Here is a 111,402-nt window from a genome sequence, read left to right as displayed (position 1 = left end):
AGCCGTTGGCGTTGAGCTGGTACAGACCGGTGATGTCGGTGGCGTCCCGGACCGTGACGTGCGGGGCGGCGACGGCCTTGTGCTCGGCCGACGCCGCGCCGACGGCGGTGGCCGGGACGGCGGCCAGCACGGCGAGCAGGGTCAGGATCAGCCTGGATCTGTGTATCCGCTTCATGAGGGTGCTGCCCCTTCTCGTGGACTGATGTATGCCTGACATAGCGTCAGGGAATGTAGGGCCGTGGACCGTCGGAGCGCCAGAACGCATGTCGTCCTCGACTACCGGGAAATTGACGCCGGTTACGACTTGTCGTCGGGAGGCGACAGGTAGCGGACGGCGACGCCGTGCGAGCGCAGCCGGCCTTCGACCGTCGCACGGGCGGTGTCCGCGAGCGCGATCTGCTCGGCAGCCGGTGCGAGGAGCAGCTGTACGGAGCCGTTCCCGCCGTAGGCGAGCTGCTCGGTGATCCGGCGCCAGGCGAAACGGGTGCCGCAGGGGCGCTGCAGCGGCCCCGTGTCGTACTCGGCCACGGCGACGGATGCGCCGTGCACGGCTGCGAGCCGGTGGAGCCGGCGCATGACAGCCGCGGGATCGCTGCCGTCGTGGATGCAGGCGTACAAGGCGGCGCGGGGTGCGCCGGAGGTGTGTCCTGGCAGAAGTGCGGCGAGCCGTTGGACGTTGATGGCCAGGAGCTCGGTGTGCGAGACGATACCGCGGGTTCCGGGGCGCGGCTCCATGGCGAGGCACCATTGCGCGGCGGCGAGCACCCGGTTCCCTGCCGGGGGCGAGCCGGGTTCCCGGAGCTGCCGTTCCACAGCCGGGATCAGCTCCTGCAGGTGCTCGCGCAGGAGCGAACTCGCCTCGGTGCATTGCCGGGTGTCCTGAGGGCGGACGGCCGGGTCGTCGTGGAGGACGCGGGTGGCGGTGCGGAGGATGGCTCGCAGGTTCGGCCCGGCGGCCGACTCCGCTGCATTGTTCTGTAGGGCTGTGCTTCCCACGGGCTCTCCCCATCCGAGTGTGCCTCGATCACAACGGTGATCGTCCTATGGGAGGAGCCTCGGCCACGCGCGAGGACATCTCCATGCCGCGGAACCGCCTTATGCCTGCCTCGAATCGACGCGTTCTGCTCCATCACGCCACGCAGGTGACGTCTTCCTGTCATCTTCGGGGAGCGAGCATCAAGGACCGGCCGACGGTGATACTCAAGGAGGCATGGAAGCCGCCCCGGAAACGTTGCTGCGGAGACTGGTGAGGCAGCAGAACATCGAGCCGTACAAACAGTTCTGCCGCGAATTCGAGCGGGCCGCCCGTTCCCTCGGCGAACGGGACAACGATCCGGAGATGCGGCAGGCGACCGTCGGTGAGCGGCAGTACGCACGTTGGCTGACGGGCGAAGTACGGCGTCAGCCACATCCGTTGGCCTGCAGAGTCCTACACCACATGTTCGCCTGTTCCGCGCGCGAACTCCTGGCCCCTGCACCGCGACCGGCTGCCGATCCCGCTTGCGTGACGCCGTCGCGAGGAGCGGAATTCGACGACGAGGAACTGATGACGTCGGCGTACGAGGCTGCCACTCATGCCGGAGAAGCCGCCGCGCAGGCCCTGACGGCTGAAGCCATCGTGCTGATGCGAACGGAGGTGGAACGCATTGCCCGCTCCTATCACCGGATCGCTCCCTACCAGGTGTTCATCAGCGCGAAACGCATGCGCGAACTGGCTGGACGGCGCATGCCTCTCACACACAGGCCGGATCAATCCCGTGACCTGTACCTGATCGCCGGCCAGGCATCTGCACTGATGGCGGCCGCCGCCTTCGACCTCGGGGCACGGGAGGCATCGCAGACACTCACCTACGCCGCGATGATGTACGCGCGGCCCATCGACTACCACCCCCTCATGTCATGGTGCAGTGGAACGCTTGCTCTCCTGGCCTACTGGGACCACAGGCCGGGGGAAGCCCTCCTCCACGTCGGAGCCGCCCAGCAGTGGGCTTCGTCGGGCACGGCTCGCAGCAGACTGCACAGCATTGCCGGCCGGGCATACGCACACCTGGGCCAGGCGGAGGACACACGGCGTGAACTGATCGCTGCCGAATTCACCGACCGAAGCATGCTGGACGACCTTCACGACGGCATCGGTGGTGAATTCGGATTCAGCGAAGAACGCGCACAGATGTCCGCAGGAACCTCTTGGGCCGTACTGGGGCACGGTGACGGTGTGGTCTCCTGCTCGGGCCGCGCACTGGCGCTCGTCCGGGCACGGCCTCCGGCTCAGCGGTCCGTCAAAGTGGAATCAGAAGCAGCTGCAGACCTCGCGTTCGGACACCTGCTTCAGCAGGAGCTGGAAGCTGCCGGACAGGTATTGGAGGCGGTGTTCGCCGTTCCCCCCGAGCACCGGGTCGACGGTCTGATGCGACGTGTGACGAACGTGGGGGACATGCTGGCGAGTCGGCCGTTCCCGCGTGCACGACTGACGTCCGAACTCGGGGATCGACTGGTGGCCTTCGGCAGGGAGTCGGCCAGGACCCTGCTGCCGGCATCGGCTCCCCGAGCCCTGGATCAGTGAGGCCTTGGACCGCCCCGCAGCCACTCTTCGAGCAGCGCCGCTTCCTTGGCTTCGCTGATCCCGTGCCTGGCAGCCCGCTCGTGCTCCAGCACGGCCTCACCGCTCGTCATCCAGCTCCACGTGTCCGTGACCGTCTGCTCCAACGGTCGGCATTCCAGGCCCTGGGCCCGGGCTCGTGCGCCGTCGACCTGCCATGTGGCGGGGTAGGTGCGCCACAGGGGCAGCTCCGTCCACTGCCGCACATCGTGCGAGAGCAGGAAGGAGTCGTCGACCCACTCCAGTTCGGCCTGTCCGGTGCTGGTCCCGGTTGCCCGTGCGCATGCGAGCAGCAGGTCCCGCATCGTGGAGTGCCCGGTCGGTGCAGCCACATTGAAGACTTCGTGCCCGTCGGCGTGTTGTGCGCGGTGGCACGCGAACGCGGCGACGTCGCGTACGTCGACGGGCTGAATCGGCTGCGCCGGACGGCCCGGCGCGAGGATCCTGCCGCCACGTGCGACGCGCCGCAGCCACCAGGGCAGGCGGCCGATGTTCTCGTGCGGTCCGAGGATGACGCCCGGCCGCAGGATCGACAGACGGCTGCCCAGATTGCGCAGGGCGGATGTCTCGCAACGGGCCTTGTCCAAGCCGTAGGCCACGTTGACGTCTTCGGGAACGCCCTCTGCGGGGGCGGCGGCCAGCGTAGGACTGTCCTCGGTCAGCGGCTTCATGGGCCACTGGGCATAGACCGAGACGGTGGAGACGTAGACATAGCGTTGTGTGACGTCTGCCAGTGCCCGGGTCGAGGCGTCGACCGCGTCCGCGTCCATTCCGGAGGTGTCGACGATCGCATCCCAGGGGCCGTGCGAGGCAAGCCGCCGGAGCTCGGCCGGATCGGTACGGTCCCCGCGGAGCGCGGTGACTCCGTGCGGGTTCCTACCGGTCCTGCCGCGATTGAACACGTGGACCTGCCAGCCGCGCTCCAGGGCCTCGACGGCAACCGCCCGTCCGAGGAAGTGCGAACCGCCCATGACCAACAGCGTCTTCGTCATGGGCCTGATCTTGCCGTGACGCCGGAGCGCGTCACAACGGTGACTGCTGGGTACGTACTGTTGACCGTCCGGCGCCACTTGGGGGCTATGGGATGGAAGGGAGCTTTCGATCGCCACATCGAACTCGTACGAGACACCGGTGGAGTTCGGCAGCATGGACGGGCTGCGGCTCGCAGGGACGTTTGAGTCCGTCCCCCAGCCCCGTCGTGGAGCTGTACTGATCCACGGCGGAGGCGTGACGCGAGAGGAAGGCGGTTTCTACAGGCTGCTCTCTGCCGGACTTGCGGCAGCAGGAACGGCGGTGCTGCGCTTCGACCTGCGCGGGCATGGGGACAGCGAAGGCCTCCAGGAGGATCTGACGCTCGCTGCAGTCGCCAACGACATCCGCTCGGCAGCCGGGTTCGTCATGGGGAAGGCCGGTACCCGGACGGTGTATTTGATCGGTGCCAGATTCTCCGGCGGCGCCACAGCCATGGCTGCAGCCGCTTGGCCGCAGATGGTTCGAGGACTTGTGCTGTTCAATCCGCTGTTCGACTAAAAGTGTCGATTCATCGATCAGAAGCCGTATTGGAGAGCAGACCACCTGCAGTCAGACGAGGCGCGGTCACTACTCGCGCAGGGGTATCTGCGCCACTCACCGAGCTTCAAGCTCGGGCGACCCCTGCTCAACGAGGTCTTCCACGTGGTTCCTGCCGAATACCTGGCCAAGGTCTGTCAGCGAACCCTCGTCGTGCACGGGACGAAGGACACGTTCATTCCCGTCGAGTCCTCGCGGAAGTTCCTGCCGCTCTTGGGGACCGCTGATTGGCGGCTTCTGGAGATCGATGGTGCGCAGCATGGGATCGCCATGCCCGAGGATCCGGACCATGAACATCCGCAGACACAGATCTGGCAGCGGCAGGTCATCGAAGCAGTCGTGCAGTGGACTTGTGGTGCTTCGTGAGCGGTCCGGGTGCTGCCTCATGGTCTGCTCGGTGTTCAAGACCAGCGCCATGGTGCAGTACATCAACTTCTGGCCGTGCGGGTGGGGCGATGAGAACGGCTACATGAAGCGGTCGTTCGAGTTCGTCACGAAGCACGGTATAGGGGTCGGCGGACCGGACCTGCTCCCGTACAGCAAGCCGCACATGAACAATGCGTACCGGTACTTGAACCAGTACCGGGGGAAACTGGTGCTCGTGGCGATGGCCGTCCATGAACCCGACTTCGAGTACCCCAATCCCGTCACGGGGAAGCCGTACACACGGCAGGAGTTCGTGGACTTCGCCAACGACTACCTCGGAGCGGACATCATCTTCCGGGCCACCTCCTCGCCGTGGCTCCACCCGGGCGCCGGCAAGTAGGTGGCCCCCGCGCGGGTGGGTGACCGGGCTGCAGCAGCCGATCACCACCGCATAACTCGCGGATCAGGAGCGGATCAGGAGCGGATCAGGCGAGGTTGGTCCGGGCCCATGCGGCAAGTACCCGCGCGCAGTTGTCGACGGACTCGCGCCAGCTGCGCGCGGCACCCTCGTCGGCCTCGTCGCTGACGTGCTTGACCAGCCGGATGGGCACCCCGGCCTGCTCGGCCACCGAGGCCAGCGCGTATCCCTCCATGTCGACGAGGTCGGCACGCGCCGCGAGCCGCTCGCGTGCCGCCGACTCGGAGACGAAGGTGTCGCCGGTCGCCAGGGTGGGGCCGGTTCCGGAACCGGCGAGCTTGATCGGCCCCCCGAACGTGTCGCCGGTCAGCGTGTGCAGCAGATCGGTGTCCAAGTCGTGCTGGATCACCACCGCGATCTCCTGTGTGCTGCCCGCCCAGCCCGCCGTCAGGGCACCCGCCGTGCCCAGGTTGACGATCGAGGACGGCTTGGGCCCGCGGGCGAGCGCGGTCGCCAGTGCGGTGGCCGCGTTGACCTTGCCCATCCCGGTCAGCAGCACGGGAAGCGTGCCGTCGAGGTGAGCGGCTTCCTCCTTCACCGCGAGGACGAGCAGGGGGCGGTCGGTGGATATTTCTCCAATGAGCTGCATTCGGCCAGGTTACGGGGCGCTTGTGATGGTGATCAATCCTGGGCGTGGGCTGCTCCTTCCTGTCCCGGGGAGTCGCCGTCCGGGTAGTCTCCGGTCTCCCGCACGACTGCACAGGAGTGTTGACCACATGGCGAACCGCTGGGTCGGAGTGACTGTCGACTGCGTCGATGTGAAACGCGTGGCGGGCTTCTGGAGCGCGCTGCTGGACCGCCCGGAGGGGCCGTCCCAGCCCGGCTGGGTCTACCTCGGCGGCGGCCCCGACGACCCGCAGCCCCGTCTCATCTTCCAGCCCGTGACCGAGCCGAAGCACGGCAAGGTGCGTCTGCACCTCGACGTCGCAGTCGACGACATCGACCAGGGCATCGCCCAAGTCGTCGCCCTCGGGGGCACGTTCACCGGTGAACGGCACGACTACGACGAGGGCGTGGTCGTGGTGATGGCCGATCCCGAAGAGCACGAGTTCTGCCTGGTCCAGTACTACTGACCTCGTCGGCGGTGAGACGGACGCAGCACCTGCCAGAGCCGGCACCGCCATCGAGCGGGCACGCAGGGAACGTGGGCCGGACAGGCCTTAGGACCAACGGCCCATCCCCCTCCCGACGCCCGCCCGACGAACCCCGCCCCCCACCCGTGACACGCTGCCCCCATGACCACCACCTGGCCCGATCATCTCGCCGTCGGTGCCGTGCGGTTCGCGCGGCCGACGGCCAAGTACGACGACGTCCTGTCCTTCTACCGCGACGACCTCGGCCTCCCCGTGCTCGCCGACTGGCGTGGTCACGCCGGGTACGACGGCGTCGTGTTCGGACTGCCCGGCGCGCCCGTGCAGATGGAGATCACGCAGCACGGGGCGCGGCCGCGGATCCCCGAGCCGAATCCCGAGAACCAACTGGTGCTGTATCTCAAGGGGGCCGAGGCCCGTGACGTCGTCGTGCGGCGCATGGAGGAGCGCGGGCACCGGCCCGTGGCCGCGGCCAATCCGTACTGGCCCGAGCGTGGTGCGGTGCTGTTCGAGGACCCGGACGGTTGGCTCGTCGTGCTGGCGCCGTGGGTGTTCGGTACGGACCCCCGCCAGGGCGTGTCCGGCGGATCATGCAGCGCCCCGTAAGGGGCGCGGGGAACTGCGCGATCAGCCACCGACGGCCTGCAGCCGAGGCACTACCCCAGGGGTCCGGGGCGAAGCCCCGAGAACCTCGGCTGCAGGCGCGTCGTGGCTGGTCGCGCCCACGCGGCGGAGCCGCACATGTAACAGCCCCGCGCCCCTACGGGCGCCTTGGTGCCGCCAGAACAGGAGCCCCCGCTTCCCCGCGGTCAAGTGTCCAACCGCGATCGACAGTTCGGCAAAAAGCCGGTTACGCTCCCGCCGCATCCTGCACCAGCACCCTGCCGCCCGGATCGACCGACCGGACCCCGCGGTGCTGGAAATTCCTTCTGACCAAAGGATTCGTCATGGCTGTCATAGCACGTCTGCGTTCCGCCGGTATCGCCTCCGGCGCCCTCGCCCTCATTGCGGGCGCCCTCGTCTTCGCCGCTCCGTCGGCCAGCGCCGCGTCGAACTGCCACGCGTACAACCGCGATGACGGTGCCGGTGTCGGTATGTGCGACAGCGGCAACGGCCTGTGGAGAGTCCACGGCTACTGTGCCAACGTCAGCGGTGTCCGTGGCCCCTACACCGGCACCGAGGGCCGTCGCAACATGGGTACGGAGCAGGCGTCGATCCTCGACTGCGGCATGGGCGGCGGCGCCGTCAACATGTGGGTCGAGACCTACGGCTGATGAGCCGGGCGGGCGGGGCCGGGCAGTTCGGCTGCTCGGCCCCGCCCGCCGCACTACCGCCGCACTACCTCCTCGGGCGTCCACGCCACCACTGCAGACACCCCACCCCCACCCCGGCCGCCGCCGTCACCGCAAGCACCACACCCCAGTTGGCGGCGTAGTCCAGCGGCAGAACCGAAGCGTTCTGCCGCGGACCGGGCCGGAACAGCACCGGATACGCCACCGCCGTCAGGCAGGCCATCACCAGGAGCGTCCCCCGCACGACCCGTACCATCCGTACCGCCCCCCGCGCGGGCAACCGGGACACCGCCCACCCCACCGCCAGGGTCAGCGGCACCACGATCCCGTCGTGCACGACCACCGCCCCGGCCAGCCACCGCACCACCGGCCACGGATCCTGCGGCGCGGCCCCGTACAGCAGCGACCACACCCCCAACCCCATCAGCGCGACGCCCACCGCGCCCAGCGCCACCCGCATCACAACACCTCCAGCCGTGCCACCCACTTGGTCTGCAGCACCCCCGGCCGGTTCGGCGCGATGATGCGGGCCGGATGGCCGTGGTCGAAGGAGAGAGGCTCGCCGTTGAGCCGCAGGGCGAGGAGCGTGAGCGGGTCGCGGGCGTACGTATGCGGCATCACCATCACGCGGTACGCCCCGTGCCGCTCCAGCGACGTCACCCGGATCAGCGCACCCGGCGGCGCGCCCGAGCGGTCCAGCAGGTCCCGTATCCGGACGCCCGTCCAGTGCGCCGACTTGCTCCAGCCCTCCACGCATGCGATGGGCAACACCACCTCCCGCTGCGGAAGTTCACGCAGTTCGTCCAGGCTCAGCTCGTACGGGCGCGGGCCGTCGACCCGCAGCCGCCAGTCCCGCACGGTCCGCGCATCCACACCCGCCTGCACGGCCGTGCGGTTGACCGGCAGGGCCTGCGGGCCGTGGTCCGGGTGCCGCGGCGCCAGCAGGTCCAGCCGGGACAGGGGCGTGAAGGACTGGCCGGCGGTCGTCACCGTCACCGCTCCCACCGCCGTGCCGACCGCCGTCAGCAGTGCGCGCCGGTCGACGGCGTCCTCGGCGGGCAGCGACAGCGTGCCGGGGGAGCCGCGGCGCCAATGCATCCGGATCTCCGGTGCTTTGACGGCCACGTGCAGCAGCAACGAGCCCGTCAGCACCCAGGCCAGAGCGAAGTGCACCGGAACGAACGAGAACGGCCACGGATACCACTGGGCCGCGTTGAGCAGCCCCGTGAACAGCTCCAGCAGCGCTGTCGCCACCAGGACCGCCACCGACAGCCGTTCCAGCGCATGCCGCACCGAGCGCAGCGGGGGCCACACGAAGAGGCGCGGGTACACCGTCCAGAGCTTCGCCAGCAGGAGCGGAACGGCGGCTATGCCGCTCGCCACGTGCAGGCCCTGGCTCAGGCGGTAGCCCCAGGTCGGTCGGCTGGGAAGGGAGTTCGCCAGCCAGGCGGGCGGGTGCTGCTCGTAGTGGCTGATCACGCCCGTGACGAAGCAGACCACGAGAGCCAGTCCCAGCCAGCGGCCGATCGCGGTGGCCGTGCGGGCGTCGTGCAGTCGCCCGGAGAAGACGGGCAGTGGGGGCCGGGGGAGTTTCATGCCCTCCATCACACCCCGGCCCACGGCCGTTACGGGCGGGTCGACACCTTACGAAACGCGGACGGCCGGGCCGCGCGGCCCCGTCGGGCACCCCTCCGGTGCCAGGCTGAGCGGTGTGATCAACCGCGCCTCCCTCGTCACCGTCTCCCTCCTCGCCGCCCTCACCGCCGTCCTCGCGGCGGCGATCCGCAGCGACGGCTACGACACCGATCCGGCCGCGCTCACCGGCTGGTACGCGGCGGCCTGGGTCCTCTTCGCCGCAGCCGCCTGGGCGTTGCGCCGGGTGCCCGCGCGCTGCGTGGTGCCCCTGGTGCTGACGGGAGCGGCCGCGGTGGCGGTCACCGGGCTGCTGGCCGAGCCCCGCACGAGCACGGACTCGTACCGCTACGCGTGGGACGGCCGGGTGCAGGCCGCCGGGATCTCGCCGTACGACCACGCTCCGGCCGACCCCGCGCTCCGGCCGCTGCGCGACGGCTGGCTCTTCCCCGAGGGGGCGGAGTGCGCCGGGCCCGGGCGCGCCCGTATTCCTGCAGACACCGGCGCTGTCGCCTGCACGCGCATCAACCGTCCCTCCGTGCACACCATTTACCCGCCCGTCGCCGAGGGCTATTTCCTCCTCGTGCACGAGCTCTCGCCGCCCGGCGCCCGGCACAAGCCGTTGCAGGTCGGCGGGGCGCTGCTGGCCGTCGGCACGTCGGGGCTGCTGCTGTACGCGCTGCGGCGGCGCGGCGGCGGGCGGGAGCGGTGGGCCGCGTACTGGGCGTGGTGCCCTGCCGTGCCCGTCGAGGCCGTCAACAACGCCCATGTCGACGTACTGGGCGCCCTGTTGACCGCGGCGGCCTTCGCCGTCCTTGCCCGGCGGCGCCGCGGGGCGGCCGGCGGCGGGGCGCTGCTCGGTGCCGGGATCGCCACGAAACTGCTGCCCGGGGTGACGCTCCCGGGGGCGCTGAGCGGCGCGCTGCGCCCGGGGCACCGGCGGCGCGGGGCCGCGGTGCTGCTGGCCGCGGGCGGGGTCGTGGGGCTCGGGTATCTGCCGTACGTGCTGGTCTCGCGCTCCTCGGTGTTCGGCTATCTCGGCGGATACACGGAGGAGGAGGGCTACGACGACGCGTCCGCGCGCAACCGGTACGCGCTGCTGCGGCTCGTCCTGCCGGACGCGTGGGCGCTGCCGGCCGCACTCGCCGTGCTGGCCGTGGCGGCGGGGTGGGTGCTGTGGCGCGGGGATCCGGAGCGGCCCTGGCGGGGCGCGCTGACGGTGACGGGGGCGGCGTTCCTGTTGCTGACTCCCGGATACTCCTGGTACGCGCTGCTGCTCGTGGTGCTGGTGGCGCTGGACGGGCGGTGGGAGTGGCTGGGCGTCGCGGTGGCGGGAGTGGCGAAGTACGTGGGCGGGAGAGCCGTGGGGGATCCGAACCTGCTGGGGACCGTGGCGTACGGAGTGGCCGCGGCGCTGGTGGCCGTGGGATGGCTGGTACGGCAGAGGCGGGCGGGACTGGGGCAAAATGAACCACGCCCCCGCGCCGCCCACCCCGGAGAACAGCCCCCATGACCAGCCCGGCCCCGTCCGGTTCCCGCGGCTCCGCCGATCGCGTCGTTCCCGACGGTTCCGTCCGTGTCCGTGGAGCCCGTGAGCACAACCTCAAAGGCGTCGACGTCGACATCCCCCGCGACGCCCTCGTCGTCTTCACCGGCGTCTCCGGATCCGGCAAGTCCTCCCTCGCCTTCGGCACCCTCTACGCCGAGGCCCAGCGTCGCTACTTCGAGTCCGTGGCGCCCTACGCCCGGCGCCTGATCCACCAGATCGGCGCGCCCAAGGTGGAGGAGATCACCGGGCTGCCGCCCGCCGTCGCACTGGAGCAGCGGCGCTCCGCGCCGACCTCCCGCTCCTCCGTCGGCACGGTCACCACGCTCTCGAACTCCCTCCGCATGCTCTTCTCCCGCGCCGGGGACTACCCGGAGGGCGCCGAGCGGCTCGACTCCGACGCCTTCTCGCCCAACACCGCCGCCGGCGCCTGCCCGGCCTGCCACGGGCTCGGGCGCGTGCACGAGGTCACCGAGGAGTCCCTCGTCCCGGACCCGGCGCTGTCCATCCGCGACGGGGCGATCTCCGCCTGGCCCGGCGCATGGCAGGGCAAGAACCTCCGCGACATCCTCGCCGCCCTCGGGCACGACGTCGACCGGCCCTGGCGCGAACTCCCGCAGGCCGACCGGGACTGGATCCTCTTCACCGACGAGCAGCCCGTCGTCACCGTCCACCCGGTGCGGGACGCGGAGCGCATCCAGCGCCCGTACCAGGGGACGTACATGAGCGCCCGGCGCTATGTGCTGCACACCTACGCCGACTCCAAGAGCACCTCCCTGCGGGCCCGCGCCGAGCGGCACCTGGTGCACCGGCCCTGTGCGGAGTGCGGTGGCAGGCGGCTGCGGCCGGAGGCGCTGGCGGTGACGTTCGCCGGGCACGACATCGCCCGGCTCGCCGCGCTGCCGCTGTCCGCGCTCGCCGACCTCCTGCGGAAGGAGACCGACGGCGACGGCGCCGCCGCCACGCTCTCCCGCGACCTGGTGGCCCGCATCGAGGTGCTCACCGAACTCGGCCTCGGCTACCTCGGCATCGACCGCCCCACGCCGACCCTCTCGGCCGGCGAACTGCAGCGGCTCCGGCTCGCCACCCAGCTGCGCTCGGGGCTCTTCGGCGTCGTCTACGTCCTGGACGAGCCATCCGCCGGGCTGCATCCGGCCGACGGCGAGGCCCTGTTGACGGTGCTGGACCGGCTCAAGGGCGCGGGCAACTCGCTGTTCGTCGTGGAGCACCACATGGACGTGGTGCGGCGCGCGGACTGGATCGTCGACGTCGGGCCGCAGGCCGGCGAGCACGGCGGGCAGGTGCTCTACAGCGGCCCGCCGGCCGGGCTCGCGGACGTGCCGGAGTCGGCCACCCGCCGCTTCCTCTTCCCCGGCCCGGCGGAGGGGCGTGCGCCGTCCCGCACGCCCCGCGAGCCCTCCGGCGTGCTGCGGCTGCGCGGCGTGACCCGGCACAACCTCCGCGACGTGGACGCGGACGTCCCGCTCGGCGTGTTCACGGCCGTCACCGGCGTCTCCGGCTCCGGCAAGTCGACACTCGTCGGCGACGTGCTCGCCGGGACCGTCGCCGCGCACCTGGAGCAGGAGGAACTCCCCTTCGCCGCCGAGGGCCTGGAGGCCGTGCACCGTCTCGTCCGCGTCGACCAGAAGCCCATCGGGCGCACCCCGCGCTCCAACCTGGCCACCTACACCGGCCTGTTCGACGCGGTGCGCAAGGTCTTCGCGGCGACGGACGAGGCCCGTTCCCGCGGCTACACCGTCGGCCGCTTCTCCTTCAACGTGCAGGCCGGCCGCTGCGAGGTCTGCCAGGGCGAGGGGTTCGTCGCCGTCGAACTGCTCTTCCTGCCCGGCGCCTACGCCCCGTGCACCGCCTGCGAGGGCGCCCGCTACAACCCCGAGACGCTGGAGGTCGCGTACCGGGGCCGGAACATCGCCGACGTGCTCGCCATGACCGTCGACGCCGCCGCGGAGTTCCTCGCCGACGTGCCCGCGGCGCTGCGCAGCCTGCGCACGCTCCAGGACGTGGGTCTGGGGTACCTGCGGCTGGGCCAGCCGGCCACCGAGCTCTCCGGCGGGGAGGCCCAGCGCATCAAGCTCGCCGCCGAACTCCAGCGCGCCCACCGGGGGCACACCCTGTACGTGCTCGACGAGCCGACCACCGGGCTGCACCCCGCCGACACCGAGGTGCTGCTGCGCCAGCTCCACGGGCTGGTCGACGCGGGCAACAGCGTCGTGGTCGTCGAGCACGACATGAGCGTGGTCGCGGGGGCGGACCGGGTCGTCGACCTGGGACCGGGCGGCGGGACGGAGGGCGGGCGCGTGGTCGCGGCCGGAACTCCGGCGCAGGTGGCGGCCGTCGCCGGGAGTGCGACGGCGGGGTATCTCGCCCGCTGTCTCAAGTCGTAGGCGGGAAGAGGGGGTTGTGCGGCCCCCCGAAATTCATAGACTTGCTCAAGTATGGAGTAGGTCAATGACCCGTTGAGGGACGCCGAGGGGGACTCCCGCCATGCACACCACACTGATCGTCGCCCGTCATCTCCCGGGCAGCGAGGGCGAGATCGCCCGGCTGTTCGCCGCATCGGACGCCACCGGGCTGCCCGCGGAGATCGGGGTGCACACCCGCAAGCTCTTCACCTTCCACGACGTCTACATCCACCTGGTGGAGTCGCCCGCCCCGGTCGGCGCCGCCATCGACAAGGCCCACGGGAACCCGGAGTTCCAGCGCCTGAGCACCGCCCTGGACGCCTATATCCAGCCATTCGCGGGGAGTTGGGGCACCGCGGAGCGCGCCTCGGCCCGGCAGTTCTACCAATGGGAGCGCGGCCGCGGCGTCGTGCTCGCCCCGCAGGCCGACCCCGGCAGGTGAACGCCTTGCCGCCGTCCCGGACGGCACCGGAGCCCGTCCGCACGGGCGGGCCGCAGGAGCAGGGCCGGGTCCCGCGCCTCGGACCGGTCCTGCTGGTCCTGCTGCTGAGCGCGGGGCCGCTGGTTCTCGCGGGGCTGCTGCTGCGCCACGGCGCGCAGTGGCCCGTCCACCCCGGCGCCCGGGGCGGCGGCCACGGCGGGGGTGCCGGGAAGGCCCCGGAGCCGTGGCGGCTGCTGCTCGCCCTCGCCGTGGTCGTCGCCGCGGCCCGGGCCGTCGGCGGAGCGTTCGCCCGCTTCCTGCGGCAGCCGCGCGTCGTCGGCGAGATGGTCTCCGGCATCGTGCTGGGCCCCTCGGTCCTGGGGGCCGTGGCGCCGCAGGTGTACCGGACGCTGTTCCCCGCCGGACTGCTGTCCTACGTCGACGCGTTCGCCCAGATCGGCCTGGCGCTGTTCATGTTCCTCGTCGGCCTGGAGTTCGCCGGCGAGTCACATGCGGCGCGCGCTGCGCGTGGACCGCGCGGGCCGCGTGCAGCGCCCGGCCCCGGCGGCGGCCGGGCCGGCACCGTGATCGGCATCTGCGGCACCGCCCTGCCCTACAGCCTCGGCATCGCCCTGGCCTGCGCCATGTACGCCACCCTCGCGCCGGGCGGCGTGGGGTTCCTGCCCTTCGCCCTCTTCCTGGGCGTCGCCATGAGCGTCACCGCGTTCCCGGTGCTGGCGAGCATCCTGATGGAGCGCGGCACGATGCACACCCGGGCGGGCCGGCTCGCGGTGCTCGCCGCGGCGGGCGCCGACCTCCTGTGCTGGCTGCTGCTGGCCGTCGCGGTCGCCCTGCTGCGCAACGCCTCCCTGGCGGGTGTCGCGCGCACCCTCGCCCTGACCGCGGCCTTCTGCGCCGCCATGGTGCTGTTCGTCCGGCCCCTGCTGCGCACCGTGCTGCTGCGGCCCGCGCGATGGTTGCCCGACGGGGCGCTGCTGGCGCTCGTCCTGGTGGGGGTGCTGCTGTCCGGGGTGGCGACGGACCGGATCGGCGTGCACCTGATCTTCGGGGCGTTCCTGTTCGGCGCCCTGTGCCCCGCGGAGGCACCCGGACTGCGTGTCGTGCAGGGCAGGATGCAGGAGTTCACCACCTCGGTCCTGCTGCCGCCGTTCTTCGCCTCGGTGGGCCTGAAGACCGAACTGGGCCTGCTGGGCGGCGACTCGGCGCTGTGGCTGTGGTTCGCCGCCGCCCTGGCCGTCGCCATCGCCGGCAAGCTGGCGGGCAGTTCCCTGGCGGCCGCGCTGACCGGCGTCGGCGGGCGCGACGCCCTGCGGGTCGGGGTGCTGATGAACTGCCGGGGCCTGACCGAGCTCGTCATCCTCGGCATCGGGCTGGAACTGGGCGTGCTGACGCCCGCCTTGTTCACCGTGCTCGTCCTGGTCGCCCTCACGGCCACGGCGATGACCGCACCCCTGCTGGACCTGCTCGACCGCGGCGAGACGGCCCGGAACCGCACCCTTCTGTCGGACCACCACTGACCTCTGCCATGATTGACTCGATCCTGTATGAGGACAGGGGTCAGTGACGTACCAGGGCAGAGGTGACCGACCATGACCACCCAGCAACTGCCTCCGGCGGGCACGGTCCCGCGTGAGGACAACCTCCTTCTCAGCACCCTCCTGAACTTCGCGCAGTCACACCAGGAACGGCTGGCGGACCAGGCCGCCGTCCTGGGGCTGACGGTGCCTCAGGCGAAGGTGCTGTACTTCGTCGCCTCCGCACCGACCGTGCGGAAGCTGGCGGTCAAGCTCCGTTGCGATGCCTCCTATGTGACGGGCCTGGTGGACCGCCTCGAGGAGCAGAAGCTCATGAAGCGGCAGGTCGATCCGGCGGACCGGCGCGTGAAGATGCTCACCCTCACCGCAGCCGGCCGCAGGCTGCGGGGCAAGGTGGTCCGCATCATGGACGAGGCGCCGGGCCTGGAGCTGCTCACCGAGAAGGAGAAGCTGCTCCTCGGCGAACTCCTCAAGAAGGCCTCCGCGAACTGACCGGCATCCCCCGCATCTCCGCGCACGACGCTATCCGGCACACCCGCCGCAGCTCAACACCATCGTCCCCAACGGCAGATCCCGCCCCGCCGGAAGAGCGGCCCGGGACATGTCGTACGGGGGAGGGGACATGGCACTTTCGGCACACACCGGGGAACCGGTCGGCATCAATGGCGCGTTGAGGACTTACCGCCGCAGTCCCGGCACGGCTAGGCTGGCCGAATGGTCCGGCCTCCCCCGGGCAGGGGCGGTCGGGGGGATTCCGCCGCCGGACCGCAACGGGGAACAGCACGACTCACGTTGGGGGACTTGAGTTGGACGGAGTTGTGGCCGAGGAAGTGCCCGGGGGTCCGGCACTCGCCCGCCTCCTCGCATCGCAGTCCGACAGTATCGTGGCAGGTTACGAACAGCGCCTCAGTGTCATCGGCGTCGGCGCCGACGACCCGGGCGTCCGGCGCTTCTGCGTCGGGCAGGCCCGTGCAGTCCTGGACGACGTCCTGCTGGCCCTCCTCAGCGAGGGCAGCTTTCTGGGCGCCCGCAGCGTGGGGCCGGCCCACGCCGCGGTCCCGGACTATCCGCAGGCATGGAATCCCAATGACGCCCACCGGGCGATCATCACGCTCTTCGACGTCGTCATCGAGGCCGTGACGCGCACCGTGGACGGCAGTTGCCCCGGCAGCTCCCGGATGATCGCCGAGGGCGCCGTCTCGCTGCACCACAGCATCATGGCCCGCTTCAAGGCGGCCCTGGAGTCCAAGGCCAGGGCCCTGCTCCAGGAGACGGCCCAGGCCTGCCTGGACGACCGGCGCACCGTCTCGCGCGATCTGCACGACCGCGTCGGCTACTCGGTCAGCGTCGCCAAGCAGAACCTGGAGCTCTGCGAGCTCTACCGGTACCAGGGCAACGCCGCGGCCGAGCACAAGATGCGCGTCGCCCACCAGGCCCTGCACGAGGCGCTGGACCAGGTGCGCGAACTCGCCTCGGAGCTGCGCGCCTACGGCGGCACCGACAGCCTGGCCCGCGCCCTGCAGGCCTGCACGGAGGGCATCCGCACGCCCGGCACGGCGATCGAGATCTCGGTCTCCGGGCACGAGTCCTGGATGCCGGCGGAGGCGCTGGACGAGCTGTACCTGGCGCTGCGCGAGGCACTGCGCAACGCCTTCGCGCACTCCTGTGCGCGCACGGTCACGCTGCACGTGGACATCGCGCCCCACCAGACGCGGGCCGTGGTCAAGGACGACGGGGTCGGCTTCGACCCGGCGGCCACGCCCGAGGGCGTGGGCCTCGCGTGCATGCGGGAGCGGATCGAGCGGCTCGGCGGCACCGTCTGCATCACCGGATTCCCCGGGCGCGGGGCCTCGGTGGAGTTCCTGCTGCCCGCGCGCCGCAAGGGCATGGTCGCGTGAGCGGGGGATGCGCGGGCACGCTCACCCGGATCGTCGTCGTGGACGACCACACGCTCTTCCGCGAGGGCCTGCGGGAAATACTGGAGGCCGAGAAGGAGTTCGTCGTCGTCGGCGAGGCCGGCTCCCACGCCGACGCGGTGCGGGTCGCCGGGGAGACGCAGCCGGACGTGGCGCTGCTGGACGTCGGTCTGCCGGACAGCGGTGCGGCGGAGACCGTCCGCCGCATTCTGGACGTGGCCCCCGCCACCCGCGTGATCATGGTGAGTGTGTACGACGAGCCGCGCACCGTGCAGGAGTTGCTCGCCTGCGGGGTGCGCGGCTATCTGCTGAAGTCGGTGGGCCGGCAGGACCTGCTGTCCGCCGTCCGCTCGGTCCTCGCGGACGACGAGCGGATCGTCCTGTCCGTCTCCCGGGCCAGCATGGCGCAGGTCCACGCCGTCTCCGCGCCGGCGGGGCTGCTGTCGGCCCGGGAGCGGGAGGTCATGACCCTGGTGGCCCAGGGCATGACCAACGGTCAGGCGGCCAGCAGACTGTCCATCACCGAGGGCACCGTCAAGCACCACCTGCGGAACATCTTCGGCAAGCTCGGCGCGACCTCCCGGCTGGACGCGGTGAACAAGGCGATCTCCGCCTCGCTCATCGACCCGCGGGACCAAGTGCCTCGATCCGGTCGCGGATGAGGGCCATCTGCACCTTGCTGTTGCGGTCGATGTTCTCCTGCATCCACGCGTCGTCCACCGGGGCCTGCGGCTTCATGGCGAAGTCCTGCACCCAGCGCATCCGGGTGCCGCCGGGCACCTCCTCGTAGGTCCAGCGGATGTCCATGTGCGCGAAGGGCCCGGTCTCTATGCGGCGGGCGGTCACGGTCCTGGCCGCCCGGTCCGCGTGCCGTTCGGAGACCCAGCTCCAGACCTTGCCGTCCCCGTCGGGGTGCATGGTCAGCCGGAAGCGGACCCGGTCGCCCTCGCGCTCGAGGATCTCCGCCGCGCTGTACTCGCCGAACAGCTCCGGCCAGTGCTCCACGTCGTTCGTGCGCTCCCAGACGAGAGCGAACGGGGCGCGGATGACGATCTCGTTCTCGGTGTGCGCGGTCACGGCCGGTCTCCCCTCGCCAGCTGTGCGTTGACCAGGTCGTACAGGGCGCGCGCCGAGGCGGCCTGTTCGGCCTCGCGGCCGAGCAGCACCGGATAGCGACGCTCCAGTTCGGCGACGACGCCGAGCAGCCCGAGCGAGTCGACGCCGAGCGCCTTGAGCTCCAGTCCGGGATCGTCCAGCTCCGCGGCGTCGAGCTGCACTCCGGTGCATGCGCGGACGATCACGGCGAGCTGTTCGTAGGTGAGCCGGTCCGGTATGGAGGGCGTTGCCGCCCCCGTGGTTTCCCCCATGATTTCCTCCTGTTGGCGGTGCGTGTGGTGTGCAAAGGGCGGGCGTCAGGGCCCGTCCCCGGTGCGCTGCAGGACCAGGGCCGAGCAGCCGCCCGAGAGCCCGCGGGCCAGCAGCAGCGCGGTGCGCGGCCGCAGCCGCCGGGCCCGCCCGGTGACGAGGTTCAGCGGCAGCGCGGGCTCCGCGCCGTCCAGATGCGGGGCGGGCGGTACGAGGCCCTGCTCCAGGCACAGCACGGCGAGCGTCACGTCCAGCGCGCCGGCCCCCGAATAGGCGCGCCCGGTACCGGTCTTGGGCGCGGTGACCGGCACCTCCTCCGCGCGGCGCGCCCCGAACAGCAGCCGCAGGGCCCGGACTTCCGCCACGTCGGCCTCCGGCACGCCGAGGGCGTCGGCGAAGACCACGTCGACGGCGGCGGGTGACAGCCCGGCCTCCGCCAGGGCCGTGCGGGCGGCGGCCGCGAGGGCCTCGGCCGAGCGGTCGAAGCGCAGCATGCCGGCGAACGCCGTGCCGTGGCCCAGCACCACCGCGCGCGGCACCGCTCCCCGCGCCCGGGCGGCCCGCTCCTCCTCGACGACGACCATGGCGCCGCCCTCGGCGGGCACGAAGCCGGCCGCCGCGCGGGTGAACGGCAGGTACGCCCGCGCGGGATCCCGGGCGCCGCTGAGCAGGCCGTGGCCGAACTGGCAGGCCATCGAGAAGGGGGACAGCGGTGCCTCGGCGCCGCCCGCCAGCATGGCCGCCGTTCCCCGGGCGATCTCCCGCCCGGCGTAGCCGAGCGCGTCGAGCCCGCCGGCCTCGTCCGTGACCAGCACCCCGCTCGGGCCCTTGAGGCCGTGGCGGATGGAGATCTGGCCGGTGCTGGCCGCGTAGAACCAGGCGATCGACTGGTACGGGCCGACGTGCGTGGGGCCCCGGCTCCACAGCCGCTCGATCTCCTTCTGCCCGAACTCCACGCCGCCGGCGCAGCTGGCCGTCACCACGCCGAAGGAGTAGGGCGCTATCTCCGCCGGGGTCAGCCCGGCATCCTTGAGCGCCATGTCCGAGGCGACCAGGGCGAGTTGGGTGAACCGGTCGGTCTGGGCGACCACCGGGCCCTCCAGGTGCTGCAGCGGGTCGAAGTCCGGGATCTCGCCGGCGAGCGAGAGCGGGGTGCCCTCGGCCGGGTAGCGGGTGAGCGGCCGGATGCCGGACAGGCCCTCGCGGGCCGCCTTGCCGACCGCCTCGGCGCCGATGCCCGTGGGGGCGAGCGCGCCCATGCCCGTGATCACCGCTCGTCGTGTCGTGCCGGTCATGACGGCTGCAGCGCCTTCCGGTCGAGGACCACGGCGGACTGGAAGCCGCCGAAGCCGCTGCCCACGGACAGCACGGTGTCCAGCTGTTGCGAACGGGCGGTCACCGGGACGTAGTCCAGGTCGCACTCGGGGTCCGGGTGCTCCAGGTTGGCGGTCGGCGGGACCATGCCCTCGTCCATCGCCAGCACACAGGCGGCCAGTTCGATGGCGCCGATCGCGCCCAGGGAGTGCCCGACCATGGACTTGACGGAACTGACCGGTACGCGCCGGGCGTACGCGCCCAGGGAGCGCTTGAAAGCAGCCGTCTCGTGCCGGTCGTTCTGCTGGGTTCCCGAGCCGTGCGCATTGACGTAGTCGACCTCCTCGGGGCGGCGGCGGGCCTGGGCCAGGGCGTGCTCGATCGCCTCGGCCATCTCCAGGCCCTCCCGGGTGAGCCCGGTCATGTGGTAGGCGTTGCTGCGGGTGGCGAACCCGCCGACCAGGCAGTGCACTTCGGCGCCGCGGCGGCGGGCGTGCTCCAGGTTCTCCAGGACCAGCGCGGCGGCGCCCTCGCCGAGGACGAAGCCGTCGCGCTCGCGGTCGAAGGGCCGCGAGGCGCTCTCCGGCGTGTCGTTGCGGGCGGAGGTGGCCCGGATGGCGTCGAAGCAGGAGACGGTGATCGGGGAGATGGGGGAGTCCGCCGCGCCGGCCACCATCACGTCGGCGCGGCCCTCCCGGATGCACTGGAAGGCGTAGCCGATCGCGTCCAGCCCGGAGGTGCAGCCGGTGGAGACGGTGTGCACCACGCCTCGCGCGCCGAGCAGTTCGGCGATCTCGCCCGCGAGCGGGCCGGGGGAGAAGACGCGGTAGAGGAACGGCGAGACGTAGCGGTGGTCGACCGCCCAGTCCCGGCCGCGGTCGGAGGCGACGACGTAGTCGGCCTCCAGGCGGGTGGTGCCGCCGACGGCGCTGCCCATCGACACCCCCGTGCGCCAGGGGTCCCCGGCGGTGGTGTCGAGCCCGGCGTCCGCCACCGCCTCGCGCACGGCGGCCACGGCGAACTGCGCGTACCGGTCCATGCGCCCGGCCTCGCGCGCCGACAGGCCCGCGCCCTGCGGGTCGAAGTCGCACTCGGCCGCGATGCGGGAGCGGAAGCCGGTGGCGTCGAAGAGGGTGATGGCCCGGGTGGCCGTGCGCCCGGCGGCCAGCAGCTCGCGGAAGGCGGCCCGGCCCGTGGCACCGGGGGCGACCACCCCGGTGCCGGTGACGGCGACGGGCCGGGCCTGGGCCGCCCTCACCGCTGCTCCCGCTGCTCGGTGTCCACGTGCCCCAGGTCCGGGCGCGGGGCCAGCGGGGAGAGGTGGAAGACGATGCGCAGGTCCTCGCGGCCGGCGTTGCGGACGCGGTGGCGCACGTCGACGGGGATCATCAGGGCCTGGTCCGGGCCGATCAGGTGCGGCACGCCGTCCAGTTCGGCGACGGCCCGGCCGGAGACCACGTAGAGGAACTCCTCGGAGTACGGGTGGTAGTGCTCGGCGATCCAGTCGCCCGGCCGGATCAGGGCCGTCCCCATGAAGCCCGAGGTGGCCGCGACCGTGGAGGGCGCGAGCAGGGTGCGCAGCTCGCCGCCGCGCCGGGTGTTGGGCGTGATGGCCCCCGCGTCCACCACGCGGAACGTCTGTACGGACATGGTGCTCCTTCGCTGCGGCCCGTCAGAGCCGGCCGTGCCCGGCGGGACCGCCGACGGTCCGGCTGCGCACGGCGAACGGCTTGTGGATGCGGCTGCTGGTGGTGGCGACGATGGGGGCCGCGAGATCGCGGTGGCCCTCGTGGCGGGCCCAGGCCGTGTAGTGGCCGGCGGACTCCCACTCGCTGGTGATCAGCCACTCGTGCGGATCCACCGTCGACTGGCAGAGCTGGTCGGCGATGTGGCCGTCGGCCGCGGCGACGGTCCACCGGATCTGCTCGTAGGCCGTGCGGAAGGCCTCCTCGCCGCCGTCCTCGACGCGGACGAGGAACAGGATCCGCAGGTGCTCCCCGGCGGCCGGGCTCATGCGCCCGCCTCCCCGGGCCGCGGCACGGCGCCCTCGACCACGTGCAGGCTGGTGCCGGAGACCGGGCGGTAGCCGTCGAAGCGCAGGCCCGCGCGGTCGAACAGGGCGGCGAGCCCGGCCGCGGTGTGCTTCTTGCCGCCCACGTTGAGCAGCAGGAACAGGTCCATTGCGGTGGTCACCTTGATCTCGGAGCTGTCCTCGACCAGGTTCTGCACGAGGGAGATCCGGGCCCCCGGGCCGCCGTGGAGCACCACGTTGCGCAGGGCGGCCAGCGAGCTCTCGTCGTCCCACTCCAGGACGTTCTTGAAGACGTACAGGTCCAGGCCGTCGGGCAGGGTCTCGCGGCAGTCGCCGCCGGTGATCGTGCAGAGCCCGGCCCGCTCCCGCTCGCGCAGCCCCTCCAGGGCGCCCGGCACCACGGTGGGCAGGTCGAACAGCGTGCCGTGCAGGGTGGGATGACGCTCCATCAGGGTCTGGAGCAGGTGGCCCTGCCCGCCGCCGATGTCGACGACGCTGGTGACGCCCGTCAGGTCGAGGGCGTCGGCCACCGGGGCCGAGGTGATGCGGCTGGACTGCGTCATGGCGCGGTCGAAGGTCTGCGCGGCCTCGGGGTCGTCCTCGGCGAGGTAGCCGAAGAAGTCCCGCCCGTAGAGGGGTTCGAAGACGTTCTCCCCGGTGCGCACCGCCTCCTCCAGGCGGGGCCAGGCCTGCCAGGCCCAGGGGGCGGTGGCCCACAGGACGATGAAGCGCATGCCGCCCGGCTCGTCCTCGCGCAGCAGCCGGGACAGCTCGGTGTGGCCGAAGCGGCGCTCGTCCAGCTCCTCGAACACGCCGTGCACCGACAGTGCCCGCAGCAGGCGCTCCAGGGTGTCGGCGTGGGCGCCGATGCGGGGCGCCAACTCCTCGGCGGTGCAGGGCTTGTCGCCGATGGCGTCCGGGACGTGCAGCCGGACGGCGGCGCGCAGGGCGCCGGCGAAGCCCAGGCTCATGCCCAGTTCGCGCAGGCGGGTGGCGGCCCGGGGATCCGGGCGGCGGGAGTTCACGGTCATCTGTCTGTTCCCCTCGGGCAGTTGCTTTACGGGACCATCCATTGACTTACTCAATGACAGACTCTACATACTGGGGGTGACAGCGCAAGAGGCGCGAACGGAGGGGCGGCGGAAGATGGCCGAGATCTCGACGGAAGCTCAACTCGCCACGTTCATCAATGTGTTCCCGACAAAACCACGTGACCAGCAGCGACTGGTGGACCTCATCGTCAAGGCCCACGAGGAGCTGATCCGGCACCGCCCCGGCTACGTCTCGGGCAACGTCCACCGCAGCACCGACGGCTACCAGGTCGTGGACTACACGCAGTGGGCCCGCCGCGAGGACTTCGAGGCGATGGTCCGTGACCCCGCCGTGGCCCCGCACTTCGCCCCCATCGGCGAACTCACCCAGGGCAGGCAGTGCGCGTACGACGTGGTCTACAGCCACGCCGGCGAAGGAGGAACGACCCATGAGTGACGAACCCGCCACCGTGTACGACGCCATCGTGGTCGGCGGCGGCCCCGCCGGCGCGTCCACCGCCGGGCTGCTGGCCCAGGAGGGGCGCAGCGTGCTCGTCCTGGAGCGCGAGAAATTCCCCCGCTACCACATCGGCGAATCCCTCATCCCCGGCGTCTGGCCCACCCTGGACCGGCTCGGCCTGCGCGAGAAGCTCGACGCCATGGGCTTCACCAAGAAGTACGGCGGCAGCCTCGTATGGGGCAAGGACCGCCCGTCGTGGAACTTCTCCTTCGAGGACGGCGGCCCCTACCCCTACGCCTACCAGGTGCGCCGCGCCGACTTCGACGCCCTGCTGCTCTCCCACGCCCGCACCCTCGGCGCGGACGTCGTCGAGGAGGCGGTCGTCAAGGAGCCGCTCTTCACCGGGGAGCGCCTCGACGGCGTCCGCTACCAGCTCCGCGGCGCCGCCCGGACCCTGGAGGCGCGGGCCCGGATCGTCGTCGACGCCTCCGGCCAACACCGCTGGCTGGGCCGCCACTTCGACCTCGTCGAGTGGCACGAGGACCTGCGCAACATCGCCGTCTGGGCCTACTACCAGGGCTGCGGGACGCTGCCCGGACGGGAGGCCGGCAACATCCTCATCGAGCACGTCCCCGGCGGCTGGCTGTGGTTCATCCCGCTCAGCGACGGCACCACCAGCATCGGCCACGTCACGCAGACCGCGCTGCTCGCCGCCTCCGGCCAGAGCCCCGAACAGCTCTTCACCGACCGCGTCGAGGGCTCGCGCGGCGTCGCCGACCTGATGAAGAGCGCGACCCGGGTCAGCGGCCACCGCACCACCAAGGACTGGTCCTACCACCTGCGCCGCTTCCACGGCCCCGGCTGGATCGCCACCGGCGACGCCGCGGCCTTCGTCGACCCGCTGCTGTCCACCGGCGTCACCCTGGCCCTGCGCGGCGGCTCGACCGCGGCCACCACCGTCGCGGCCCTCCTGGACGACCCCGCCTCCGCGGACGCCGTGCTGAAGCAGTACGAACAGGGCTACCGCCGGTTCCTCGGCGGCATCCTCGACTTCGTGCGCGCCTTCTACGACCAGTCCAAGCACCGCGAGGACTACTACGACGAGGCCCAGCAGATCTTCGACCCCACCGCCGAGATGCCCGCCCACATCGACTTCGTCACCCTCGTCTCCGGCCTCATCGCCGGCGAGTTCACCGACGACATGTCCGCCGTCACGGACCACCTGGCGAAGCTGCGCGAGCGCGGCGCCACCCCGCCGCCCTTCCCGGGAGTCCCCCGGTGAGCGCGACCGACCGGGCGGTGCACGGCCGGGAACGGCAGGCGGCCGCCCAGCTGCTGGGCCGGGTCGTCACCGGCATCTGGACCGCGCACGCCGGCTACGCGGCCGTCAAGCTCCGCGTCGCCGACCACCTGACCGAACTCCCGCGCCCCGCACAGGAGATCGCCGCCGAGGTCGGCGCCGACCCCGGGGCCCTGGCCCGGCTGCTGCGCACCCTCGCCGCCCTCGGCGTGTTCACCGAGGGCCCCGCCGGGCACTTCGCGCTCAACGACACGGGACGACAGCTGCGCACGGACTCCGAGAGCCCGCTCGGCCCGTTCCTCGAACTCCACTACGAGATCTTCCGCCCCTGGCACGCCGAGCTGCTGCACACCGTGCGCACCGGGCAGCCGGCCGCGGAGAAGGTCTACGGCATGCCCTTCTTCGCCCACCTGGAACGGGACCCGGCCGCCGGCAAGGTGTTCTACGACGCCCTCGCCCGCAGCCTCCCGCTGCTCGTCCGGGCGGCCCTGGCGGACGGGGTGTTCGACGGCATCGGCTCGCTCGCCGACCTCGGCGGCGGGGACGGCGCCCTGGTGGAGCTCGCCCTGCAGCACGATCCTGCGCTGCGGGCCACCCTGCTGGAACGTCCCGAGGCACTCGCGGGAGCCCGGGAGCGGCTGGTGGCCGCGGGGGTCGCCGACCGCTGCACCTTCGCCGAGGGCAGTTTCTTCGAGACCGCGCCGAAGGACCACGACGCGTACGTCATCGCGCGCTGCCTGCACAACTGGCCGGACGATCAGGCGGCGCGGATCCTGCGGACGGTACGCGCCGTGATGCGGGACGATGCGCGGTTGCTGCTCTTCGAGCAGGTGGTTTCCGGTGAACCGGGGTTCGACATGGGCAAGTGTGCCGACCTGACGATGATGCTCATCGGCGGGCGTGAGCGGACGCGTGCGGAGCACGAGGACTTGCTGGCCTCGGCGGGGTTGCGGTTGCGCGAGGTGCGGACCGTGTCGGTTGCCGGATCCCCCAAGTCTCACCTGCTCGTTGCTGTTCCCGACTGAGTGCGGGTTGTATGTGGTTGCTCGCGCCCACGCGGCGGAGCCGCACAATGTAACTGCCCCGCGCCCCTTCGGGGCGCGGGGAACCTCACGCCTGCGGAATACCCCTCGCGTCCGCCGTCGCCAGTTCCGAGTGCTTGTACGAGTACGTGAAGTAGACCGTCAGGCCGATGACGAACCACACCGCGAACCGCACCCACGTCTCCCACGCCAGGTAGGTGATGAGCCAGATCGACGCGGCCACCCCGATGCCCGGTACCACCGGTACCCACGGGCAGCGGAAGCTGCGCGGGAGTTCGGGCTGCTTGTAGCGCAGCACGATCACCGCGGTGCAGACCACGGCGAAGGCCAGCAGGATGCCGATGTTGGTCAGTTCCGCGGCCTGGCCGATCGGCACGAAGCCCGCGATCAGCGCCGACGCGACGCCCACGATCCACGTCACCCGCGTCGGCACGTGCCGCGTCGGGTGCGTCTTGGCGAACCAGCGCGGCAGCAGCCCGTCCCGGCTCATCGCGAACCACACGCGCGTCACGCCGAGCATGAAGGTGAACATCACCGTGAGGATGCCGATGATCGCGCCGACCGCGATGACGTCCGCGATCCCGCCCAGGCCCACGGACTTGAACGCCGTGGAGAAGCCGCTCGCCTTGTCGATGTGCCGGTAGTTCTGCATGCCCGTCAGCACCAGACAGGCCAGTACGTACAGCACCATCGAGATGCCCAGCGAGTACAGGATGGCCCGTGGCATGTGGCGCTGGGCGTCCTTGGACTCCTCGGCCGCCGTCGACATGGCGTCGTAGCCGAACACCGCGAAGAAGACCGTGGCCGCCCCCGTGAACGCACCGCTGAGGCCGAAGGGGAAGAAGGGGCTGTAGTTGGAGGTCTTGATGTGGAAGAAGCCGACGACGATCACCAGCAGCACCACGATGACCTTCAGCCCCACGACGATCGTCTCGAACCGCGCCGCGCTCTTGATCCCCAGCGTGAGCAGATAGGCGATCAGCAGGCACAGCACCGCCGCGAACAGGTCCATCCGGTGCCCGTGCCCCGTCCCCGGCGCCCCGAGCATCCACACCGGCAGGTGCGCGTGCGTCTCCCCGAGCAGGAAGTTGATGTACCCCGAGATGCCGATCGCCACGACCGCCACGATCGCCGTGTACTCCAGCAGCAGGTCCCAGCCGATGAACCAGCCGCCCAGCTCGCCCAGGACCGCATAGCCGTAGGTGTAGGCGGAGCCCGCCCGCGGGATCAGGCCCGCGAACTCCGCGTAGGAGAAGGCCGCCGCCGCGCTCGCGACGCCGGCGATCAGGAAGGACACCAGCACCGCCGGGCCCGCCACGCCGTTGGCGATGGTGCCCGCGAGGCTGAAGATGCCGGCGCCGATGATGCCGCCGACCCCGATCGCGGTCAGCTGCCACAGACCGAGGGAACGGTTCAGCGCCGGCCCCACCGCCTCGGCCGACTCGGCTTCCTCGATCGTCTCGATGGGTTTGCGCCGCAGGACGCCCTCGCCCACCCGGAGCCCGGCCATGCGTTGTCCTCTCGTCGACCCTGACGGGGATCGCAGGTCATCATGGCCGAGCGGGGGGCGGCGACGGAAGACGCCGCCCCGCGCCGGCCCGGCGGATCAGCCGATGGCGGGTGCCCCGGCCCGGACGCCCGTCCCCCATCCGGACGGATCCGGCCCGACCGTGAAGTCCAGCCGCTCACCGCCCTTGAGCGCCGCCGTCGTCAGATACGTACGGTCCAGGCCGCGCCCGTCGAGCTGGACGGACCGTACGTACCGGTCCCGGTCCGAGGTGCCGGGAGCGGTCACCGTGAACCGCCCGTGCGGATACCAGTTCCGGTCCAGGCGCAGGTCCACCCGGTCGAACACCGGGGTGCTCAACCCCCACACGTCCGTCCCCGGCTGCACCGGGAACACCCCGATCGACGACAGCACCATCCACGCCGACATCGTGCCCAGGTCGTCGTTGCCGGTCATCCCCGTCGGGGTGTCGGTGAAGAGGGTCAGCGCCGCGTGCACCACGTCCGTCGTCTTCCACGGGCGCCCGGTGGCGAGGTAGGTGTACGGGGCGATCAGGTCGGGCTCGTTCTGCGGGTTGTACTTGTCGGCGTTGTAGTAGTCGTACGGGCCGTTGACCCACACCTCGCGTGCGGTGCGCTCCGGGTCCCGCACCAGCCGGTCGTAGGCGAAGAAGGAGTCCAGCCGCTTGTCCGCGGCGTCCCGGCCGCCGATGAGCTCCATCATCCCCGGCAGGTCCTGCGGCACCAGCCACTGGTACTGCCAGGCCGTGCCCTCGTGGAACCCCGGGCTCTTCGCCGGGTCGGCGGAACCGGTGAACGCGCCCTTGGCGTCGCGGGGGCGGAAGAAGCCGGTGCCGCGGTCGAAGACCTTGCGGTAGTTGCGGGACCGGGCCGCATAGCGGTCCGCGTCCGCGCGGTGCCCCAGCGCCCGGGCCATCCGGGACAGCGCACCGTCCGCCACCGCGTACTCCAGGGTCGCCGAGGCGCCCTGCCGGAAGTCCGAGTCGCCGGGCTTCTGTTGCTTCCGGTCGGGCAGGTACGGCACGTAACCGTCCTTGATGTACTGGGCGTTGCCCTCGCGCCCCACCGCCGGGGACGACGCCGGGGGCACCCCGTCCGCGTTCTTCTTCAGCGCCCGGTACGCCTCCTCCTCGTGCCCCGCCAACAGGCCCTGCTCGAAGGCGTTGGTGAGGTACGGCGTCACCGGGTCACCGGTCATGATGTTCGTCTCGACCGTGCCGTACCCCCACTTGGGCAGCCAGCCGCTCTCCGCGTCGATCCGCAGCACCGACAGCGCCATGTCCCGCGCCTCGTGCGGCGCGAGCAGCGACAGCAGCTGCGCCTGTGTGCGATAGGTGTCCCACAGCGACCAGTTCTGGTAGTACGTGAAGCCCTTGGCTTGATGGACGCGCTGGTCCCAGCCGGTGTAGCGGCCGTCGGTGTCGCTGCCGACGTTGGGGGAGAGCAACGAGCGGTAGAGCGAGGAGTAGAAGGTGCGGCGCAGGGTGCGGCTGCCGCCCTGCACGCCCACATCGGCCAGCTGCCGCTCCCACGCGTCGCGTGCCGCCTCCGCGGTGCGGTCGAAACTCGCCTCCTCCGCACGGAGGTTGCGCTCGGCGCCGTTCGCGTCGACGTAGCTGACGGCCGTGGACGCCTCGACCGCGCGGTTCCGGGTGGTGTCGAAACGGACCCAGGCGCCGTTGCGGCCGGAGGAGCTGGAGGCCCGGGTGCCGGTGCTCACCCGGTCGTCCTTCCACGTCCCGTACGCGGCGAAGGGCCGGTCGAAGCGGGTGAGGGTGTACACGGTGTACGGCTTGGTGTCCTGGCAGAAACCGCGGCCGGTGATGGTGGTGCGCACCGTGCGGTCGTCGACGACCTGCACGGAACTGGAGACCGTCCGGTGCAGCGACTGCCCTGCATCGAAGAGGACGTTGGCCTTGCCGGTGGCGGGGAAGGTGTAGCGCTGCCGCCCGGTGCGGGCGGTCGCCGTCAGCTCGGCGGTGATGCCGCTGCTGAGCTTGACCCGGTAGTAGCCCGGCCTTGCGCTCTCGTCGCGGTGGCTGAACCCGGCCGCGTACCGGGCGTTGTCGGTCTGCGCCACGTCGCCCGTGGTGGGCAGCACCGGCAGGTCGCCGCCGAGGCGGCAGCCGACGCCGGACAGGTGCACGGTGCTGAACCCGCGGATGTGGCTGTCCTTGTAGTCGTACCCGGTGTCGTGCCCGGTGTCCGGCGAGAACTGCACCATGCCGAACGGTACGGCCGCCCCGGGGAACGTGTTGCCCTCGTTCTCGGTGCCGATGAACGGGTTCACCAGGTCCGTGAGCCGGCCCTCCGCCCGGGCCTGGGGCGGTACGAGCGCGGTGCCGCCCAGCGCTGCCGCGAGGGCGAGCGCGGCGGCGCCCGCGCGCAGCCGCGTCCTTCCGGTGCATCTCATGGTCCACGCCCCTCAGGTGTGCGTCGACGTCGACGTCGGGTTGTCGGGGCAGAGGCTCGCGTGGGCGGTACGGGGTGTCAAGGATGCGTCGGATGGTGGGCGTGGTGGTCCGGTGTCGCTTCCCCGGGAACCGACGTGCCGTCACACTGACGCCATGCCTCCTTCGGTGAACGGCGCCCACACCCTTCTGCAGGCACTCCTCGACAGCGGAGTCGACGTGTGCTTCACCAACCCCGGCACCTCCGAGATGCACACCGTCGCCGCCCTGGACCGGGTGCCCGGCATGCGGCCCGTCCTCTGCCTCTTCGAAGGCGTGGCCACGGGCGCCGCCGACGGCTACGCGCGGATGGCCGGCCGCCCCGCCTGCACGCTCCTGCACCTCGGCCCCGGCCTGGCCAACGGCCTCGCCAACCTCCACAACGCCCGCCGGGCACGCACCCCCGTGGTCAACGTCGTCGGCGACCACGCGCTGCTGCACAAGCCCTACGACAGCCCGCTGGAGTCCGACATCGACGCGCTCGCCGGCAGCGTCTCCGGCTGGGTGCGCCGCACCCGCGACGTGGCCGCCCTGGGCGCCGACGTGGCCGAGGCCGTCGCCCGCGCCGAGGAGGGGCAGGTCGCCACGCTCATCGTGCCCGCCGACGTGACCTGGGAGCACACCCCGCCGCAGGAGGCGGCGGTGGCCGGGCTGGGCACGTTCCCCGACCCCGGCGAGGACCGCATCGCGGCCGTACTGGCCACCGGCGAACCGGCCGCCATCCTGCTCGGCGGGGACGCCACCCGCGCGCGGGGACTGCTCGCCGCCTCCCGTATCGCCGCGGCCACCGGGGCCCGGCTGCTGTGCGAGACCTTTCCCGCCCGGCTCGAACGGGGCGGCGGGCTGCCCGAGATCGAGCGGCTCGGCTACCTCCCGGAGACGGCCGACGCCCAGCTCGCGGGCATCCGGCACCTGGTGCTCGCGGGCGCCTCCTCGCCCGTCACCTTCTTCGCGTACCCCGGCAGGGCCAGCGACCTCGTGCCGGACGGGTGCGACGTCCACCCGCTGCTGGGCAAGGGCGTGGGCTCGGCGGCCGACGCGCTGGAGTGGCTGGCCGGACAACTGGACGCGGACGGGACGGCCGCCGCCGGGGCCCCGCGCCCCGAGCGCCCCGGCCGCCCCACGGGCGCGCTCACCGCCGAGTCCGCCGCCCAGGCCGTCGGCGCCCTGCTGCCCGAGGGCGCGATCGTCGTGGACGAGGCCAACACCTCCGGCCTCTGGCTCCCGGCCGCCACGGCCGGCGCGCCCCGGCACGACTGGCTCGCCCTCACCGGCGGCGCCATCGGCCAGGGCCTGCCGGTCGCGACGGGCGCGGCCCTGGCCTGCCCGGACCGCCCGGTGGTGTGCCTGGAGTCCGACGGCAGCGCCATGTACACGCTCCAGGCGCTGTGGACGCAGGCGCGCGAGGGGCTGAACGTGACGACGGTCGTCTTCGACAACCGGGCCTACGCGGTGCTCGGCATGGAACTGCGGCAGGCGGGCGGCGGCGAACGGGGCGGCGCCCTGTTCGACCTCTCCCGGCCGCCGCTGGACTTCGCGGCCCTCGCGGAGGGCATGGGCGTTCCGGCCGCCCGGGCGGCCACGGCCGACGAGTTCGCTGCGCTGCTGGAACGGGGGCTGGCGGAGCCGGGGCCGTTCCTGGTGGATTGCGTGGTGCCGCGGGTGGTGTAGCGCCCCGCAGGGGCACCCCGTCAGGGGCGCGGGGAACTGCGCGATCGGCCACGACGCGCCCGCAGTCAAAGGACCCGGGGCTGCGCCCCGGACCTCCGGGGTGGTGCGTCGGCTGCGGGCCGAAGGGGCCGATCGCGCAGTTCCCCGCGCCCCTGACGGGGCGCGCCGCCTGGGACACTTGGCGGCATGCGCCTTGATGAGCTCGCCGACATAGGCCCGTTCTTCGGCCTGACGCCCGCCGGGGGAGGCCTCCCCCTCCTCTCCGAGGACGCCCTGCGCCTCCGTATCCGGATCGTCGGCGAGCGGCTCGGTACGGACGACCGGCGTGTTGCCGCCTCCGTCGCCTACCAGGGCATCGCCGGGCGGCTGTTGTCCGTCGCCCTCGGGTCCGCCGTGCTCACCGGTGAGATCCCCGACCTCGCACCGGTGCGGTGGGAACCGGCCCTCGCCGCACCGGACGACCTGCGGCTGCCCGATGCGGTACCGCTGCCGTCCTCCCGGATCGCGCCCGCCGTGCTGCACGGTCTCCTGGTCCCCCTGCACGACACCACCCGCGCCCTCGTCCCCGTCTCCTCGCAGCTGTTGTGGGGCAACGCGGGCTCGTCGCTGGCCGGTTCACTGCGGGTGCTGCACACGTGGTGCATGCAGCAGGGGCGCGTACAGGACGGGGAGCGCGCGGTCGCCGTCGTGCGCGGTCTCTTCGAGGATCCGCTGCTGCGGGACACCGGGACGTTCACCCCCCGCGGCTTCGTCCGCCGCACGTGCTGCCTCTACTACCGCGTGCCCTCGGGCGGGGGCATGTGCGGGGACTGCGTGCTGCGTCACCCGCCGCGCGCCGCCTGAGGGGCGGGCGGCCAGCGGTCCGGGGCGAGCACCCCGAGGACGTACGCCTTGGCCACCAGGGCCGTACGGTTCGGCACCCGCCAGCGGCGGGTGAGGCGGGTGAGGTGGTAGTTGACGCCGTCGACGGTCAGCCCGACCTCCTTGCCGATCGCGGCCGTCGTGGCCCCGCCGGCCGCCAGGGCGAGGATGCGGGCCTCCACCCCGCTCACGCCGACGGCCGGTTGCGGCGCGGGCGGCGGCGCGTCGGCCCGTACCCGCAGCACGGCGAGCAGCATCGGATAGGCCGTCGGCGACGCCTCGCCGACCAGGTCCACCAGCAGGTCGCCCGCCCGCTGCACGCCCTCCCGGCCCGCCGGCCAGCACACCTCGACGGCGTAGCGGGAACGGCGGCCCAGGCGCAGGGCGTCGGTCAGCCGCCGGAGCTGGGTGCTGTCCTGGGGGACGAAGAGGTCCAGCAGGCTGCGGCCGCGCAGCCGGCCCGGGGCCGTGCCCCACTCGGCCGCCATGGCCGGGTTCGCCACCGTGATCTCGCCGTCCGCCCGGCACACCGCGATCGGCACCGGGAGCCGGTCGAGCAGCGCCAGGAAGTGGTTGCGCCATGCGAACCACTCGGCACTGCGGTCACTGTGCTCGTAGTCCCCGTCCACCGGCGTCCGCCCCCTTGCTCATGCCGTTGCTCATGCCGTGCCCGTGCGCAAGAGCAGCGCGCCGTGCTTGCACTGCACAATCATGCAGTCCCGGGCCCCGCAACCCGGACCCGGGGCGCCCACCCTTGCTGTATGAACCGAACGACCGAGGCCCTTGTGGCCGTTCCGACGGTGGACGTCTCCGCCGTCGGCGCCACCGACACCCCGATGCAACAGGTCATGCGACTCGCCCGGCGGCACGGACCCGTCTTCCGGCGCCGGCTGCACGGCGGCGAGCGGCTCTTCGTCTCCTCCCTCGACCTGGTCGCCGAGCTGTGCGACGAGGAGCGCTTCACCAAGCACGTCGGCCCGGCGCTGGAGAACGTCCGCGAGTTCACCGCCGACGGACTCTTCACCGCCTACAACGACGAGCCCAACTGGGCCAGGGCGCACGACATCCTGATGCCCGCCTTCGCCCTCGGCTCGATGCGCGCCTACCACCCGGCCATGCTGCGCGTCGCCCGCCGCCTGACCGACTCCTGGGACGCCCGGCTCGCCGCCGGCAGCCCCGTCGACGTCGCCGAGGACATGACCCGGATGACGCTCGACACCATCGGACTGGCCGGGTTCGGCTATGACTTCGAGTCCTTCGCCCGCGCCGAACCGCACCCCTTCGTCGGGGCCATGGTGCGCTGCCTGGACTGGAGCATGACCCGGCTGGGACGCGACCCCGACGGCGACTTCACCGTGCAGGACGAGGCCTTCCGCGCCGACGCGGACTTCCTCGCCGGGGTCGTCGACGAGGTCATCGCCGCCCGCACCGCCTCCGGCGACACCCGCACCGACGACCTCCTCGGACTGATGCTCGGCGCGGTGCACCCGGCGGACGGCACCACCCTCACCACGGCCAACATCCGCCACCAGGTCATCACCTTCCTCATCGCCGGTCACGAGACCACCTCCGGCGCCCTGTCCTTCGCGCTCCACTACCTCCTCAAGAACCCCGTCGCGCTGCGCCTGGCCCAGCAGGAGACCGACGAGCTGTGGGGCGGCACCGAGGACCCCGAGCCGACGTTCGAGGACGTCGGACGGCTGCGCTGGATACGCCAGGTCCTCCTGGAGGCCCTGCGGCTGTGGCCCACGGCGGCCGCCTTCAGCCGCGAGGCCCGGGAGGACACCCTCCTCGGCGGGCGCTACCCGCTGCGCGCGGGCGACGGCGTCTCCGTCCTCACCCCGATGCTGCACCGCGACCCGGTCTGGGGCGACAACCCCGAACTCTTCGACCCCTCGCGCTTCGACCCCGAGGCGGAGGCCGCCCGCCCGGTGCACGCCTTCAAGCCGTTCGGCACCGGGGAACGCGCCTGTATCGGGCGGCAGTTCGCGCTGCACGAGGCCACCATGCTGCTCGGGCTCATCGTCCACCGCTACCGCCTCATCGACCACACCGGCTACCGGCTGCGCGTCAAGGAGACGCTCACCCTCAAGCCGGACGGCTTCACGCTCACGCTCGCCCGCCGCACCCCGGCCCGCCGCACGGCCCCGCGACCGGTCGCGGAGCCCGTGTCCGCGTCCGCCGCACTGCCCGGCCGCGTCCGGCAGGGCACCGGGCTGCTGGTCCTGCACGGCTCCAACTACGGCACCTGCCGCGACCTGGCCGCCGGCCTCGCCGACGGAGCCGAACGCCTGGGCTGCTCCACGACGCTGGCCCCGCTCGACGCGTACGCGGACGGACTCCCCACGGACGTGCCCGTCGTGCTCGTCGCCGCCTCCTACAACGGCCGCCCCACGGACGACGCGTCGGCCTTCGTCCGCTGGGCCGCCGAATTCGCCGCGCCGGGCGCCGCCGACGGAGTCCCGTACGCCGTCCTCGGCGTCGGCGACCGCAACTGGGCCGCCACGTACCAGCGCGTCCCCACCCTGCTCGACGAACGACTCGCCGCCCTCGGGGGCACGCGCCTGCTGCCCCGCGCGGAGGCGGACGCCTCGGGCGATCTGAACGGCACGGTCGAGGAGTTCACCCGCGCGCTGCGCACGGAACTCCTGGAGCGCTACGGCGACCCGGCGGCCGCCGGTGGACCGGCCGAGGAGCCCGACGGCCCCGCCTACACCGTCACCGCGGTCACCGGCGGCCCGCTGACCGCACTCGCCGACCGGCACGGCATGCAGCCCATGACGGTCACCGAGGCGTACGAGCTCACCGACCCCGCCCACCCGCGCACCAAGCGCTTCGTCCGCCTGGCCCTGCCCGACGGCGTGGAGTACCGCACGGCGGACCACCTGACCGTCCTCCCGGCGAACGCCCCGCACCTCGTGGACCGCGCGGCGGACCTCTTCGGCCTGGACCCGGACACGCTCCTCGCCATCCACCCCCGCACTCCGGGCCGGGACACCCTCCCCGTCGACCGCCCCGTGACGGTGCGCGAACTCCTCGTGCAGCACCTGGAGTTGCAGCACCGGCCCACCGCGCGCCAGCGCGAGACCCTGGCCGCGCACAACCCCTGCCCGCCCGAACAGGCCGCCCTGCGCGCGGTGTGCGACGACGACCCGCGCACCGTTCTCGACCTGATCGAGGAGCACCCCGCGCTGCGCGGCACGCTCGGCGCGGCGGAGCTGCTCGACCTGCTGCCCCCGCTGCGGCCGCGGCACTACTCCATATCCTCGTCACCGGCGCACGACCCCCGCCACGTCGACCTCATGGTCTCGCTGCTGGAGACCCCGTCCCGCACGGGCACGGGCTCGGGCCACCTCTGCCGCCTCCGCCCCGGCGACACCGTCCTCGCCCGCATCCAGCCGTGCCGGGAGGCGTTCCGCATCGACCACCGGGACCCGGCACCGGTGATCATGGTGGCCGCCGGCACGGGTCTCGCCCCCTTCCGCGGCGCGGTCGCCGACCGGACCGCCCTGGCGGCGGACGGCGCCGAACTCGCCCCCGCACTCCTGTACTTCGGCTGCGACGCCCCCGACGCGGACTTCCTGCACGCGGCCGAACTGCAGGCCGGACCGGTCTCGGTGCGCCCGGCGTTCAGCCGGCTGCCCCAGGCGGACGGCGGCCCGTTCGTCCAGCACCGCATGGCCGCGGAGGGCGACGAACTGTGGGAGCTCCTGCAGGCCGGTGCCCGGGTGTACGTCTGCGGCGACGGCAGCCGCATGGCCCCGGGCGTACGCGCCGCCCTGCGCGACCTGTATGCACGCAGGACGGGTGCCGACGCGGGTGCGGCGGATGCGTGGCTGCGTGAACTGACCGACGCGGGACGGTATGTGGAGGACGTCTACGCGGCGGGCGCCTGACGGTATGTGAGAAACAGCAGAAGGAGTGAAGACGGGCCGGGTTCCTGCGGGCACCCGGCCGTCTTCCTAGAGTCCGTGGTGTGACGACTGTCAAGCCCGAACTGACCGGCCTGCCCGAGACCTTGCTGTGGACCCTGTGGAACCGGGCCTGCGAGGCGCAGCACACCGATCCGGTACTGGACGACCCGATGGCCGGGGAGCTGGTCCGAGCCCTCGACTACCCCTTCGAACAGCGGCTGGGCCCTCCGCATCCCCTCTTCTCCCAAGTGCAGGGACTGCGTTCACTCACCTTCGACCGAGCCGTCCGGCAGTACACGGACCGGTATCCGGAGGCGACCGTCGTCGCGCTCGGCGAGGGGCTGGAGACCGGCTTCTGGCGCGTGGACAACGGACGGCTGCGCTGGCTCAGCGTCGACTTGCCCGAGGCCGCGGCGCTGCGGCGCGAGTTGCTGCCGGAACACCCACGAGTGCGGATCCTCGCCCGGTCCGCCACCGACCTGCGCTGGTTGGACGAGATCGATACCCCGGAGAGGGGCGTCATCGTCACCGCGCAGGCGCTGATGATGTACCTGCATCCGGAAGAGGTGAGGGGCATCGTCGCCGCGTGTGCCGAGCGGTTGCCGGGCGGAGCCATGGTGCTGGACTCGATGCCTCGCTGGATCACCGGGCTGACCCGTGAGGGCAGGATCCGCATCGGCAGGCTGACCATCCCGCCGATGTACTGGTCGATGGCGCCCGGCGAACGCCGCACGCTGTACGAGGTGCATCCGCGCATCACGGAGGTGAGGCCGCTGACCATGCCGCGCGGTCGCGGGACGACGGGCCGGTTCATTCAGTACCAGCACCTGGTGCCGCTCTTCCGGTCCATCTCTCCCGCGGTGACATCTCTCCGATTCGCGTGAATCAGCGGAATCAGCGGGCACTTCAGCGGGCCCCGTAACCGCCGTCCACCGGATAGAGACCGCCGTGCAGGAAGGACGCCCGGTCCGACAGCAGGAAGGCCGTCAGCTCGGCCACCTCCTCGGGCGTACCGAGCCGGCCCGCCGGATGCAGGGAAGCCAGCATGTTCCGCACCCCGGCACCGGCGCCGGCGATCATCGGGGTGTCGACGAACCCGGGTCCGACGGCGTTGATCCGGACGTTCCGGGCCGCATACTCGATGGCGGCCGTCCTGGTCAGCCCGATCACCGCGTGTTTGGCCGCCGTATAGGCGGAGGAGCCCAGAAATCCCTTGGTCCCGAGAACCGATGCCATGTTGACGATCGCGCCGCCGCCCGCTGCGAGCAGCGCCGGGATCTCGTACCGCAGGGAGTTGAAGACCCCGGTCAGATTGGTGTCGACGACACGACGCCACTCCTCGGGCGAGAGGTCACCGGTGAGGGCCGTCCGACCGGCGACGCCTGCACAGTTGACGGCGAGCTGGAGAGCGCCGAAGACCTCCAGCGCCGTGTGGACCGCGTGCTCGACCTGTCCGGGGTCGGTGACGTCGACGGTGAGGGCGTGGGACCGGGCCCCGGTCGCCGCGAGTGCCGCGGCGGCGGCTGCCACGGCCTCGGCGTTCCGGTCGGCCACCACGACGGCCGCCCCGCCTGCCGCGAGGCGGTGCGCCACGGCCAGGCCGATACCGGACGCGCCCCCGGTGACCAGGGCCGTGCGGCCGGTGAACTCGTCGGTCACTCCGCCCCCTTGCGGGCCACGATCCGGTAGGCGTTGGAGAACCGGGTGCGGCTGACGAGTGGGGCGATGAGCCGCTCCAGGCAGCACAGGCCGATCAGAAAGGGGACGGCGGACAAGAACAGAGGCGCGCGGCTCCACCGCTGGAACGGGGTCTGCGGCTGCGCCCGCCATGGGTCGTCGGCGGGCGGACCGTAGTGACCCAGGGCGAGAGCCAGCGCGCCGGTGAGGTCGAACGGGATGTGCGGTTCCCGCCGGTCCACGGCCACGACGGTGTAGCCGAGCGACTCCAGCTCGCGGCGCAGGTTGCCGAGCGGCATGAGGTGCAAGTGCTGCGGCTGGAAGTACCCCATCCACCAGCGGCCGAGGACCTTGCTCATCCTGCAGTCGGGGTCGGGCACTTCGAGGATCAGGTGACCCTCGGGGGCGAGCACGGTCCGGGCAGCGGCCAGTTCCCGGCGCGGGTCCGTGGAGTGCTCCACATAGTGGAACATGCTCACTGTGTCGTACGTGCCTTCCAGCTTGGGCGCGAGGTCGGTCAGCAGGCCACGGTGCGCTTCGACGATCCGGCCATGACGCTCGGCCTCCTCGACGTCCTCGCTGATGTCGAGGCCGTCGAAGACGGTGTCGGGGTGAACCGAACTGGCCACCTGCGGGAAGTGCCCGTGCCCGGTACCGACGTCCAGCCAGCGCCGGGACGTGCCGAACGGGAGGAGCGCACGGGCACTGGCAAGGTACCGTTTGCGGCTGCCCATGATGTCGAAGAGCACCTCCGCTCGGCCGGCGCCCAAGCCGTCGTAGAAGTCCCGGTAGTGGAAGTCCAGGCCTTGAGTGGTCAGTTGGGGGTTTTGGAAGGAATGGGAGCAGTCGCGGCACTGGTCGATGACGAAAGTGCCGGGCTTGTGCTGGAACAGATCGACGGTGCGCAGCCGGGTGCGCAGCCGGGACGAGCCGCACCAGGGGCAGTCGGTGCGCTTCGGCCCGAAGAAGCGCTCCGTGCCGAGGGCCAGTTCGCTCTGGTAGGCGGTGCGGAGTCGGGTGATCTCCTGGATCCGGTTCATGGTCGTCCTCGTTCTTCGTGTTGTCCGGTGGCAAGTGCTTCGAGGTGCGTGGCTGCCGAGGCGGCGCCTCCCGCAGCGCGGAAGGACTCCCGTACGTGCTCTGCAGCGTCCCGGTACCGGGGGTCGTCGAGCACGGCGTCCACCGCGGCACCGATCGTGTGGTGGTCGCTCCGGCCGAACCGGACGCGGATTCCGGCTCCTGCCGCCGCCACCTGGGCGGCGACGACGGGCTGGTCGTCCCGGATGGGGGCGACGACCAACGGCACACCGTGCAGCAGCGACTCGGCGACGGTGTTGTGCCCGGCGTGGCAGATGACAGCCGAGGCCCTTGGCAGCAGGGCGAGTTGGGGGATCCGGGGCATGGCCAGGACGTCCGGGTCCGCGACCTCGCCGAGCACCCCGCCCGGGTCGGCGATCACGGCCTGGACACGTTCGGCCCGGTCCCGTACGGCCGCCGCGCACTCGGCGAGGAAGCGCCCGCCGAGACCGGTGCTGGCGGTGCCGAGGGAGATCAGGACGGTGTGCCGGCCGGGACCGAGCCACTCCCACGGGAAGGGGGCGGGATCGGGCCGGTGGGCGAGAGCGGGCCCCACGAAGCGGGTCTGCGGCGGTACGGCGCAGTCACCCGCCAGGGCGACCGTGGTGAAGGCGAGGACGAGATCCGGTGCGAACCGGAGGTCGTGGGTGCGTGACGGGTCGCCGAACGCGTCGCGCAGTCCGCTCAGTTGCCGGCCGATCCACTCCTCCACCTTCGGCATCCCGGCCAGGGCCGCGGAGAACTCGGCGGAAGTCGTGGCGGAGGTGGCATGCGGAATGCCGAGCCGTTCGGCCGCCAGTGCCCCGGCGAGCGCCTGCTGGTCGGCGACGATCACGTCCGGGCGGAAGGCGGCGACGGCCCGTTCCACTCCGGGCGCCATGGTGCTGGCGAGTGGCACGAGGAAGTCCTGCCACAGGTAGTGCAGCGCCGCCATGCCCCGGAGGCCGGGGGGCCGCTGCAGATCGTGGGGGACGTCGCAGGCGTGGATCTCGGCGCGGCCCGCCAACTCCACCAGGATTCCCGGGTGTCCGGCCCAGGCCACGTGGTGGCCGCGCCCGGAGAGCTCCGCGGCGACGGCGACGGCCGGATTGATGTGCCCGACGAGCGGCGGGACGACGAAGAGGAACCGGCTCATGTCCGGGCGGCCTTCGCCCGGTGGCCCGTCCCGAGCCAGTCGAGCATGAGCGGCCCCACCGTCTTCGGCGTGCCCACGAGCACGGAGTGGCCGTGGCCCTCGACCTGCCGGGTGCGACAGTCGGGCAGCAGGCCCTCCAGCCAAGGCGCCATGGCGGCAAGGTCCGAGTACTCCCCGTACACGGCACACACGGGAACGTCGAGGGCGCGCCAGCGCTCCTCGACGGGTATGCGGCTGGCCGCGATGTCCTCGGCGATGGTGGTCCCGTGCAGCAGGGGACGGGCCCAGCGGACGAGCCGGGCCTCGTGCCGGCCGTAGGTCCGCTCGATCCAGGGCAGCGTGCGCTCGTCACGGAGCCGGTGCGCCGAGCCCGCGAGCAGGCCGCTCATCTTCGCGGCCCACGCGTCGGTGGGCGGCTCGGACTCCACGATCAGGACACTGGCGGTCCGGCCGGGATGGCACAGGGCGAAGTCGAGGGCGACAGTGCCGCCGAAGGAGTTCCCGACGAGATGAACCGGCTCGGCGATGTCCAGCCGGTCGAGGAGGGCGGTGAGGTCCTGGGTGAAGTGTTCGAGCCGGTAGCCGGTGGACGGGCGTTCGCTGCGGCCGTGGCCGCGCTGGTCGTACATCAGCACGCTGTACCCGGCTGCCGCGAACGCCGGGGCCACGGTGAAGTAGTAGCTGGTCAGGTTGTCCGTGGCGATGCCGTGCACCAGCACGACCGTGTCCCGGCCAGCGGGCCCGATGCGTTCGACGTTGAGGCGGGGGCGGCGGGCCGCCGTCATCGCAGACGGCCGGCGATGTGACGGACGACCTGTCCGACGGTCAGCCCGACGATCTCGGGCAGTTCGAGCGAGGCGAAGAAGCCCGGGAAGTCGACGCGATCGGTGCCGTACCGGCGCCCGAGCTCGCCGGTCAGGGTGACCAGGTCGATCGACTCCAGGTCGAGGTCCTCGACGAAGCGGGTGTCCATGGTGACCGGCGTGTCCTCGAACCCGATCTCGGGGAGCACGCGGTGCAGCGTCTCGGTGAGCTCGGTGAGGACTGCGGTTTCGTCGGCTTGCGGAACCGGGGTGGTGGTCATGAGGGGCTCTCCTGTTGAGGGTGCGGGCGGTCGTCCTCGGTCCAGGCGACGACGTACTGGCGGGGCCGCAGGCCCGGCGGATTTCCGGCCTCGGCCCAGGACACTCGGTGCATACGGCCGGAGGGTGCGCGGACCGTCAGCCGGCCGCCGTCGGCCGTGCTGACGGTGAAGTCGCGTGGGCGGCCTCGCAGTCCGGTGCCCTCGGCCTTGGCCGCGGCCTCCTTCGCCGCCCAGAACCGGGTGAAGTCGAGTGCAGTGCCGTCGAGTTGGCAGAGGAGTGCACGTTCGTCGGCGGTGAGAGCCGCATCGCGGGTCACCGCCGGCCGCTCCGTGATCTCTTCGATGTCGATGCCGACCGGCGCGGTGCCGGTCGGCCGTACGAGCGCGACCGCGGCTTCCCGGCAATGGGCGAGGGACAGGTCGAGGGGCGGCAGCTCCCTCCCGTGCACCCCCTCCGGGTGCGGTCGGCCGCGGTCGTCGTTGCGCACCCGGATCTCGGCGGGGAAGACCGGGCCCGCGCCGTGCTGCCACAGGTGGCTGCGCACGGCGTCCTTCGCGGCGATGCGGCCGAGCAGCCACTGGCGTCGGCCCTCCGGCGACCGGGCCGCGTAGGCCTCGCGTTCGGTACCGGCCAGGAGGTTGCGCATCATCAGCTCGCGCGAGGCGGGGTCGGGCCAGTACTCGAAGGCCAGGTGCCAGCCACCGGGCCGGGCGACGGACAGGGTGCTGTGCTCCGGCCACCGCGTGATGGCCTCGGTGGCGGTCGGCGAATCGAACCGACGGTCCTCCCAGCCGCGGACCTCGCACCAGACGGTTCCCTCGTGGGTGAGTTGCATGTCCGCTGCCAGCAGGGTCTCGGTGAGAGCGGTGATCCGGACGTGGCAGCCGAGGCGGCGGCCGACGGCGGGTGCCGGGCCGTGGAAGCGGATCTCGCGGATCCGGGACGGCAGCACGACCGTGCGGTCGGTGTGGGTGGCCATGAGCCAGTAGCCGAGGAGTTGTCCGGCGCTGTCGAGCAGTGCGCCGGGGGTGGGCAGTGCGGTGAGCACGCCCCTGACGTGCCGTGTGCCGAGCGCCGTGACGGCGGTGACGCCCTGGAACAGCGGACCGTGGAACATCCAGCGCTCGTCGTACATCTGCCGGGCCGCGACGGTGGGCGTGCGCTCGTCGTCCGGAACGGGCCAACGGCCGGGCGGCGCCGGGTGGCAGGGGGCCGTTTCGATCTCCGCGCGGGCGTGCCGGCCGAGCTCGACGGTGCTGCGGCCCGGCCGGTCCGGGAGGGGGCGGACCGTCACGGGGACGTCGACAGCGGGTTCGGCGACCAGCCAGGTGAGGAACCGGGCATCGTGAACGGCCACCGGCGTGCCGCCGGGCGCGGCCGCTGCGTCGGTCATGTGCTGGATCATGGTCGTCGCGGGCATCACCGGCCAACGGTCGCCGACGTCCGGCCAGTTGGGCCGCTGGTGATAGAAGCAGTGGTCGGTGAGGTGTGGCATGGTGTCGAGGGACACCCGGAGCGTGGAATCGCGGGGCGTGGTGTCCCGGGGCGTGCCGAGCGCGGTGAAGACGGTCGCGGCCGCGTCGGCGGTCTCGGTGAGCAGAGCGTGCAGCTGTGCCGCCGCCGGGAACCGCTCGGCCACGGCGTCGAGTCGGCCCGCCCCGGACGGGGCCGTCCCCGTGGCGTCGCGTAGTACCGTGCGGAGCCGGTCCCGGGCACCGGGCCCGAGAGTGACCGGTCCGGCGTCCAGATCGAGCCGTACTCCCGGCCGCGCAGTACCGCCGACGTGATCTGGGGCCAGCGCCGCGAAGTCGGGCTCCGCCCCGTACGCCCACAGCCCGGCCACGGCCCGTCGCAGCGGGCCGAGACCGTCACCGCCCGCGGAGCCGGCCGACACCGCCACGTGGTCGCGGTCGGCGAGGGTGTCGGCGACCAGGGCCGGCAACTGGCCCTGCCCGGCCTGGACGAAGGCCCGGATTCCCGCCGCGTGGAGGGATTCGACGAGTCCGCGGAACCGGACCGGCTCCAGGAGGTGGCGCACGGCCAGCTCACGGATGTCCGCCTCCGGTCCGGGGAACGGCGCGCAGATCGTCGCAGACCAGACCGGCACCGAGGGCGGGCGCACGGTGAAGCACCTCATCGCCTGCTGGATCGGCCCGAGACAGGGCTCCAGCATGGGCGTGTGGAAGCCGGACTCGAAGGGGAGTTCCCGGCCGAGCACCCCTTCGTCGCGCAGGCGTTCCGTCACCTTCGCCACCCGGTCCGCCGGGCCGCAGACCACGGACTGGTGCGGGGCGTTGTCGTGCGAGAGCACCACCCCGGGAACCCCTGCCAGAGCCGCCTCCACCCGGGCGGCCGGTGCTCCGAACGCCGCGAAGACCAGGTCCGGCACCCGGAGCGCCGCGGGATCGAAGTCCCGCAGGAACGCGTCCACTTCGCCGTCGGTGAAGATTCCGCCGACGGCCATGGCCGTCCACTCGCCCACGCTGTGACCGGCCAGTGCGTCCGGGGCGACGCCGGCCCTGCGCAGTGCGCCGGCCAGGAGCCGTCCCATGTCGACGACGGCGGCGCCGTGTTCGGCCACCTGGCCCACCCGGGCATGCTGCCAGCGCGGACGGGGCAGTCCGAAGTGCCGGGCGACGTCCGCGCCCTGGGGCTCGAACCCGGCCTCCAGGCCGGGGAAGAGGAAGGCGGTGCGCCCGCCGCCGGCCGGCCCCAGCAGCGGGCGCGGCGCGAACCAGACATCGCGGCGCCCGCCCCAGGCCCGGCCGCGTGCGACGATCTTCCGGGCCAGCGCGAGGCGTTCGGCCCCGGGGCCGGCGACGGCGAGTCGTACGGCTCCCATGCCGGTGTGCCCGCCGGTACGCAAGCGCGTGTCGTCGGCCTCCAGCAGCGCGCGCAGCCCGTCCACGGTCTCCGCCGCGATCCGCAGGACCGGTTCGGGTTCGCCGACCCGGAGCCGCGCGGTGCGGGCCGGGGCCCGACGTGGCTCCGCCGACGCCGGGAACTCCTCCAGGACCACATGGGCGTTGATGCCGCCGAAGCCGAACGCGTTCACCCCGGCCCGGCGCACCTCCGCCGCCCAGGGGCGGGCCACGGCGGTCGGGCGGAAGCGGGTGGCGAGCAGGTCCGGGTGGGGATCCTCGCAGTGCAGGGTGGGCGGGAGCACCTGGTGGTGGAGGGCCAGAGCGGCCTTGACGATGCCGGCCGCGCCCGCCGCCGGCATCGTGTGACCGATCATCGACTTGACCGAGCCGATCACCGCGTCCGGTGCGTGACCGGTCCCGAACACGCGGCGCACTGTGGCCATTTCGGCCGCATCGCCGTTCGGCGTGCCCGTGCCGTGCGCCTCCAGCAGGCCGATCGCCCCGGGAGCCGCGGGGTCGACACCGGCCGCATCCCAGGCGGCCCGGACCGCCCGGACCTGGCCGTCCGGGTCCGGATTCACCAGGGTCGTGGCCCGCCCGTCGCCTGCGATGCCGATGCCGCGCACCACCGCGTACACCCGGTCGCCGTCACGCACCGCGTCGGCGAGCCGCTTGAGGACGACCACGCCGGTGCCCTCGCCCATCAGCACACCGTCGGCATCCCGGTGGAAGGGCCGGATCCGCTGGCTCGGGGACAGCGCCCGCAGCCGGGCGAAGACGGACCACAGGGTCACGTCGTGGCAGTGGTGCACGCCTCCCGCGAGCATCATGTCGCAGTCGCCCCGGGCCAGTTCCGCCGCCGCCTGGCCGACGGCCAGCAGAGAGGAGGCGCAGGCCGCGTCGACCGTGTACGCGGGCCCGCGCAGATCCAGCCGGTTGGCGATGCGCGAGGCGGCGAAGTTGGGGACGAGCCCGATGGCGGCGTCCGCGCCGTCGGGTCCCAGAGCCTCCTCGAAGGCGGTACGGACCTGGGCCAGCCGCCCCTCGCCGAGCTCGGGCAGCAGGTCCCGCAGGGTGTGAACCAACTGGCCGGCGGTGCGGACCCGTTGGTCGAGCCGCGCCAGCCCGGGCGTCAGATAGCCGCCCCGGCCCAGCACCACCCCCACCCGTGCCGGGTCCACCGCCGAGAGGCCGCCCGCGTCGGCGATCGCGGCGGCAGCGGTGCGCAGGGCGATCAGCTGGTCGGGCTCGGTGGCCGGGACGGCGTCGGGCATGATGCCGAACGAGGCGGGATCGAAGTCCGCGAGCCGCCCGTCGACGAATCCGCCGCGCCGGCAGTAGATGGCGTCGGGACGGTACTCCGCCGGGTCCCAACGGCCCGGCGGTACCTCGGAGATGGCGTCCACGCCGGTGACGATGTTGTGCCAGTACTGTCCGAGGTCGGCTGCGCCGGGCAGGGTGACCGCCATCCCGACGATCGCGACGGGCTGCTGCCGGAGGTCCACGCTCACCGTCCCGGCGCGGTGTAGACGACCTCGTCCGTGCCGTCGTCGCCGCATGCCAGTTCGCGCAGCAGGGCGAGCACCCCTTCTTCCGGGTCGATCAGACCGATGCCGCGGCGGGCGTACTGCCGGCCGAGTTCCGGAGCGACCATCCCGCTGTGGAGACCGTTCGGGGCCCATGGCCCCCAGTGCACGGTCAGTGCCCGGGCGCCCGTGTCCCGCTGCCACTGCCTGCCCAGCACGGCGAGCGCGTCGTTGGCGGCGGCGTAGTCGGCCTGGCCCCGGTTGCCGTGCACGGCGGCCACGGACCCGAACAGCACGGTGAAGCGTGGTGGTTCGGGGATCCGGCGCAGCGCGGCGAACAGCGCGCGGGCGCCGCCGGCCTTGGTGTCGTAGACCCGGGTGAAGGAGGCCGGGTCCTTGTCGGCCATGAGCCGGTCCTCGATGATGCCGGCGGCGTGCACGACGCCGTCGATGCGTCCGTACCGCGCGCAGGTCTCCTTGACCGCCTGCTCGACGGAGTCCGCGTCCCTCAGGTCGACGGCGCGGTATCCGGCCCGGCCGCCGGCCCCGCGGATCCCGGCGAGGGTCGCCCCGATCTCGCGACGGGCCAGGACGAGCCCTGCCTCCCGGTCGGCCTCCGACGGGCGGAGCGTGCCGCGGGCGGCGATCGCGGCCCGCAGAGCAGTGCGTTCCGTCAGGCCCACGACATCGGGCGGCTCCGGGGCGTCGGACATGGCGGTGCGGCCGAGCAGTTCGACCCGGCAGCGGGCGGCCGTCGCGAAGGCGACGGCGACCCGCGCGGCGATGCCGCGTGCCCCGCCCGCGAACAGCAGGACGGACTCGGGCCCGAGCCCCAGGACTTCGGCCGCCCGTAGCCCGACGGAGCCCGCGTCCGTGGCCGGAGCATGCAGCGGGGACAGCTGCGGCTCGGTGGTGAGCCGCAGGCCGTCTCCGGTGCGCTCCACGACGGGCACCCGGTCCGGGGCGAGCAGTTCCCCGACGATCTCGTCCACCGCTCCGGCGGTGCCCGGCCGGCCGGGGAGGCACACGACGCGGGCGACCGTGTCCGGGTACTCCTGCGCGACGGTGCGGAAGAATCCGCCCAGCCCGGCGCCCCGGTCACCGTCCTCCGCCCATCGGACGTACAGCAGCCGGCGCGGCCCGCGTTCGAGCAGATCCCGGAGGAGGGGGAAGACGTCCGGCAGCGCGGACCCCGCATCGTCCTCCTCCGTGGGGCCGGCCAGCCAGATCACACTGTCCGGATCCTCCTCGGAGCGTACGGCGTGCGCCCCGAGTTCCCGGAGCCGGGCGGCCAATGCCCCTGCCATGGAGGTGTGTTCGCCGAGCACGAGGAAGCGGTCGCCCCGCAGGGCCGTGCCGTCCCCCGGCGCGGGCGCGTCGTCCAGGGCCGTGCTCCGCAGCACGTACCGCCTGGGGGCGACCCCGGCGAACTCCACGGTCCCGGTGTCGCCCGGCTCCTGGTCCACGCTGCGGGGTTCGGCCGGAGCGCCCGTGCGCGCCGCCATCCATGCGGCGACGGCCGCCGCGGTCCGTGCCCGGGTCAGGGCTTCGAGCTCCTCGTCGGTCAAGGACGGCAGAGCCCCGCCCGCTCCTCCCAGCCGCTCGGCGAGCTCGCCGGCGATCTCCGTGCGCTTGATCGAATCCACGCTCAGGTCGGCTTCGAGGTCCAGGTGGGGCTCGATCATCTCCACCGGATATCCGGTCCGTTCACTGATCACCGACAGCACCGTGTGCAGCACGTCGGGTTCCTCGGCCGCCCGCTGTTCGTCCGGCGCAGCCGCCGGGAGCGGAGCAGGAACAGGAGCCGGGGCAGGAGCTGCGGACGGGGGCGTCGGCTCCCCGAAGCAGGCCAGCAGCACATCGCGCTGTGCCGCGATCAGCTCACGGCTGCCCTGCAGGAATTCCTGGAGCAGGGCCTCCCGGCTGCTTCCTCCGCCCCCGCCGGAGACGGCTGTCCCCGTCCTCGCGGCGATCCGCCGCGCCGGCCGCAGCGCTCCGGGCACGGGGCTGCCGTCCGCGGTGCGGATGCGGTGGCCGTCCACGATCCAGCCGGGCTGTTCGGGCATCCGCTCCGGATCGGCGACGACCGCGTCCCGGCCGGAGAACAGCGCTTCGGCATCCACCGCGACATCACCGAGGACCGCGAGCCGGGCCAGGGCCTCCAGATGACCGGGCAACCCCGCGTCAGGGCGGGGCTCGAAGGGTACGGCCAGGTGCGGCCGGTCGCCGAGGACGGCACGTACCAGGCCGGTGAGCACGGTCCCCGGTCCCGCCTCGACGAAGACCCGGGCACCGGAGGCGTACATCGCCTCGATCTGCTCGGCGAACCGCACCGGCGCCGCGATCTGCCCGGCGAGGCGGGCCCGCAGCTCCGCGCCGTCCGCCGGGTAGCGGGCCGCCGTCGCGTTGGACCACACCGGAAACTCCGGTGCCCGCACGGAGCGGGAGGACAGCACCTCGGCGAAGGCCTCCGCCGCGCCGGCCACCACCGGGCTGTGGAAGGCGCAGGCCACGTCGAGCGGCTGGACGCCGAGACCGGCCGCCTCCAGCGCCGCCACTGCCGTCCCTACGGCCTCCGAGGGGCCCGAAATCGTCGTCTGACGAGGGGAGTTGCGGCCTGAAACCACCACCTCGTCCGTGCCGTCCAGCACGGTTTCCACCGCGGCCGGCGCCGCCGCGACCGCGGCCATGGTGCCGGGGTCGCCGCCGGCCGCGGCCAGCACGGCCTCGGCACGGAGCACGCTCAGCTCCGGCAGTGTCTCCGCGGGGAACACCCCGGCCGCGCACAGCGCCACGAGCTCCCCGTAGGAGTGCCCGGCCGCCATGTCGGGACGGACTCCCAGCTCCGACAGCACGTCATGGGCGGCCAGGCAGGCGGCACCCAGGGCCGGCTGGGCGTTGCGGGTGTCGGTGAGCCGGGCGCGCTGTGCCTCCCGCTCCGCCGGGTCGAACGCGGCCGGCGGGAACATCGCGGAGACGGGGGCGCCGTGCAGATGCCGTTGCGTCTCGGGGAAGGCGGTGAACAGGTCGCCCAGCATTCCGGTCCGCTGGCTGCCCTGGCCCGGGAAGAGGAAGGCCAGCTTGCCCCCGGTCCGTTCCGCGCCGGCCGTGAAGACGCCCGGCGCGGAACGGCCGTCCAGCGCGGCCCGCAGGAGCCCGGGCAGCTCGTCGAGGGAGGACGCGACCACGGCCGCGGTGACGGGACCGGCACCCTGGGCCGAGGCCCGGCGTGCCGCTGTCAGCGCCAGGTCGCGCAGCCGCCACGGCCGTCGGTGAGACGCGATCGCTCCGCTCGCCGCGCGGGATGCGTTCGCCTCCGTCAGCCTCAGCAGGTCCTCGATCGCCGTCCTGCCGCGGAAGAGGAACAGCTCGGCGGGCCAGACGTCGGCGGCCCGGCGCGGGGGAGGGCCGTCTGCGCACCCTTGCAGCACCGCGTGGAAGTTGGTTCCGCCGAACCCGAAGGCGCTCACCCCTGCGGCACGTTCACCGGCCGGCGTGCCCCAGGGCAGGGCCCGGCCGTGGAAGACGAACGGACTGCTTCCGCTCTGCCAAGCGGAGTTGGGCTGCCGGACGTGCAGGGTCGGGGGCCGCACCCCGGTGTACAGAGCCAGAGCGGCCTTGATCAGCCCCGCCATGCCGGCGGCGCACTTGGTGTGGCCGATCTGCGACTTGACCGAGCCGAGCACACACGCAGCGGGCTCGGCACCTGCCTGCCCGAACACCTCGGTGAGGACGCCGAGTTCCGTGCGGTCGCCGATCACCGTGCCGGTGCCGTGGGCCTCGACCAGGCCGACCCGGGCGGGTGACGTCCGGGCCTGGGCGTAGGCCCGCTCCAGGGCCGCGCGCTGGCCCTCGGGACGTGGCGCGGTCAGTCCCAGGGACCGTCCGTCGCTGGACGCGCCGACACCCTTGATGACGGCATAGACCCGGTCCCCGGCACGCCGGGCGTCGGTCAGGCGTTTGAGCACGAGGCAGGCGACGCCCTCGCCCAGCACGATGCCGTCCGCGTCGGCGTCGAAGGTCCGGCAGCGGCCGGTGGGGGACAGTGCGTGCACGGACGAGAAGAGCAGGTAGTCGTTGATGCCGTTGTGCAGGTCGGCTCCGCCGCACACGGCGACGTCCGCCGCGCCCGTCGCCAGTTCCCGGCACGCGGCGTCGACCGCGGCCAGGGACGAGGCGCAGGCGGCGTCGACGGTGTAGTTGGTGCCGCCGAGATCCAGCCGGTTGGCGATGCGGCCGGAGATGACGTTGCCGAGCATGCCGGGGAAGGAGTCCTCGGTGAGGGCGGGAAGCTGGTTCTCCAACTCCTCGGGAAGCCGCCCCAGATAGGACGGCAGGACGGTGCGCAGCGTGGTCGCGTGGGACATGTCGCCTCCGGCCTCGGCGCCGAAGATCACGCAGGTGCGGGAGCGCGGGAAGTCCCTGTGCGCGTACCCGGCGTCGGCGATGGCCCGCCGGGCCGCCTCCAGGGCGAGCAGCTGCACGGGTTCGACGGAGGCGAGCGAGGACGGCGGGATGCCGTAGCGCAGCGGGTCGAAGGGGATGTCCGGCAGGAAGCCGCCCCACTTGGACACCGAGAGGTCGTGCGCGGACGCCCCTTCACCGTAGTGGAGTTCCGGGTCCCAGCGGTCCCGCGGGACGTCGGTCACCGTGTCCGAGCCGCCGAGGACATGCGCCCAGAAGGCGGGCAGGTCGGGGGAGCCCGGGAACATGCACGACATGCCGACGATCGCGACGTCCAGCGGCTCGGGCACGGGGGCGTCACCGGTTGCGGTGCACGCTTCGTCGCCGGCCCTCCGCTCGTAGAACGCGGCCGCCCGGTCCGTCACGGCCCGGTGCAGTTCGGCGACGGTGGTGGTGGCCTCGCGCAGGACCGCGACCTCGCCGGCCATGAACATGCCTTCGTCCGACTGTCGTTGCTCGCTCACCTCGCGCAGTTCGCCGCCCACCCGCTCGACGCCCTTGCTCGCGATGCGCAGCCGCCCGACGTTGAGCCGCTCCAGGCTCTCCCACGCCTGTTGCCTGGGGACCTCCTGTCGGCGCAGTTCCTCCTTGTGCGTCTCGTAGGTGTCGGTGAACGGGCTCGGCACACAGCGGGTGACATGGCCCGGCGCGGTGTCCAGCAGCACGGTGCGCTCCGCCGCGAGCATGGTGCGCTGGAAGAGCGGCCGGACCGCGTCGCACTCCACCGCCTCCTTGGTGAAGAGGTATGCGGTGCCCATCAGCACGCCGACGGCCACACCCCGCGCGGTGAGCCCGGCGGACAGGGCCGCGACCATCGCCGCCGAGCGCTCGTCGTGCACTCCGCCCGCGAACAGCACCTCGATGCCGGGCGGTTCATCGCCGACGGGCTGTGCGTCCAGGAAGTCCTCCAGGACGGCGAGTTGGGCCTCCCAGAGGGGGAAGGAGTTGCTGGGGCCGACGTGGCCGCCGCACTCCGCGCCCTCGAAGACGAACCGCCTGGCCCCGGAGGCGAGGAACTGGCCGAGCAGCACGGGTGTCGGAACCTGCAGGAAGGTACGGATGCCCTGGGCCTCCAGGGCGGCCGCCTGTGCGGGCCGGCCGCCGGCGAGGACGGCGTGGGTCGGCCGGATCTCGCGCACGGCTTCGAGCTGGGCGGTCCGCACGTGTTCGGGGGCGAAGCCCAGGATGCCGACGCCCCAGGGACGTCCGCCGAGCGCGTCCCTCGTCTCCTCCAGGACGGACCGGGCCCGGTCGGGACCTGCGAGAGCGAGCGCGACGAACGGGAGACCGCCGCCCTCCGACACCGCGGCGGCGAAGCGTGCCTGGTCGCTGACCCGGGTCATCGGCCCCTGCGCGACGGGGATTTCGGTGCCGAGCGCGCGGCTCATCGCCGACCCCGGGCGGAGTGCCTGCGCCGCGCCGGGGTTCCGCAGGGCCCGGTCGATGCCCTCGCGCACGGAGCGCACGGCGGCGCCCACCGTGCGGTGCGCACGGGCGAACCGGGCGGCGAGGAAGGCGTCCTGCCCGAGCGGTACGGGACGGTCGCGCAGGTCGGCGGGGAGGCCCGGGCGGTGGCGGTCCAGCAGGCGTTCCCCGTCGGCGAGGACCGTGCCGGTGCCGTCCGCGGTCCGCAGCAGGTGGCCGAGTGCGGGCGGCAGGGAGGCTTCCGCCAGCAGCGCGAGCTGTACGTCGAGCACCACGCCTGTGGCACCCGCGACGACGGCTGCGGCAGCGGTGTTCGGCCCGATGCCGCCGCAGGCCCAGACGGGAACGGTCACCTGCGGGTCGGCGAGCAGGTGTTGCAGCAGGACGAAGGTGGACAGCTCGCCGGCCGGGCCTCCGCATTCGCTGCCGCGCGCGATGATGCCGGCAGCCCCCGCGCGTACTGCCGCGCGGGCCTCCGCCCGTGAACGGACCTCGGCGACGACGGTCACGGCCCGGTGCCCGCCCGTGGGCCATGCGACGCCGGGGGCCAGGACGACGGTGTGCGGCCCGCTGTCGCCCTCCGGTTCGTACAGGTCTTCCGGCCGGACCGTGCAGCCGGCCGGAATGCGGACACCGAACGCGCCGGAGGTCCACCGCCGGGCCTGAGCGAGGGCTTCGCGGGCGCGGCGGTCCCCCGTGCCGAGATCGAGGACGCCGAGCCCTCCGGCTCTGCCGACGGCCGCGACGATCTGCGCGTCGGCTTCACCGAAGGGACTTACACCGATCACGGCTTGCATCAAGAGGAAGGCTCCCCGAAAAGGCTGGCAGTGGTGCCGAGTTGCTGATCACGATGTCAGGGGCCCACTCGGGGCAGCAAGAATCTTCACCCCTTCCGGTGAAGCTCAACTTGCAGGGTTTTTATGAAGAGTTGCAGTGGCCAAGTATGTCCGTTCAGGTCTGCCCGCCCCCGTAGGAGGACGCATGGAGATGAGTCGGAGGCTGGCGGTCAAGCTCGCCGGCGCAGCGGTCGTGGCGGTGCGCGCAGGAGCGGTCGCCCTGCCCGCTCCTGCACACCCGCCGCATGCCGGGGACCAGGCGCGGCGCAAGGCCGAGGACCTGGTGCGGCGGATGACCCTGGACGAGAAGATCGCCCAACTGCACGGCACGGGGCCCCAGCTCCCCGGTACCGGGTACAACGGGAGCATCCCCGGAAACCCCCGGCTGGGCATTCCCGCCCTGTATCTCGCCGACGGCGCCAGCGGCGTGGGCAACGGCGCCACGGGCGTCACCCAATGGCCCGGCGCCAAGGCCCTGGCAGCGGCTTGGGATCCTGAACTCGCCCGACGGTACGGCGCCGCCCATGGCGCCGAGCAGGCGGGCAAGGGGCACAACGTCGCCCTGGCTCCCTGCGTCAACATTCTCCGGGTGCCGAACTGGGGGCGCTCCTCGGAGGCCTTCACCGAGGACCCCCACCTCAACAGCCGTCTTGCGGCGGCCGTGGTCCGGGGCATCCAGAGCCAGTACGTCATCGCCACCGTCAAGCACTTCGCCGCGAACAACCAGGAGACGGACCGCCTGTCCATCGACGTCGTGGTGTCCCGGCGTGCCCTGCACGAGATCTACTTCCCGGCCTTCCGGGCAGCGGTGAAGGAGGGCGGAGCGGCCGCGGTCATGACGGCGTACAACAAGATCGACGGCAGTCACGCGAGCGAGAACGCCTACACCGTCGGTCATGTGCTGCGCGGCGAGTGGGGGTTCGACGGGATGGTGATGTCCGACTGGGGTGGAACGCACAGCACCGCCGCTGCCGCGAAGGCGGGCTCGGACGTGGAGATGCCGGGTGGCATGTACTTCGGCGCCGCGCTGAAGAACGCCGTCCGAAGCGGCGAGGTCGCCGGATCCGTGCTGGACGGCATGGTCGCGGACGTACTCACCGCGATGTTCCGGGCCGGACTGTTCGACCACCGCCTGCCGGACCCGCACAGTGTCCTCCGGACCGTCGTCAGCTCACGCGAACACCTGGCTCTTGCGCGGAGCATCTCCGTGCAGGGCAGCGTCCTGCTGAAGAACCAAGGAGTACTGCCGTTCACCGGTGCGGTGCGGTCCGTCGCCGTCATCGGTGAAGCCGCACACCGGGTTCCGCAGCCGGCCTACGGCTCCGCGACGGTCACCCCCTCCGGGACTCCGATCACTCCGCTGGCGGGCATCGAGGCCCGGGCGGGTACGGTCAAGGTCCTCTCGTCCCACCACCTGCTCGGCCGGACCGCCGACGCGGCGGCGGTCGCGGCGAAGGCGGACCGTGCCGTGGTCTTCGTGGCCGACACGTCCGGCGAGGGAACGGACCGGGGCACGCTCGCTCTTCCCGCCGGCCAGAACGAGCTGATCGACGCCGTCGCCGCGGCCAACCCGAACACCGTGGTGGTCCTCAACACCAGTGGCGCGGTCCTCATGCCCTGGCTGGACAAGGTGCGGGGGGTCATCGCCAACTGGTACGCCGGACAGGAGCAGGGGGCTGCGATCGCCGCCCTGCTCTTCGGCGACGCGGAGCCGGGCGGCCGCCTGCCCGAGACCTTCCCCGCCACCGACCGCCAGGGCCCGGCCGGCTCCGGCGACCGGTACCCGGGCAACGGCGTCTCGGTCCCTTACGACGAGGGGCTGGCGGTCGGCTACCGCTGGTACCACCGGTCGGGGCAGAAGCCCTTGTTCCCCTTCGGCTTCGGACTCTCCTACACCCGCTTCACCCTTGCGGATCTCGGTCTCCAGGCCGGTACCGACGGCAGTGCTCAGGTCCGGGTGACCGTCCGCAACACCGGTTCGCGGACCGGCAGCGAGGTCGTGCAGCTGTATGTCGAGCACCCTGATGCCGCAGGTGAGCCGTCACCGGTGCTCAAGGCGTTCGCCAAGGCGACCCTGGCGCCCGGAGTCACCCGGACCGTGGAACTCCCGCTCCCACGCGACGCCTTCGCGATCTGGAGCGAGGAACGGCAGGGCTGGACGGTCCTCCCCGGCCGCTACAGGATCCACGTCGGCCGCTCCAGCGCGGACCTTCCGCTGAGCGCGGAGATCCGTGTGCCGTGAACCGCGGGTCAGGCGTGCTCCTCCAGCCGGAAGCCCACCTTCATCCCCACCTGGTAGTGCGCGATCGCGCCGTCCTGGAGGTGCCCGCGGACCTGGGTGATCTCGAACCAGTCCAGCTGCCGCAGGGTCTGTGCGGCGCGGTCGATCCCGTTGCGGATCGCCGCCTCGACGCTCTCGTCCGACGAGCCGACGATCTCGGTCACCCGGTAGGTGTGGTTGCCCATGCCTTTACGGTGCCCTGCGCGTTCCGGGTGCGCGAGGTGGACAGGGCTGCCCGGGTTAGGCGGCGTGCCCCGTCAGGGGTCCGGGGCGCAGCCCCGGGTACCTTGACTGCGGGTGCGTCGTGGCTGAGCGCGCAGTTCCCCGCGCCCCTGACGGGGCGCCCGGCTGGTCGCGCCCCTTCGGGGCGCTAAGGAACCACCGTCACCGGCCACCGCCCCGCCTTCACCAGCCGTACCGCCACCGAGCCGATGATGCGGTGCCCCGCCTGCTCCGAGGCGCCGACGACCACGGCGTCCGCCGTGAGGTCGTCGGCCGCCTTGACCAGGCCCGCGTACGGGTCGCCCCGGAAGGTGTGGAACTGCCAGCGCAGCCGGTACATGTCCTGCAGGCGCTCCGCCGTGGCGCGGATCTCGGCCAGCAGTTCCTCGGCGACCTCCTCCGTGGTCTCCGCGACGGGCGCGCCCAGGGCGGCGCTGCCCGTCAGCATCGGCTGCACGTAGACGAGCGCGAGCAGCGCGTTCTGCCGACGGGCCAGGCCCGCCGCGTAGGCCGCGGCACGCCAGGACGAGTCCGAGCCGTCCACGCCCGCGACGATCACCTTGGGGCCGTCCGTGCCGCGCTCGAAGCCCGCGGGCAGGGCGTCGTGCTGCGGGGTGTCGGCCGCTTCGTTCTTCTCCTTGCTCACAGGGGGAGGCTAGCGGGGACGGACAGGGACAGCGCGAAGCGGCCCTCCTCGTCCGTCCACCAGTGCGTGAGGTCCAGGCCCGCCGCCGCCAGCTCGGCGCGCACGCCCTCGCGGCGGAACTTGGCCGAGACCTCGGTGCGCAGGTCCTCGCCCGCCGCGAAGGGGACGGCGAGGTCGAGCGAGGGGATCTTCACGACGACGTCCCTGCGGGCGCGCAGCCGCATCTCGATCCACTCCTGCCGGGCGTCCCACAGCGCGACGTGGCCGAAGTCGTCCGGGTCGAAGTCCGCTTCGAGTTCGCGGTTGATGACGGTCAGGACGTTCTTGTTGAACGCGGCCGTCACCCCCCGGCCGTCGTCGTAGGCCGCGACGAGGGTCCGCTCGTCCTTGACCAGGTCCGTGCCCAGCAGCAGCGCGTCGCCGGGAGCGAGCGCCGCGCGCAGGGCGCGGAAGAACACGGCCCGCTCGTCGGGGAGCAGATTGCCGATTGTGCCGCCGAGGAAGGCGAGCAGCCGCGGTCCGGGCGTGTCCGGCAGGGCCAGGCCGTACTGGAAGTCGGCGACCAGGGCGTGCACGGACAGGTCCGGGTGCTCGGCGAGCAGCGTGTCCGCCGCGCCGCGCAGGGCGCTCTCGCTGACGTCGACGGGCACGTAGGTGTCGAGGCCGGGCAGTGCGCGGATGAGGTGGCGGGTCTTGTCGGACGAGCCCGACCCCAGCTCGACCAGGGTGCGGGCGCCGGTGGCGCGGGCGATCTCGCCGGAGCGGTCGACGAGGATCTCGCGTTCGGCGCGCGTGGGGTAGTACTCCGGGAGCAGGGTGATCTCGTCGAACAGCTCGCTGCCGCGGGCGTCGTAGAACCACTTCGGAGGGAGCTCCTTGGGCGTACGGGTCAGCCCTGCGGAGACGTCGGCGCGCAGGGCCGCGGCCGTGGCGTCGAGGGGGAGGGCACGGGTGAGGACGAACGGACTCACGGACGGGGCTCCTTGTGCCGGTTGTGCCGGTTACAGCGGGGACAGCGATACGTCGGTGCGGTCGGCGGTGAGAAGGGTGCGGTCGGGGACCTCGGTCCAGCGGGGGTCGTCGTCGTACGGCTCGGAGGCCACGACCGTGCGGCCGGGCGGGCCGCAGAGATACCAGAGGGAGTCGCCCCACGCGGTGGCGGCTATGCAGGAGCCGTCGGTGAGCAGGAAGTTGAGCCGGGAGCCGGGCGCCGCGCCGTCGAGGTCGGCCACCGCGCGCGCCAGTGCGGGTCCCGGTGCCTCGCCCTCGCGCAGCCGGTGCTCCACCAGGGCCCAGGCGAACGCCGAGTCGGTGCGCGCGGCCAGCCGCAGCAGCGTGCTCGCGGGCAGCCGGGCGGTGAGCGGGGCGACGGAGTCGGGCCACCCGGGCAGCGCCCCGTTGTGGCTGAACAGCCAGCGTCCGGCGGCGAAGGGGGCCGCGGCCGCCTCCCCGTCGGCGCCCGGCGCGGTCGCGTCGCGCACCGCGGCGAGCAGCGCCCCGGTGCGCACGACCCGGGCCAGGTCGGTGAAGGAGAGGTCCGCCCACACCGGTCCGGCCCGCCGGTAGCGTGCGGGCACGGGATCGCCGGGTGCGTACCAGCCGACGCCGAAGCCGTCCGCGTTGACCGTGCCGTGCTGCTGCCGGCGCGGCGCCCAGGACTGGCGCAGGAGGGAGTGGGGAGGGTCGACGAGGGTCTCGCCGAGCGGTGACTCCGGTCCTACGAAAGCGAGATGACGGCACATCAGACAGGCTCCGCGTCCCGCGCCGTGCGGAATCCGGAGAAGATCTGCCGGCGCACCGGCAGGTCCCAGTTGCGGAAGGTCCCTCGGCAGGCGACCGGGTCGACGGCGAACGAGCCGCCGCGCAGCACCTTGTGGGCGTCGCCGAAGAAGACCTCGGAGTACTCGCGGTAGGGAAAGGCCCGGAAGCCCGGATAGGGCAGGAAGTCGCTGGCCGTCCACTCCCACACGTCACCGATCAACTGCCGCACGCCCAGCGGCGACGCGCCGCCCGGATACGCCCCGACGGGTGCCGGGCGCAGATGCCGCTGGCCGAGGTTGGCGACGTCGGGGGACGGGTCCTCGTCGCCCCAGGGGTAGCGCCGGGAGCGGTCCGTGCGGGGATCGTGGCGGGCGGCCTTCTCCCACTCGGCCTCCGTGGGCAGCCGCCGCCCGGCCCAGGCCGCGTAGGCCGCGGCCTCGTACCAGCTCACGTGCAGGACCGGTTCCTCGGGCGGTACGGGCTCGACGGTCCCGAACCGGCGCCGGATCCAGGAACCGCCCTCGCGGCGCCAGAACAGCGGCGCGGCGAGCTCGTGCCGGCGCACCTGTTCCCAGCCCTCGGGATGCCACCAGCGCGGCTCGTCGTAGCCGCCGTCCTCGATGAACTGCAGATAGGCCCCGTTGCTCACGGGCACGGTGTCGATGAAGAACGACGGCACGAGGCGCGGGTGCGCAGGCCGTTCGTTGTCCAGCGCCCACGGCTCCGTGGACGTGCCCATGGTGAACGGGCCGCCCTCCACCAGGACTTCGGGCGGCAGAAGCGCCGCGTCCGGCTCCGCCCGCGGCGGTTCGGGGGCGGTGAGTGCGGCGGGGCCTTGGCGCAGCTGGTGGGTGATGAGCATGGTCTCGTCGTGCTGCTGCTCGTGCTGGGCGATCATGCCGAAGGCGAAGCCGCCCGCCAGCAGCGGGTCCGCGCCGTCCACGGGGGCGTGCTCCAGCACGTCCAGCACCCGGCCGCGCACCTCGGCGACATAGCCGTGCGCCTCCTGCGGTGAGAGCAGCGGCAGCGCGGGACGGTCGGCGCGGGGGTGCGCGAAGGCGTCGTACACCGAGTCGATCTCGGGACGCAGTGCGTCACGGCCGCCGACGGTCCGCAGCAGCCACTGCTCCTCCTGGTTGCCGATGTGCGCCAGGTCCCACACCAGTGGCGACATCAACGGCGAGTGCTGTGCGGTCAGTTCGTGCTCGTCCACGCAGCCCGTGAGCGCCTGGGTGCGCTCACGGGCCGCCAGCAGGGCATGCGCCGCGCGCTGCCGCTGTGCTTCGGGCCGGGGCCCGGGGGCAGCGTGCATCAGTGGTTCTCCTTGCCGTTCACGTGGTCGAGCAGGTCGTCGGCGGGGCACCGGCGGCGTTCCACGTACCGCTCGGTGAACTCGTCGACGGCCGCCAGGACGCGGGGTGATGCCCCGAGCCTGGGCAGGGCCTCGCGGGCGGCCGCGAAGCAGAGCACCGCCGCCGCGTGCAGCTCCGGGTCGGACAGCCCGTGCCGGGCGGCGTTGAGCCACAGCGGATTGCGCGGTGTCGGCCGCATCCCCGCCGTGTCGGCGAGGGCCTTCACCACGCGGTGGGCCGTCTCGGCCGCCGCGGCGTCGTCGAACAGGGCCGCCGTGACGGCCACCGGCACCAGCCAGCCGTCCTCGCCCGGCTGCGCGTCGATCATGCGCAGTTCCAGGTGCCCGCGCGGCCTTATGGGCGGGAACAGCGTGGTCAGGTGATAGTCCACATCACCCGTGGTGACCGGCCGGGGCCGCCCGGTGCGGACCCAGCGGCGCAGGGCCAGCCCCTGCTGCACGGACCACGGGCCGGCCTCGGACCGCACGAACATCACCGGCGCGTCCAGGGCGTACGCCGCCCACGCCGAGCGCGGTTCGAGGTCCTCGGCCGGGGCCAGGGTGCGCCCCGGGTCCATCTGTGCGTAGCAGGCCTGCCGGGTGGACCGCCACCCGGTGGGCTTCCCCAGGTGCAGCGGGGAGTTGGCGAAGGCCGCGGCGAGCACCGCACCCAGCAGGTGCGCCAGCCGCCAGCGCCGCCCGTACCCCATCGGCCCCGGTTCCTCGTACCCCGCGTCCACACAGACCTGGACGGACGCGGTGCGGCACATCACGGTGCGCCCGGCGCCGTTGATCCGGTCGTAGTAGATCTCCATCGCGTTGTAGCGCGGCTCCATGAGCACCCGGTCGGGCTGGTACCAGGGTTCCTTGCCGTACCCGGCCAGGACGAGCCCCAGGTCGTGCAGGGCGGAGCGGGTGAGGGAGAGATCGGCGGAGAGGTCCTCCACGCAGGAGGCGAGGGAGTCCGCGGGCCGCGAGCTGAGTTCGATCTGGCCGCCGGGCTCGATGGTGAGCCAGGAGCGCAGCGGCAGGGACCGCAGCCGGTCGGCGGCGGCGGCCAGCCGGGGGGCGGAGACGGGGCGGGCGGGATCGCAGAGATCGTGGACGAGCCATTCGAGTTCGACGCCCAGCAGCCTGGGCGGTCCGGTCTTGAAACAGATTCCGCGCAGGTACGCCTCCGCCTCGGCTTCGTCGATCGGCCGGGCGAATCCTTCCTTCTCGATCTGGCCGTAGGTCACGCTCCGTACCTCCCGTGTCGGGGGCCATGGCCCACCCGAGCAAGGCCCTTGCCCGAAAGCCCCGGCCGGGAAACGCGCGGAGCTGCCACGGAGCCCTCACCGGTCAACATTCTGTCGGCCCCTTGACGCGGCCGCCAGGTGAGCGCTTACGGTCCCTGGCGTGACCGACCGTGCTCCGGCCTCCGAGGTGTTCGACCCCGCGACCTACGCCCGCGGCGTCCCGTACGCGCTCTTCCGCGAGCTGCGCGACCACAGCCCCGTGTGCCGCGTGCCGGAACCGGCCGTCGGCCCCTGGCCCGCGGGCCCCGGCTACTGGGGCGTCTTCCGGCACGCGGACGTCAAGCGCGTCCTGCGCACCCCGGAGCTGTTCTCCTCGGCGCTGGGCGCCACGCAGATCCGCGACCCGGACACGGCGGACGACCTGGAGTTCGTCCGGTCCATGGTGCTCAACCAGGATCCACCCGCGCACGGCCGGCTGCGCCGGATCGTCGCCGCGGCCTTCACGCCGCGCGCCGTACGGGAGTTGACGGCGGCGATCGAGGAGCGCACCCGGGCGCTCGTCGACGGCGTGGCGGAGCGCGGCGCGGCGGACTTCGCCGAGCTCGCCGCCGACCTGCCCGTGCAGACCCTGGCCGATGTGCTGGGGGTGCCGCACCAGGACCTGCGGCTGCTGTTCGACTGGGCGAACCGGGTCATCGGCTACCAGGACGCCGACTACGCGCAGTCGCGCACCGCGGACCCCGCCTCGCTCACCCCGATGGGCCGCGCGGCCCTGGCCCTGCGGCCCTCCGTCCCGCCGGTCCGGCCCGACGGCTCCCCGGTCAACCCGCGCTCACGGCACGGAGTGCCCGACATGTTCCACTACGCGCACGCCCTGGCCGAGGCGCCGCGGCCGGGCAGCGTGATGGCCAGGATGGTCGCGGAGGGGCTCACCCGCGAAGAGTTCGAGAACATGTTCTTCATCCTGGTGGTGGCCGGAACCGAGACCCTGCGCAACTCGCTGCCCGGCGGCCTGCTGACCCTCCTGGACCACCCGGACCAGTACGAACTCTTCCGCACCCGGCCCGACGTGACCGATTCGACGGTCGAGGAGGTGCTGCGCCACTGGTCGCCCGTGGTGCACATCCGGCGCACCGCCGTCCGGGACACCGAACTCGGCGGCGTCCGCATCCGGCGCGGCGAGAAGGTCGTCGTCTACCACCCCTCCGCCAACCGCGACGAACGCGCCTTCGCCGACCCCGACCGCCTGGACATCACCCGCACCCCCAACGACCACGTCGGCTTCGGCCACGGCCCGCACTACTGCCTGGGCGCCCACCTCGCCCGCGCCCAGCTGAGGGCCATGCTGCGCACGGCGGCGGACCGGCTCCCCGGCCTGGAGCCGGCGGGGGAACCGGTCCGGCTGACCTCGAACTTCCTCAACGGCCTCAAGCACTTGCCGGTCAGATGGAGAACAGCTCGGTGAACGGGCCGGCGGCGTCGGCCACATGATGACCGAACGGCGAGTTGAAGTCCCAGATGAGGAACAGGAGGAACGCGATCAGCGCACTGTAGACGCCCGCGAGCAGCAGCTCGCGCGGTGACCTCCTGATCTGCAGGGTGAAGATGATCCCGACGGCCACCACCGCCCCGGCGATCAGGCCGAACCACACCACGCCGGGCATCGTCTCGTCCGCGTTCGCCGCACGGGCGTTGCGCGCGCCGTTGGCCGCACCCACCTGGTCCAGCAGCGGCTGGTACGACTGGGTCTCGTGGTCGTTGCGCGGCTGGTACGAGGTGACGTCGTCCCGCACCTTGTCCAGCAACTGCGCACCGTGCTCGGTGAGTTTCTGCTCCTTGAGCATCACGGGCCACTCCTTGTGGACCACGTAGCTCGCGTACGCGGTGACGTCCTTGCGCGTCTGATCCCGGGCGTCCGGCGCATACGCCTCCACCCGCTCGTACACCTCGTGCAGCGCCTGCGCCTCGGCCTGCACCGTGGTCTGCGCGCCGTTGCGGGCCTCCCAGACACCGGCGATGGCCAGGCCCAGCACGATGGCGTAGACCACGCCGACCATCATCGTCATGTACTCGATGACGTTCGGGGTTTCGGACGGGTCGTCGTCCTCGCCGAGCCTGCGCTCCCTGAGCACGGTGATGGACAGGACCACCGCGCAGGCGGCGGCCATGGCAATGGCCAGAACCAGCCATTCGGACAAGGGGAAACCTCCGGTTCGGGATCAGCGGCTGCGCCCGCCCGGGCGCAGGGCGGCGGCAGCCAGCACGGCCGGGGCGGTGAGCACGAGCATGAGCGTGACGGGCGAGGACTTGCCCTGCGCCGGCGGCGCGGCGACCGACTGGCGGTAGGCGGCGACGTGCCGGGCCGGCTGCGCCGGGGGCTTGGGGGAGGGTTCCGGGTCCCGCGGGGGGTCGGCCGCCGGGGCCGGCGCCGGGGCCGCCAGCGGCTCCGGCGGCGCGCTGCGCACGGCGGGCGGGGAGGGGTGCGGTGACGGTGGCGGTGGTGCCGGGTGCGGCGGGAGGGGCCTGGGGGACGGCTTCGCCGGGGGCGCGGGTGCGGGCGTCTCGCGGCAGAGGCTCACGACGGACCAGGTGTCACTGGCGACCAGGCAGTTCGGGCCGAACCGCACATAGGGCTCCGAGGGCGTCGGCTCCTCGGACGGTCCGGGCGGCGGTCCGGCGGCCGTCATCGACAGCACGGCCATGGCGGCCAGAATCCCTGCTCGTCCGGTCCGGGCCCATGCGGTCACGGGGGAGATACTGGGGGGTGGGACGGGGTGCCGACCAGTCCGGCGGGGCCGGATTCCTTCGATGGGGTGACATTGGGACGGGGTGGGGGCACCAACCACGGGGGCCGCGCCCCGAAAGGGGCGCGGGGAACTGCGCGAGCAACCACAGCCGGCCCGCAGCCGACGGATCAGGGGGCTTGGGGGCCTGCCCCCAAGAAACGGCGAAAGGGCGGGATCGGGGCACCAACACCCCCTACCCGAACGTCCCGTGCCGCCCCTCCCCGGCCACAAAGCGGGCCGCGCCCGTCAGCGCCTCCGGCAACACGGCCAGCCCGCCGGCCAGTTCGGCGGCCATGGCCGCCTCCTCCGGCACCCCCTCCTGCGCCAGCACCGACGTCCGATCGGCCCGCAGACACGCCTGCGGGAACCGCGCAATCTCCGCCGCCAGTTCCTCCGCGGCGGCCCGCCCCCGCCCCGCCGGCACGAGGCGATCGGCGAGCCCCATGGCCAGCGCCTCATCCGCCGCCACCGGCCGCCCCGTCAGCACCATGTCCATCGCCCGCCCCGCCCCGATCAGCCGCGGCAGCCGCACCGTGCCCCCGTCGATGAGCGGCACCCCCCACCGTCGGCAGAAGACGCCGAAGACGGCGTTCTCCTCCGCCACCCGCAGGTCGCACCACAGTGCCAACTCCAGCCCGCCCGCGACGGCATGGCCGCTGACGGCGGCGATGACCGGTTTCGTCAGGCGCATCCGCGTCGGCCCCATCGGGCCGTCGCCGTCCTCCGCCACCCGGTTGCCCCGCTCGGTGCCCAGCGCCTTGAGGTCGGCGCCCGCGCAGAACGTGCCGCCCTCGCCCCACAGCACCGCCACCCGTGCAGCGTCATCCGCCTCGAACGCCCGGAAGGCGTCGGCCAGTTCGCGGACCGTCGGCCCGTCGACCGCGTTGCGCACCTCGGGCCGCGAAAGGATGACTGTCGTAACGGGTCCCTGCTGCTCCACGCGTACGGAAGGCGTCATCAGGCCTCCTTCGCCGAGGCGCGGTCCAGGATCGCGCCGAGGTCCGCCCCGGCCGGCAGGGTGCCGAACGCGTTGCCCCAGTCCGCCCCGAGCCGCGAGGCGCAGAAGGCGTCCGCGACGGCCGGGTCGCCGTGCCGCACCAGCAGGCTGCCCTGCAGCACGAGCGTGAGCTGCTCGGCGAGGCGGCGGGCCAGGAGCTGGGCCCGTGCCGGGTCGGACAGTTCGGCCAGCAGAGTGCGTACGCGCGCGGCCGCCGCGTCGAGCCGGGCGTCGGCCCCGGCCGCCGCATCGACCTCCGCGAACCAGGCGTCCAGCCCGGCCGGTTCCTTCTGCAGTGCGCGCAGCACGTCGAGTGCCGCCACGTTGCCCGAGCCCTCCCAGATGGACAGCAGCGGCGCCTCCCGGTAAAGGCGCGGCATGCCGGACTCCTCGACGTAGCCGTTGCCGCCCAGGCATTCGAGGGCCTCGGCGGCGTGGGCGCTGCCGCGCTTGCAGACCCAGTACTTGCCGGCGGCGAGGGCGAGCCGGCGCAGTGCCGCCTCCCCGGTGTCGCCCGCCATGGACCGGTCGACGGCCGCGGCCAGCCGCATGGCCAGCAGTGTGGCCGCCTCGGACTCGACGGCGAGGTCCGCCAGGACGTTGCGCATCAGCGGCTGGTCGATGAGCTCGGCGCCGAACGCCCGCCGGTGCGCGGCATGGTGGACGGCCTGCCGCAGTCCGGCCCGCATGCCGGCCGCGGAGCCGAGGACGCAGTCGAGGCGGGTCATGTTGACCATCTCGACGATCGTGCGCACCCCGCGCCCGGGTTCGCCCACCGGCCAGGCCACGGCCTGCTCGTACTCGATCTCGGCCGAGGCGTTGGACCGGTTGCCGAGCTTGTCCTTCAGCCGCTGCAGGCGCATCGCGTTGCGGGTGCCGTCGGGCAGCACGCGCGGCATCAGGAAGCAGGTCAGGCCCTCCGCGGTCTGCGCCAGGACGAGGAAGACGTCGCTCATCGGCGCCGAGGTGAACCACTTGTGCCCGGTGATCGTGTACGAGCCGTCGCCGGCGGGCACGGCGGTCGTGGTGTTGGCGCGGACGTCCGAGCCGCCCTGCTTCTCCGTCATCGACATCCCCGCGATCAGCCCCTGCTTGCCCAGCGGCGGCCGCAGCCCGTAGTCGTAGGTGCGCGAGGCCAGCAACGGCTCGTAGGCGGCGGCCAGTTCGGGCTGGGCGCGGAGCGCGGGGACGGCCGCGTAGGTCATGGAGACCGGGCAGCCGTGGCCGGGTTCCGCCTGGGCCCACACGTAGAACTTCGCCGCGCGCACCAGATGCGCGCCGGGGCGGGCCTCGGCCCAGGGGGCGGCGTGCTGGCCGCTCTCCACGGCGGCGGTCATCAGCTCGTGCCAGGAGGGGTGGAACTCGACCTCGTCGATGCGGTGGCCGTAGCGGTCGTGCGTGCGCAGCACCGGAGGGTTCGCCTCCGCCGTCCGCGCCCACTCCTGCACCTGCTCGGACCCGGCCCGGGCGCCGAGCGCGCGGACCTCGGCCTCGCCCCAGCCGCCGCCCTCGCGGCGCAGCGCCTCCAGCAGCGCCGGGTCGTCGGCGGTGGTGAAGCCGGTCAGGGGCGGAGCCTGGTTGAACACTTCGTGCGTGGCGCTCATGGCGTGACCTGCCTCCGGTCGGCGACGCTCTTACGGTCCCGGTCTCTATTACAGTTTTATGATGCGTGATGGAGGACTGTAATGGACAGGGGTGCGACGGACATGGCCGGGGACGACACCGACGACACCGGACCGCTCTCGCTGAGGCCGCTGACCGCGCGCTCGGTCGTGCTCTCGACCCTCCTCGGCCACCACCCGCCCGCCCTGCCCGCCCGCGCCCTGGTCCGCGTCGGCGAGCTCTTCGGCACCGCCGAGGGTACGATCCGCACTGCCCTGACCCGCATGGTCGCCGCCGGTGACCTGGAACAGCGCGACGGCACCTACCGGCTCACCGAGCGGCTCCTCGCCCGCCAGGCCCGGCAGGACGACAGCCGCGCCCCGCGCACCCGCCCCTGGGACGGCGGCTGGGAGATCGCCGTCGTCACCCCCGAACGCCGCACCGCCCCCGACCGGGCGGCGCTCCGCCAGGCCATGGCCGCCCTGCGCCTGGCCGAACTGCGCGAGGGCTGCTGGCTGCGCCCCGCCAACCTCGTACGGAACCGCCCGGCCGTGGTGACGCAGCAGTGCACGGTCCTCACCGGCGCCCCCGAGGGCGACCCGGCGGAGCTCGCCGCCGGGCTCTGGGACCTGGCCGGCTGGGCCCGCCGGGCCCGCGCCCTGGAGACGGCCCTCGCCGCCCTGCCCGGGCGCCCCGGCGACCTCGCCGAGCGCTTCACCGTCTCGGCCGCCGTACTGCGCCACCTGCTCGCCGACCCCGTCCTGCCCGCGCCGCTGCTCCCGGCGGACTGGCCCGGCGACCGGCTCCGGCACCACTACGCGGCCTGGGACCGCGATTTCCGGGGCCTGCTCCTGGAGCACATCGGTCTCCCGGGCCCGGCGTGAACATGCCCGGCGGGAATATGAGGAGTCGGTGACAGTTCCGGCGTTCGGGGGACCCAGGGCACATCTGTGTGATTGCACGACGGATACTGGCCGCATGTCACGCGTGCTTCTGATCGAGGACGACCGGGCCGTACGGGAAGGGGTCACCCTCACCCTCCGCCGCCGCGGCCACGAGGTCGAGGCCGCGGCCACGGGCGGGGCCGGGCTGGCGGCCCTGGAGACCTTCCGCCCCGACCTGGTCCTGCTGGACCTGATGCTGCCCGACAAGAGCGGCTTCGAGGTGTGCCGCCAGATCCGCACCACCCAGCAGATCCCGATCATCATGCTCACCGCGCGCGGCGACGACATCGATGTCGTCCTCGGCCTGGAGGCCGGCGCCGACGACTACATCGTCAAGCCCGCCCGCGGCGAGGTCCTGGAGGCCCGCATCCGCGCCGTCCTGCGCCGGGCCGCCCCCGGCGACGGCGGCGCCCCCGAGCCCGCCGCCGGCCGGCCCGCGGAGGTCCACGGGGACCTGGCCATCGACCGCGCCGGGCTGCTCGTCTGCAAGGACGGCCAGGACCTGGCGCTCGCCCCGTCCGAGATGAAGCTGCTGCTCTACCTGTCGGCCACCCCCGGCCGGGTCTTCAGCCGCCAGCAGCTGCTGGAGCACGTGTGGGAGCACAGCTACCACGGCGACGCCCGGCTCGTGGACGCCTGCGTCATGCGCCTGCGCAACAAGGTCGAGGACTCCTCGCGCTCGCCCAGGTACATCCAGACCGTGCGCGGCTTCGGCTACCGCTTCGGTCCCCTGTGAGACGCGTGGCACCGCTGTGAGACGACCGCTCCTGCGCCGCCCCGCCCTGCGCCGGCCCGACCTGGGCACCATCGCGCGCGGCCTGCGGGCCCGCCTGGTCGTGGGCTTCCTGCTGGTCGCCGCGCTCAGCGCGCTGATCACCGCCGCGCTCACCTTCAAGGAGGCGCGCAACGCGATCCTCAAGCGCACCCAGGACACCGCCGTCCAGCAGCTGCGCTCACAGGTCGCCTCCCAGGTGCCCGACCTCCGCTTCCCGCCGTCCAACGGGGACCTGATCAAGTTCACCCAGGGCCTGGAGCGCGCCGGACAGACGCAGCACTGGTCCGTCCACGCCCGCTACAAGGGCGGGCGTGTGCAGCCCGACAGCGCCTTGACCGCCAAGGACATGGACACGCGCTTCCCGCCCGGAGTGCGCGACAAGGTCGGCGCCGGCGTCGCCGCCTTCCAGCGCATCGAGCTCGACGGCGACCCCGTGCTCGTGATCGGCCTGCCCGTCACCTACCGGGACAGCTCCGAGAAGTCCGGACTCGAGGTCTACGCGCTGGTGCCGCTGCGTGAGGACGAGGCCAACGTGCGCGCCCTCGTCAACGCCGCCCAGTCCGGGGCCGTCCCGGCCCTGGCCCTGTCCGTGGTGCCCGCCCTGATCGCCGCGCGCGGCGTGCTGCGGCCCGTCCGCGAACTGCGCCGCGCCACCCAGAAGATCACCGAAGGCGAGCTGGACACCCGGCTGAAGGTCACCGGCCGCGACGAACTGGCCGACCTTTCCCGCACGTTCAACGACATGGCCGCCGCACTGGAGGAGAACGTCGCCGAACTGCGCCGCATGGAGGCCAACTCCCGGCGCTTCGCCGCCGACGTCTCGCACGAACTGCGTACCCCGCTCGCGGCGATGACCGCCGTCGTCGACGTCCTCGACGAGGACGCCGCCACGCTCGACCCCGACACCGCCCACGCCGTGCGCCTCATCAGCGAGGAGACCGGAAAGCTCGCCCGCATGGTCGAGGACCTGATGGAGATCTCCCGCTTCGACGCCGGTGCCGCCGCCCTGCACCTGGACGAGGTCGACGTGGCCGAGACCGTGCGCAAGACCGTCCAGGCCCGCGGCTGGCAGGACAAGGTCACCGCCGACCTGCCCCGGGGCGTCCGGGCCCGCCTCGACCCGCGGCGCATCGACGTCGTCGTGGCCAACCTGATCGGCAACGCCCTGCGGCACGGCGGGGAGCCCGTCAGCGTCGCCGTGCGCGTGGCCCGGCACCCCGACCGGGGCGAGGACCGGCTGCTGATCGAGGTCGCGGACAAGGGACCGGGCATCGACCCCGAGGTGCTCCCGCACGTCTTCGACCGTTTCTACAAGGCCGACGCCGCCCGCGTCCGCTCCGAGGGCAGCGGCCTGGGACTCGCCATCACCTCGGAGAACGTCCGCCTGCACCACGGCACCGTGATGGCCGCCAACGCACCTGCGGGAGGTGCGGTGTTCACCGTCGACCTGCCGCTGCGCACAGGAGAGGAGGAGTCGTGACGATGCGACGCGCGATGGCCGTGTCCGCGGTGTCCGCGGCGCTGCTCGGCACGCTCGCCGGCTGCGGCATCGAGCCGACCGACGTCGTCGAGGTCGGCCTGCCGGCCACGGGCGTGAAACGCCCCGGCGCCCGGGTGGAGGACGCCGTGCTCTACTTCGCGAGCCAGCCCGGCGGCGTTCCCCTCCCTCTCCACCGGCCCGCGGGTGGCGAGGTGACCGCGGAGGAGGCCGTGCAGCTCCTGCTGAAGGGGCCCAACGACGCGGAGCGGATGCGGGGGCTGTACACCGAACTCCCGCGGGACGTACGGGCGGTGGAGATCGGCACCGGGCAGGGGAAGGTGAAGATCCGGCTGTCGACGGATCTCGTCCGGCTGACGCCCCTGGCCCGTATGCAGGTGGTGTGCACGGCAGTGCACAACGCGGTGCCGGGAGATCTGCCCGCGGAAGACGTGAAGGTGGACCTGTCCGGCACGAGCGGCAAGCCCATGCCGGATCAGACCTGTCAGGTGAAGGACACCTTCACTCCGCCGATGTCGACACCGACGCCGTAGCCGGTGCCCGATCCTCGGGCGCCGTGCGAACCGGCATGACGCAGCGCACGGAGGTGTATACGATCCGTGATGCCTTCTAGGGATTTCCGTAACCGGAGTGCGGTGTTCTGGATGTGGGCGGGCAGTCGCACAGCGGCGGCCGACCCTCTCGGCGATCGAGGAGACGGTCGGTGCCCTCGCCCTCCAGTCACCGCGCGAATCCCTGAATCCCTACGAAGGGGCAGAGGTTGTCATGCTGAGGAAAGTGCAGTCGATCGGCAAGGCCATCCAGGCCGTCACGACGTCCGATCCCGCCACCCGCGTCCGACGGCTCTACGAACTCGCCGACCCTGAGAAGCAGTTCGCGCACAGGGCCACCCGCTACATCAACATCGGCTATTGGGAGGACGGTACGGAGGATCCGGACCGGGCCGGTGAGGCCCTCGCCCTGAAGCTCGCCGACATTGCCGGCTTCGAGCCGGACCACATCGTCCTCGACGTCGGATTCGGCTATGGGGAACAGGACTTGGCCTGGTTACGGGCAAACCGGATCCACAAGGTCCACGGACTGGAAGTGTCGCCCCGCCACGTCGAAGGCGCCTGCGCGCAGGCCGAGTCGGAGGGTTTGCAGGAGCGGACCGACTTCCGCGTCGGCAGTGCCACTGAGCTTCCCTTCGAGGCGGGCGTGTTCGACCGCGTCGTCGCCCTCGACTCCGCCTTGCACTTTCATCCCCGCAGCGCCTTCTTCGAGGAGGCGCTACGCGTCCTGAAGCCCGGTGGTGTCCTGGCCGCCGTCGACACCATCCCGCTGAGCGGTGACACCCCCCGCGGGACCTTCAGGTCCCCGCGCTTCAGTCTGTACAGGTTCAGTGTGCCCGACGCCAACTGGTACGACCGGCAGACCTACGCCCGGCAGCTCCTCGACGCCGGCTTCACCGACGCGGACGTGACCTCGATCCGCGACCGGACGTGGGAGGGCTGGTACCGCTACTGGACGGGCTTGGTCGACGACCCGGACGCCCTGAAGGAACTGCATCCCGAGGCCGCACGGGAATTCGCCAAGGAGTGGAGCGACCAGGAGCGGATCCGGCAGGAGCTCGACCTGCTCGACTCCGTCACGGTCCTCGCGCGCAAGCCGTAGCGGCGCCGGCCGCCGTCTCCCGGCCGGTGGGCCGGGAGACGCCCCGACCCCGGTGCGGGACTGCCATGACCCGCCGGACGCCCTCTGGCCCTCAGGGCTGCAGGCCCCCCAGCCGCCCCTCCAGCAGCACGAGCAGCTCCGCGAGGGTCTCGGCGAGCTCCGTCTGGCGGCCGGCGCCCAGCCCCTCCAGCAGGGCCTGCTCGTAGCCGAGCTGGTGGGGGATGAGCCGGTCGATGAGATCCCGGCCCTCGTCGGTCAGCGACAGGTGGGCGACCCGGCGGTCGCGGTCGTCGGGTCGCCGGGCCACGAGCGCGCGGTCCTCCAGGACCCGCAGCCGCTTGGTGACCGCGGCCCCCGAGGCGAAGGTCTCGCGTGCGATCTGGCCCGGGGTCAGTTCCCGGCCCGTGCGCCGCAGGGTGCCCAGGATGTCGAACTCCGCGCGCGTCAGCCCCTCGTGCACCAGCGGGGCGTCCGTGGCCTGCTGCAGCAGCGCGGCACAGCGGTTGAGCCTGCCGATCACGGCCATCGGCGCGGTGTCCAGCCCGGGGTGGACCTGCTGCCACTGGCGCAGCACGCGCGCGACGATGTCCTCTGCCACAGTGCCGATCCTTTCCTGTCGGTGCTCCCGGCGGGTCTCCCGGGATCTCCCGGTAGATTCTGCCGTCCCGCCACCGGGTCACCGGAAGGCGGCATGGCCTGCGGGAGTTCCGCGGGAGTTCACCGGGGCGGCGCGCCGCCTACGCCGCCGTCGCGCGCGCCGGGAGCCGCCCCGCGAGCGCGGCCAGCGTGCGGTGGCCCTCGCGCTCTTCCTCCGCCACCCGCTCGTCGGGCAGCGCCCGTTGCCACCACTCGCCCGCCGCGACGTCCGCCGCCTCCCGCAGCTCGACGAGCGCGGCGGCGAGCCGGTCCCGGTGCGGGCCGGGGTCCGCGGGAGCCGCGGCGGCCGCGTGCCGGGCCTCGCGGGCGCGGGCCAGGGCGGCCTCGGTCCGGTCCGCCGCGCGCCGGTTGGTGACGAGCACGCAGGTGAGCAGCCCGACCGCGGCGCCGACGAGGGTGTCGGTCCAGCGGTCGCCGATGAGCTGGGCGGCGGGCTTGCTCCCGGCGAACTCGTTGAGCAGCAGCGCCATGGGCGTGACGCACAGGGTGCCCAGCCAGTAGTTGCGGGAGATGAACGCCTCGGCGCCCACCTGGAGGGCGAGGGCGGTCAGCACCATCGCCACCGCACCCGACCGGGTGAGGGGCAGCAGTGCGGTGAAGAGCGCCAGGCCGAGGAGGTTGCCGACGACGCGCTGCACGGCCCGCTGCCAGGACAGCGTGGTGTTGGCCTGGAAGACGGACGCGGCGGTCACCACGGCCCAGTAGGGGTGGGTGCTGCCGACGGCCAGGGACGCCCACCCGGCGAGCGTCCCCCCGACCGCGACCCGGGCCCCGGCCGGCAGCAGAGGGGAGCCGGGGCGCAGCCGGTCGGCGAGCGTCCCCGAGGGGGCGTCGAGGGGCGGCGGAGGTGTGGCGCTCTCGGGCAGCGGCTCGCCCTTGCGCAGGGCGCGGGCCCGGTCGGCCGGCTGCCCGGCGTCGCCCCCGTGGCCCGCCAGTGCGGCTTCGGCCTGCAGGACGAGGCGGTGCAGCGGCCCGGCGACGTGGGCCGGGGCGCCGGCGAGCGCCCGGCGGGCGGCGCCGGACGCGGCGGCCGTCGCGTGCCGGGCCCGGGCGAGGCCGGACGGTTCCGCGCGGAGCAGCCGGTCGGCCGCCTCCAACGCGCGGGCGACGGCGATGCGTTCGGGCCCGTGCGGACGTATCGGCGCCGGGGCCATGCACACCAGCCAGGCGAAGGCGCCCGCGGCCAGGACCAGGCCCAGGTGCGCGGGGACGTCCCCGATCCGCTGGGGCACGAAGAACATGGTCGACGTGACGAAGGTCAGCACGATGTTGCCCGGCGGCCCGATGCGCGTCGCGTCGCACAGCACCTTGTGCACCGCCGCTACCAGCGCCGCGAGCAGGACCAGCACCGCCGTCGACGGGACGAGCGCCGCACAGGTCAGAGCGGCTCCCGTGCCGGCCACCGCGCCCAGCACCACCCACGCCACCGTGCGGGCCCGCGCCGCGTAGGGCCGGTCGTGCCCGTACAGCGCGCAGAGCGCGCCCGCGGCGGTGTAGAGGGCCAGGTCGAGGCGGCCGAGCGCCAGCAGGACGAGGTCGGGCACCGCCATGGCGAGGGCCGCGCTGAAGGCGGGCTTGGGCCAGATGTCCGCGGGCCGGTTCAGTCGCAGGAGGCCGCGCAGGGGCAGTGGCCGGACACGTGGGGGCTTTGCCATGCCAAGAGATTAGCAGGTGTTTTACTTAGAAAATATCTCGGGGATCATCTCCACGACGCGGGCCCTGCACTCCGCCGGGCCGCCCCACGCCGATCGCAGCGCCCGTGCCTTGCCGATCCACAGCGACAGGTCGTACTCCGCCGTGTAACCGATCGCACCGTGCACCTGCAGCGCCGTACGGGCCGCCGTATGGGCCGCGTCGCAGGACGCGGCCTTGGCCGCCGCCACCTCGGCCCGCGCGGTGGGCGACCCCGACGCCAGCGCCACCGCGGCCCCGTGCACCAGCGGCCGGGCGAACTCCAGCCCGATGAACGTGTCCGCCAGCCGGTGCTTGACCGCCTGGAACGAGCCGATCGGTGCGCCGAACTGGGTCCGCCGCCGCGCGTGGGCGACCGTCCGGTCCAGCAGGGCGAGCCCGACACCCAGTGCCTGCGCGGCCGTTGCGAAGGCCGCCCAGTCGGCCGCGAGCGCGGCCGCCGCCCGCACCGCCGGCCCGGAGGCCAGCAGCGTGCCGCCGCCGGACGGCCGGGCCGGCCGGCGCGCGGGGTCGACCGAGGGCCGCACCGGGCCGTGGCCGGGGGAGAGGGACAGCAGACCGCTGCCGGTCACGGTGAACACCGCGTCCGCCGCCTCCGCGTCCAGCGCGTACGGACCCCCGCCCGGCAGGGTCAGCGTCACCCGCGCGCGCCCCGCGCACACGCGCGGCACCCACTCCCGCGCAGGCTCCTCCTCACCCAGGCGCGCGAGCAGCACCGTGGCCGCCACCGTCTCGGCCAGCGGACCCGGTACGCAGTGCCGCCCCAACTCCACGAAGGCCACCGCCAGTTCGACCGGAAGCAGTCCTGCCCCGCCGTACGCCTCCGGCGCCGCCAGGGTGAACACCCCTGCGTCCGCGACCCGTTGCCACAGCGCCAGCCCCGGCCCGTACGCGCCGCGCGCCCAGGCCCGGACGGCCGGCGGGGTGCCGGACGCCGTGAGCATCCGGTCCAGCGTGCGCCCGAACTCCTTCTGCTCCGCATCCGGCAGGAACCTCACCCGCGCCGTCCCTTCGGCAGCCCCAGCAGCCGCTCGCCGATGATGTCGCGCTGGATCTCGTTCGTCCCGCCGTAGATCGGCCCCGCGAGGGCGAAGGTCCAGCCCTCCGCCCAGTCCGTGTCCGCGAGTTCGCCGTCCGGGCCCAGCAGGTCCAGCGCCGTCTCGTGCAGGGCGAGGTCCAGCTCCGACCAGAAGACCTTGACGGGGCTGGACTCCGCCGGCGCGGCGGCGGCCGCGTCCTCCGACGCCCGCCCGTAGCCGTACAGCTGGTACGCCCGCGCCCGGATCACCGCGTCCGCGACCCGGTCCCGCAATGCCGTGTCGCCCGGATCGCCCGCCGTGCGCCACAGCGCCACCAGCCGCCGGGCGGCCGCCGTGAACCGGCCGGGGCTGCGCAGGGTCAGCCCGCGCTCGCTGCCCGCGGTGCTCATCGCCACCCGCCAGCCGTCCCCCGGCGCGCCGACGACGTCCGCGCCCGGCACGAAGACCTCGTCCAGGAACAGCTCCGCGAAGGCGGGCCTGCCGTCGAGGCGGGCGATGGGCCGCACGGTCACGCCCTCCGCGCCGAGCGGGAACATCGCGTACGTGAGCCCGTGGTGCGGCCGCCCGGCCCCCGGATGGCTGCGGAACAGCCCGAAGGCGCAGTCGGCGAAGGCGGCCCGCGAGGACCACGTCTTGTGCCCGCTCAGCAGCCAGCCGCCCGCGTACGGGCGCGCGACGGAACGCAGCGAGGCCAGGTCCGAGCCCGCCTCCGGCTCGGACCACGCCTGGGCCCAGACCGTCTCCCCGCGCGCCATCGGCGGCAGGACGCGGGCGCGCTGCTCCTCGGTGCCGTGCGCGAGGAGAGTGGGCGCGAGGAGGTGGATGCCGTTCTGGGAGACCCGTGCGGGGGCGCCCGCCGCGTAGTACTCCTCCTCGAAGACCAGCCACTCCAGCAGTGAACGGCCCCGCCCGCCGTAGGCCTCCGGCCAGGAGACCGCCGACCAGCCGCCCTCGTACAGGGTCCGCTCCCACGCGCGGTGCCGGTCGAAGCCCTCCGCCGTCTCCAGCGAGGGGAGCGGGGTGCGCGGGACGTGCGTGGCGAGCCAGGACCGCGCCTCGGCGCGGAAGGCGTTGTCTTCGGCGCTGAAGTCGAGGTCCATCACGCCTCTTTCATGGCCCGGGCGTCCATGCCGCGCAGCGGGTCCGCGGACGTCTCCGCGTTGTGCGCGTGCGCCAGGTGGTGCAGCCCGAAGACCGCGTCCAGCCCCGCGTGCAGCCCCTGCAGGTCCTCCGCCTGGTTGACCGCCCGCTTGGCCAGCGCGAGGCCCATGCGCGGCATCCGGGCGATGCGCTCCGCCAACTCCCGTGTCTGTGCGGCGAGTTCCTCCCGCGGGACGAGGTGGTTGACCATCCCGATCTCGTACGCGCGCCGCGCGCCCATCCGGTCGCCGGTGAAGAGGAACTCCTTCGCGATCCGCGGCGGCATCACCCACGGGTGGGCGAAGTACTCGACGCCGGGAATGCCCATGAGCACCACCGGGTCGGCGAAGAACGCATCCTCGCTCGCCACGATCACGTCGCACACCCACGCCAGCATCAACCCGCCCGCCACACAGGCCCCTTGGACGGATGCGATCACCGGTTTCGGCAGCTCGCGCCAGCGCCGGCACATGCCCAGGTAGACCTCCGACTCCCGGGCGAACCGCTGCTCGGCGCCCTCCTTGTCCGTGTGGTCCCACCACATTCCGGCCCGGCGTGCGAACGGCACATGGGCGTCGCGCTCCGGGGTGCCGATGTCGTGGCCCGCGGAGAAGTGGTCGCCCGCGCCCGCGAGGACGACGACCTTGACCGCGTCGTCGGCCGAAGCCTCGTAGAAGGCGTCGTCGAGCGCGTAAGTCATCGCGGAATTCTGGGCGTTGCGGTACTCGGGGCGGTTCATGGTGACCGTCGCGACCGGGCCGAGCCGTTCGTAGCGCACTGTCGGGGCAGTGGTCATGGCCATCCTTCCCTAACAAGTGTTTGGTAGGTTACCGTGCGGCCATGAGCAGCGTCGAGGAGTCACGCTCCAGTGCTCCGCCCTATCTCCCGGGCCACGCCCTGCTGTCCGGCCGCACCGCCGTGATCACCGCAGCCGCCGGCGCCGGCATCGGAGGCGCGACCGCCAGACGCTTCCTCGAAGAGGGCGCGCGCGTGGTGCTCGGCGACGCCCACGAGGCCCGGCTGCGCAGCCGAGTCGCCGCCTACGCCGAGCAGTTCGGCGCGGAGAACGTGGCCGGAGTGCCCTGCGACGTCACGCAGGAGGAACAGGTCGCCGCCCTCCTCGACCACGCCGAGGAACGCCACGGCACCCTCGACGTCCTCGTCAACAACGCGGGCCTCGGCGGCACGTCCGACCTCGCGGACATGAGCGACGAGCAGTGGCACGCCGTCCTCGACGTCACCCTGCACGGCACCTTCCGCTGCACCCGCGCCGCCCTGCGCCGCATGCGGGCCGCCGGGCGCGGCGGCGTCGTCGTCAACAACGCCTCGGTCCTGGGCTGGCGCGCCCAGCGCGGCCAGGCCCACTACGCCGCCGCCAAGGCCGGCGTCATGGCGCTCACCCGCTGCGCCGCCGTCGAGGCCGCGGCCTACGGGGTGCGCGTCAACGCCGTCGCCCCCAGCCTCGCCGTCCACCCGCACCTCGCCAAGGTCACCGGACCGGAACTGCTGGCGGAGCTGACCGCGCGCGAGGCGTTCGCCCGGTCCGCCGAGCCCTGGGAGGTCGCCAACGTGATCGTCTTCCTCGCCAGCGGCTACTCCTCCTACATGACCGGCGAGACCGTCGCCGTCAGCAGCCAGCGCGCGTGACGGACAATGACACCGTGCCGACCAGCAAGCCGACCAGCAAGAAGACCGAACTGCTCGCGACCGCGGCCCGGGTGTTCGCCGAACACGGCTACCGCGCCACCACCGTCCGGCGCATCGCCGACGAGGCGGGCATGCTCGCGGGCAGCCTCTACTACCACTTCGACTCCAAGGAGTCGATGCTGGACGAGATCCTCTCCGCCTTCCTGGACGAGCTGTGGACCGGGTACGACGCCGTGCTCGCGGCCGGCCTCGGCTCCCGCGAGACCGTGGAGGCCCTCGTGGCCGAGTCCTTCCGGGAGATCGACCGGCACCGGGACGCCGTCGCCGTCTACCAGAAGGAGTGGCGGCACCTCGTCGGCCTGCCCCGCTTCGGCTATCTCGCCGCGTCCCAGCGGAAGTTCGAGCAGGCCTGGCTGGGCACCCTGCAACGGGGCGCGGCCGAGGGCGTCTTCCGCGCCGACCTCGACCCCCGCCTCGCCTACCGCTTCCTGCGCGACACGGTGTGGGTCGCGGCCTCGTGGTACCGGCCGGACGGGGAGCACGGACCGGAGGAGATCGCCCGGCAGTACCTCTCGATGGTCCTGGACGGTCTGGCCGCGCAACCTTAGGAGCGCACCATGAGCGAGGCATTCATCGTCGGAGCCGTACGCACACCGGTCGGGCGGCGGGGCGGGGGCCTCGCCGCCGTGCACCCCGCCGACCTCGGGGCGCACGTCCTCAAGGCCCTGATGGAACGGACGGGCGTGGACCCGGCCGCCGTCGACGACGTCGTCTTCGGCTGCGTCGACACGGTCGGGCCGCAGGCGGGCGACATCGCCCGGACGAGCTGGCTGGCGGCCGGGCTGCCCGAGGAGGTGCCCGGCGTCACCGTCGACCGGCAGTGCGGGTCCTCCCAGCAGGCCGTCCACTTCGCCGCCCAGGCCGTGCTCTCCGGCACCCAGGACCTCGTCGTCGCGGGCGGCACCCAGAACATGTCGCAGATCCCCATCGGCTACGCCGCCCGCCGGGCCACCGAGCCGCTCGGCCTGGACCGCGGCCCGTTCGCCGGCTCGCAGGGCTGGCGGGCGCGCTACGGCGACCGGCCCGTCGACCAGTTCCACGGCGCGGAGGCGATCGCCGGGCAGTGGGGCATCACGCGGGAGGCCATGGAGGAGTACGCGCTGCGCTCCCACGCCCGCGCCGTGCGGGCCCTCGACGAGGGCCGCTTCGCCCGCGAGACGGTGGCCTGCGGGGACGTGGCGGCGGACGAGGGCCCGCGCCGGGACACGTCCCTGGAGAAGATGGCCGCCCTGAAACCGGTGCTGCCCGGCGGGCTGCTGACCGCGGCCGTCTCCTCCCAGGTCTCGGACGGCGCGGCCGCCCTGCTCGTGGCGAGCGAACGCGCGGTGCGGGAGCACGGACTCACCCCCCGGGCCCGCATCCACCACCTGTCGGTGCGGGGCGAGGACCCGATCCGGATGCTCACGGCACCGATCCCGGCGACGGCACGGGGGCTGAAGAAGGCGGGCCTGACCATGGACGACGTCGACCTCGTGGAGATCAACGAGGCCTTCGCACCCGTGGTCCTGGCCTGGCTCCGGGAGACCGGGGCCGACCCCGGGCGGGTCAACGTCAACGGCGGCGCGATCGCGCTGGGGCATCCGCTGGGCGCGACGGGAGCCAGGCTGATGACGACGCTGCTGCACGAACTGGAACGGACCGGAGGCCGCTACGGCCTGCAGACGATGTGCGAGGGGGGCGGGCAGGCGAACGTGACCGTGCTGGAGCGGGTGTGATGCCGGCCAGGCCGGACGGCGCCTGACGTGAGAGCGGCCGGAATCGGTGTGAAACTGGGCACGGAAGGGGTGATTCCCCGTGTCGGACCCACCGCACGCGCCCGCCGGTCCCGACGCCGCCGTCGACGAGAATCGGCTGGAAGAGCTGATCGTCGAGGCCCAGACAGCCCTGCCGTTCGAACTGCCCGGCCTGGCGAACCGGTGCGCCACGGCCCTCGGCCTGAGCTCCGCGCTGATCTACCTCGTGGACCTGCAACAACGACTGCTCATCCCCCTCGACGACATCCTGGAGCCGCTGGAGGTGGACCGCACGTCGGCCGGCTGGGCGTACCGCACGGTCTCCCCGCGGGTGGCCGACACCGCGGACGGCATGATCGTCTGGCTGCCGCTGATCGACGGTGCGGAGCGGCTGGGCGTGCTGGCGGTGCGGACCGCCTCGCTCGACGGGGTACGGATGCGCCGCAGCCGGATGCTGGCCCACCTGTTCGCGATGCTGATCACCTCCAAGCGCGCCTACAGCGACTGGCTCGCAGGCCTCGCCCGCACCGCCACCATGCGGCTGCCCGCCGAGATGCTGCGGGCCTTCCTCCCGCCCCACACCATCGGCAGCAGGAGGTGCGTCTCTACCGCCGTTCTGGAGCCGGCCTACGACGTCGCCGGCGACGCCTACGACCACTCGGTGGTCAAGGACGTGCTGCACACTATGATCCTCGACTCCATGGGCCACGACCTGACCTCCGGTCTGACCACGTCGGTCGCCATGGCGGCGGCGCGGAACGCCCGCCGCGGCGGCGGCGACCTGGCCGACGTCGTCGGCTCCGTCGACCAGGCGCTCGCCCAGTGGCTGCCCGACCACTTCTGCACCGGCGTGATGTGCCGGCTCGACGCGGTCACCGGGGTGCTGCGCTGGGTCAACTGCGGTCACCCGCCGCCGCTGCTGATCCGCGCCGAACGGGTGCTCGACGGGGCGCTGGACCGCCCGTCGCAGCCACCGATCGGGCTGGTCGGCCACCTCGCCCCGGCGGCCCGGGAAGTCCACGAGACGACACTGGAACCGGGCGACCGCGTCCTGCTCTACACCGACGGCGTCGTGGAGGCGCGCGACGCGGACGGAGCGGAGTTCGGCCTCGACCAGTTCACCGACTTCATCATCCGCTTCTCCGCCGCCGGCCAGCGCCCGGCCGAGGTGTTGCGGCTGCTCGTCCACGCCATCCTCGAACACCAGCGCAATCGGCTGCGGGACGACGCGACCATCCTGCTTTTCGAATGGCGGCCGCAATATCGGTGAGGGCAGCGCCCCGTAAGGGGCGCGGGGCTCCTCTCGATTTGCGGCTCCGCCGCGTGGGCGCGACCAGCCCCCACCGGCCCGCAGTCGACGCACCACCCCAGGGGTCCGGGGCGAAGCCCCTGGGGGCACCTCCCAGCGGTAGCTGGGGGAGAACCTCGACTGCAGGCGCGTCGTGGCTGATCGCGCAGTTCCCCGCGCCCCTGACGGGGCGCGATCACCTACCCAGCCCCATCGGGTTCGGATAGCGCAGCGCCCCCGCACACGCCTCGGCCAACGGCGCCAATACGTCCGCCAGTTCACCGGCGTCAGCCGGAACGGCCCGCGCCGCCGCCCGGTCCGTCGCCTCCTCGACCGCCGTGCGCAGGCGGCGGCCCTTGTCCGTGGCCCGCCCGTCGGCCCCCAGCAGCCCCCGTTCCCGCAACCGTGACCCGGCCGCCTCCCACTCCTCGTCCGTCCACCCCCGGTACGGCTGCAGCTCCGACCGCGGCAGGTCGCTCCCCGCGCGCAGCACCAGTACCTCGCACCCGTCCAGCCCGGCGGCGACCAGCGCCGCCACGTGCCCGTCCCCGCGGTGCTCCCGCAGCACGGTCGCCGCCTGCCACAGCCGGTCCAGCGGCTCCTCCGGCAGGCCGAGCGCCGCGTTCGCGGCGGCCAGCACCCGGCCGGCGCAGTCGAGCCCGGCCACGCACGCACCCAGCAGTTCCGCCGCCCGCTCCGCCTCCTTCTCCTGGCCGGCCAGCAGCCGTCGCAGCGTGGCCCGGGCGCCCGTCAGGCGCAGTTCCAGGGCCTGTTCGGGCGGGGTGATCCCCCACACCTCGGGGAGGGCCCGCGCCACCATGGACGGCGCGAAGTTGAAGAAGGCGGCCGTCACCGGCTCCGGGCCGACGGGGCCCAACGGTGCGGCCCGGCCCGCGAAGTAGCCGCGCCGCCAGCCCCGCAGCCCCGCCTCCCGGAAGGCGTCCAGCGCCTCGGGTGCGAAGTAGGTGACCGCGTGCACGGGTTCGGTCAACTTCCAGAGCGTACGCGCCGCATCCATGCCAGTGAGGTCCGTCATGACCGCCTCCGTCCGTGCCGGCTCATCCCGGCTCGGGCAAGCCTCGCAGAGTCGCCTGCGCCTGCGCCATGATCCGTTCGACCAGGGTTGCGACCGGGGGCAGGTCGTCGATCACCCCGGCGACCTGGCCGGCGGCCATCACCCCGAGGTCCGTCCGGCCGTCGACCATGGCGGCCTTCAGCAGCATCGGCGTGTTCGCGGCGAGCAGCACCTGTGCCCAGCCCAGGGCCTTGCCGTGTCTGACGGCCAGGCCGTCGCGCACCAGGTCCGCCCAGCCCAGCCCGGAGAGCCGGCGGAAGGACGCGGCGTGCCGCACGGCCCGCAGCAGCACGGCGGCCGCGCCCGAGCGCTCCAGTTCCGTGACGAAGGGGGTGCGCAGCATCCGGTGCGGGAGCCCGTCGACCTTGGACGTGACCGTCACATCCCGTACGGACGCGCCGAGATACGCGGCCTTGACCGGCGCCGGGACCGTGCTGTCGGCCGTCAGCAGGAACCGCGTGCCCATGGCGATGCCCGCCGCGCCGTACGCGAGCGCCGCGACGAGGCCGCGGCCGTCGTGGAAACCGCCGGCCGCGACGACCGGGATGTCCACGGCGTCGACCACCTGCGGCAGCAGCACGTTCGTCGCCACGTCCCCGGTGTGCCCGCCGCCCTCCGCACCCTGCACGATCACCGCGTCGGCTCCCCAGGCCGCCACCTTCTCGGCGTGCCGCCGGGCGCCGACGGACGGGATGACGACGACCCCGGCGTCCTTGAGCCGGGCCACCAGCTCGTGGGAGGGCGCGAGCGCGAACGAGGCGACGCGCACGCCCTCGTCGACGATGATGCCCACGCGCTCCGCCGCATCGCCCGCGTCCGCACGGAGGTTGACCCCGAAGGGCTCCCGCGTACGGGCCTTCACCTCGCGGACGGCCGCCCTGAGCCCGTCCGGCGTCATGGTCGCCGAGCCCAGGATGCCCAGCGCCCCGGCCGCGGCCACCGCCGAGACCAGCCGGGGGCCCGCGACCCACCCCATGCCGGTCTGCACCACCGGGTGCCGCACCCCCACGAGCCGGGTCAGGGCGGTCGGCAGTTCGGGGGCGGTCACGGCCGCACCTCGCGGTCGCGCAGCCCCGCGGGGTCGAGGACCTCGCGGATCAGGCGGAGTTCGGCGTCCGTCGGCAGCCGGGTGACCGGCACGTCCTCGGGGACGTCGAGCGGGAAACCGGTGGCGGCCTGCACGTCCCTCGCGGTGACCCCCGGGTGGAGGGAACGGACGCGCAGGGTGCGGTCCGGGGTCTCGAAGTCCAGCACGGCCAGGTCGGTGACCACCCGGCGCAGGCGGTGGAAGCGGGACGCGGCCGGTCCGGCGGCGGCCGCCCGGTCGTGACCGACGCCGCAGACCATGTCGACCCGCTCGACCAGGACCCGGGGCGAGTGCCGCGGGATCCAGTAACTGACCGGATGGTTGAGGGTGTTGACGGGCGCGCCGCGCACCCCGAGCAGCTGGCGGTCGGGGCGCCGCCAGTCGCCGATGCAGGAGATGTTCTGGTTCCCGTGCCGGTCCAGCTGGCTCGCGCCCATCATGACGTGCCGCCGCCCGCCCGTGACCAGGGCGAGGTGCCGCCGGTACGGCAGCCACCCCTCGACGACGCGGGCGCCGTCCCCGGCCGCCGGGTCCTCGGCGGTCAGCAGCGCCTCGCCGTCGGTGAGCAGCAGACCGGGGGAGAAGGTGAGCCGCGCCAGCCGGGCGCCGATCGCGGGCACCGGTCCCATCGGGCTCGCCAGGATCTCCCCGTCCCCGCGCCAGGCCTCCGCGCAGGCCACGACGCACACTTCGGCCCTGCTCGCGCCGCCGCTCACGCGCCCTCCCCGGCGTACTCCGCGACCGCGGCCCGATAGGCGTCCTCGTCGCCCGACAGGAAGCGGCCGGCGAACTCGCGCCAGGCCGCCGGGTCGGCCGCGGCCTTGGCGTAGGCCGCCTGGAACGCCTCGTCGCGCCCGTAGTCCGGCGCACAGGAGGTGAAGTGCGCACCGCCCGGGGCCTCTATGACCCCGGTGACGCAGTGCCGCTGCACCAGCAGCGTCTGCGGGGCCGTGCCGTCGGCGGTGAACTCGGCGCTCTCGACGATGCGTTCGCAGGAGACGTACGCCTCCCGCGCGGCCTCGCAGAACAGGTCGTCGAAGTACGGGTCCGGTCCCAGGTACTGGGCGTTGCCGAGGGCGTCCGCCCGGTTGAGGTGCACCAGCGCCGCGTCCAGGGCGAGGGCGGGCACGGCGACGAGCTCCTCGCCGTCCGCATACGGCGAGGTGACGGTCCGCAGCCCGGGGTTGACCCGCATCACGTCCGAGCCGAGCCCGGCCCGCACCGGCATGAACGGCAGCCGGTGCGCGGCGGCCGTCAGCCCCCACATCACCATCGCCTCGTCCAGCTCCGTCAGTTCCAGCGTGCCGCTCTGCCGGGCGGTGCGGAAGTGCGGTTCGAGCGGGATGGAGTCCAGCGTGGCGAAGGCCGCGACGAGTCTGCGGGCCTTCCCGGCGGCGGCCAGCAGGCCCACGTCCGGGCCGCCGTAGGAGACGATGGTGAGATCGGTGAGATCGGAGCGCAGGAGGGCCCGGACGAGGGCCATCGGTTTGCGCCGCGAACCCCAGCCGCCGATGCCGATCGTCATGCCGCTCGCCAGCCGGGAGACGGCCTCGTCCGCCGTCATGCGTTTGTCGCCCGTCATGACTGTTGTTCCTTGTCGTCCTTGCCGGAGAGGAACGTTCCGCGGAGGCGGTCGGCTACCCCGTCGAGGGCGGCCTCGAAGGTGAAGCCCTGCTCGTAGCGGTAGCTGCGGTGGACGTCGACGGGGTCGATGCCGTTGAGCGCGGCCTTGGCCAGGCGCAGCAGCGAGCCGTCCTTGGCGGCGATGTCGCGCGCCAACTGCAGTGCTGTTGCGTGTAGTTCGTCCCTCGGTACGACCTGCCACACGGAGCCGTGCCGGTGCAGCTCCTGCGCGCTGACGGTGCGCGCGGTGTAGAAGAGAGTGCGCATCAGGTGCTGCGGGACGAGCCGGGCGAGGTGGGTGGCGGCGCCGAGCGCGCCCCGGTCCAGCTCGGGCAGCCCGAAGACGGCGTCGTCCGATGCGACGACGGCGTCGGCGTTGCCGACGAGCCCGATCCCGCCGCCCAGGCAGTGGCCGTGCACCGCGGCGACGACGGGCACCTCGCAGTCGTAGACGGCGGAGAACGCGGCCGCACAGGCGCGGTTGACGCCGATCAGCGCCCGGTGGCCGGGGGTGCGCTGCACCTCCTTGAGGTCCACCCCCGCGTTGAAGCCGCGCCCGGTGGCGGCGAGGACGATGCAGCGGACGCGCAGGTCGGTGCCCGTGCGGCGGACGGTGTCGGCCAGGTCGTACCAGCCCTGCACGGGAAGGGCGTTGACCGGCGGGAAGTCCACGGTGACGACGGCGATGCCCGGTTCGGGACGTGCGGTGGAGATGCCCATCGGCTGCCTTTCCACCAAACGTTTGTTAGGTATCGTGGTGACGGTACCAGCGGACCGCCTGCAGCGGGAGGCGCCGAGTGGGCAGAGCGTGCGGCCTGGAGGGTCGCGTCGCCGTCGTCACGGGCGGGACGCGGGGAGTGGGTGCGGGCATCGCCCGCGCGTTCCTGCGCGCGGGGGCGGAGGTGGTCGTCTGCGCGCGCCGGCCTCCGGCGGAACCGGTGGCGGCGGCGGGCCGGACGGCACGCTTCATTCCGGTCGACGTTCGTCAACCGGAAGCCGTGGAGGCGATGTTCGAGCGGATCGCCGAGGCGTCGGGCCGCGTGGACGTCGTGGTGAACAACGCCGGCGGAACGCCGTTCAGACCGCTCGGGGAGGCGGGCGCCGCCGCACACGCCCGCATCGTCGAGCTCAACCTCGTGGCACCGCTGACCGTTTCGCTGGCCGCCCACCGCATTCTGCGGGAACAGCCCACCGGCGGCTCGGTGGTGATGATCGGCAGCGTCAGCGGCACCCGCCCCTCGCCCGGCAGCGCCGCCTACGGCGCCGCCAAGGCCGGACTGGAACACCTCGCCCGCACCATGGCGGTGGAGTGGGCCCCGGCGGTGCGCGTCAACACCCTGGTGCTCGGCATGGTGCGCACGGAGTCGGCCCACCTGCACTACGGCGAGGAGGACGGCATCGCCGCCGTCGCCCGCACCGTCCCGGCGGGCCGGCTGGCCGAGCCCGACGAGGTGGGCGAGGCGGCCGTCTTCCTGGCATCCGACCGGGCCGCCTACATCACCGGCGCGAGCCTGCTCGTCCACGGCGGGGGAGAGCGGCCGGCCTTTCTCGACGCCGCGAACGTCAACAGGCGAGCTGAGGAGACGAGATGACCGGAATCTGCACCGGGCAGGTGGCGGTGGTCACCGGCGCCGGCCGGGGCCTGGGCCTGGCGCACGCACGGGCACTCGCGGCGGAGGGGGCAAGGGTGGTCGTGAACGACCTCGGAACGGGCCTTGCGGGCGAGGGCAGTTCCGAGGGGCCTGCACAGGAGGCCGTACGCGAGATCCGGGAACGGGGCGGCGAGGCCGTGGCCCACGCCGGGGACGTGACGACGGGCGAGGGCGCGGCATCGCTCGTCGCCACGGCCCTGGAGACCTTCGGCCGCCTGGACGTCCTGGTCAACAACGCGGGGTTCCTGCGGGACCGCATGCTCGTCAACCTCGACGAGGACGACTGGGACGCGGTCGTCCGCGTGCACCTCAAGGGACACTTCCTGCCGCTGCGTTGCGCGGCGGCACACTGGCGCGCCGAGACCAGGGCGGGGCGGGCGGTGCGGGCGAGCATCGTCAACACCACGTCGGGCGCGGGGCTGCTGGGCAGCGTGGGCCAGGCCAACTACGCCGCCGCGAAGGCGGGCATCGTGGCGCTGACCCTGGTGGCCGCGGCCGAACTGGCCCGCTACGGGGTACGGGCCAACGCCGTTGCGCCCGCGGCGCGGACGCGGATGACGGAGGGGACGTTCGGGGAGACGCTGGTGTCGACGCCGGAGGACGTCTCGCCGCTGGTGGTGTGGCTGGGGTCGCCCGCCTCGGCGGGGATCACGGGCCAGGTCTTCGAGGCGGAGGGCGGCCGCATCACGGCGATGGAGGGCTGGCACCGGGGCCCCACGGCGACGAAGGACGGCCGCTGGACCCCGACGGAGGCGGGGGACGCTGCGCGTCGGCTCTTGGCGGGGGCCAGGCCGGCGGGGCCGGTGTACGGGGCGGCCGCCCCGTAAGGGGCGCGGGGCTGTTGACATATGCGGCTCCGCCGCGTGGGCGCGACCAGCCACCGACGCACCAACCCGGGGGGGCAGCACGTCATCTGCGGGCGCGTCGTGGCTGAGCGCGCAGTTCCCCGCGCCCCTTACGGGGCGGGGCAACGTCTCAGGGCCCACCCTCAGGACACGACATCCTTGGCACGGAAGTGCCGAAAGGCAAGGGCAACCAGAACCACCCCATAAGTTGCCGACAAGGCAACCCCCTTCACCACCCCGCCCCACTCCGCGTGCGGCTGCAGCAGGTCCGCCCAGGCGAACTGCCAGTGCGCCGGCAGCAGCTCCCGCCAATGGCCCAGTGCGGTCACCGCGTCCAGGACGTTGCCGACGATCGTCAGGCCCATCGCCCCGCCCACGGCGCCCAGGGGCGCGTCCGTGACCGTCGAGAGCCAGAACGCCAGCCCGGCCGTGACCAGTTGGCTCGCGAAGACGAACGCCACGGCGGCGGCCAGCCGCCACGTCGCCGTTCCGGCATCCAGCGCGCCCCCGGTGGGGATCCGCAGCGGGCCCCACCCGTACGCGGCCGTTCCGGCCGCCAGCGCGACCAGCGGCAGGAGCACCATCGCGGCCGCGCTGAACGCCAGCGCCACGGTCAGCTTGCTCACCAGCAGCCGACCCCGCGGCACCGGGGCGGCCAGCAGGTACCGCAGCGACGACCAGCTCGCCTCCGATGCCACCGTGTCGCCGCAGAACAGTGCCACCGGCACCACGAGCAGGAAGCCCGCCGAAACGAACAGGCACGTCACGGCGAAGTTCACCCCGGACGCCGTGGCGGTGTCCATCAGCGTGACCCGCCCGTCGCGTCCGGCCGGCTGGCCGCCGATCGCGAAGGCCGCGATCAGGACGAACGGCAGCACCGCCAGGATGCCCCCGATCACCAGCGTGCGGCGCCGCCGCAACTGCCGTGCCGCCTCCACCCGGAGGGGGAGCGTGTGCCGCGCCCGGTAACCGGGCGCGGCAACCGGCGGTGTCGGTGGCGGTGCGATGCTCATGAGGAGCCTCCGATCAGGGTCAGGAACGCGTCCTCCAGCCGCCGGTGCGGCCCGATGCTCGCCACCGGGATCTCCAGCCGGACGAGTTCCACCAGCAGTTCCGGCGCCCGTGCGCCGTCGAGCCGCACCAGCAGCCCCTCGCCGCCGCCGTCGCGCACGGCCGAGGCGACGCCCGGCAGTGCGGCCACCTTCTCCACGGCCGCATCGGACAGTTCGCCCTCGACGCCGACCAGCAGCGTGTCGCCGGAGCCGGTGATCTCCGCGACCGGGCCCGCGGTGACCAGCTGCCCGCGGTCCATCACGACGAGATGCGTGCAGGACTGCTCGACCTCGGCCAGGAGATGGCTGGAGACGATGACGGTGCGCCCGGCTGCCGCGTACCGGATCATCACCTCGCGCATCTCCCGGATCTGCGGCGGGTCGAGGCCGTTCGTCGGCTCGTCCAGGATGAGCAGGTCCGGCAGCCCCAGCATGGCCTGGGCGATGGCCAGCCGCTGCCGCATGCCCTGCGAGTACGTGCGCACGGCGCGCTCCAGCGCACCGCCGAGACCGGCGATCTCCAGGGCCTCGTCCACGTGGGCGTCCTCGGCCGGGCGGCCGGTGGCCCGCCAGTACAGGTCGAGGTTGGCCCGGCCGGACAGGTGCGGCAGGAAGCCCGCGCCCTCCACGAACGCGCCGACCCGGGACAGCACGGGCGCGCCCGGCCGGATCGCGTGCCCGAAGACATGGATCTCGCCGCCGTCGGGGCGGATCAGGCCCATGAGCATGCGCAGCGTGGTGGTCTTGCCCGCACCGTTGGGGCCGAGCAGGCCGAGCACCTGCCCCCGCTCGACGCGGAACGACAGGTCGCGCACCGCGTACCGGTCGGCGGACTTGGCGTACCGTTTGCTCAAAGCCGTGATCTGCAGCGGCACTTCGGCCAGCGCCGGATCGGGCGCGGGCGCGGCGTCGCGGCGGCGTCCGGCCAGCAGCACGCCCGCCGCGACGGCCACGCCGCCGAGCGGCAGCCCCCACGTCCACCACGGCAGGGCTGCCGAGGCGGTCCGCACCTCGGGTGCGTCCGGAACGCTCAGGCCGTCGCCCGCCAAGGAGACGGTGTAGGCGGCGGGTTGCACGGGCGAGGCGTATGCCAGGTCCGTTGAGGAGAGCACCAGCCGCATCCGGTGCCCCGCCTCGAAGGTGTGGTCCACGGCCGGCAGCCGCAGTTCGACGGTCCTGCCGTCCTTGGCGTCACCGATCCGCACGGGGGAGACGAGCTGCCCGGGCAATTGCTGCTGCCCGTCCGGCCCGACGTCGTAGACCTTGGCGAAGAGGACGGCCTCCCCGGTGCCGGAGGCCACCTTCACCTTCGCGGTCGGCGAGCCGGTCACGTGGATGCTCTCGTCCAGCCGCGCGGAGTCGAAACGGGCGTACTGGCCGGGGAAGTCCAGGGACATCCCGAGCCCCAGCCCCGACAGCTGGGAGACCGCACCCAGGCCCGGCACGGCGGAGACCGCGGGCGGGGCCGCCCCGGCCGGGTTGCCGAAGGACTGCTCGCGGCCGGTCAGCGGCACCGTGCGGGGGTCGTTGCGCAGCCCGGGGTAGCGGTTGCTGCTCGCGCCGCGCAGCCGGGCCTTGCCGTCGGTGGTGTCGATGCCGCCGGTCCGGCTGACCCGGAAGGCCGGGCCGGTGTCGGTGCTCTCGTCGCCCTTGAGGTAGCGGTCGAACCACGCGCGCGTGCGCTGCTCGATCCGGTCGTTCTCCGTCATGCCGGCGTCGTGCCCGCCGGCGATCCAGTCGACGGACACGGGCGCGCCGTTGCGGCGCACGGCCGTGGCCGCGGCGTCGGACTGGCCGAGGGGGAAGAGCGAGTCGCTCTGGCCCTGGACGAGGAGCGTGGGCACCTTGATGCGGTCGGCGACGGCGGACGGGCTGCGCCGCTCCAGCAGTTCGCGCGCCGCCGCGTCCGGCCGGCCGGCGACGGCCACGCGCTCGTACATCGCGCACAGCTCCGGCTCGAACCGGCCGCAGCCGGCCTGTACCGGCGGGCCGGACGCGGGGGTGCGGGCGGCACTCCCTGCGCGGGTGGAGCCGAGTGAGCTGCTCGATCCGGTCGTGAAGAAGATGCCTGCCCAGAGCTTCTTGAAGACGTCGTCCGGGAAGAGCGAATCGGCCAGGTTCCAGTAGGTGATCTGCGGGGCGATGGCGTCGACGCGCTTGTCGTACCCGGCGGCGAGCAGGGAGACGGCGCCGCCGTACGAGGCGCCCGCGATGCCGACCCTGGGGTCGCCCGGCGCGTCCAGTTCGACCTCCGGCCGCTTCGCGAGCCAGTCGATCAGGCGGCTCACGTCGGCGACCTCGTGCTCCGGGTCGTTGAGGCCGATGCGCCCGCCCGAGTGCCCGAAGCCGCGCGCGGACCAGGTCAGCACCGCGTAGCCGGACCGGGCCAGCTGCTCGGCCTCGCCGCGCATGTCGTCCTTGCTGCCGCCGAAGCCGTGCGCGAGGAGTACGGCGGGACGGCGGTGGTCCGTGGTGCCGGAGGTGAAGAAGGAGGTGTCGACCCGTGCCCCCGGCATGGACAGGAACCGGTCCTCCCGGTGCACCGGGGGATCACCTCCGGCGGCCTCCGCCACCGTCCAGGTGCCGATGCCGGCGAGCACGGCGACAGCGCTCACGGCGGCGAGCAGCCGCCGGCGCCCGGGGATGCGCAGCTTCATTCCCGCATGCTAAGCGGTGGCATCCTCCGCCATGTCGGCGAGTCTGGTGACGGTGTTCCAGTTGCGCCCGGTGACGGTCGTGCCCAGGCGGCGCTCGGTGAGCTGCTTGGCCAGCTTCGAGTCCCGGATGCCGGCCGCGCAGTGCAGGTACACCGCGCGCTCGCCCAGGGCGAACCCCTCGGGTGCGTACGCCGCCGGGTCGAGGTCCGCCACGGTGGCCGGATCGGCCGGACCGGACAGGAAGAGCACCAGGAACCGCGCCGGATCGACCTCCTGCCCGGCGAACGGGTCGGCGTCGACGATGCGCCGGACCTCACCCGCTTCGCGCACCAGGCAGGCCACGGACAGCCCGAGCTCCCGGTCGATGGCCCGCTCCAGTCCGGCGGCCAGTTCCTCCTCCCCGGCATCAGGGTGGGTGAACACGGCATTGCCGCTGTTGAGGTGGGTGCGCACGGAGCCGCAGCCCATGCCGGTGAGCAGATCCCGCAGGGTCTGCATGGGGACGCGCTTCTTGCCGCCCACGTTGATGCCGCGCAGCAGCGCCACGAACGTTGTCACCCGGTCACCGTAATATGCCGAGCATCCCTTCCTCCTGGCGAGGTCCGACAGGACCCGCGCTGCCCCTGCTCAGGGGCGGTTCCTTTGCGCCAGCCGGAGAGTGACGACCTCGAACGGGCGCAGGGCGAGGCGGACGGTCCCGCCCGCCGCCTCGGCCGGTGCCGTCGGCCGCTCCAGCAGGTCGCAGTACGCCACCGTGCCCAGCGGGAAGTCCACGGCGAGGCGGGCCCGCGCCCGGCCGCCCAGCGACTCGTAGAGGCGGACGACGACGTCACCGCTCCCGTCGTCCGCCAGCTTCACCGCCGACACGGCCACCGCACTGTTGGCGTCCTCCTCCACCCGTACCAGCGGCGGCACGTCGTCCGTCCCCGGCACCCGGCGCTCGGGCAGATTGATCGCGTACCCCTCGCGCACCGCGTCCGCGACGGTCGCGCCCGGCACCAGCGCGTAGCGGAAGCGGTGCACCCCCTGGTCGGTGCGCGGGTCCGGGAAGCGCGGGGCGCGCAGCAGCGAGAGCCGCACCGTCGTGGTGGTCCCGCTGCCCGCTCCGCGCTCCGTGCGGCTCACGTCGTAGCCGTACGTCGAGTCGTTGACCAGTGCCACGCCCCAGCCCGGCTCCTCCAGGTGGACGAACCGGTGCGCGCAGGCCTCGAACTTGGCCGCGTCCCAGCTGGTGTTGGTGTGCGTAGGCCGGTACAGGTGGCCGAACTGGGTCTCGGCGGCGATCCGCTCGGCGTGCACGTCCAACGGGAAGGCGGCCTTGAGGAACTTCTCCGTCTCGTGCCAGTCGACCTCCGTCTCCACCTCCACGCGCCGAGCCCCGGCCGGCAGGCTGATCCGCTGCTCGACGCGGGAGTTCCCGAAGGCCCGGACGACGTGCACGCTCCCGTCGTCGGAGGCCCGCAGCGACTCGGTGTCCGTCAGGTCGGTCACCGTGTTCCGGTAGAAGTGGTCGATGTCCCAGGCGTCCCACATGTTCGGGAAGTCCTGGTGCAGTTGCAGCAGGTTGGCCGCCGCGCCCGGGGCGATCGCCTCCCGGTCCGCCGCCGGGTCGTACACCGAGACCACGAGCCCGCGCCCGTCGATCCCGACCCGCAGCAGGCCGTTGTCCAGCACGAAGCCGCCGCCCTCGCGCGGCCGCACGGCGGCCGGCACCGGGGCGGGCCTCTGGGGCACTGCGCCGAGCGCTGCGACGCCGCCGCGCGCGTGCGGTGCCGCGTTGAAGACGACAGCCTGGCCGGACGAGCCGTCACCGGCCAGTGCCGTCAGCGCGTCCGCGATCAGCGCTTCCAGCTCCCGCGCCACGGCGGCGTACGTCTCGGCGGCCTCCCGGTGCACCCACGCGATCGACGTGCCCGGCAGGATGTCGTGGAACTGGTGCAGCAGCACGGTCTTCCACAGCCGGTCCAACTGCTCGTACGGATACGGGAATCCGGTCCGCACCGCCGCCGTCGCCGCCCACAGCTCCGCCTCGCGCAGCAGGTGCTCCGAGCGCCGGTTGCCCTGCTTGGTGCGGGCCTGGCTGGTCAGCGTCGCCCGGTGCAGTTCCAGGTACAGCTCGCCCGCCCACACGGGCGCGTCCGCGTACTCCGCCTGCGCCTTCTCGAAGAACGCCGACGGTTTCTCGAAGCCGACCCGCGCCGAACCCTCCAGATCCGCCAGCCGCTTCGCCCGTGCCAGCATCTCCCGCGTCGTGCCGCCACCGCCGTCGCCCCAGCCGGTCGGCGCGAGCGAGCGCGTCGCGCCGCCCTTCTCCTGGAAGTTGCGCACGGCATGCGCCACCTCCCGGCCCGACAGCTGGGCGTTGTAGGTGTCGATCGGCGGGAAGTGGGTGAACACCCGGGTGCCGTCGATACCCTCCCACCAGAAGGTGTGGTGCGGGAACTTGTTGGTCCGGCTCCAGGAGATCTTCTGCGTCAGGAACCACTTCGACCCGGACAGCCGCACCAGCTGCGGCAGCGCGGCCGAGTAGCCGAACGAGTCCGGCAGCCACACCTCTTCCGTCTCGATCCCGAACTCCTCCAGGAAGAACCGCTTCCCGTGCACGAACTGCCGCGCCAGCGCCTCCGCCCCCGGCATGTTCGTGTCCGACTCCACCCACATGCCCCCGACCGGCACGAAGCGCCCCTCCGCGACGGCCTTCTTCACGCGCGCGTACACCTCGGGACGGTGCTCCTTGACCCAGGCGAACTGCTGCGCCTGCGACATCGCGTAGACGAACTCCGGCTCGTCCTCCAGCAGCGCCGTCATGTTCGCGGTCGTACGGGCCACCTTGCGCACCGTCTCGCGCAGCGGCCACAGCCACGCCGAGTCGATGTGGGCGTGCCCCACGGCACTGATGCGGTGCGCGGAAGCGTGCGCGGGGGAGGACAGCACACCGGCGAGCGCCTCGCGCGCCCGGGCCGCCGTGCCGCCGATGTCCTGGAGGTCGATCGCGTCCAGGGCGCGCTCGACGGCCCGCAGGATCTGCCAGCGGCGCGGCGTGTCCTCCGGCAGCTCGTGCATCAGCCCGTCCAGCACCTCCAGGTCCTGCACGAGCTCCCACACCGTGCGGTCGAGGACGGCCAGGTCCATCCGGGCCAGCCGGTAGCGGGGCGCGTCACCGGCGGTCTCGCGGTCGCCCAGCTCGGTGGGGGCGAAGGGGTGGTAGCCGAGGATCACGGGGTTGGACGAGGCCTCGACGTGCAGCAGCACCGGCTCGCCGCCGCGGGCCCGGTCGCTGATGCGCACCCACTGGTTGCGCGGGTTGAGACCTTTGACGGGGGAGCCGTCCGGCCGGTAGACGAGCCCCTCGCACTGGAAGCCCGGCATGTTGTCGTCGAAGCCCAGGTCGAGCAGGGCCTCCACCGTACGGCCCGCCCACTCCTGCGGCACGGCCCCCGACACCGTGAACCAGCTGGTGCCCCAGGGCGGCCCCCAGGCATCCCCCGCCGCGACCGGCGTGCGCGGGGCGGCAAGTCCCTCGGCGACGGGGACAGGCTCACCCGGGGCGTTCCACACGGATACGTCCAGCGGCACCGACTCGGGGTAGACGGCGGGGCGGATGCGTTCGTCCAGCACCCGCTTGAGGCGGGCTTCGGTGGTGCTGCGGTCGTTGTGCATCGAGTGTCCTTACCGATCGAGAGGTCGGCCAGTGATGTAGGCATGCCCACAGGTGCGGCGCACTATCAGCCCGTCCGGCGTTCGAGGGGGCACCCCTCACACATCCCCCACGGTCACCACCTCCTCGATCCCCCGCCCCGCGAGGTACCCCGCATCCCCCACCCGCTGCACCAACACCGAAGCCGGCCGCGAGCCCCGCGCAGCAAGCCGCATCCACGCCTCGAAATACGCCCCACCGGGCGCGCACTGCGCCCGCAACGGCGCCCCCTCCACGTCCCCCGCATCCAGCACCAGCCCGACCTGCCGCGGCGCAGCCGCACGGCGCGGTCGCGCCGCCCACCGCGCCACCACCTCCCCGGCCGGTTTGACCCGCCGGTCGTGGGTCAACAACCCCAACCCGTACTCCAGTTCGGGAAAGTCCGCCAGCCCCCGGTCCACGTCGTGCGAGCACCACCACGTGATGCCCCACAGATCCGGACAGTCCAGCGCAGCGGCCACGGTCGCGTCCGTGAACGCCGCAGCCCGCTCGGGCGGAACGTGCGGCGCAGGCGCGCCGACCTCCTGCAGCCACACCGGACGGTGCACGTCCTCGGCCCAGGCCTTCGACAGCTCGATCAGATAGGCCGCGTGCTGCTCCGTGGGCACACCATCGTGCCCGTGCCGCTGCGCCGTGCCGTCGAACACCCAGGAGTGCACGGCCGTCATGGCCCCGATCCGGGCCGAATGGGCAGGCGTGAAGGGGTGGTCGCCGTCGTACCAGGCGACGTCGTACGAGGCGTGCACGTGCGCCCGCTCGGGTGCACCCTTCTCGCACGCGTCCAGCATCCGCCGGAGCCAAGTCCCGGCCTGTTCGCGGTCGATCCGGTCGGGGTCCGGATGCGGCGCTCCGGCGAACTGGTTGACCTCGTTCCCGACCGTCATGCCGAGGAAGTGCGGCCGGCCGGACAACGCGGAGGCGAGCGCTGACAGGTAGGCGGCCTGTGCCTCGACGACGTCCGGGTCGGTGAAGATGTTCCGCCGGTGCCAGGTGGTGGTCCAGGACGGTACGAAGTCGAAGCTGGACAGGTGCCCCTGCAGCCCGTCCACGGCGACGTCCAGCCCCCGCTCCCCGGCCGCGTCCACGAGCTGCACCAGCTGCTCGATCGCGCGCGGCCGCACGAGGGTGCGGTTGGGCTGGAAGACGGGCCAGAGCGGGAAGACGCGGAGGTGGTCCAGGCCGAGGGCGGCCAGGGAGTCGAGATCGGCCCGTATCTCGTCGAGGTCGAAGTCCAGCCAGTGGTGGAACCACCCGTTGGTCGGCGTGTAATTGACGCCGAAGCGCGGAGCGGAAGAAGAAGACATGCAGTGACCTCTCCAGAAGAAGGATCAGCCTTCGGACCGGCCTTTGGATCAGCCCTTGACGGCGCCTTCGCCGACGCCGCGGAAGAAGTACCGCTGGAGACAGGCGAACATCGCCAGCAGCGGTGCGACCGCAATGACGGTTCCGGCGGCCACCAGCCGCGGGTTCTGCTGGAACGTGCCGTGCAAGAAGTTCAGTCCGACGGTCAGGGTGAAGCGGTCCGGGTCGGAGAGGACGACCAGTGGCCACAGGAAGTCGTCCCACGCCCCCATGAACGCGAAGATCGCGACGACGGCGAGCGTCCCGCGCACCGACGGCAGCGCGATCCGCACGAACCGCTGCCACACGTTCGCACCGTCGATGACGGCCGCCTCCTCGGTCTCGTACGGCAGGGCGGCGAACGCGTTGCGCATCAGCAGCACGTTCAGCGCCCCGACGGATCCGGGCAGCACGACGGCGGTCAGGGTGTTGTTGAGGTGCAGGCCCCGCACCATGGTGAACTGCGCGATGACGACGGACTCGACGGGCACCAGCAGCGCCATGACGAACGCGAGCCCCGCAACGCCGCGGCCCCGGAAGCGCAGCCGGGCGAGTGCGTAACCGGCCATGGAGGCGCCGACCAGGTTGGTCAGCACACTGGCGGCCGCCACCTTCAGGGAGTTCAGGGCGTAGTCCCAGACCGGGATGACGTCCGCGACCTCGGCATAGTTGTGCAGGGTCGGGTGCGCGGGCAGGAAGCGCGGGGGAGAGGTGTAGATGTCCTCGGTGGTGCCCTTGAGCGAGGTGGACAGCTGCCAGAGGAACGGGCCGACGGCGACTGCCAGCACGGCGAGCATGAGCACGTAGCGCAACGCCTTCTCCCAGCCGGGCATCCGGTGTGTCCGGACGGGCATCCGCTGCCTCATGCGCGCTCCTCCCTGCGGTCGGCGCGCAGCACCAGCAGCATCAGCACCAGCGTGACGGCGAAGACGACGAGCGAGAGCGCGGAGGAATAGCCGGTGCGGCCGTTGAGGCCGGTGCCGGTGCGCTGCACCAGCATCACGAGGGTGGTGTCCTGCCCGGCCGGACCGCCGGTCGGCCCGGCCATCAGGTAGACCTCCGAGAAGACCTTGAACGCCGCCACGGACGACAGCGCGCCGACCAGCACCATGGTCGAGCGGACGGCGGGAACGGTGATGCTGACGAACCGGCGCAGCGCCCCGGCCCCGTCGACGGCAGCCGCCTCGTGCAGTTCACGGGGGACGTTCGCGAGCGCGGCGAGATAGACGACCATGTAGTAGCCCAGGCCCTTCCACACCGTCAGTGCCATGGCGCTGAACAGCAACATCCATGAGCCGCCGAGGAAGTCGACCGGTCCCGCACCGGCCAGTTGCAGGAGGCCGTTGATCAGCCCGCGGTCGTCGAGCATCCACACCCAGATGAGGGCCACCACGACCACGGAGGCCACGACCGGTGTGTAGAAGGCGGAACGGAAGAAGGCGACGCCGGGGAGCTGCTTCTGCACCAGCAGCGCGAGCAGCAGCGGCAGCAGGACCGTGAACGGCACGACGAGCACGACGTACAGGGCGCTGTTGCGCAGGGCCACCCAGAACTGCTCGTCGTGGAGCATGTCCCGGAAGTTCTCCAGCCCGGTCCACCGGCCGGGTGCGAGGGTGCGCGCGTCGGTGAACGCCTTGCCGAGGGTGGTGAGGAAGGGATACAGGCTGAAGGCGGCGGCGACGGCGAGACCGGGCAGCAGGAAGAGCCAGGGGCTGACGGCCCGGTGGGTACGGACACGCCGTGGGGACGATGGCACGGCCGTCAGCCCTGCTTGAGGAGTTTGTTGCTCTGCGCCACGGCGTCGTCGAGCGCCTGCTGCGGGGATTTCTTTCCCTGGAGCGCCTTGGCGACCTCGTTCTTCAGGATCGTCTTCATCTCGTCGCTCATCACGACGGGCGTGTAATTCACCGCGCCCTTCAGCATCTTCGCCGAGGCCACCCGGACCCGCCCTTCGTCGGTGCCGTCGTCCCGCGTCCAGTACGGGTCCTCCAGCGACCCCTTCGTACTGGGGAAGACGGCCACCTTGTGGGCGAACTCCTCCTGGTTCTTCCGGTCGGTGACGAAGTGGGCGAAGGCGATGGCCGCCGCCTTGTGCTTGCTGTGCTGCCCGACCGCGAGGCCCATCACGTACATGTTGGGCTTTCCGGTGTTGTTGGGGGCATCGGTGATGCCCAGATTCCTGTAGAGGCTCGGGGCATTCTGCTTGAACGTGCCGAGGTCGTGGGCGCTTCCGGGATTGATGGCTACCTTCTGCTCCAGGAATTTCTGGCCCGCCCTTTCCGGAGTGCTGTTCAGCGCCTGCGGGTCGAGACCGCCGTTGCGGTACAGCTCCCGGTACCGGCTGAGGAGTTCGACGCCCTTCGGCTCGTTGTAGGTGAAGGCGGTGGCGTCGCTGTTGGTGAGCCGCACCCCGTAGCGGCCGAAGTCCTCGATGGTCGGGCTGCTCGCCAGCGTGGCGATCTTCCCGTCCGACTGGCGGGAGATCCGGGTGGCGCAGTCGAACAGGTCGGGATAGCTCTTCGGCGGCTTGTCGGGGTCCAGGCCGGCTCGGCTGAAGAGTTCCTTGTTGTAGAAGAGAGGACCGGTGTTGAGGTACCAGGGAAAGAGGTCGAGTCCTGGGTGTCCCCGCTGGTCAGCGGCATAACGCCTTTGATCATCGGGCACTTGTCGGGCACATGAGCGTCGTGGCGGATGTGAATGCGCACAATGACCTCCCTTAAGCCCGACGTTGAAAGAAACTCGCAACGATCGTATCCGGTTATGGGCAGTGCTCTGAACACGGCCCACGAATTTCATTCCGGCGGCATCAATAGTTCGCTCATTGCCTTCAGGCCGCGGCCTCCGTCGTCGGGAATGAATTTGGCGTAGTACCGGTAGATCGTCTCGACCGTGTCGCCCATCCACTTGGCCACGTTCGCCGGTGCCTCGAAGGCGGCGAGCTGCTGTGACGCCCAGGTGTCGCGCAGCACGTGGTAGGTGTTGCCGCCCTCGGGGTCGTGCCACGACTTCCTGGGGGTGCCATCGGCCTTGTAGAGGCGCTTGAGGACCCCGGCCTCCTCCAGGGCGGGCTTCCAGATCTCGGGGTTGTAGTAGTTGTGGATCAGCGCGTTGCGCTGGGTGGTGGTCACCAGCAGCCGCACCGTGATCAGCGGGCGTTCCTCCCACGGCATCAGCGGATCGGTGTTGTCCACCCACGGCAGCGTCACCTCAACTGGGGGGAAGCGCTTGCAGTATGCGTCGACAGCGTATTCGAGTTCCTCGGCGATGGGCAGACGGCGCTTCTTGTCGTTCTTGGGCAGCTTGAACCAGCGCCGGCCACCAAGGTTCTGGAGCTGGCGCACCACGTTGAGGTGCCCGTCGCCGGAGAAGTCATCGGGGCTGATCCCGAAGCACTCTCCCTGCCGTAAGGCCGCCCCGAGCCCCACATCCTCGGTGATCTGGTACCGGTCGGGGAGCGCTTGGCGCACCGCGTGGATGCGCTCGCGCCCCCAGACATGCCGCTCGGTCTCCGGGCGCCGGGGAGGGCGGGCCGAGCGCAGCCCCCGGCAGGGGTTCTGCGTGATCCGCTTCGCCTCGAACGCAGCCTGAAGGATCTTCGAGAGCGTCTGCCACGCGGTGCGGACCAGGCCCTGCTCGACCCGGCCGCGCAGCTGCGTTGTCCACATGTTCAGCTGCTCCGGGCCTATGTCGGCCAAGGGCAGCTCGCCGATCGGGAAGCACAGGATGCACGAGGTGGTGCGCTGCTCGAACTTCTCCTTCTGCCCCGGCGGAAGGGGATGGGTGGGCCAGAACACGTCCCAGAAGTAGCGTTCGAGCGTGATCTGGCCGAGGAGTTCTTGCCGGTACTCACCGGACTTGACCTTCCCGCTCAGCTTCTCGGCACGGTCCTGGGCGTCGTCGTAGGACTCGTAGTTCTCCTTCGGTAGCCGGCCGCCTTGATCGTCCAGGCCGCGTACCTGCCAACGGGCGCCCTTCCCATGGACCTTGGACTTGTACTGATTGCGGGAGTCGTGCTGCCTGCACCGTTCGGACGGTTCACCGGTCCGTTTGTGCCACAGGTCTTCAACCCATGCTTTGGCCACTGCCGCTTCACCTCTTGCTGCTCGGGCGCTTCAGCCGCCGTGTCGCATGCGGAGCTTGGGCGCTTTCATCCGTGATGGCATCAGGAGCGGACGCTTCGCCCGTGGCGAGTTCGGCGAGGTAGGCGATCACCGCCGATTCCGGGTACAGCACCCCCGACCCAGCGCGGCCCCGCCGCACCCATCCGTAGGGGGGCTGACCCTTGTGGCGACGGTTGGCCAGGGCCGCGACGCTGATGCGCAGCAGCGAGGCGACTTCTTTGGGCAGCAGCATCCGCTCGTCCCTCTCAACCGCAGGCGGCCCGTACGGGACGCTGCATCGTGGAGAGGGAACGATCTTGCTGGTGAAAGTACCACCGGGGCGGGCGGGTTGTGGCAAGCTGCGGCAGATCAACCCGCGCCTGCGGGCCTCGGCGATCCACCGCCTGGCCTCGACGGAGGTCGTCTGCCAGCGCTGGGCGACGAAGCGGTTTTCTTCCAGGCCGTGCCACCGGGCGAACGCGACGAGAGCAGCGACCTGTTGCAGGTGCCCGGCGGTCCCCGTATCCAGGGTTCCCGGGGCGATGAGGTGAGCGGCGGCGGTCAGCATGTGAGTCAGGGCCAGAGCGAAGAGCTGCTCGTGCACGGGGTCCTCGCCTTCACGCTCTCGGGGGTCGGCCCCCAAGAAGACGGAGGTTCGCTCGTACCCGGATAGACAGGTGCGTTTCTCTGCACTTCCGGCTTGTACGGCGAAAGGATCTTTTCCTGCACTTGCCAACGATTGGGGATGCTTTTGCGAAACGCCAAGTCGCCCTTTAAACATGGACGGTTGTGCATGCCCGGCGCATGGGGCGTATCGCGCTCCCGGGGCGCGTACATGTCATGTGCTGGCTGCGCATGTATCCGGCATGAGACACCGGCCTACGCTTGGCAGTTGAGGGGGCTGGGGTCAGCGGGACCAAGGGGAAGCGCCCAGCCCCCGGTGATGGTCCGCGGGGGCGGGCGCCTTGTGGTCGTAGCTCAGTGCGCGGCTTCGCGCTCGGGGTGTTCGCCTGACGTACCGGACGGGTGGTCCGCGCAGTGGCTCAGGATGCGGCGGGCTCGTCGCCGAGGGCTTTAAGGGCGTTGCCGAGTTGCGGCAGGTCGAGGTACCGGATCTCACTGTCGAGCAGCGCGCGCTCGTTCTCCGCGTGGACAACCCACGGTCCCTTGATGGTGAGGGTTTCGCCGTCGCGGCTGACCGACCAGTCATGGCTCGGGGCTTCACCCTGCCCGTCCGGCGGGAGGGTCCAGGTGGTGTCCGTCGGGTCGCCGCCGGCCCACTCCCGCCGCTTCCAGGCGGGGTGGCTGGCGACCTGGGCGAAGGATGCGATGAGGGCGGGCGCATCGGACGCAGGCACGGTGGCCGTGTGCCGGTCGGGGGAGGCGCAGCCCTTGGCGTCGGTCCGGGTGAGGTAGAAGGACTCCGACCGGATCTCGATCCGGTACGGACCCATTGCCTTGGTGGGCTGCTGGATGGCGCCCATGGCGATCTCCGTTCGTTGGTCAGTCGGCCCGGCGAGGCGCGGGCTGCGCGCTGGCGGCGGCGAGGGTGATCTCGCCGCTGGCGAGGGCCTGGCCGAGGGCTTCGACGAGGGCGCTCATGGACCGGTAGCGGGCATGCTTGCCGGGCTTGGTCCGCCCGGTGTTCGGGTCGACGACCAGGCCCGCCTTGGCGACGGCGGAGTCCCAGACGGTGTCGGGGATGTGCATGCCGCGGCCGGAGCGCTGCTGGCCGCTGCCACGCTCGGTGTAGGCGGCAGGCTCGGCCGGCGGAGGGATGTGGCCTTGGGCGTACGCGCCCAGGAGGGCGGTGGTGGCCTGGGAGACGGAGATGTGGCCGGCCTCGGCTGCGTCGGCGATGGCGTCCCAGGCGGCGACGGTCAGGGAGAGGGTGCGTTTGGCCACAGAGGCGTCTTTCGATCGAGGGTGGTGTTGATCGGTGGGAATCATACGACGCCTTGGCGTGTGGTGTGCGGAGGGTCACGCCGGCCAGAGCTGAACAATGCGACATTGCGTCGTAATATTGAGGGTGTCGGAAACGACAAAGGGCCGACCCCGTACGGCCTGAGAAACCCGGGGTCGGCCCACCACCAGCGCACGCGTCAACGTCATCACCAATGGAGCCCCCAGTATGGCACCCGCCGGCCTGCCCGCCCTTACCGCCGCCCTCCCCACCAGGACCGCCGAGCCCGCGGTCATCGACGTGACCATGCCCGCCGTCGTCCTGAACCACCTGCGAGCCCTCGCGGCCACCGACGCCCGCGCCCCGCACGCCGCCCTCGCCACCACCCGCCGCCTGACCGGACCGGGCGTGTGGGGCAAGCCGACCGGCAAGGCCGAGCTGCACGCTGACATAGAGGCCCTGGACTGGATGGCGAACGAGCTCGCCATGACCACGTGGACGTTCGTGGAAAACCGCACGGCCGCCACCCAGCGCCACGGCTTCACGATCTACGACGTCGACCACGCCCGCGAAGCCGTGCACTGGGCGCGCATCGAACTCCTCGAAGACCTCGCCGGTGAAGAAGCCCTCCCGGCCGCTGCCTGATACCCACAAGACCACCAGGAGCACCACCGTGAGCACCACCGAGACGGACGAGCCGCACGTCTGCCGCCTGACCGACCTCCAGGTCAGGCTGCTGCTCAAACCATTGGACCCCGCCCGCGTACAGCGCGATGACAAGGGCTTCGACCACGTCGAGCAATGGGACGTCAGAAGATGGCTCAACCGCGTCTTCTCCGTCGGCGGATGGTCGGTCGAGACCATCTCGTGCGACCTCGTCGCCCAGAACAAGACGACCACCAAGGCCGGCCGCGACGCCCACGCCGTGATCTACCGGGCCATGGTCCGCCTGCGGATACGCGCCGTCTGCGGCCACGAAATCGCCGTCTTCGAAGACGGCGCGGTCGGCGAGAACATCATGCCTTCCCTCGGCGACGCGCACGACAAGGCCATGAAGTCCGCGATCTCCGGCGCGCTCAAAAGGTGCGCGGTCAACCTCGGCGACGGCTTCGGGCTTTCGCTCTACTCGAAGGCCCGACCCGGGCTCGCGGTGGTGGGGAACTTCGCCCCTTACTGGCAGCGGCCCCAGCTCGAAGAGGCGGTCGACCAGGCAGAGCAGGCACAGGCCGCCTGAGACAAAGACGGTCCGGCCCGGACGGTGGGAACGCCGGGCCGGACCGCGTGCCGGGGGAGCGCCCGGCACCTGGGACGGAGAGGAGCCTCCGCCTCCAGTACTGCCCACCGGGAGGGGCGGGCATTCAGGGGGCGGGGATGACCCGCAGCACCGTGATGGTGACGACGCTCGGGCTCACCTCGTACCGGATGAACGCCACTTTCCCGACCGCCGCGTCCCGCCGGTCCCGGCTGCCGCGCACCGCAGACGAACCGCACCCGTAGGGATCGAGGGCGATCCGGGTCATGCCGTCGTCGAACTCCTTGCGGCGTTGCGCCGGGATGGCGCCGCGGCCGGCAGCGGCCTCGTTGGCGTAGGCGACGCGGTAGGTCATCCGGCGCTCCGGTAGGCGTCGGTGATCTCGTCGGCGAAGACCACGCCGGAGAAGTCGCCGACCGCCACCTGCTGGAGGAGGGCTTCCTCGGCGGCGTCGTGCTCGGTGGGGATGTTCATCGCCCAGCGGGCAAGGAGGGCGGGGAGCTCGTCGGCCGCGGCGCTCTCGGCTTCCGCGGTGAACTGGTCGCGGTCTGCTTCGGGCAGGGCCTGGCGGATGCCGAGGATCGTGGCCGGTACCTCGACGGGACCGCCTGTCATGTGGACGGTGAAGGTCTTCGGCACAGCGGGGCTCCTTCGTCGGTCGGGGCTCTCATGATGCCAGCGGGCGGGCGTGATGGGGGGCTCTTCACCCCCGATTTGAATAATACGACGTTGTGTCTTATGTTTGAGGTGTTGGCAGGACGAACCACCACAAACAAGGAAGAAACCGATGAGCGCCCACCCCGACAACTACGGCACCGACGGCCTGATCCGCCCCGAGGTCTTCGACGTGACCTTCGAGAAGGCCGGCAAGGGCCGCTGGTGCGTAGTCCGGGGCCTCGGCAACGCCCTCGGCTACACCAAGCGGATCGCCGGAACGTCGCTGTGGACGATCGAGGACCGCGACGGCCGCGAGCTCACGCCCGGTACCGGCTGGCGGCTCCGCTGGGTCGCCGCCTGCGAACTGGCCGAGCGCATCCCCCTGAGCTCCGACGCCGACGCCGAGGACTTCCGCGTCACCCCCGCCGCCTGACCCCCACCTGCCGATGACCACAGAAAGCTTCGACAAGATGCACGCCGCCGCCGCTCACACCGACAACAAGACCCCCACCAACCTCCGCTTCAACAAGATGCCGGAGCTCTACCGCCGCCGCCGCGGCCACCGCTTCTACCCCACCGACGCCGAACTGCGCCGAATGCCGAAGATCTACGCCCAGGACGACAAAGGCGACAACGCGGTGGTGCACGCGCACTACTTCAACTCGGGCAGCGACTGGTTCATCACCGAGATCGACCCGGCCTCCGGCGAAGCCTTCGGCTGGGCGATCGTGGGCGGCTACATCTTCGGCGCCGAGCTGGGGTACACCGACCTGGTGGCGCTGGAGTCGGCATCTGGCCGGTGGGGGCGCCTGGTTGAGCGCGACTGCTACTGGACGAAGAAGACCCTCGGCGAAGTCAAGGCCGAGCAGCACCAGCGCTACGGCCTTGCCTACGAAGCGGATGACGAAGACGGCCTGGCCGCGTAACAGTCTCCGGGGGCGGCGGTTTTCGAGCTGGCTGCTTGAGCCGCCCCCGGCCCCCTCCTCGTGCGGGGCGGGCCTATGCCACCACCCACGCCGCCCGGCGTGGCCCGCCTGGCTGCCCGCCCCGCACCTCCACCCCCCTTGCCCAGAAGGAAGAACCACCGGTGCTCACCGTTCCCCGCAACGCCACCACGAAGATCAAGCAGATACGCGAGCGGTACACCGCAGCCACCATGCGCAGCGGCCACAACGACTTCGAGTCCTTCCCCGTCCCCGCTGACAACGCCTGGGACAGCCTGTACGCCAACCCCAGGGCCCGCCTGGTCCAGTGGGGCGACCACTACCGCATCACCATCCACGGCGCGCACTGGTACGAGCTGCGCAAGCCGACGGCGGCCGAGACCCTGAACGAGAAGACGGAGAACCAGTGAACGACCCGCGCCCCCTCCAGACCTGGTCCGTGATCGGAATCCGCTACCTCGGCGGCGAAGTCGAAGTCGACGCCGTCCTCCCCGGCTCCCCGGCCGTCTCCTGGCTCGGTGAGGACTGCTGGGTCCGCATCGTCGAGGCGCCCAGCTACCAGGACGCCGCCAAGGTCGCCAAGACCACCGAGTACGACGCATGGCTGAAGAGCACTGGCCAACTCGGCTGACGCCCGTCGTCGTGGTGCCGGGCCCCACACCGGCACCCCACCTGACCCCACGACTTGATCCCGGGAGCCCCCCACATGAACCGCTCTTGCCCGTGCGCCTGCTCCTCCGGTGGATGGTGCGGCGGCTGCGGCCACGCCGGATGCGCAGGCCGCCGATGACCGCCCACCTGGTCTTCACCGACCACGAGCCCGGCACCCACGGCCGTTTCCGCTCCGCCTCCGCGCGCGGCCGGCACGGCACCTACTACGTCATCGAGGACAACTTCACCTGGACGCTCATGCTGCTCCGCCACGGCAGCAACCGCGCCCTGACCACCGTCGGGTTCCGGGCGGTCGGCGAGGAGGCAGCCCGCCGCATCGAGCAGGCCGAGGACCCGTCGAACGCCACGGTCTACCACCTCGCCGCCCAGACCTACCGCGAGCACCAGACCCGACAACTCCGCGAGCGCTTCACCAAGGACACGACCCGATGACCCTGACCACCGCCGCTCTGCGCTACACCGTCGCCGCCGAGGAATATGCCGAGGCCGCCAAGGCGCAGGCGGCCAGTGGCGAGAAGCTGGTCGCCGCCGCTCTCGACCTGACCGCCCGCCTGATCCTCGACCGCTTCTCCTGCGCGATGCTCGTCGAGTTCGTTGAAGGCGAAGGTGCGCACGGCATTACCCCCGTCGCCTACTACGGCCGGGACGGCGCCCGGTACGAGTTCGACGAGGAGTCGTCGTTCGCCGAAGAGCTGCTGGAGGTCGCCGACCACCTCACCGAGTCCTTCGCCTACGTGTGGCGTCTGCGCATGCACCACCTGCGCGCCGCGGACGCGAACCCGTACGACGCCCGCCGCTACTACCTGACCCTCGCGGAGAACAGCCGATGACCACTACCAACGCGCAGCTCGCCGACCCCGCCTACTGGGAGGGGAAGGCAGCCACCGCCCGCGCGGCCGCCGAGGGCCTGGACGCCTTCGCCATCATGGTCGAAGCGTCCCCCGAGCTCGCCGCCGCGCTGAAGGCCGCCGCCCACTACATCGACGACCGCGACCTTCCCACCTACGCCCCGCACGAGATACGGAACCTGGCCGCCGACGCCCGCAGCGACGCCCGCCTCTGGCAGCGCTGCGCAGACCGGACCCGCGCCGGACAGCCGGTCTGGAAGGCCATCTGATGCCGCTGCTGTTCCGGAAGTCGTTCACGTTGGTCCCCGGGCTGCTGCGCCTCAACGTCAACCGTAAGTCCGTGAGCGTGTCGGTTGGCCCGCGTGGGCTGGCCCGTACATACAGCTCCACCGGGCGCCGGACCACCAGCGTGGATCTGCCCGGCCCGTTCTCCTGGCGCACCACCAGCCACCGCAGGCGCCGCCGATGACCCGCCGCACCGCCCGACGGCCCGTCTCTGTGCACCAGCTCCCCGCCATCATGCGCACGGCCGCGAAGACCGCGACCGCGAAGGGGTGGGTGATCTACCGTACGAGGAGCGGACACCTGGCCTGGACACCGCCCGTGGGACAAGGACGCACGATCTTCTGCCCGTCCACGCCGTCGTGCTCGCGGTCGTGGGCCAACGTCCGCGGCCAACTCCGCCGCGCCGACCTCCCCGTCTGAGCGCACCCAGAGACTGCCGGGGCGGGCTACCAGCCCTTAGCCGATGCTGGCCCGCCCCGGCCCCCCAACCACCGGAAGCCCCCGGTGATGTCAGACCCCACAGGGACAATTCGCACTATGACGACCGGCCACGAAGACGACTACATCCGGCAGCTCGCCGCTGAACTCGCAACCGCCCTCGCCACCCCGCCGGCCGACACCATGACCCCGGCCGAACGGCTCTTCCACCGTCTCCTCGAAGAACGCCGCGTCGCCCGCAAGAACTACCACCAGGCATGCGAAGACGTCGCCCGCCACCACACTGGTGCCCCCGGCATCACCACGGGCACCGACGCCGCCCTCCTGGAACGCGCCCTGATCGCCCACCGCACCTACGACGCGCACTCGCGTATCGAGGGCCTGGCCCGCGCCCTGGTCGCCCAGTACGAGCTGTCGAACGGTGGCCGCGATTCCCTGTTCGCCCAGGCGCATCTGACGGCCGCCCGGAGCATCCACGCCCACCTCGCGGCCGAGACCGGTGTACAGGGTGCCGCCTGCGCCCCGGTGGTCGCCGATCTCGGCGCGCTGCTGGCCGAACACGACCAAGACGCATTCGGGTAAGCCGCGGGCCCCGGACGCACGCCCATCGCCATCCCGGGGCCCGCTGGCTCACCAACCGCCCTAACAATCCCAGGAGAACCCCTGTGACGGCCGCCCGCGCCAACCGACCCGCCGACGGCGCACCCGTGCGCTTCACCCCCCGGCAGCTCGCCGCCGCGAAGGCCGCCCGCGCCTACGTGGCAACCGTCGCCTGGCAGTGCGGCGCCGACCCTGCGGTGGTGCAGGAGAACGCCTTCGCCGAGGCCATCGAGTGGCTGTCCCTCCTTATCGGGGGACACGTCTCCCTGGCGGCCGGGGACGGGCTGTTGGAGATAGCGGTGACCGCTGTCGACCCGCGCATCATGGCGTCGGCCGAGATCGTCCTCGGTCCCGGCGGGTGGGAGGTCCAGGAGCACACTGACACCGTGGTCGTGCTCGCGGAGATCGTGGCCGCCGGCCTGGTCGCGGGCGGCCCCGGCAGCATCATCACCCGGCACCGCATCACCGACGGCCGTCAGACCGTACGGGGCTGGAGGCTCACCGCCGACGGGCCCGTACCGCTGCCGGAGGGCGAGGTGTTCAACGCCTGCTGCACTGACGTCCTGACCGGCGAGCCCGTCCCGCCGGAGCCGGGCGTGTCCTACGAGGCCGGGTTCGTCGTCGTCCTGCGCGAGGACTGAGCGTTGAAGGGCCACCAACTTCGACGCCGCCCGGAAGGCCGATACCAGTGCACCCGCTGCCGCGCCGCCTGGCACACCCGCGGCGACGCCGCAGCCTCCGTTCAAGCCTGCTGGGGGTGGCCCCTGCCTCACGGCCACCCGTACCGCCGCGAGCACATCGTCTACCCCGCCTGGTCGAAACTGCGCACCTGCACCGCCTGGGGATGCGAAGAGCCCGACCCCGCGCACTGGCACGGCCCGGACAAGTGGTGCGACGACTCCTCCTGCTTCTGCATGCGGCACACCTGCGACTGCCAGGTCTGCAAGGGCACGATCTGCGCGCCGGGTCTCTACGTCCTCCTCGACCCCCACGAGCTCTAAGGCGTGTCCGCCGGCGGGTAGCCGTACCTCGCTCGGATCTCGGCGTCGTACTGCGCGTGCGGCCCCAGGCCCACCACTGCGCGGCGCTCATCCAACCGGTCGGGGTCGACGGCCGGCCGGGGCCCGAAGTGGCCCTTGTTGTCTTCGAAGTACTGCGTTCCGTACGTCTGCTGTCGCTGTTGGGCGACCTGGCAACGATCGGTCAGGTAGGCGAAGTGCCGCGGCAACGCCTCGCCGGCTTCCACGGCTGCGGTCAGGAGCTGGAGCCCGTGCAGCTGGAATTCCAGGTCCCGGTCGGCGTGCTGGATCATCAGCCACGCCGCATGTGCGGCCTCCTCTCCGACGAGGGTGTGTCCGGGCCAGCCGTGTTCGGCCACCACGGTCTTGAGCCACGTAGTGTTGTCTGCGTCGACCGCGCGCATCGCCTCCCAGTCCGCCTCGACATCGTCCTCACCCTCGCGGACGCCCCGGGCATGCTGGTCGATGGCCATGCGCCGCAAGAGCTCGGCGGCCAGCTCGGGGTTGAGCGGATTCGTCATCGTGCCCCCTCCTCCTGTGCGTGCACCAGTGCGGCGGCTCAGCTCCTGCGCGGCCAGTCGACGACGAGACGGCTGTAGGTCTTGTCGATGGCGAAGCGCGGGTCGGCGGCGGTCAGCTGGTCGCGGGCGTCGCCGACGGCCATGCGGAATCCGGGTTCCGGTGCGTTGTGGCCCCAGCCGCGGTCCCACTCGCTGATCGTGGTGGCGACCTGGTCGGCGAGTTCGGCGGCGCGCGGGCCGTGGCCGATCGCCCCCATCTGCCAGAACGAGCCCTGCTCGTCTTCACCTTCGACCTTGGTGAGGTAGGCCAGGGTCTCGCCGTCGAGCGCGGTCATGGAACCCCAGCCGAAGTGCGGGGCGAATCCGGGGCGGGAGCCGGGCATCCGGGAAAGGCCGTTGGGCAGCACGTACGCCAGGTACAGGTACAGCCACTGGAAGGACTCGCCCTTGCGGAACTTCACGCCGGTGTAGACCTTGACCGGGGGCTCGTCCAGTACGGTGCGGATCGCGTCGCGGTCGACGTTCTGCTCGCTGTAGATCTCCAGGCGGACGTTGCCCTCACCCGCCATGTCGACCATGGTGCGGATGTCGTTGCAGACGCCCCTGCGCAAGGGAACGAACGTCATCATCTCGGACGAGACGGTCTTCCAGGTGTGGCCGTCGCGTTCGAAGGCGAAGCTCCGGGAGATGCTGCCGCGAACCCGCATCGGGATGACCAGGCGACCGCCGGGGGCAAGCTGCTCCAGAACCCTCACCGGGACGTCACCGGCGCCGACCGTGAACTGGATACGGTCGAAAGGGGCATGCTCGGGAAGACCGGAAGCACCGTCGGCCAACACGACGGTCACGTTCGAGGCTCCGGCCTCCGCGAGGTTCTTCCGGGCGCCGTCAACAAGGTCCTGGTCGACGTCCACCGTCCACACGTGACCGCCGGGCGCCACGAGCCGGCCGAGGAGCGCAGCGTTGTAGCCGGTGGCGGCCCCGGCCTCCAGGATCTTGTGGCCGGGCTCTGCGCCCAACTGCTCCAGCTGGGTCGCGACGATCGACGGCGTGGAGATGCAGGAGATCATCTCGCCCGTCTCGTCGCGTTTGAGGGCCACCACGTCGTGGGCGTACGCGGCCTGAAGGTCGACGCCGGGCAGGAACCGGTGGCGTTCGGTGTCCCGGAAGGCGGCGATGACTTCGGGGGTGCGCAGGTGGCCGCTGTCGATGAGGCGGGTCACGAGCTCTTCGCGCAGCTCGTTCGCGGTGTCCGCTGTGCTGACGGTCAACGGTGGCTCCCTTCAGTGAGGTCACGGTTGGCGATGCGGTCCAGGTGCTCGGCGAAGACCTCCCGGGCGTTGGGGGTGAGCCGCTGCAACGCGACCATGGCCGTGGTGATCACGTCGCACACTTCGGCCTGCACGTCGTCCCACGTGTGGGAGAAGCCCTTGCGCGGGTTCTGCCCCAACGCGCCGATCACAGCTTCGGCGGCCTCGCCGGCCTCTTCAGTGATCTTGAGGATCTGTAAGATGCGGCGCTGGTCGATGGGTAACGTGCTGTAGTCGTCGAGACGGGCGGTGAGGCGGTGGATGATGTCCCAGGTAGTGTCCACGGGCATCCCCTTCCCTTAGGTAAAGAGCACCGGGCCGAAAGCACCCAGTGCTTAACCGGGGCGATGTCCCGATGGTCACGGCGGCTTTCCGCCGGTGCTTGTGCCGGTACGGTCGGCACATGGAATTCAGAGACCTCGGTGACGGCCGCTCGCTCCAGCGTCCTTCGATCGACCACGATGATCTTGTCCCGTACACGGGCGCGATCAAGGGTGAGTTGTCGGTGTCCATGTCCTGCATCGACGGCACGGACGCCACCGGGGCGGTCGTCGAGGGAACGGTCACGCGTTCGGTTCTGGACCGTGTGCAGCTCACAAACGCTACGGTTGCTCCGTTCCGTCTGGACGACACGGCTGTTCGAGGTGCTGACCTGTCGAACTCGCGGTGGCGAGACGTCCACCTGTCTCGGGTGGAACTGGCAGGGTGTCGGGGCATCGGCTGGCAGCTCGCGGCGACCGAGGCCGGCGACGTCTACGCCGAGGACTGCCGCTTCGACATGGCCACCATCGCCCTGGACAAGGTGCGCGGCGTCGTCGCGTTTGTGCGGTGCTCGTTCAAGGAGGCGTCCTTCTCCGGGCGACTCGACCGGGTGATCTTTCACGACTGTGACCTCTCCAATGCCGAGTTCGCGGTGACCTCGGCCAAGGGATGCGACCTGCGGGGCGCCGAACTGCGCGGGGCGCGCGGCTTGTTGTCTCTGCGCGGCGCCAGGATCAACGCCACGCAGGTCGTCACGGTCGCGGAGCTCCTGGCGACGGAGGCCGGGCTGATGGTCGAGCCGTAACGCGGCCCGGAGGGCTACTTCTTTTTGTTCTTGTTGTCCCAGTTGTCCCAGGTGGGGCGGTTGTCGAACGGGGGCTTCGCGTTGTCCCATGTCGGCCGGTTGTCGAACTTCCCGCCGTCCGCGACGGCAGGTCCCGCGGAGGCTAGGAGTGCTGCGAAGCCGTCGGCGGCGGCGGTCACCAGATCAGTTGCTGTGGGCGTTGACATGGGCTGTCACTCCTTCGAGTAGCGCGATCTTGGCGGTGGTGCAGTACGTGGTGCGGGTGCCGTCCATGCGGCCCCCATGCTCGAAGTAGCGGTTGGCCGGGTGCCCACCGCCGCAGAAGTCGAAGAATGAGCACGAGGTGCGGCAGGAGTCCACGCCGCGCTGGAACTCGGCCAGCCACGGCGTTCGGGACTCGGCTTCGGCGAGGAGCACGTCGAGCGGCGTGCTCAGGACGTTGCCGGTCGTGAAGTCCCCGAGCCGGGGATCGGTGAATCCGGCGAGCTCAGGCGAGACGAGGACCACGCCTCCGTCGTAGGCCACGGTCGGTAGCGGGTCCCACACCTGGACTGTATTGGTGGCGATGCGGTCTTCGAGGACTGCCGAGGCGAACGTCAGGACGCGGTCGATCTCCCGGACCCGGATCGCGGGGTCCGCTCTCCATGCGTCGGTGAGAGCCACCCACCACTGTGCCGCCCGGCCAGGGTCGGGCTCCGACGCGCGGGTGTGGACGCCTTCCTGCTCTTCGACGTTCACCCCAAGTACATCGCACCCCAGGTCCACGAAGAACCGGTAGAACTCTGCCGCTCGCGCCGGGTCCGGATCGGACACCACAGCTATCGCCGAGAACGGGACACCGCGCTCTCGTAATCGGCCGATGCCCCGGATAATCCGATCGTGGGCCGGTCGGCCGCCCAGGGAGGCGCGGTTGCGGTTCATGTCCGCCGGGCCATCGATGCTCACCCCTACACCGACGCCGCGCTCCTCGAAGAAGTCACACCATCGGTCATCAACCAGCGTGGCGTTCGTCTGGAGCGTGTGCGTGACGCCTTCGAACGGTTCCATCAAGGCACCGAGCAGCGACCTGCCAGCCGTGAGCGGTTCGCCACCGTGCCACACGACCTCGAAGCCCGGTTGAAGTGCCGCCCAAGGGTTCACGGATGCGGCAACCATGGCAGCGACTTCCAATGGCATCCGGTGATTGACCTTACGGAACGGGAGATAGCAGTAGCGGCAGTCCAGCGAGCACAAGGTCGTTGGCTGCATGATGACGGCCTTCGGGATTGCAGCGAGCCGCACGAACATCACCTCCGGTCTCGGATCGGATCACTCTCCATTCAGCTCTGCCCCAGGACAAGCCCGCGGCAGAGTCTGAAGGACATGGCGGGCGCAGGTGACCCGCGCCACCTCCCCTCCCATTGGTATTCGCTTAGTCCGCAGAGTTCCTGGAACAGCCTTCATTGCATGCGAGTTGGTCGAATTTGCCGTGCTCGGCGATCCGGTCACGGCAGCGCTTGGAGGTCCTCGAGGTAGGCGCAGGTCCCGTTGGCTGCGGCCTGGACCGTGGCCGTGAAGAGTGCCGCGTTGGTCGGGTCCATGAGCTTCACTCCGTGGTCGGGCGTGAACCAGTCCCAGCCCAGCAGTTCCCCGTCCGGCACCCGGATACTGGCGTGCTGGTCGGGGTCTACGTGGAGGGCGAAGACGAACAGCTCGTACGGGTCGGCGATGTACTTGCTGCCCCAGTGGCGGTTCGTGGTGAGGTGCTGGATGGCCAGCAGCCGCCCGGGCCGGCCGTCGAGCCCGGTCTCCTCGCGGGCCT

The 111,402-nt window shown here is 72.4% G+C and carries 111 protein-coding genes and 1 pseudogene (2 of these 112 cut by a window edge); 49 read left to right on the top strand and 63 right to left on the bottom strand.

Annotation, left to right across the window (positions count from 1 at the left end):
- Together ACMATS_RS06890 and ACMATS_RS06885 are read right to left on the bottom strand one after the other, a co-directional pair.
- Window positions 1-175: the 5' portion of a hypothetical protein gene (locus ACMATS_RS06890; RefSeq protein WP_414167308.1), read on the bottom strand. Its footprint begins 281 nt before the window's first position; 175 of the gene's 456 nt are visible here — the first part of the coding sequence; it begins with the start codon at window positions 173-175; the stop codon falls past the left edge of the window.
- A gap of 122 nt (window positions 176-297) precedes the next feature.
- On the bottom strand, window positions 298-996 hold the full coding sequence (locus tag ACMATS_RS06885) for a DUF6415 family natural product biosynthesis protein (RefSeq protein WP_414167307.1): 699 nt from the start codon (window positions 994-996) through the stop codon (window positions 298-300).
- Window positions 997-1,210: 214 nt separating this feature from the next.
- Here ACMATS_RS06885 and ACMATS_RS06880 point away from each other — a divergent pair, with 214 nt between their 5' ends.
- Window positions 1,211-2,563, top strand: coding sequence for a DNA-binding protein (locus ACMATS_RS06880; RefSeq protein WP_414167306.1), 1,353 nt, complete (start codon window positions 1,211-1,213; stop codon window positions 2,561-2,563).
- On the opposite strand, the gene ACMATS_RS06875 is transcribed toward ACMATS_RS06880, so the two are convergent.
- Window positions 2,557-3,591 (bottom strand): NAD-dependent epimerase/dehydratase family protein, encoded by a 1,035-nt coding sequence (locus tag ACMATS_RS06875; RefSeq protein WP_414167305.1) that lies wholly within the window; start codon window positions 3,589-3,591, stop codon window positions 2,557-2,559. The two genes, ACMATS_RS06880 and ACMATS_RS06875, sit on opposite strands and share 7 nt — an antisense overlap.
- Before the next feature lie 154 nt (window positions 3,592-3,745).
- Between ACMATS_RS06875 and ACMATS_RS06870 the strand changes: the two genes are divergently transcribed.
- The 3 genes from ACMATS_RS06870 (at window position 3,746) to ACMATS_RS06860 (ending at window position 4,934) form a co-directional block, all read left to right on the top strand.
- Window positions 3,746-4,129, top strand: a complete 384-nt coding sequence (locus ACMATS_RS06870) for an alpha/beta hydrolase (RefSeq protein WP_414170668.1) — start codon at window positions 3,746-3,748, stop codon at window positions 4,127-4,129.
- 144 nt (window positions 4,130-4,273) lie between these two features.
- Window positions 4,274-4,534 (top strand): hypothetical protein, encoded by a 261-nt coding sequence (locus ACMATS_RS06865; protein ID WP_414167304.1) that lies wholly within the window; start codon window positions 4,274-4,276, stop codon window positions 4,532-4,534.
- A 31-nt stretch (window positions 4,535-4,565) separates the two neighbouring features.
- Entirely contained in the window at window positions 4,566-4,934 is a 369-nt protein-coding gene (locus tag ACMATS_RS06860; RefSeq protein ID WP_414167303.1) for a hypothetical protein, read from the top strand.
- An 85-nt stretch (window positions 4,935-5,019) separates the two neighbouring features.
- Here ACMATS_RS06860 and ACMATS_RS06855 read toward each other — a convergent pair whose 3' ends face one another.
- Window positions 5,020-5,601 (bottom strand): nucleosidase, encoded by a 582-nt coding sequence (locus ACMATS_RS06855; protein WP_414167302.1) that lies wholly within the window; start codon window positions 5,599-5,601, stop codon window positions 5,020-5,022.
- Between the two features lie 127 nt (window positions 5,602-5,728).
- Here ACMATS_RS06855 and ACMATS_RS06850 point away from each other — a divergent pair, with 127 nt between their 5' ends.
- The 3 genes from ACMATS_RS06850 to ACMATS_RS06840 all read left to right on the top strand — a co-directional run bounded on the left by ACMATS_RS06850 (window position 5,729) and on the right by ACMATS_RS06840 (window position 7,377).
- The gene (locus tag ACMATS_RS06850; RefSeq protein WP_336415953.1) at window positions 5,729-6,085 is read left to right on the top strand and encodes a VOC family protein; all 357 of its coding nucleotides are present in this window, start codon (window positions 5,729-5,731) and stop codon (window positions 6,083-6,085) included.
- A gap of 162 nt (window positions 6,086-6,247) precedes the next feature.
- Window positions 6,248-6,709 carry a VOC family protein gene (locus tag ACMATS_RS06845; RefSeq protein WP_414167301.1) on the top strand — a complete coding sequence of 154 codons (462 nt, stop codon included), beginning with the start codon at window positions 6,248-6,250 and terminating at the stop codon, window positions 6,707-6,709.
- A 341-nt stretch (window positions 6,710-7,050) separates the two neighbouring features.
- A complete protein-coding gene (locus ACMATS_RS06840; RefSeq protein WP_390779624.1) occupies window positions 7,051-7,377 on the top strand; it encodes a hypothetical protein in 327 nt (108 codons plus the stop codon).
- 64 nt (window positions 7,378-7,441) lie between these two features.
- On the opposite strand, the gene ACMATS_RS06835 is transcribed toward ACMATS_RS06840, so the two are convergent.
- A complete protein-coding gene (locus ACMATS_RS06835) occupies window positions 7,442-7,855 on the bottom strand; it encodes a hypothetical protein (protein WP_414167300.1) in 414 nt (137 codons plus the stop codon).
- On the bottom strand, window positions 7,855-9,000 hold the full coding sequence (locus ACMATS_RS06830; protein ID WP_414167299.1) for a molybdopterin-dependent oxidoreductase: 1,146 nt from the start codon (window positions 8,998-9,000) through the stop codon (window positions 7,855-7,857). Before ACMATS_RS06830 ends, ACMATS_RS06835 begins: the two co-directional genes overlap by 1 nt.
- 97 nt (window positions 9,001-9,097) lie before the next feature.
- On the opposite strand from ACMATS_RS06830, the gene ACMATS_RS06825 reads away from it, so the two are divergent.
- The 7 genes from ACMATS_RS06825 to ACMATS_RS06795 all read left to right on the top strand — a co-directional run bounded on the left by ACMATS_RS06825 (window position 9,098) and on the right by ACMATS_RS06795 (window position 17,551).
- A complete protein-coding gene (locus tag ACMATS_RS06825; protein ID WP_414170667.1) occupies window positions 9,098-10,540 on the top strand; it encodes a glycosyltransferase 87 family protein in 1,443 nt (480 codons plus the stop codon).
- Window positions 10,537-12,978 (top strand): excinuclease ABC subunit UvrA, encoded by a 2,442-nt coding sequence (gene uvrA / locus ACMATS_RS06820; RefSeq protein ID WP_414167298.1) that lies wholly within the window; start codon window positions 10,537-10,539, stop codon window positions 12,976-12,978. Before ACMATS_RS06825 ends, uvrA begins: the two co-directional genes overlap by 4 nt.
- A 100-nt stretch (window positions 12,979-13,078) precedes the next feature.
- Complete coding sequence (locus tag ACMATS_RS06815) at window positions 13,079-13,438, top strand: TcmI family type II polyketide cyclase (RefSeq protein WP_390779619.1); 360 nt, start codon at window positions 13,079-13,081, stop codon at window positions 13,436-13,438.
- 5 nt (window positions 13,439-13,443) lie between these two features.
- Complete coding sequence (locus ACMATS_RS06810; protein ID WP_414167297.1) at window positions 13,444-14,955, top strand: cation:proton antiporter; 1,512 nt, start codon at window positions 13,444-13,446, stop codon at window positions 14,953-14,955.
- A 72-nt stretch (window positions 14,956-15,027) separates the two neighbouring features.
- Window positions 15,028-15,465, top strand: a complete 438-nt coding sequence (locus ACMATS_RS06805) for a MarR family winged helix-turn-helix transcriptional regulator (protein WP_390779617.1) — start codon at window positions 15,028-15,030, stop codon at window positions 15,463-15,465.
- Between the two features lie 392 nt (window positions 15,466-15,857).
- Complete coding sequence (locus ACMATS_RS06800; RefSeq protein WP_414167296.1) at window positions 15,858-16,871, top strand: sensor histidine kinase; 1,014 nt, start codon at window positions 15,858-15,860, stop codon at window positions 16,869-16,871.
- On the top strand, window positions 16,868-17,551 hold the full coding sequence (locus ACMATS_RS06795) for a response regulator (protein ID WP_390779615.1): 684 nt from the start codon (window positions 16,868-16,870) through the stop codon (window positions 17,549-17,551). The genes ACMATS_RS06800 and ACMATS_RS06795 overlap by 4 nt, the downstream gene beginning before the upstream one ends.
- On the opposite strand, the gene ACMATS_RS06790 is transcribed toward ACMATS_RS06795, so the two are convergent.
- Genes ACMATS_RS06790 through ACMATS_RS06760 form a run of 7 tightly spaced genes read right to left on the bottom strand, consistent with a single transcriptional unit; the run spans window position 17,508 to window position 22,631 of the window.
- On the bottom strand, window positions 17,508-17,966 hold the full coding sequence (locus ACMATS_RS06790; protein ID WP_390779614.1) for an SRPBCC family protein: 459 nt from the start codon (window positions 17,964-17,966) through the stop codon (window positions 17,508-17,510). The genes ACMATS_RS06795 and ACMATS_RS06790 overlap by 44 nt on opposite strands.
- On the bottom strand, window positions 17,963-18,256 hold the full coding sequence (locus ACMATS_RS06785) for an acyl carrier protein (RefSeq protein ID WP_390779613.1): 294 nt from the start codon (window positions 18,254-18,256) through the stop codon (window positions 17,963-17,965). Before ACMATS_RS06785 ends, ACMATS_RS06790 begins: the two co-directional genes overlap by 4 nt.
- 45 nt (window positions 18,257-18,301) lie before the next feature.
- Window positions 18,302-19,549, bottom strand: coding sequence for a beta-ketoacyl synthase N-terminal-like domain-containing protein (locus ACMATS_RS06780; RefSeq protein WP_414167295.1), 1,248 nt, complete (start codon window positions 19,547-19,549; stop codon window positions 18,302-18,304).
- Window positions 19,546-20,826 (bottom strand): beta-ketoacyl-[acyl-carrier-protein] synthase family protein, encoded by a 1,281-nt coding sequence (locus ACMATS_RS06775; RefSeq protein WP_414167294.1) that lies wholly within the window; start codon window positions 20,824-20,826, stop codon window positions 19,546-19,548. The genes ACMATS_RS06780 and ACMATS_RS06775 overlap by 4 nt, the downstream gene beginning before the upstream one ends.
- Window positions 20,823-21,218 (bottom strand): cupin domain-containing protein, encoded by a 396-nt coding sequence (locus ACMATS_RS06770; protein ID WP_390779610.1) that lies wholly within the window; start codon window positions 21,216-21,218, stop codon window positions 20,823-20,825. Before ACMATS_RS06770 ends, ACMATS_RS06775 begins: the two co-directional genes overlap by 4 nt.
- A gap of 22 nt (window positions 21,219-21,240) precedes the next feature.
- Window positions 21,241-21,582 carry an antibiotic biosynthesis monooxygenase family protein gene (locus ACMATS_RS06765; protein ID WP_414167293.1) on the bottom strand — a complete coding sequence of 114 codons (342 nt, stop codon included), beginning with the start codon at window positions 21,580-21,582 and terminating at the stop codon, window positions 21,241-21,243.
- On the bottom strand, window positions 21,579-22,631 hold the full coding sequence (locus ACMATS_RS06760; RefSeq protein WP_414167292.1) for a methyltransferase: 1,053 nt from the start codon (window positions 22,629-22,631) through the stop codon (window positions 21,579-21,581). The genes ACMATS_RS06765 and ACMATS_RS06760 overlap by 4 nt, the downstream gene beginning before the upstream one ends.
- A 115-nt stretch (window positions 22,632-22,746) precedes the next feature.
- Here ACMATS_RS06760 and ACMATS_RS06755 point away from each other — a divergent pair, with 115 nt between their 5' ends.
- The 3 genes from ACMATS_RS06755 to ACMATS_RS06745 are packed head-to-tail and all read left to right on the top strand — an operon-like array spanning window position 22,747 to window position 25,416.
- Window positions 22,747-23,088 carry an antibiotic biosynthesis monooxygenase family protein gene (locus tag ACMATS_RS06755; RefSeq protein ID WP_390779607.1) on the top strand — a complete coding sequence of 114 codons (342 nt, stop codon included), beginning with the start codon at window positions 22,747-22,749 and terminating at the stop codon, window positions 23,086-23,088.
- The gene (locus ACMATS_RS06750; protein ID WP_414167291.1) at window positions 23,081-24,373 is read left to right on the top strand and encodes an NAD(P)/FAD-dependent oxidoreductase; all 1,293 of its coding nucleotides are present in this window, start codon (window positions 23,081-23,083) and stop codon (window positions 24,371-24,373) included. The genes ACMATS_RS06755 and ACMATS_RS06750 overlap by 8 nt, the downstream gene beginning before the upstream one ends.
- Window positions 24,370-25,416 carry a methyltransferase gene (locus ACMATS_RS06745; RefSeq protein WP_414167290.1) on the top strand — a complete coding sequence of 349 codons (1,047 nt, stop codon included), beginning with the start codon at window positions 24,370-24,372 and terminating at the stop codon, window positions 25,414-25,416. Before ACMATS_RS06750 ends, ACMATS_RS06745 begins: the two co-directional genes overlap by 4 nt.
- Window positions 25,417-25,501: 85 nt before the next feature.
- Here ACMATS_RS06745 and ACMATS_RS06740 read toward each other — a convergent pair whose 3' ends face one another.
- On the bottom strand, window positions 25,502-26,944 hold the full coding sequence (locus tag ACMATS_RS06740) for an amino acid permease (RefSeq protein ID WP_414167289.1): 1,443 nt from the start codon (window positions 26,942-26,944) through the stop codon (window positions 25,502-25,504).
- A 96-nt stretch (window positions 26,945-27,040) separates the two neighbouring features.
- On the bottom strand, window positions 27,041-29,374 hold the full coding sequence (locus tag ACMATS_RS06735; protein ID WP_414167288.1) for a GH92 family glycosyl hydrolase: 2,334 nt from the start codon (window positions 29,372-29,374) through the stop codon (window positions 27,041-27,043).
- Window positions 29,375-29,528: 154 nt separating this feature from the next.
- Between ACMATS_RS06735 and ACMATS_RS06730 the strand changes: the two genes are divergently transcribed.
- Both ACMATS_RS06730 and ACMATS_RS06725 read left to right on the top strand, forming a co-directional pair.
- Entirely contained in the window at window positions 29,529-31,082 is a 1,554-nt protein-coding gene (locus tag ACMATS_RS06730) for an acetolactate synthase large subunit (protein ID WP_414167287.1), read from the top strand.
- Between the two features lie 186 nt (window positions 31,083-31,268).
- On the top strand, window positions 31,269-31,925 hold the full coding sequence (locus ACMATS_RS06725; RefSeq protein WP_414167286.1) for a (2Fe-2S)-binding protein: 657 nt from the start codon (window positions 31,269-31,271) through the stop codon (window positions 31,923-31,925).
- On the opposite strand, the gene ACMATS_RS06720 is transcribed toward ACMATS_RS06725, so the two are convergent.
- On the bottom strand, window positions 31,904-32,572 hold the full coding sequence (locus ACMATS_RS06720) for a PAS domain-containing protein (RefSeq protein WP_414167285.1): 669 nt from the start codon (window positions 32,570-32,572) through the stop codon (window positions 31,904-31,906). The genes ACMATS_RS06725 and ACMATS_RS06720 overlap by 22 nt on opposite strands.
- Window positions 32,573-32,704: 132 nt before the next feature.
- Between ACMATS_RS06720 and ACMATS_RS06715 the strand changes: the two genes are divergently transcribed.
- Complete coding sequence (locus tag ACMATS_RS06715; RefSeq protein ID WP_414167284.1) at window positions 32,705-35,839, top strand: cytochrome P450; 3,135 nt, start codon at window positions 32,705-32,707, stop codon at window positions 35,837-35,839.
- 80 nt (window positions 35,840-35,919) lie between these two features.
- A complete protein-coding gene (locus ACMATS_RS06710) occupies window positions 35,920-36,741 on the top strand; it encodes a class I SAM-dependent methyltransferase (RefSeq protein ID WP_414167283.1) in 822 nt (273 codons plus the stop codon).
- A 22-nt stretch (window positions 36,742-36,763) separates the two neighbouring features.
- On the opposite strand, the gene ACMATS_RS06705 is transcribed toward ACMATS_RS06710, so the two are convergent.
- From ACMATS_RS06705 to ACMATS_RS06675, 7 genes are read right to left on the bottom strand one after another with little or no spacing between them, the layout of a single operon-like run.
- Window positions 36,764-37,516: an SDR family NAD(P)-dependent oxidoreductase gene (locus ACMATS_RS06705; protein ID WP_390779597.1), complete on the bottom strand. Its 753-nt coding sequence runs from the start codon at window positions 37,514-37,516 to the stop codon at window positions 36,764-36,766.
- Entirely contained in the window at window positions 37,513-38,574 is a 1,062-nt protein-coding gene (locus ACMATS_RS06700) for a class I SAM-dependent methyltransferase (protein ID WP_414167282.1), read from the bottom strand. The genes ACMATS_RS06705 and ACMATS_RS06700 overlap by 4 nt, the downstream gene beginning before the upstream one ends.
- On the bottom strand, window positions 38,571-39,746 hold the full coding sequence (locus tag ACMATS_RS06695; RefSeq protein ID WP_414167281.1) for a glycosyltransferase: 1,176 nt from the start codon (window positions 39,744-39,746) through the stop codon (window positions 38,571-38,573). Before ACMATS_RS06695 ends, ACMATS_RS06700 begins: the two co-directional genes overlap by 4 nt.
- Window positions 39,743-40,531, bottom strand: a complete 789-nt coding sequence (locus ACMATS_RS06690) for an alpha/beta fold hydrolase (RefSeq protein WP_414167280.1) — start codon at window positions 40,529-40,531, stop codon at window positions 39,743-39,745. Before ACMATS_RS06690 ends, ACMATS_RS06695 begins: the two co-directional genes overlap by 4 nt.
- Window positions 40,528-40,830 (bottom strand): acyl carrier protein, encoded by a 303-nt coding sequence (locus ACMATS_RS06685; RefSeq protein ID WP_390779593.1) that lies wholly within the window; start codon window positions 40,828-40,830, stop codon window positions 40,528-40,530. The genes ACMATS_RS06690 and ACMATS_RS06685 overlap by 4 nt, the downstream gene beginning before the upstream one ends.
- The gene (locus ACMATS_RS06680) at window positions 40,827-45,200 is read right to left on the bottom strand and encodes a beta-ketoacyl synthase N-terminal-like domain-containing protein (RefSeq protein WP_414167279.1); all 4,374 of its coding nucleotides are present in this window, start codon (window positions 45,198-45,200) and stop codon (window positions 40,827-40,829) included. Before ACMATS_RS06680 ends, ACMATS_RS06685 begins: the two co-directional genes overlap by 4 nt.
- A 2-nt stretch (window positions 45,201-45,202) precedes the next feature.
- Complete coding sequence (locus tag ACMATS_RS06675; RefSeq protein ID WP_414167278.1) at window positions 45,203-51,907, bottom strand: SDR family oxidoreductase; 6,705 nt, start codon at window positions 51,905-51,907, stop codon at window positions 45,203-45,205.
- A 184-nt stretch (window positions 51,908-52,091) separates the two neighbouring features.
- On the opposite strand from ACMATS_RS06675, the gene ACMATS_RS06670 reads away from it, so the two are divergent.
- The gene (locus tag ACMATS_RS06670) at window positions 52,092-54,188 is read left to right on the top strand and encodes a glycoside hydrolase family 3 C-terminal domain-containing protein (RefSeq protein WP_414167277.1); all 2,097 of its coding nucleotides are present in this window, start codon (window positions 52,092-52,094) and stop codon (window positions 54,186-54,188) included.
- A gap of 8 nt (window positions 54,189-54,196) precedes the next feature.
- Here the strand turns inward: ACMATS_RS06670 and ACMATS_RS06665 are convergent, their stop codons facing one another.
- The 6 genes from ACMATS_RS06665 to egtA all read right to left on the bottom strand — a co-directional run bounded on the left by ACMATS_RS06665 (window position 54,197) and on the right by egtA (window position 59,445).
- Window positions 54,197-54,412, bottom strand: a complete 216-nt coding sequence (locus ACMATS_RS06665; protein WP_390779589.1) for a dodecin — start codon at window positions 54,410-54,412, stop codon at window positions 54,197-54,199.
- Window positions 54,413-54,597: 185 nt separating this feature from the next.
- On the bottom strand, window positions 54,598-55,095 hold the full coding sequence (locus ACMATS_RS06660; RefSeq protein ID WP_390778468.1) for a universal stress protein: 498 nt from the start codon (window positions 55,093-55,095) through the stop codon (window positions 54,598-54,600).
- Entirely contained in the window at window positions 55,092-56,066 is a 975-nt protein-coding gene (gene egtD, locus ACMATS_RS06655) for an L-histidine N(alpha)-methyltransferase (protein ID WP_414167276.1), read from the bottom strand. Before egtD ends, ACMATS_RS06660 begins: the two co-directional genes overlap by 4 nt.
- A gap of 30 nt (window positions 56,067-56,096) precedes the next feature.
- On the bottom strand, window positions 56,097-56,837 hold the full coding sequence (egtC, locus tag ACMATS_RS06650) for an ergothioneine biosynthesis protein EgtC (protein ID WP_414167275.1): 741 nt from the start codon (window positions 56,835-56,837) through the stop codon (window positions 56,097-56,099).
- Complete coding sequence (gene egtB / locus ACMATS_RS06645; RefSeq protein ID WP_414167274.1) at window positions 56,837-58,168, bottom strand: ergothioneine biosynthesis protein EgtB; 1,332 nt, start codon at window positions 58,166-58,168, stop codon at window positions 56,837-56,839. The genes egtC and egtB overlap by 1 nt, the downstream gene beginning before the upstream one ends.
- Entirely contained in the window at window positions 58,168-59,445 is a 1,278-nt protein-coding gene (gene egtA, locus ACMATS_RS06640; protein ID WP_390778472.1) for an ergothioneine biosynthesis glutamate--cysteine ligase EgtA, read from the bottom strand. Before egtA ends, egtB begins: the two co-directional genes overlap by 1 nt.
- A 160-nt stretch (window positions 59,446-59,605) precedes the next feature.
- Between egtA and ACMATS_RS06635 the strand changes: the two genes are divergently transcribed.
- Window positions 59,606-60,910: a cytochrome P450 gene (locus ACMATS_RS06635; RefSeq protein ID WP_414167273.1), complete on the top strand. Its 1,305-nt coding sequence runs from the start codon at window positions 59,606-59,608 to the stop codon at window positions 60,908-60,910.
- On the opposite strand, the gene ACMATS_RS06630 is transcribed toward ACMATS_RS06635, so the two are convergent.
- The 4 genes from ACMATS_RS06630 to ACMATS_RS06615 all read right to left on the bottom strand — a co-directional run bounded on the left by ACMATS_RS06630 (window position 60,888) and on the right by ACMATS_RS06615 (window position 64,832).
- The gene (locus ACMATS_RS06630) at window positions 60,888-61,643 is read right to left on the bottom strand and encodes a DUF4239 domain-containing protein (protein WP_414167272.1); all 756 of its coding nucleotides are present in this window, start codon (window positions 61,641-61,643) and stop codon (window positions 60,888-60,890) included. The two genes, ACMATS_RS06635 and ACMATS_RS06630, sit on opposite strands and share 23 nt — an antisense overlap.
- Window positions 61,644-61,664: 21 nt before the next feature.
- The gene (locus ACMATS_RS06625; RefSeq protein ID WP_414167271.1) at window positions 61,665-62,192 is read right to left on the bottom strand and encodes a hypothetical protein; all 528 of its coding nucleotides are present in this window, start codon (window positions 62,190-62,192) and stop codon (window positions 61,665-61,667) included.
- 232 nt (window positions 62,193-62,424) lie between these two features.
- Entirely contained in the window at window positions 62,425-63,189 is a 765-nt protein-coding gene (locus tag ACMATS_RS06620; RefSeq protein ID WP_414167270.1) for a crotonase/enoyl-CoA hydratase family protein, read from the bottom strand.
- Entirely contained in the window at window positions 63,189-64,832 is a 1,644-nt protein-coding gene (locus ACMATS_RS06615) for an acyl-CoA dehydrogenase family protein (RefSeq protein ID WP_414167269.1), read from the bottom strand. The genes ACMATS_RS06620 and ACMATS_RS06615 overlap by 1 nt, the downstream gene beginning before the upstream one ends.
- 102 nt (window positions 64,833-64,934) lie before the next feature.
- Here ACMATS_RS06615 and ACMATS_RS06610 point away from each other — a divergent pair, with 102 nt between their 5' ends.
- The 5 genes from ACMATS_RS06610 to ACMATS_RS06590 all read left to right on the top strand — a co-directional run bounded on the left by ACMATS_RS06610 (window position 64,935) and on the right by ACMATS_RS06590 (window position 69,700).
- Window positions 64,935-65,714, top strand: coding sequence for a PaaX family transcriptional regulator C-terminal domain-containing protein (locus ACMATS_RS06610; protein ID WP_414170666.1), 780 nt, complete (start codon window positions 64,935-64,937; stop codon window positions 65,712-65,714).
- A gap of 94 nt (window positions 65,715-65,808) precedes the next feature.
- On the top strand, window positions 65,809-66,510 hold the full coding sequence (locus ACMATS_RS06605) for a response regulator (protein ID WP_390778479.1): 702 nt from the start codon (window positions 65,809-65,811) through the stop codon (window positions 66,508-66,510).
- A gap of 16 nt (window positions 66,511-66,526) precedes the next feature.
- Window positions 66,527-68,029 carry an ATP-binding protein gene (locus tag ACMATS_RS06600; RefSeq protein ID WP_391148995.1) on the top strand — a complete coding sequence of 501 codons (1,503 nt, stop codon included), beginning with the start codon at window positions 66,527-66,529 and terminating at the stop codon, window positions 68,027-68,029.
- Window positions 68,026-68,580 (top strand): GerMN domain-containing protein, encoded by a 555-nt coding sequence (locus ACMATS_RS06595; RefSeq protein WP_390778481.1) that lies wholly within the window; start codon window positions 68,026-68,028, stop codon window positions 68,578-68,580. Before ACMATS_RS06600 ends, ACMATS_RS06595 begins: the two co-directional genes overlap by 4 nt.
- A gap of 232 nt (window positions 68,581-68,812) precedes the next feature.
- Window positions 68,813-69,700, top strand: coding sequence for a methyltransferase domain-containing protein (locus ACMATS_RS06590; protein WP_390778482.1), 888 nt, complete (start codon window positions 68,813-68,815; stop codon window positions 69,698-69,700).
- A gap of 91 nt (window positions 69,701-69,791) precedes the next feature.
- Here the strand turns inward: ACMATS_RS06590 and ACMATS_RS06585 are convergent, their stop codons facing one another.
- The 5 genes from ACMATS_RS06585 to ACMATS_RS06565 all read right to left on the bottom strand — a co-directional run bounded on the left by ACMATS_RS06585 (window position 69,792) and on the right by ACMATS_RS06565 (window position 75,025).
- On the bottom strand, window positions 69,792-70,298 hold the full coding sequence (locus tag ACMATS_RS06585; RefSeq protein ID WP_391148999.1) for a MarR family winged helix-turn-helix transcriptional regulator: 507 nt from the start codon (window positions 70,296-70,298) through the stop codon (window positions 69,792-69,794).
- 139 nt (window positions 70,299-70,437) lie between these two features.
- Complete coding sequence (locus tag ACMATS_RS06580; RefSeq protein WP_414167268.1) at window positions 70,438-72,012, bottom strand: FUSC family protein; 1,575 nt, start codon at window positions 72,010-72,012, stop codon at window positions 70,438-70,440.
- Between the two features lie 21 nt (window positions 72,013-72,033).
- Window positions 72,034-73,047, bottom strand: a complete 1,014-nt coding sequence (locus tag ACMATS_RS06575; protein ID WP_414167267.1) for an acyl-CoA dehydrogenase family protein — start codon at window positions 73,045-73,047, stop codon at window positions 72,034-72,036.
- Entirely contained in the window at window positions 73,044-74,189 is a 1,146-nt protein-coding gene (locus tag ACMATS_RS06570) for an acyl-CoA dehydrogenase family protein (RefSeq protein WP_414167266.1), read from the bottom strand. Before ACMATS_RS06570 ends, ACMATS_RS06575 begins: the two co-directional genes overlap by 4 nt.
- Window positions 74,189-75,025: an enoyl-CoA hydratase gene (locus tag ACMATS_RS06565; protein ID WP_414167265.1), complete on the bottom strand. Its 837-nt coding sequence runs from the start codon at window positions 75,023-75,025 to the stop codon at window positions 74,189-74,191. Before ACMATS_RS06565 ends, ACMATS_RS06570 begins: the two co-directional genes overlap by 1 nt.
- 44 nt (window positions 75,026-75,069) lie before the next feature.
- Between ACMATS_RS06565 and ACMATS_RS06560 the strand changes: the two genes are divergently transcribed.
- The 4 genes from ACMATS_RS06560 to ACMATS_RS06545 all read left to right on the top strand — a co-directional run bounded on the left by ACMATS_RS06560 (window position 75,070) and on the right by ACMATS_RS06545 (window position 78,939).
- A complete protein-coding gene (locus tag ACMATS_RS06560) occupies window positions 75,070-75,876 on the top strand; it encodes an SDR family oxidoreductase (protein WP_390778488.1) in 807 nt (268 codons plus the stop codon).
- Complete coding sequence (locus ACMATS_RS06555) at window positions 75,873-76,484, top strand: TetR/AcrR family transcriptional regulator (protein WP_414167264.1); 612 nt, start codon at window positions 75,873-75,875, stop codon at window positions 76,482-76,484. Before ACMATS_RS06560 ends, ACMATS_RS06555 begins: the two co-directional genes overlap by 4 nt.
- A gap of 9 nt (window positions 76,485-76,493) precedes the next feature.
- Window positions 76,494-77,651: an acetyl-CoA C-acetyltransferase gene (locus ACMATS_RS06550; RefSeq protein ID WP_414167263.1), complete on the top strand. Its 1,158-nt coding sequence runs from the start codon at window positions 76,494-76,496 to the stop codon at window positions 77,649-77,651.
- Between the two features lie 79 nt (window positions 77,652-77,730).
- On the top strand, window positions 77,731-78,939 hold the full coding sequence (locus ACMATS_RS06545; protein WP_414167262.1) for a PP2C family protein-serine/threonine phosphatase: 1,209 nt from the start codon (window positions 77,731-77,733) through the stop codon (window positions 78,937-78,939).
- 214 nt (window positions 78,940-79,153) lie between these two features.
- Here the strand turns inward: ACMATS_RS06545 and ACMATS_RS06540 are convergent, their stop codons facing one another.
- From ACMATS_RS06540 to ACMATS_RS06520, 5 genes are read right to left on the bottom strand one after another with little or no spacing between them, the layout of a single operon-like run.
- Complete coding sequence (locus ACMATS_RS06540) at window positions 79,154-79,993, bottom strand: SCO6745 family protein (RefSeq protein ID WP_414167261.1); 840 nt, start codon at window positions 79,991-79,993, stop codon at window positions 79,154-79,156.
- 22 nt (window positions 79,994-80,015) lie between these two features.
- Window positions 80,016-81,065, bottom strand: a complete 1,050-nt coding sequence (locus ACMATS_RS06535) for an NAD(P)H-dependent flavin oxidoreductase (protein WP_390778901.1) — start codon at window positions 81,063-81,065, stop codon at window positions 80,016-80,018.
- 11 nt (window positions 81,066-81,076) lie between these two features.
- The gene (locus ACMATS_RS06530; RefSeq protein WP_414167260.1) at window positions 81,077-81,835 is read right to left on the bottom strand and encodes a CoA-transferase subunit beta; all 759 of its coding nucleotides are present in this window, start codon (window positions 81,833-81,835) and stop codon (window positions 81,077-81,079) included.
- Window positions 81,832-82,701 carry a CoA transferase subunit A gene (locus ACMATS_RS06525; protein ID WP_414167259.1) on the bottom strand — a complete coding sequence of 290 codons (870 nt, stop codon included), beginning with the start codon at window positions 82,699-82,701 and terminating at the stop codon, window positions 81,832-81,834. The genes ACMATS_RS06530 and ACMATS_RS06525 overlap by 4 nt, the downstream gene beginning before the upstream one ends.
- On the bottom strand, window positions 82,698-83,462 hold the full coding sequence (locus ACMATS_RS06520) for an enoyl-CoA hydratase family protein (RefSeq protein ID WP_414170665.1): 765 nt from the start codon (window positions 83,460-83,462) through the stop codon (window positions 82,698-82,700). Before ACMATS_RS06520 ends, ACMATS_RS06525 begins: the two co-directional genes overlap by 4 nt.
- Before the next feature lie 77 nt (window positions 83,463-83,539).
- On the opposite strand from ACMATS_RS06520, the gene ACMATS_RS06515 reads away from it, so the two are divergent.
- Window positions 83,540-84,334: an SDR family oxidoreductase gene (locus tag ACMATS_RS06515; RefSeq protein WP_414167258.1), complete on the top strand. Its 795-nt coding sequence runs from the start codon at window positions 83,540-83,542 to the stop codon at window positions 84,332-84,334.
- On the top strand, window positions 84,331-85,221 hold the full coding sequence (locus ACMATS_RS06510) for an SDR family oxidoreductase (RefSeq protein ID WP_414167257.1): 891 nt from the start codon (window positions 84,331-84,333) through the stop codon (window positions 85,219-85,221). Before ACMATS_RS06515 ends, ACMATS_RS06510 begins: the two co-directional genes overlap by 4 nt.
- 161 nt (window positions 85,222-85,382) lie before the next feature.
- On the opposite strand, the gene ACMATS_RS06505 is transcribed toward ACMATS_RS06510, so the two are convergent.
- From ACMATS_RS06505 to ACMATS_RS06450, 12 genes and pseudogenes are all read right to left on the bottom strand, one after another.
- Complete coding sequence (locus ACMATS_RS06505) at window positions 85,383-86,252, bottom strand: ABC transporter permease (protein WP_414167256.1); 870 nt, start codon at window positions 86,250-86,252, stop codon at window positions 85,383-85,385.
- Window positions 86,249-88,948, bottom strand: a complete 2,700-nt coding sequence (locus ACMATS_RS06500) for an alpha/beta fold hydrolase (RefSeq protein ID WP_414167255.1) — start codon at window positions 88,946-88,948, stop codon at window positions 86,249-86,251. Before ACMATS_RS06500 ends, ACMATS_RS06505 begins: the two co-directional genes overlap by 4 nt.
- Window positions 88,949-88,957: 9 nt before the next feature.
- The gene (locus tag ACMATS_RS06495) at window positions 88,958-89,506 is read right to left on the bottom strand and encodes a DUF1697 domain-containing protein (protein WP_391149022.1); all 549 of its coding nucleotides are present in this window, start codon (window positions 89,504-89,506) and stop codon (window positions 88,958-88,960) included.
- 69 nt (window positions 89,507-89,575) lie between these two features.
- Window positions 89,576-92,608, bottom strand: coding sequence for an alpha-mannosidase (locus ACMATS_RS06490; protein WP_414167254.1), 3,033 nt, complete (start codon window positions 92,606-92,608; stop codon window positions 89,576-89,578).
- A 96-nt stretch (window positions 92,609-92,704) separates the two neighbouring features.
- Entirely contained in the window at window positions 92,705-93,949 is a 1,245-nt protein-coding gene (locus tag ACMATS_RS06485; RefSeq protein WP_414167253.1) for a glycoside hydrolase 5 family protein, read from the bottom strand.
- Window positions 93,950-93,997: 48 nt separating this feature from the next.
- Entirely contained in the window at window positions 93,998-94,852 is an 855-nt protein-coding gene (locus ACMATS_RS06480; protein ID WP_414167252.1) for a carbohydrate ABC transporter permease, read from the bottom strand.
- The gene (locus tag ACMATS_RS06475) at window positions 94,849-95,751 is read right to left on the bottom strand and encodes a carbohydrate ABC transporter permease (protein ID WP_414170664.1); all 903 of its coding nucleotides are present in this window, start codon (window positions 95,749-95,751) and stop codon (window positions 94,849-94,851) included. Before ACMATS_RS06475 ends, ACMATS_RS06480 begins: the two co-directional genes overlap by 4 nt.
- Window positions 95,748-96,626: pseudogene (locus ACMATS_RS06470) on the bottom strand (extracellular solute-binding protein); the annotation flags it as partial. The pseudogene ACMATS_RS06470 and the gene ACMATS_RS06475, both read right to left, overlap by 4 nt.
- 152 nt (window positions 96,627-96,778) lie before the next feature.
- Complete coding sequence (locus ACMATS_RS06465) at window positions 96,779-98,068, bottom strand: hypothetical protein (protein ID WP_414167251.1); 1,290 nt, start codon at window positions 98,066-98,068, stop codon at window positions 96,779-96,781.
- A gap of 7 nt (window positions 98,069-98,075) precedes the next feature.
- Entirely contained in the window at window positions 98,076-98,690 is a 615-nt protein-coding gene (locus ACMATS_RS06460; RefSeq protein WP_414167250.1) for a hypothetical protein, read from the bottom strand.
- Between the two features lie 439 nt (window positions 98,691-99,129).
- Window positions 99,130-99,570, bottom strand: coding sequence for a hypothetical protein (locus ACMATS_RS06455; RefSeq protein WP_414167249.1), 441 nt, complete (start codon window positions 99,568-99,570; stop codon window positions 99,130-99,132).
- A gap of 19 nt (window positions 99,571-99,589) precedes the next feature.
- Window positions 99,590-99,991: a hypothetical protein gene (locus ACMATS_RS06450; protein WP_414167248.1), complete on the bottom strand. Its 402-nt coding sequence runs from the start codon at window positions 99,989-99,991 to the stop codon at window positions 99,590-99,592.
- Between the two features lie 226 nt (window positions 99,992-100,217).
- Here ACMATS_RS06450 and ACMATS_RS06445 point away from each other — a divergent pair, with 226 nt between their 5' ends.
- Window positions 100,218-100,634 carry a hypothetical protein gene (locus tag ACMATS_RS06445; RefSeq protein WP_414167247.1) on the top strand — a complete coding sequence of 139 codons (417 nt, stop codon included), beginning with the start codon at window positions 100,218-100,220 and terminating at the stop codon, window positions 100,632-100,634.
- Between the two features lie 28 nt (window positions 100,635-100,662).
- Window positions 100,663-101,223 carry a Rad52/Rad22 family DNA repair protein gene (locus ACMATS_RS06440; RefSeq protein ID WP_414167246.1) on the top strand — a complete coding sequence of 187 codons (561 nt, stop codon included), beginning with the start codon at window positions 100,663-100,665 and terminating at the stop codon, window positions 101,221-101,223.
- A gap of 124 nt (window positions 101,224-101,347) precedes the next feature.
- On the opposite strand, the gene ACMATS_RS06435 is transcribed toward ACMATS_RS06440, so the two are convergent.
- Together ACMATS_RS06435 and ACMATS_RS06430 are read right to left on the bottom strand one after the other, a co-directional pair.
- The gene (locus tag ACMATS_RS06435) at window positions 101,348-101,596 is read right to left on the bottom strand and encodes a hypothetical protein (RefSeq protein WP_414167245.1); all 249 of its coding nucleotides are present in this window, start codon (window positions 101,594-101,596) and stop codon (window positions 101,348-101,350) included.
- Window positions 101,593-101,880 (bottom strand): hypothetical protein, encoded by a 288-nt coding sequence (locus ACMATS_RS06430; protein ID WP_414167244.1) that lies wholly within the window; start codon window positions 101,878-101,880, stop codon window positions 101,593-101,595. The genes ACMATS_RS06435 and ACMATS_RS06430 overlap by 4 nt, the downstream gene beginning before the upstream one ends.
- 148 nt (window positions 101,881-102,028) lie before the next feature.
- Here ACMATS_RS06430 and ACMATS_RS06425 point away from each other — a divergent pair, with 148 nt between their 5' ends.
- From ACMATS_RS06425 to ACMATS_RS06370, 12 genes are all read left to right on the top strand, one after another.
- Window positions 102,029-102,331, top strand: coding sequence for a hypothetical protein (locus ACMATS_RS06425; RefSeq protein WP_414167243.1), 303 nt, complete (start codon window positions 102,029-102,031; stop codon window positions 102,329-102,331).
- A gap of 13 nt (window positions 102,332-102,344) precedes the next feature.
- Window positions 102,345-102,824 (top strand): DUF2958 domain-containing protein, encoded by a 480-nt coding sequence (locus tag ACMATS_RS06420; RefSeq protein WP_414167242.1) that lies wholly within the window; start codon window positions 102,345-102,347, stop codon window positions 102,822-102,824.
- A 161-nt stretch (window positions 102,825-102,985) separates the two neighbouring features.
- Entirely contained in the window at window positions 102,986-103,252 is a 267-nt protein-coding gene (locus ACMATS_RS06415) for a hypothetical protein (protein WP_414167241.1), read from the top strand.
- Window positions 103,249-103,473: a hypothetical protein gene (locus tag ACMATS_RS06410; RefSeq protein ID WP_414167240.1), complete on the top strand. Its 225-nt coding sequence runs from the start codon at window positions 103,249-103,251 to the stop codon at window positions 103,471-103,473. Before ACMATS_RS06415 ends, ACMATS_RS06410 begins: the two co-directional genes overlap by 4 nt.
- A gap of 92 nt (window positions 103,474-103,565) precedes the next feature.
- The gene (locus tag ACMATS_RS06405; RefSeq protein ID WP_414167239.1) at window positions 103,566-103,946 is read left to right on the top strand and encodes a hypothetical protein; all 381 of its coding nucleotides are present in this window, start codon (window positions 103,566-103,568) and stop codon (window positions 103,944-103,946) included.
- Window positions 103,943-104,344: a hypothetical protein gene (locus ACMATS_RS06400; RefSeq protein WP_414167238.1), complete on the top strand. Its 402-nt coding sequence runs from the start codon at window positions 103,943-103,945 to the stop codon at window positions 104,342-104,344. The genes ACMATS_RS06405 and ACMATS_RS06400 overlap by 4 nt, the downstream gene beginning before the upstream one ends.
- Window positions 104,341-104,631, top strand: a complete 291-nt coding sequence (locus tag ACMATS_RS06395) for a hypothetical protein (RefSeq protein WP_414167237.1) — start codon at window positions 104,341-104,343, stop codon at window positions 104,629-104,631. The genes ACMATS_RS06400 and ACMATS_RS06395 overlap by 4 nt, the downstream gene beginning before the upstream one ends.
- On the top strand, window positions 104,631-104,831 hold the full coding sequence (locus ACMATS_RS06390; RefSeq protein ID WP_414167236.1) for a DUF4236 domain-containing protein: 201 nt from the start codon (window positions 104,631-104,633) through the stop codon (window positions 104,829-104,831). Before ACMATS_RS06395 ends, ACMATS_RS06390 begins: the two co-directional genes overlap by 1 nt.
- A complete protein-coding gene (locus ACMATS_RS06385; RefSeq protein WP_414167235.1) occupies window positions 104,828-105,067 on the top strand; it encodes a hypothetical protein in 240 nt (79 codons plus the stop codon). The genes ACMATS_RS06390 and ACMATS_RS06385 overlap by 4 nt, the downstream gene beginning before the upstream one ends.
- Window positions 105,068-105,184: 117 nt before the next feature.
- Complete coding sequence (locus ACMATS_RS06380; RefSeq protein ID WP_414167234.1) at window positions 105,185-105,667, top strand: hypothetical protein; 483 nt, start codon at window positions 105,185-105,187, stop codon at window positions 105,665-105,667.
- An 83-nt stretch (window positions 105,668-105,750) separates the two neighbouring features.
- On the top strand, window positions 105,751-106,326 hold the full coding sequence (locus ACMATS_RS06375; protein ID WP_414167233.1) for a hypothetical protein: 576 nt from the start codon (window positions 105,751-105,753) through the stop codon (window positions 106,324-106,326).
- Between the two features lie 3 nt (window positions 106,327-106,329).
- The gene (locus ACMATS_RS06370) at window positions 106,330-106,686 is read left to right on the top strand and encodes a hypothetical protein (RefSeq protein ID WP_414167232.1); all 357 of its coding nucleotides are present in this window, start codon (window positions 106,330-106,332) and stop codon (window positions 106,684-106,686) included.
- Here ACMATS_RS06370 and ACMATS_RS06365 read toward each other — a convergent pair.
- From ACMATS_RS06365 to ACMATS_RS06355, 3 genes are read right to left on the bottom strand one after another with little or no spacing between them, the layout of a single operon-like run.
- Window positions 106,683-107,225, bottom strand: a complete 543-nt coding sequence (locus tag ACMATS_RS06365; protein WP_414167231.1) for a DUF6624 domain-containing protein — start codon at window positions 107,223-107,225, stop codon at window positions 106,683-106,685. The genes ACMATS_RS06370 and ACMATS_RS06365 overlap by 4 nt on opposite strands.
- 38 nt (window positions 107,226-107,263) lie before the next feature.
- A complete protein-coding gene (gene fxlM / locus ACMATS_RS06360) occupies window positions 107,264-108,496 on the bottom strand; it encodes a methyltransferase, FxLD system (RefSeq protein ID WP_414167230.1) in 1,233 nt (410 codons plus the stop codon).
- Entirely contained in the window at window positions 108,493-108,825 is a 333-nt protein-coding gene (locus ACMATS_RS06355; RefSeq protein ID WP_414167229.1) for a MazG-like family protein, read from the bottom strand. Before ACMATS_RS06355 ends, fxlM begins: the two co-directional genes overlap by 4 nt.
- A 113-nt stretch (window positions 108,826-108,938) precedes the next feature.
- Between ACMATS_RS06355 and ACMATS_RS06350 the strand changes: the two genes are divergently transcribed.
- Complete coding sequence (locus ACMATS_RS06350) at window positions 108,939-109,601, top strand: pentapeptide repeat-containing protein (RefSeq protein ID WP_414167228.1); 663 nt, start codon at window positions 108,939-108,941, stop codon at window positions 109,599-109,601.
- A gap of 14 nt (window positions 109,602-109,615) precedes the next feature.
- On the opposite strand, the gene amcA is transcribed toward ACMATS_RS06350, so the two are convergent.
- The 3 genes from amcA to ACMATS_RS06335 form a co-directional block, all read right to left on the bottom strand.
- Window positions 109,616-109,807: a multiple cyclophane-containing RiPP AmcA gene (gene amcA / locus ACMATS_RS06345; RefSeq protein ID WP_414167227.1), complete on the bottom strand. Its 192-nt coding sequence runs from the start codon at window positions 109,805-109,807 to the stop codon at window positions 109,616-109,618.
- Window positions 109,785-110,888, bottom strand: a complete 1,104-nt coding sequence (gene amcB, locus ACMATS_RS06340) for a cyclophane-forming radical SAM peptide maturase AmcB (protein WP_414167226.1) — start codon at window positions 110,886-110,888, stop codon at window positions 109,785-109,787. Before amcB ends, amcA begins: the two co-directional genes overlap by 23 nt.
- Before the next feature lie 197 nt (window positions 110,889-111,085).
- Window positions 111,086-111,402 carry the 3' portion of an NUDIX domain-containing protein gene (locus tag ACMATS_RS06335; RefSeq protein WP_414167225.1) on the bottom strand. The gene runs 157 nt beyond the window's last position, so only the last 317 of its 474 coding nucleotides appear in the window; its start codon lies off the right edge, out of view — the gene reads right to left on this strand; its stop codon occupies window positions 111,086-111,088.

The organism is Streptoverticillium reticulum, from assembly GCF_047456005.1.
In the GTDB taxonomy this organism is placed as follows: Bacteria; Actinomycetota; Actinomycetes; order Streptomycetales; family Streptomycetaceae; genus Streptomyces; species Streptomyces reticulum.
Note: the sequence above shows the minus strand (reverse complement) of the source record. Positions and strands in the feature narration are given on the sequence as shown.

Excerpts from the sequence above, each read along its gene's own strand:
- ACMATS_RS06880 (WP_414167306.1), top strand. The coding sequence starts at position 1,211 with ATGGAAGCCGCCCCGGAAACGTTGCTGCGGAGACTGGTGAGGCAGCAG.
- ACMATS_RS06875 (WP_414167305.1), bottom strand. The coding sequence starts at position 3,591 with ATGACGAAGACGCTGTTGGTCATGGGCGGTTCGCACTTCCTCGGACGG.
- ACMATS_RS06870 (WP_414170668.1), top strand. The coding sequence starts at position 3,746 with ATGGACGGGCTGCGGCTCGCAGGGACGTTTGAGTCCGTCCCCCAGCCC.
- ACMATS_RS06855 (WP_414167302.1), bottom strand. The coding sequence starts at position 5,601 with ATGCAGCTCATTGGAGAAATATCCACCGACCGCCCCCTGCTCGTCCTC.
- ACMATS_RS06850 (WP_336415953.1), top strand. The coding sequence starts at position 5,729 with ATGGCGAACCGCTGGGTCGGAGTGACTGTCGACTGCGTCGATGTGAAA.
- ACMATS_RS06845 (WP_414167301.1), top strand. The coding sequence starts at position 6,248 with ATGACCACCACCTGGCCCGATCATCTCGCCGTCGGTGCCGTGCGGTTC.
- ACMATS_RS06840 (WP_390779624.1), top strand. The coding sequence starts at position 7,051 with ATGGCTGTCATAGCACGTCTGCGTTCCGCCGGTATCGCCTCCGGCGCC.
- ACMATS_RS06835 (WP_414167300.1), bottom strand. The coding sequence starts at position 7,855 with ATGCGGGTGGCGCTGGGCGCGGTGGGCGTCGCGCTGATGGGGTTGGGG.
- ACMATS_RS06830 (WP_414167299.1), bottom strand. The coding sequence starts at position 9,000 with ATGGAGGGCATGAAACTCCCCCGGCCCCCACTGCCCGTCTTCTCCGGG.
- uvrA (WP_414167298.1), top strand. The coding sequence starts at position 10,537 with ATGACCAGCCCGGCCCCGTCCGGTTCCCGCGGCTCCGCCGATCGCGTC.
- ACMATS_RS06815 (WP_390779619.1), top strand. The coding sequence starts at position 13,079 with ATGCACACCACACTGATCGTCGCCCGTCATCTCCCGGGCAGCGAGGGC.
- ACMATS_RS06805 (WP_390779617.1), top strand. The coding sequence starts at position 15,028 with ATGACCACCCAGCAACTGCCTCCGGCGGGCACGGTCCCGCGTGAGGAC.
- ACMATS_RS06785 (WP_390779613.1), bottom strand. The coding sequence starts at position 18,256 with ATGGGGGAAACCACGGGGGCGGCAACGCCCTCCATACCGGACCGGCTC.
- ACMATS_RS06780 (WP_414167295.1), bottom strand. The coding sequence starts at position 19,549 with ATGACCGGCACGACACGACGAGCGGTGATCACGGGCATGGGCGCGCTC.
- ACMATS_RS06770 (WP_390779610.1), bottom strand. The coding sequence starts at position 21,218 with ATGTCCGTACAGACGTTCCGCGTGGTGGACGCGGGGGCCATCACGCCC.
- ACMATS_RS06765 (WP_414167293.1), bottom strand. The coding sequence starts at position 21,582 with ATGAGCCCGGCCGCCGGGGAGCACCTGCGGATCCTGTTCCTCGTCCGC.
- ACMATS_RS06760 (WP_414167292.1), bottom strand. The coding sequence starts at position 22,631 with ATGACCGTGAACTCCCGCCGCCCGGATCCCCGGGCCGCCACCCGCCTG.
- ACMATS_RS06755 (WP_390779607.1), top strand. The coding sequence starts at position 22,747 with ATGGCCGAGATCTCGACGGAAGCTCAACTCGCCACGTTCATCAATGTG.
- ACMATS_RS06750 (WP_414167291.1), top strand. The coding sequence starts at position 23,081 with ATGAGTGACGAACCCGCCACCGTGTACGACGCCATCGTGGTCGGCGGC.
- ACMATS_RS06740 (WP_414167289.1), bottom strand. The coding sequence starts at position 26,944 with ATGGCCGGGCTCCGGGTGGGCGAGGGCGTCCTGCGGCGCAAACCCATC.
- ACMATS_RS06735 (WP_414167288.1), bottom strand. The coding sequence starts at position 29,374 with ATGAGATGCACCGGAAGGACGCGGCTGCGCGCGGGCGCCGCCGCGCTC.
- ACMATS_RS06730 (WP_414167287.1), top strand. The coding sequence starts at position 29,529 with ATGCCTCCTTCGGTGAACGGCGCCCACACCCTTCTGCAGGCACTCCTC.
- ACMATS_RS06725 (WP_414167286.1), top strand. The coding sequence starts at position 31,269 with ATGCGCCTTGATGAGCTCGCCGACATAGGCCCGTTCTTCGGCCTGACG.
- ACMATS_RS06715 (WP_414167284.1), top strand. The coding sequence starts at position 32,705 with ATGAACCGAACGACCGAGGCCCTTGTGGCCGTTCCGACGGTGGACGTC.
- ACMATS_RS06700 (WP_414167282.1), bottom strand. The coding sequence starts at position 38,574 with ATGAACCGGATCCAGGAGATCACCCGACTCCGCACCGCCTACCAGAGC.
- ACMATS_RS06695 (WP_414167281.1), bottom strand. The coding sequence starts at position 39,746 with ATGAGCCGGTTCCTCTTCGTCGTCCCGCCGCTCGTCGGGCACATCAAT.
- ACMATS_RS06690 (WP_414167280.1), bottom strand. The coding sequence starts at position 40,531 with ATGACGGCGGCCCGCCGCCCCCGCCTCAACGTCGAACGCATCGGGCCC.
- ACMATS_RS06685 (WP_390779593.1), bottom strand. The coding sequence starts at position 40,830 with ATGACCACCACCCCGGTTCCGCAAGCCGACGAAACCGCAGTCCTCACC.
- ACMATS_RS06675 (WP_414167278.1), bottom strand. The coding sequence starts at position 51,907 with ATGCAAGCCGTGATCGGTGTAAGTCCCTTCGGTGAAGCCGACGCGCAG.
- ACMATS_RS06670 (WP_414167277.1), top strand. The coding sequence starts at position 52,092 with ATGGAGATGAGTCGGAGGCTGGCGGTCAAGCTCGCCGGCGCAGCGGTC.
- ACMATS_RS06665 (WP_390779589.1), bottom strand. The coding sequence starts at position 54,412 with ATGGGCAACCACACCTACCGGGTGACCGAGATCGTCGGCTCGTCGGAC.
- egtC (WP_414167275.1), bottom strand. The coding sequence starts at position 56,837 with ATGTGCCGTCATCTCGCTTTCGTAGGACCGGAGTCACCGCTCGGCGAG.
- egtB (WP_414167274.1), bottom strand. The coding sequence starts at position 58,168 with ATGCACGCTGCCCCCGGGCCCCGGCCCGAAGCACAGCGGCAGCGCGCG.
- ACMATS_RS06620 (WP_414167270.1), bottom strand. The coding sequence starts at position 63,189 with ATGACGCCTTCCGTACGCGTGGAGCAGCAGGGACCCGTTACGACAGTC.
- ACMATS_RS06615 (WP_414167269.1), bottom strand. The coding sequence starts at position 64,832 with ATGAGCGCCACGCACGAAGTGTTCAACCAGGCTCCGCCCCTGACCGGC.
- ACMATS_RS06610 (WP_414170666.1), top strand. The coding sequence starts at position 64,935 with ATGGCCGGGGACGACACCGACGACACCGGACCGCTCTCGCTGAGGCCG.
- ACMATS_RS06605 (WP_390778479.1), top strand. The coding sequence starts at position 65,809 with ATGTCACGCGTGCTTCTGATCGAGGACGACCGGGCCGTACGGGAAGGG.
- ACMATS_RS06590 (WP_390778482.1), top strand. The coding sequence starts at position 68,813 with ATGCTGAGGAAAGTGCAGTCGATCGGCAAGGCCATCCAGGCCGTCACG.
- ACMATS_RS06580 (WP_414167268.1), bottom strand. The coding sequence starts at position 72,012 with ATGGCAAAGCCCCCACGTGTCCGGCCACTGCCCCTGCGCGGCCTCCTG.
- ACMATS_RS06570 (WP_414167266.1), bottom strand. The coding sequence starts at position 74,189 with ATGGACCTCGACTTCAGCGCCGAAGACAACGCCTTCCGCGCCGAGGCG.
- ACMATS_RS06565 (WP_414167265.1), bottom strand. The coding sequence starts at position 75,025 with ATGACCACTGCCCCGACAGTGCGCTACGAACGGCTCGGCCCGGTCGCG.
- ACMATS_RS06560 (WP_390778488.1), top strand. The coding sequence starts at position 75,070 with ATGAGCAGCGTCGAGGAGTCACGCTCCAGTGCTCCGCCCTATCTCCCG.
- ACMATS_RS06550 (WP_414167263.1), top strand. The coding sequence starts at position 76,494 with ATGAGCGAGGCATTCATCGTCGGAGCCGTACGCACACCGGTCGGGCGG.
- ACMATS_RS06540 (WP_414167261.1), bottom strand. The coding sequence starts at position 79,993 with ATGACGGACCTCACTGGCATGGATGCGGCGCGTACGCTCTGGAAGTTG.
- ACMATS_RS06525 (WP_414167259.1), bottom strand. The coding sequence starts at position 82,701 with ATGACGGGCGACAAACGCATGACGGCGGACGAGGCCGTCTCCCGGCTG.
- ACMATS_RS06520 (WP_414170665.1), bottom strand. The coding sequence starts at position 83,462 with ATGGGCATCTCCACCGCACGTCCCGAACCGGGCATCGCCGTCGTCACC.
- ACMATS_RS06510 (WP_414167257.1), top strand. The coding sequence starts at position 84,331 with ATGACCGGAATCTGCACCGGGCAGGTGGCGGTGGTCACCGGCGCCGGC.
- ACMATS_RS06505 (WP_414167256.1), bottom strand. The coding sequence starts at position 86,252 with ATGAGCATCGCACCGCCACCGACACCGCCGGTTGCCGCGCCCGGTTAC.
- ACMATS_RS06500 (WP_414167255.1), bottom strand. The coding sequence starts at position 88,948 with ATGAAGCTGCGCATCCCCGGGCGCCGGCGGCTGCTCGCCGCCGTGAGC.
- ACMATS_RS06490 (WP_414167254.1), bottom strand. The coding sequence starts at position 92,608 with ATGCACAACGACCGCAGCACCACCGAAGCCCGCCTCAAGCGGGTGCTG.
- ACMATS_RS06485 (WP_414167253.1), bottom strand. The coding sequence starts at position 93,949 with ATGTCTTCTTCTTCCGCTCCGCGCTTCGGCGTCAATTACACGCCGACC.
- ACMATS_RS06480 (WP_414167252.1), bottom strand. The coding sequence starts at position 94,852 with ATGAGGCAGCGGATGCCCGTCCGGACACACCGGATGCCCGGCTGGGAG.
- ACMATS_RS06455 (WP_414167249.1), bottom strand. The coding sequence starts at position 99,570 with ATGGGCGCCATCCAGCAGCCCACCAAGGCAATGGGTCCGTACCGGATC.
- ACMATS_RS06445 (WP_414167247.1), top strand. The coding sequence starts at position 100,218 with ATGGCACCCGCCGGCCTGCCCGCCCTTACCGCCGCCCTCCCCACCAGG.
- ACMATS_RS06435 (WP_414167245.1), bottom strand. The coding sequence starts at position 101,596 with ATGACCTACCGCGTCGCCTACGCCAACGAGGCCGCTGCCGGCCGCGGC.
- ACMATS_RS06425 (WP_414167243.1), top strand. The coding sequence starts at position 102,029 with ATGAGCGCCCACCCCGACAACTACGGCACCGACGGCCTGATCCGCCCC.
- ACMATS_RS06420 (WP_414167242.1), top strand. The coding sequence starts at position 102,345 with ATGACCACAGAAAGCTTCGACAAGATGCACGCCGCCGCCGCTCACACC.
- ACMATS_RS06400 (WP_414167238.1), top strand. The coding sequence starts at position 103,943 with ATGACCCTGACCACCGCCGCTCTGCGCTACACCGTCGCCGCCGAGGAA.
- ACMATS_RS06395 (WP_414167237.1), top strand. The coding sequence starts at position 104,341 with ATGACCACTACCAACGCGCAGCTCGCCGACCCCGCCTACTGGGAGGGG.
- ACMATS_RS06390 (WP_414167236.1), top strand. The coding sequence starts at position 104,631 with ATGCCGCTGCTGTTCCGGAAGTCGTTCACGTTGGTCCCCGGGCTGCTG.
- ACMATS_RS06385 (WP_414167235.1), top strand. The coding sequence starts at position 104,828 with ATGACCCGCCGCACCGCCCGACGGCCCGTCTCTGTGCACCAGCTCCCC.
- ACMATS_RS06380 (WP_414167234.1), top strand. The coding sequence starts at position 105,185 with ATGACGACCGGCCACGAAGACGACTACATCCGGCAGCTCGCCGCTGAA.
- ACMATS_RS06365 (WP_414167231.1), bottom strand. The coding sequence starts at position 107,225 with ATGACGAATCCGCTCAACCCCGAGCTGGCCGCCGAGCTCTTGCGGCGC.
- ACMATS_RS06355 (WP_414167229.1), bottom strand. The coding sequence starts at position 108,825 with ATGCCCGTGGACACTACCTGGGACATCATCCACCGCCTCACCGCCCGT.
- ACMATS_RS06350 (WP_414167228.1), top strand. The coding sequence starts at position 108,939 with ATGGAATTCAGAGACCTCGGTGACGGCCGCTCGCTCCAGCGTCCTTCG.
- amcA (WP_414167227.1), bottom strand. The coding sequence starts at position 109,807 with ATGTCAACGCCCACAGCAACTGATCTGGTGACCGCCGCCGCCGACGGC.
- amcB (WP_414167226.1), bottom strand. The coding sequence starts at position 110,888 with ATGTTCGTGCGGCTCGCTGCAATCCCGAAGGCCGTCATCATGCAGCCA.